We start from the raw sequence: 112,495 nt of genomic DNA, 5'->3' as shown, positions 1-112,495 counted from the left end.
AAGGATAGACGGTAATGCGACCTCCTGCGCGCCGCCTGTTCCAAGCTCAGGATAGCATTGCGTGAAATCATCCTTGTGATGAAAGACGACCTCCATCGGCAGATTATCCAAGAACCGTTTCCATTCACCATGCATCGACACCGCACCATAGGTGATCGCGCAGAGTGAGCAGGGATAGGTTTCGGGAAACAGCTGTTTGTGCACCGCATGCATCAGCGCGTTGATGATGCCGCTATCGGCGTTGTAAACGATCAAAAGGCGGTCAGGCGTGGCGGCGTATTGCATGGTCATACATATCATACGCGCGCGCGGGATCGAAGGTTACAAAATTTCTCAAAAAAGCTCTGTGAGTTGTCACGTGCCTTTACTGGTCTGACCGCTCTTTTCTAAGGGCCCCGCAGGGGCTAGATAATGGCCCATGCAAGGACAATTCTCTCTTACCGACGATCAGCTCGCGATTCAGGAAATGGCACAGCGGTTCACTGCCGACAATATCACCCCGCATGCGGGCGAATGGGATGAGAAACACATCTTCCCCATCGATACGATCAAACAAAGCGCTGAGCTTGGCTTTGGCGCGATCTATGTGTCGGAAGAATCGGGCGGCATTGGGCTTGGCCGATTGGAAGCGGCGCTGATTATGGAAGCGATGGCCTATGGCTGTCCGTCGACTTCTGCGTTTATCTCGATCCATAATATGGCCGCTTGGATGATCGACCGCTTCGGCTCACAAACGGTCAAGGACAAGTACCTGCCTGACCTCGTGGGAATGGACAAAATTGCAAGCTACTGCCTGACGGAGCCATCGAGCGGGTCTGACGCAGCCGCGCTAAAGACGACCGCGAAGAAGGATGGCGACCACTACATCCTCAATGGTACAAAGCAATTCATCTCCGGCGCAGGCTCAAACGAGATTTACGTCGCGATGGTCCGCACCGGTGAAGACGGGCCAAAGGGTATCACCTGCATGGTGATCGAGAAGGATATGCCCGGCGTTTCCTTCGGCGCGAACGAGAAGAAACTTGGTTGGCACTCGCAGCCCACCGCGCAACTGATCCTCGAAGACGTGCGCGTGCCAGCCGAAAACGTCGTTGGCGGCGAAGGCGAAGGATTCAGGCTTGCCATGATGGGACTAGATGGCGGGCGTTTGAACATTGGCGCATGCTCGCTTGGCGGGGCGCAACGCTGCTTGGACGAGGCGATCAATTACACCAAGGATCGCACGCAGTTCGGCAAAGCAGTCTCTGAGTTCCAGAACACGCAATTCACCCTCGCCGATATGGCGACCGACTTGGAGGCCGCGCGCGCGCTCCTCTATCTCGCCGCGTGCAAGGTGACGGACAACGCGCCCGACAAATCGCGCTTCTCTGCGATGGCAAAACGGCTTGCGACCGACAATGGCAGCGCAATCGTCGACCGCGCGCTGCAACTCCATGGCGGCTATGGCTATTTGCAAGACTACCCAATCGAACGCTTCTGGAGAGACCTGCGTGTGCACTCGATCCTAGAGGGCACAAACCAGATTATGCGCATGGTCGTGGGTAGGGATTTGCTGCGGCAGTGAGGTTTCTGACCGTTCTTGGAGCCTATTTGGTTGCGGGCGCGTTTGGTGCTGCACTTTCCGTTGGCATGATGGTTCAAACAGGCGGTGCCAGCGTTGAATTTGCAGGATATGTATTTCTCTCCGTTTGGCTGTTTGGAACTCTTTTGAGCGCCGCTGTCGCCCTGCCTGCAATCTCATTTACCGAGTATCGCTCAATCTCAGTATTGCGCTTTTACGCTCTTGCAGGTGTCGCAGCAGGCGTTGCTATTTGCCTGGTCTTAAGCAGCAGCTTGGATCTTGCTTTCGCTGGGATAGTGGTTTCTAGCACGACGCTCGGTGCTCTCACCTACTGGCTTATTGCTTGGCGGCTCTTTCCGCCTATGGAGGCCGCTCAGGAGCGGCAAATTTCATGACACAAGACGTCCTAACCCGCACAAACGGCCCTATCGGCCATATCACGCTCACCCGGCCAAAGGCGCTGCATGCGCTTACGCTGGAGATGTGCCATGCCATGTCAGCGGCTCTTACCGATTGGGCGAGCGACGACGCTATCGAAGCCGTGATCATTGACCATGAGGAAGGCACGCGCGGCTTTTGTGCGGGCGGGGATATTGCATTTTTGCGCGACTCCGCTCTGAATGATGGCGGAGTATCAGGCCGCAAATTCTTCCATGATGAGTATCAGCTCAACCACCAGCTGTTCACTTTTGCCAAGCCAGTGGTCGCCTTTATGGACGGGATCACGATGGGCGGCGGCGTTGGCATTGCGATGCCTGCCAAGTTCCGCGTTGCGACCGAAAACACGCGCTTTGCCATGCCTGAGACGGGCATTGGCCTGTTCCCCGATGTCGGCGGCGGTTGGTATCTCTCGCGCCTCGGCGGGCGGCTTGGGCAGTTTCTCGCGCTGACCGGCGCGCGGCTCGACGGGTCAGAGGCGCTTTGGGCGGGCCTTGCGACGCATTATGTGCCGAGTGAGCAGCTTGACGACATCAAGGCGCGCATCATCGAACGCCCCGGTCGGATCGCGGGCATTCTCTCCGAACCCGTGGGCACACCGCCTGAAGCACGGATTGAAGGCAATGCGCTGAAGATTGCCAAACACTTTGCATCAGACAGTTACGAAGACATCCTCGCCAGCCTCGAAGCCGCGATTGAGGATGGTGACGAGTGGGCGGTGAAAGAGCGCGATACGCTCGGCACAAAAAGCCCGCAGACTTGCAAGGTTGCGCTGCGCCAGCTTGCCACCAGCATCGACCTGCCCACTTTCGCGGACAATATGGCGATGGAATATCGCATCGGCGCGCGTGTCCTCACCCGGCCCGATTTTGCCGAAGGTGTTCGCGCGGTGATCACGGACAAAACCCACGATCCCAAATGGGATCCCGCCACTCCGGAAGAGGTGAGCGAAGAGCTGATCGACAGCATCTTTGCCCCTTTGCCGGCTGATGAAGAATGGAAACCCCTATGAGCGCTTACGAAACCATCACCGTTGAAACCAACGCCAACGGAACCAAGGGCGTCACCCTGATGACGCTCAGCCGGCCCAAGGCGCTGAACGCGCTCAATTCCAAAGTGCTCGAAGAATTGATTGACGCTTTTGCCGCGTACCAAGCCGATGACAGCCAGCTATGCGCGGTTCTGACAGGCTCGGGCGACAAGGCGTTTGCGGCAGGGGCCGACATCAAGGAAATGTCCGACAAGGCCGCAGCCGATTTCTACCTCGACGATTTCTTCGCGCCCTGGACGTCCGAAATCGTCAAAAAAACCCGCAAGCCTTGGATTGCGGCGGTGAACGGCTTTGCGCTGGGCGGCGGGTGTGAGCTTGCCATGATGGCAGACTTTATCATCGCCTCGGACAACGCAAAATTCGGGCAACCCGAGATCAAGCTGGGCGTGGCTCCCGGAATGGGCGGATCGCAGCGCCTCACCCGCGCGATTGGCAAATCGAAGTCGATGGAAATGTGCCTCACTGGCCGCATGATGGGCGCAGAAGAAGCGGAACGTGCCAACTTAATCGTTCGCGTGGTCCCGCAAGCAGAATTGCTCGCCGAAGCGCTCAAAACTGCCACCGCCATCGCTTCAATGCCGCCCATGGCCGCCATCGCGAATAAGGAAATGGTCAATGCCGCGTTTGAAATGACGCTGGACCAAGGGCTCATCATGGAGCGCCGCATCTTCCAAATCCTCACCGCCAGCGAAGACAAAGCCGAAGGCATGGCCGCGTTTATTGAAAAGCGTGAAGGCAAGTGGAAGGGTCGCTGATATGAAAATCGCCTTTATCGGTCTTGGTAATATGGGCGGCGGAATGGCCGCGAACTTGGTGAAGGCGGGGCATGAAGTTCGCGCTTTTGATTTGGCGGCGCCCGCGCTTGAGGCGGCTCGCGAGGCGGGTTGTGCGACTTTCGATACCGCGAAAGAGGCGTGCGAAGGCGTCGAAGCGGTGGTTTCGATGCTGCCTAATGGAGCCATCGTCAAAGGCGTCTACGAGAACGAGGTCATCGGCCACGCGCCTGCTGGCGCTGTGCTGCTGGATTGCTCAACCATTGATGTGGCGACCGCAAGAGAAGTGATCGAGCGCGCATCCTTACAAGGATATGACATGGTCGATGCGCCCGTATCCGGTGGGATCGCGGCAGCCAATGGCGGCACGCTGACCTTTATGGTGGGCGGTACGCAAAGCGCATTTGAGCGCGCGCAGCCCATTCTCGATGCGATGGGCAAGGCCGTGATCCATGCAGGTGATGCGGGCAATGGTCAGGCGGCGAAGATCTGCAACAATATGCTGCTCGCAATTCAGATGATCGGCACCGCTGAGGCCTTCTCCATGGCACAGAAGCTGGGTCTGGATGCGCAAACATTCTACGATATTTCTAGCGTTTCATCCGGTCAGAACTGGTCGATGACCAGCTATTGCCCGGTGCCCGGCGTTGGCCCGCAAAGCCCATCAGACAATGATTACCAAGGCGGATTTGCAAGCGCATTGATGCTCAAAGATCTAAAGCTCGCAATGGAAGCGGCTGGCACGGCAGGCGCAACCACCCCGCTCGGCAAACACGCTGCTGAACTTTATGAAGCCTTTGCGCAAGAGAACAGCGCGCTCGATTTCTCCGGCATCATCAAGACGCTTTGATCGCGGCAATCACGTGCTCAAGCCATTCGCGCGGAGCCTTGCGCCGCCCTATGTCGGCGACGAATTCCTGACCGCGCGCGACGGAGCGCAGGCGCTTGTTTCCTTTGGCTCCCCTAATCCAGCGATCCGCGCGGTCGTGGTAGGATAGACCGCCGCGCTTAAGCCAATCGGGGCGGTGCCATAGACTGGGCGGACCACCGGGCACCGTCAGCCGCAATTCGGGCGAAGCGCACTGTGCCATCCGCCCCTCCCCATACCAGATCACATCATTGCTGCTGTGCATTTCAAGCGCGTGTGGATGGTCAATATCGAGCATCGCCTGCGGCACGCCTTGACCAAGCGCGATCATCTCCTCAACGCGCAAATAGCCAAAGATGCGATGATGCAGCTCGCCCGTTTCCTCTTCTGCATAAAGCCCAAAGAATACGAACACATCGCCCAGCCCCACGCCTTGCCCTTCCAAATGGGTTTGCGCGGCTGAATGCTGACCAAAAGCGCAGGTTCCAGCATCCAAGAACATCGGATCATGGTGGCACAGATCGTTTGGTCCAAGCTTCCCCCGGCTCGCTTTAGCTGCATACTCACCCAGGCCGAGATCACTATAGGTAGTGCGCGAAGCGGTGCCCGCAGGGATCGGCAGCGAGATCGGACGCCCGGCGACAATTGGCGAAGGACCACCACCGGCGCTGCTATCAAACCCCTTTCGAGAGAAGATGATCTTCATTTCAAGCGTCCCTACACCTTCTTCCTGCAATGCCCTGCGACAAATAGTTTCACAAGGTGCACCTAACCTTGCTTTGCGATGAGGGGCGATAAGCGCTAAAGGCAGCAGCCATGACACAGCAGACCAAAGCAACCGCAATCATCATGGCTGGCAAACGTTCAGGCGTGCTCGACCCATTGGCAGAGCGCGCGGGCGTTGCGCAAAAATGCGTGGTGCCGGTCAACGGTGTGCCCATGGTGGAGCGTGTGGTCAAACAAGTCTCTGCATGCGACCGGGTCGGCGCGATCCGCATCGTCGCGCACGAGGCAGACGAAATCGCAGCTTTGCCGACGGTCGCGGCGTTGATCGAAGAAGGTCGCCTGACCTTTGCAGAAGGCCAGTTCAACATTGTCGACAGCGTGTTTGCCGCTGCCGAAGGCGCGGATTTTCCGATCCTCATCACCACGGCTGACAATTGCCTGGTCACGCCCGAAGGCTACAGCGAATTCATCACCAAGTGCCTCGCCGCAGAGGCGGGCGGCGCGGCCGGATTGGCGCGCAAAGAAGACGTGCAGGCCGCTGATCCAGAAGGCCAGAGCAAGTTCTACCAGTTCAAAGATGGCGGATTTTCGAACTGCAACATGTACTGGCTGGGCAGCGAAAAAGCCCTGGGTGCGGCCGAAATCATGCGCGAAGGTGGGCAATTCGTGAAGTTCCCGCGCCGCATCATCAAGGCGTTTGGTCTGATGAACCTCATCCGCTTCCGACTTGGAACGGGCTCTAAAGAGAAACTGTTCGAACAGATTTCCAAACGTTTTGGCATCAAGCTTGTGCCGATTGAGCTATCGGACGGACATTACGCCATCGATGTCGACAATCAGCGCACCTATGACGTGACCACTCGCATCCTCAAACGCCGCGAAGGCTGAGCTAAAGGCCGAGCCAGAGGGATGAAGCGCCTCTTCACCAATATGGGCTGGCTGCTCGGCGGGCGCGGGATTAACGCGGTGCTCAGCATCGTCTATCTGGCACTGGCAACACGGACGTTGGGGCTGGAAGGGTTCGGCTATTTCGCTGCAATTGTGGCATTGGGCCAAGCGGTGACAGGGCTTGCCAATTTTCAGACATGGCAATTTATCGTGCGTTGGGGCGCGAACGGCTCTGGCGCGGCTGAGGCGACGGGGTTTGCCATCGCGCTTGATATCCTGTCAGTCGTGATGGGCACTGTGATCGCTGCCTTGCTGGTCATAAGCGCGCCTTTATGGCTGCCTTTGCCCGCAGAGCTATTGTGGCTGACCTTTGGCTATTGCGTCATCTCACTCCTCTCAATCCGCACCACGCCCACAGGGCTGCTTCGGCTCAAGTTCAAATATGCCAGCGCCACCGCAGCAGAAGCAGTGCAACCCATCATTCGCGCAGGCGGCGCGGTTCTGGCGTGGCTGTTTATGCCCACAGTCACGGGCTTCATCCTCGCCTATGCCGTCTCTGAAATCGCTGTCGCCGCTGCGCTTTGGTATGCCGCCGCGCGGGAGGAACGCATTCATCTGTCCGCCCTCAGCCTGACGCGCATCCCGGCAAAATACCCTGATGCTTGGAAATTTGTCTGGTCGACCAACATGTCGGGCAGCCTGACCATTGCGGGCAAGCAGATTATGATCCTGCTCGTGGGCACGTTCGGCGGAGCGGCTTTGCTGGGTGGTTTCCGGGTCGCGAGCCAGCTGGGCCAAGCGCTCATTGCGCTCGCTCAAACCGTATCAAAAGCGATCCTGCCAGAGCTAGTCCATGCCAAGGAGGACGCACTAGCCATGGCGCGGCGGATGGCCAATATCGCGCTGGTTGGCGGTGTGCTTGCGGTGCTGTTTGCGCTGTTTGCCGGGCGCTGGGGCCTGACTGTGATTGCGGGCGAAGAATTCCGCGTGTTCTATTGGGCCATGGTGATCTTGGCGATTGCGGGCGCCGTTGAGCTGGTGGGCGCGAGCCTTGAATCACTGCTGGTCTCGGCTGGCAAAGCGGGCACAGCCTTCGTGGTTCGCGCTGTCCCGACGCTGCTTGCACTGGTGTTGCTCGACACCGCGATTGACTGGAACGGAGCCAAAGGCGCAGCTTTTGCGGTACTGGGATCAAGCTCGCTCGCGGTGATCGGCTTCTACGTCGCGATCCTCAATATGAGCGAGATTTCGATCAGGCTAAAGGCCGCCAATGAAGGGGAAGAGAAACGATCCCCTGCCCCTTCCAACGACGCCTGATCAATCCTCTGGCCTCAATCCTCTGGCGGCGTCCAAGCAAGCTTGGGCTTACGCGCGGCAGCCGTCTCATCGAGGCGCCTGCGCGGCGCAAAGTAAGGCGCTTGCTTCAAGCTTTCATCACCGGCCAATGCCCGCTCAGTCACAGAGCGGAATGCAGTAATGAACTGGTCGATGCTCGCTTTGCTTTCCGTCTCGGTCGGCTCAACCAGCATCGCGCCGTGGACCACCAATGGGAAATACACCGTCATCGGGTGATAGCCTTCGTCGATCAGACCTTTGGCAAGATCGAGCGTGGATAGCCCGCCGCCAAAATCCTTATCGCCAAACAAAGCCTCATGCATGCACGGACCACTGTCGGCGAAGGGTGCGTGGAGGATATCTTCGAGGCTACGCAGGATGTAGTTGGCATTGAGCACAGCGTCTTCGGCGACTTGCTTCAGCCCATCTGCGCCATGGCTGAGCATATAGGTCAGCGCACGGGTAAACATGCCCATTTGCCCGTGGAATGCGGTCATGCGGCCAAAGGTGGAAAGCTCGCCGCCAAAATGCTCGCGCGCAAACTCATCCGCCTGCTCTTCCTCAACCAGATGCACGACGCCATCGGCAGTGCGCGCGGTGTAGGGAAGCGGCATAAAGGGTGCGAGCGCTTCGGACAAAACCACTGGGCCAGAGCCGGGGCCGCCGCCTCCATGCGGGGTGGAGAATGTTTTGTGTAGGTTGATATGCATTGCATCCACGCCAAGGTCGCCGGGGCGCACTCTACCAACGATGGCGTTGAAATTCGCGCCATCGCAATAGACGAAGCCGCCTGCGGCGTGCACCGCATCGCTGATCTCGCGCAGGTCCGGCTCAAACAAGCCGCATGTGTTCGGATTGGTGATCATCACCGCTGCCACATCGGGGCCGAGACGCGCTTTAAGCGCCTCTACATCGACGCGGCCCGCTGGCGTGGCCGGGATGTTCTCCACCCGGTAATTGGCAAACGCGGCAGTGGCAGGATTGGTGCCATGCGCGCTTTCAGGGACCAGCACGACTTCGCGTGCATCGCCGCGCGCTTCGAGTGCGGCGCGAATGCACAAGATACCGCACAATTCACCATGCGCGCCCGCTTTGGGGCTCATCGCAACGCTGTGCATGCCGGTGAGTGTGAGCAGCCAATGGGCAAGCTCATTCACCACCTCCAACGCACCTTGAACCGTTTGAACGGGCTGGAGCGGGTGGATGTCGGCAAAGCCGGGCAGACGCGCCATCTTCTCATTGAGGCGCGGATTGTGCTTCATCGTGCAGCTGCCAAGCGGGAAGAAACCCAGATCGATCCCGTAGTTCTGGCGGCTGAGCCGGGTGTAGTGGCGCACCGTTTCAGGCTCAGTCAGCCCGACAAGGCCAATGGGTTCAGACCGCTCAAATCCGCCAAGGCGCGAGGGTGCGTTTTCGTCGATTTCGGGCAGGTCCACACCGGTCGTCTCAGCATGACCGATTTCAAATAGCAGCGGCTCTTCGAGCATCAACGCGCGGTTGCCGGTGGTGGTTACGCTTTCGCCAGTTGCATCGGCGACTTCCATTTGCGGTTTCCAGCCGGATTGGTTCGGGGCGTTCATTGGGCCGACTCCTTCACAAGCGCCTCAATTTCGGTGGCGAGCGTCTCAATATCTTCCTCGGTCGTTGTCTCTGTCACCGCGACCAGCAAGGCATGCTCCAGCGCCTTGACGCCGGGATAGAGCCGCCCAAGCGACACACCGCCCAGCACGCCGCGATCCGCCAGATCACGTACGATCTCGCGCGCAGGCTTGCCAACGAGCAGCAGGGTGAACTCATTGAAGAAAGCGTTGTTGAGCAGCTTCACGCCGGGCACTTGTTCCAAGCGGTCAGCGGCATGGCAGGCAAGGCGGTGGTTTTCCGCAGCCAGCTCGCGCAGGCCCTTCTCACCCAACAATGTCATATGCGCGCTGAATGCAAGCGCGCACAGGCCGGAATTGGTGCAGATATTCGACGTCGCTTTTTCACGGCGAATATGCTGCTCGCGGGTGGAGAGCGTGAGGACGAAACCGCGTTTCCCTTCCGCATCGACGGTCTCACCGCACAGACGTCCCGGCATCTGGCGAACATGTTTGGGATCGCGCACGGCAAACAGGCCAAGATAGGGTCCACCAAATTGCAGGCCCACGCCGATTGACTGGCCTTCACCCACGACAATATCCGCGCCCATCTCACCCGGAGATTTGATCGCGCCCAAAGCCACAGGCTCTGTGTTTACGACCACCAGCAAAGCACCCTTGGCATGAGCGGCTTCGGCCACTTGGCTGATATCGCTGACACGGCCAAGAATATCGGGATATTGCACTACGACACAGGCGGTGTCTTCGTCGATGCGCGAGGTCAGCCCGGCAATATCCGCCTCTGGCTGGATCGCGGGCGCGCTATCGGCGATTTCGTTGCCGGTGAACTGCGCCATGGTTTTGACGACTTCGGAATAATGCGGGTGAAGCGCACCTGACAAAACGGCCTTGTTCCGCTTGGTCACGCGGCCAGCCATCGCCACCGCTTCCCAGCATGCGGTCGAGCCATCATAGAGCGAGGCATTTGCGACCGCGCAGCCATACAACCGCGCAACTTGCGTCTGGAATTCAAACAGCATCTGCAACGTGCCCTGAGCAATCTCAGGCTGATAGGGCGTGTAGGCGGTTAAAAACTCACCGCGCTGAATGATCGTATCGACGGATGCAGGCACATGGTGGCGATAAGCCCCCGCCCCAAGGAAAAACGGCGCGTCGCCTGCAGCAAGATTCTTGCCCGCAAGCTTCTTCATATGACGCTCAACCGCCATCTCACTGGCATGCATCGGCAAATCGCGAATGGGGCCGTCCAGCCGCGCAACTTCAGGCACATCGACGAACAGATCATCAATGTTGTCAGCGCCAATCTTGGCCAGCATGTCGCCGCGATCGGTATCAGTGAGGGGGAGGTAACGCATGGTTCAATAAGCCCTAATCAGACGTTTCGGTTTGAGTTGGCCAGGATTTCCCGTGCAAATGGTGCCTGGCATGTGACACACGGCGTTTATCTCAGCTTCGACGAGCACCTTGTAGCCCTGCGCCTTTTCCAGCATCTCAGCGAAATCCGTGTCGTAGCTGAATGCGAGTGTTGCGTTGGAAATGCCGACTTGCGGAGTATCAGCAAGCCCACAAACAGACCTTGGCTCGCATCCCCAGACATAGCCATGAACGAAAACGGTGCGTCCGTGCCATTCGACAATGTTAGTTCTGACTTCCGCCACAGAATAGGAAGTGGTGTCCTGCGCTTTCGCGCCCCCGGCTATTGCGATCGCAGAAAGAAGGAATGCGGCGCGCAGCATCACAGATTATCGACAAACGCCTTATAGCCTTTGTCATCCATCAGGCCTTCTAGCTCGCTGCTATCGCCGATGGTCATGCGGAAGAACCAGCCTTCTTCTTCCGGCGATGAGTTCACTAGAGCGGGCTCGTCTTCGAGGTTCGCATTGCCTTCGGTCACTTCGCCGGTAATTGGGGCGTAGACGTCGCTGGCCGCTTTCACACTCTCGACAACGGCCGCATCGCCGCCTTTGTCGAGCATGGTGCCCACATCGGGCAGTTCGACAAAGACGATGTCGCCCAATTGCTCCTGAGCGTAATCGGTGATGCCGACTGTGGCGCTGTCGCCCTCAACATCGATCCATTCATGTTCGTCAGTGAAGTAACGCGGCATTGGTCATTTTCCCCTATAATAGTTGTGTGGGACAAACGGCATGGAAGATACGGTGGCGGGCAGGCGTTTGGTGCGCACCTGACATTCGAGCGCTATGCCTTCGGCAGTGTGCGCCGTGTCGATAAAGGCCATGGCGATGGGCTTGCCCAGCGTAGGTGAGAACCCACCACTGGTGACAACGCCCACCTTGGTGTCGCCTGCGAAGACTTCAGCGCCTTCGCGGGCTGGCATGCGGCCATCGAGCGTGAGGCCAACGCATTTGCGCGAAGTGCCCTCAGCGATTTCGCGGCAGATACGCTGTGCGCCCATAAAGCCACCTTCGGTCCGGCGGCGTTTGTTGATGCCAAAGATCAGTCCTGCTTCGATCGGGCTGATTTCGGGCGACAAGTCATGGCCGTAAAGCGGCAGACCGGCCTCAAGACGCAAACTGTCACGCGCGCCGAGACCGATGGGTTGGGCCTCAGGTTCTTCGACCAGAAGGGTCGCGATTTCCTCTGCAGCCTGCGCGGGGATCGAGATTTCGAACCCATCTTCGCCCGTATAACCAGCGCGGGCAATCGTCACGACATGGCCAGCGATTTCAAAGCGGCCAAAATGCATGAAGGTGAGGTCAGACAGCTGGTACTCGCCCGTCACATGGCGAGCGAGCGCATCGGCGGCCTTTGGCCCCTGCAGCGCGAGCAGCGCATGATCTTCCATATGGTGAAGCGTAATCTCGTCAGGCAGATGCTCGCGCAAATGGCCGATATCATCATATTTGGTCGCGCCATTGACGACGAGATGGAGATTACCCGGCCAGCGTGAGACCATCAGGTCATCCAGAACGCCGCCATTTTCATCGAGCAGCAGCGAATAGCGCTGACGGCCCAGTTTCAGGGTCGAAAGATCAATCGGCAGGATCGCTTCGACCGCTTCATCCAACCCTTCGCCAGACAGCAGCAATTGGCCCATGTGGGAGACGTCGAACAGGCCCGCAGAATTGCGTGTCCATTCGTGTTCGGCGACAATGCCGCCATGCTCGCCAGCATACTGGATCGGCATCTCATAGCCCGCAAACGGGACCATGCGAGCGCCGCGCGCGCGGTGCCAGCTATCGAGCGGCAACGTGCCCAATGGCGGGGCCTCTAGCGGCATATCGTCTGGTGTGTCGTCGCTCAAAATCGTATCCCCGAACAGGTGCAGCAACGCTCCAATACGAAGCGCGGTTCCTGCCCCCTCTGTCGGGTGTACCTGAGAGCTTCAGCGAGCGTTTCGCGCCCACCTCCCCTTCGGTGGTCCCGACCTAAGCCAAGACGCTTTCCAGAGTGCCTATATCAGCTTCGCGGTCCGTTTGCCTGAGAGTTTCCGGGGCGGTTGCTCCTTCGGCGCCGTGCCTGATTGCTCAGGCGTTAGTCTCTCCCGCGAAAGACGCCAGAATCACTCCTGGTAGGCGACACCCATGTTGCGGATGCGAAAGGGTGCGTCAATCGGGCAAGCCCGCAGATTGCGCCATGGATACAAAATAATTGTGCGAAAGTGACGCACGATGCGTTCAATCGCTGCGCGCAAGGGTGCTCCTTACGAACAATCACCCGCTTTGAGCGTGTAGGTGAGGCCCGATTCCTCGGTCACATCCACCACCGCGCACCATGTATCCGAATAGGATGTCGCAAGGCGCGAGAGAACCTGACGACTGCCCGCGGGAATACCGGTGTCGCCGCTATGGCGCGAATTGGAATTGCCGCTCAGCTGAACTTCGTAGCGCACCTGCTGAGCCCGATCAGAAAGCGCGACCAACTGGATCTCCACCCGGTCTGCCTCTTCGGACACGGCCAGTGAAAGCGCGCGCGCAGGCTCTGATCGAGCGCCCGCAGAACCACTCGCCGCAATGGCAAAGGCTGGCACTACCAGAGCAATTTTTCTGACCATGTCGCGCATCATGCGCCTCCTTAAAGAGCGGTCAATTGCCGCCCAATTGTTGGACAATCGCATTTACGAGAGCCTGAGTTTCGGCAGACAAATCGCTGGTCGGATCAGCCTCTTCGCCCGTTTCTGGCGTATTGGTAGGCGTGCCTGTATTAAGCGCGACTGAAGCGATCACCTGATTGGAAAAGTCACCGGGCCGGCCTGTGTTGCGCGACAACCGTGTAATCGCCGCCTCCAGTGTCGCGACCCGGTCGGTATCTAGCCCGCCGCCTAGCAGACGATCCTCTGCCGATTCCTCGTTAGACACTTGCGTGAATTCTGCAGAACGCGTTTCGATCCGGCGCTCACACAAAGCCTGAATTGCGGGGATATTGTCGGCCTGTTCGCAAATGTCTGTGCCCTCGACCGCTTCGAGCAGCACTTGGCGCTCCGCATCGGAAAGCTGCGCAAGGATACGCGCGGAATTGCCATCCGATAGCTGTTCTACCTCGCGGCCATCATCGCCTTGCGCAGAAACCTGAGCCAGCTCTTGCTGCTCGCGTTCACGGTTGGCCTGCTCCAATTGCTGTTGCTGAATGGCGCGGGCGGCTGCGACGCTTTCAGGCGTTATCGCGTCGGGAAAATACACTTTGGAAGTGTTGTCAGGGACCTGGGCAACTGGCGCTTCGACTGGGTCGCCTTCGGACTGTTCAGGCGCCTGCACTACGAATGCGCTATCGCCGCGGGCCACGTCATTGGGGTTGGCCTGCGCAGCGACGATTGTGCTGCCAAAAATGAGGTAGCTGCCCCAAGCGACGCCCCGTAAGGCACGGCTTAAAGGCGCGCGCGCTATCAAATCACTGCGATCCACCGCCGGATGAGACAATGCCTGAATTGGTTTGCACAATCAGCATTTCCTGCCCGCCGGTTTGCGTGATGTTGAGGTCAGAAAGGCCCGAGCCATCCTGCACCCATTCAAGATTATTGCCGGTGTTCAATTGGGTCGCCGTCATCGAATTGCTATCGCCATTTTGTGTGAGCGTGGCGAGGTTGTCCGATCCGTCTTGCACGAGGGTCAGCGTGTTGTCCGCCCCTGACTGAGCGATCTCTGCCGCTGTGCCAATTGATCCGTTGTCGCGCTGGAACACCAGTGCGGTGTTGTCATTGCCCTGCTGGGTCAGCACGGCGATAGCTTGGCCATCGCCTTCCTGCGCGACCGACGTTGAATTGCGATCACCCGTTTGCGTGACCAAAGCAATGTGAGCGCCTGCATCAGCCTGTGTCAGCGTTGCCGCATTGTCGCTGCCGTTCTGGCGCAATTCTGCAATCTGGCCGTCCGCACCCTGTTCAACATCAGCAGCATTGCCAATGCCGATCTGATCGACAAACACATTATCACTGCCGGTTGCGGGAACCTCAATCGATTGCGCAGCAAGCGGCGTCGCCACCATCCCGAGACCCAAAGCGGTCACGAAGAACGCTGAGCGCTTCTTCATCAGATCGGAAATAAGCTTAGACATGATGTTCATATACCTTGATTGCAGCTCAAATGCGAGCGGTTAGCGATGAGGCGTATCCCACCAACCACTAACCAAAGGTGAATTACGCCGGGCAAGCCCATGCCCGCCCGGCGCAATCTCATCGGCTTAAGGAGCCGGCGTGCCCTGTGTGACAAACGCGCTGTTGCCATCGCCGATTTGCGTCACACTTGAAGTGCTGCCGTCATACTGCTGGACGGAAGCATCGTTACCTAGGCCATCCTGCAGAACGGTCGACAGGCTACCAGCAAACTGGAGGACGGTGGCAAGGTTGCCTTCGCCATCCTGAGCGATTTCACTGTCGTTACCATCACCGTTTTGCTCTGAGGCACCGTCATTGAGCGAGCCTTCTTGTGACACGGTGGCATTGTTGCCATCGCCGAATTGTGCCGTCTGGCCAATATTCTCGCCACCAACATCGAGTAGGTTTTGCTCAATCAGACTGAAATTGTTGCTGCCAGATTGCTCAGCTCCCGCGGTATTCAGATCACCGCCAAGTCCTGCACCATCCACAAAGCCCTGATCGATTATGGCGTTGTTGCCTGAGCCGCCACCCTGATCAACAAATGCTGTGTTGTCATCGCTGTCTTGCAAGACGAGCGCAAAAGTAGGACCGCCTGTACCTGTCTGGAAGACATCAGCAATCGAGCCGGTGCCGCCAATAGTACCTTGGCCCACTTGCGCGGTATTTTCGTCGCCGATTTGCGAGATGAAAGCTTCCTGGCCAAATCCGCCTTGTACGGCGAGAACGGAGTTATCCGAGCCCTCTTGCGTGACATCGGCGCTCACTTCTTGCGAACCGTTGATCGATCCACCGGCAGCATCAGTGTTGCCCTGATCAATGTCTGCGAAGTTGTTGCTGCCGCCACTCTGCGTGACGTTCGCAAATGCATCGAACGAGTTTTCCTGAACGATCTGAGCTTCGTTGAAGTCAGCCGTACTCAATTGAGTTACGGTTGCGTCGCCAAAGCCACCATTGCCAGTTTGCACGATAGACGCGGTGCCATTTGTGCCCGACTGATCGATTGTCGCGGTGTCGTCTATGGCTTCCTGAAGGATTGTAGCCGAGTTGAACATGCCCGACTGGATCGATGTCGCAACGTTGTCACCGGCACCGGTCTGATCGATATCGGTCATGTTGTTCGTGTCGCTTTGCGTCACAAACGCATCGTTATCATCACCGCCAACCTGATTGACATTCGAATCGTTCATCGAGCCGCTCTGAGTAACAGTCGCATCCAGCCGTGAACCATTGTTCTGGTTGATGAAGGACGTGTTGTTGTCGCCCGACTGATCGACAGTCACATCAAGATCAACGCCCGCATTGTCAGGACCCTGATTTACGATTGAGTCGTTCAACAAACCGGTCTGCGTGACGTTCACACGGGCAGAGAATGCGCCGTCCTGAACGATCGAAGACGAGTTCTGGTCGCCGCCTTGAACCAATGTTGCATTAAGGCTGAAACGATCCTGAAGGATGGTCGATGTGCCATTGGTGCCGGTTTGCGTCACATTGGCATTCGCACCGTTCCCACCCAGCTGATCAACCAGTGAGTTGTTGTTGGTGCCGGTTTGCACGACGGTTGCAGCCAAACGCTCACGGTTTGATTGCGGCGTCTGCGAGATGCGCGAGAAGTGATCATCGCCAGTTTGCGAAACCGTTGCGCGCAGTTCGGTTGGATTAAGGCCGCCGCCTCTTGGGCCGAGATTTTGCTCAACAACCGATTCACTGATGCCGTCCTGAGTGACATTCGCGCTCGCGTCGAATGCGTTCGGACCAGTCGCGGTCTGCGTGATGGTCGACGTCGCGCCGTTTGCCTGCATGACATTGGCAGTCAAAGTGCCTGAGTCCGGGCCAGTCGCGGACTGAGTGATGTTAGAGATGTTGTTGCCAAAATCCTGCGTCACTGCCGCGCTCAACGTGGTCCCGCCAACAGTGGCTTCCTGCGTGATGTTCGACATGTTGTTGTCACCGGTCTGCGAAACGCTGGCGAATGGATCGCTCAGACCTGCATCATCATCGTCTTGATCGATGGTCGACGAGTTGCCTAGCCCGTCCTGGGAGACGATTGCTTCTGCGCCAATAGCGTCCTGAGTGATATCAGATGTGTTGCTACCGGTCTGCGTTACCGCTGCGGCGTTGTCGTCACCTGTTTGCGTAACATTCGACGTGCTCTGCGCGAACGCAGGCTGCGCGCAAGCGATCGCAAGGACCGACGCACCAGTTAGAGCTAGTTTCTTCATTGTTTTCCCCCTGGGGTTTTGAACTCACAATTGCGAACCGTTTGTTCAAACGAAAGTCTTACGCTTTCGCTGTTGTGAGAGCGGCCACCACACCCTGTGGCCGCATCTCGGTCATTCTTCGTTTATGTTACCGGAGCGGCACCTTGTACAACCGTGGCGGTGTTACCGGTGCCATCCTGGAACACTTCCGAGTTGCTTCCATCAAATTGCGAAACGCTCGCCGAGTTGGCAGAGCCTTCCTGTTCGACAAGGCTGGTGTTGCCTGTGCCGTCTTGAATAATGACAGCCATATTGCCGCCGCCAATGTCGATGACGTTTTGATCAATGATGCTTTCATTGTCAGAACCGTTTTGATCGACACTTGCCATATTGCCGTCAGCGCCCGCGCCCACGCCGTCGACAAAGCCCTGATCAATCGCGCTGACATTGCTTGAACCGCCGGTCTGGATGACGGTGGCTTGGCTGCCATCGCTGTTTTGGAAAACCAAAGACAGGCCATCGGTCCCGCTCTGCGTCACATTGGCGTTGCCGCCATTTCCGCCGAAGTCGCCTTGCAGCACGGTGCTGTCATTGCCCGCACCCACTTGGCTGACAAACGCAGTTTGACTGTCACCGCCCTGCACGATCAAGCCTTCGACATCGTCGCCATCCTGAACCGATGTGGCTGATGAATTGCTCGTGCCGGTCACAACGCCGCCAAATTCTGTAGTCGGCCCCTGAATGATGGCAGAGAACGGGCTGTTACCACCATTCTGAGTGATGGAGGCGAAATTGAGCGTTGCAGGTGGACCATCGGCTGCATCGCCGTGCTGAACAATGCCTGCCTCTGCGCCGGTGGTTGCAGCGGCTTGAAAGATATTGGCCGTGTCACCGCGTGCATTGTTGATCTGTTCAACCGTGGCAAAGCCGTTTGCGCCGTTTTGTGTAACAGTCGCAAAGTTGTTGCCATCATTCGGGCCGGGATTGCGGCCGTCTTGGAAAACCAAAGAGAGGTTCGAAGAACCGTTTTGAGTGATAGTCGCTGTCTGGCCGATACCGCCTGCATCATCCTGGAACACTTCCGAGATATTGCCTGCACCGCCTTGGCTAACCGTAGCCAGATTGCTGCGCCCCTGCTGTTCAACCAGCGAATTTGCGTTGTCACCGCTCTGCATAACGGTGGCGGTTTGCTGGCGGCCTCGCTGCGTGATTGTTGAAGCGCTCGTATTGCCTGACTGGACAACGGTCGCTGTCTGCTGACGGTTGAGCTGGTTCACATCCGACGTGTTGCCAGCGCCGCTTTGCGTGACGGTCGCGGTGATGTTTCCGTCATTGCTGCCACCGCCGAAATCCGCCTGAGAGACGATCGAAGATTGCCCATCGCCAGACTGATTGACGGTTGCTGAAAAGTTCTGCGCATCGTCATTATTCGCGGTTTGCGCGATGTCAGACGTGCTCGCACCAGCCTGATTGACCACCGCGACAAGACCGGTGTTGTTCGCAGCCGCGCCGGTCTGATTTACGACCGAATCCGCACCGCCAATTTGCGTGACTGAGGCAGAGAAACCCTGCGCGCCTGCGCCAGAGGCAATCTGCGTGATGTTCGAAATGTTGTCATCAGCCCCCTGATCGACAATCGCGCTTAACGTAGAGCCGTCTTGATCAATGTCTGACAAATTGCCCGTACCCGTTTGATCGACGGAAGCGTCCAACGTGTCACCATTTTGATCAACGACGCTGCAATTGCCCACAACACCATCGCATTCGGCCGGCGCAACCGCCTGACCAAAGGCAGGAACCGCCATTGCCACTGCGAGGATTGATGCGCCTGAAAGTACGAGCTTCTTCATTAGTCAGCCTTCCGAATTGGCGGGGGCAGATTTGGAATTCAAATGAGCTGCCGGACAAGCCCCCCAGCTTGCCCGGCTAACTCAACCTCGTGGTTTATGGCGCAGGCGGTGTGCCTTGCGTAACAGTGGCGGTGTTGTTGTCACCGGTTTGTGTCACGGTTGAGGTGCTGGCGCTGTATTGGAACACGCTGGCTGAGTTGCCTGAGCCTTCCTGCGAAATAAGGCTTACCGCCCCGTCCGCGATCTGTTCAGCGCTTGCGAAGTTCATGCTACCAGCAACCGTTGAGTTTTGTGTGATCGTGCTGGTGTTGCCGTCACCATCTTGGAGTGAGCTTGCGACATTCAGATCGCCACCAACAAACGCACCCTGAGTGATCGTTGACACATTGCCACCCGATACGCTCGCCTGATTAATGGTCGCCTGATTGCCATTGCTGTTTTGCGAGATGAACGCCTGGTCACCAGCACTGATCTGATCGACAAAGGCAATGTTGCCGGCGCCATTGAAGATGCCCTGATCGACGAAAATGGTGTTTCCGCCGGTACCGGACTGATCGACAGTCGCCTGTTGTCCATCACCGCCCTGCACGACCAATGTCAGGTTGTCGCTTCCAGATTGCGTGACATCCGCCATCGAGTTCTGGGTGCCAACCACGGTTCCACCGAAGATAGAGGCTGTTTCCCCTTGATCGACAGCAGCGAAGTTGTTGAACCCGCCACCTTGCGCGATGCTAGCAGAACTGTTGATCGAGCTAGTTTGCTCGACTTCGCCAGTGTTGAGATCAGCCAAAGCATCTTGGGTCACGGTTGCTGTGTTGCCGCTTGACGCTGCATCCTGCAGCACATCAGCAAAGGAGTTTACGCCAGCCTGCGACGTGGTTGCAGTGTTATCATCGCCAAACTGTTCAACCTCGGAACTGTTGAAATCGCCGCTTTGCGTAATGCTCGCGATGTTTTCTTCGCCCGGCTGATTGACGGATCCAAAGTTGTTGTTTCCGCTTTGCGTGATCGTCGCGGTGTTGTCTTCGTTGCCGCCGCTGGGGACGCCATCGCCCTGGCTTTCGATACGCGCTTCGTTTTCATTGCCGCTCTGCGTGATGGAGGCAAAATTGCGTTCGTTGATCTGGCGGATAACCGCTTCGTTATCGTCGCCGCTTTGAGTGACAAACGCTTCGTTATCATCGTCAAGCGGACCGCTCACATCCAGCCCCTGCTGAACGTCTGACGTGTTGCGATCGCCGCTCTGTACAATCGTCGCTTCCTGATTGTCAGAGATATTGCCCTGCAAAACGGTCGAGGTGTTCATGTCGCCGGTTTGAGTTACATCAGCATCGCTGTTTGATGCGCGCTGAAGGATGGTTGAAACGTTGTCTTCCCCATCCTGGAATACGACAGCATCCTGATTGTTGTCGTCAGTTTGCGTGATTGTGCTGGTTCCACGATCACCAACCTGATCAACATCAATCGTGCCGTCGACATTGTCCTGCGAGATGTTCGAGATGTTATCATCGCCATCTTGGAAAATGTCAGCCGCGTTATCGACGTTTGACTGGTTGACGGTTGATGAGTTGGCCAAACCACCTTGCACCAGAGTGACTTCCATCTCAGTGCCGGTCTGATTCACAACGGACGTGTTGTCATCGCCCACTTGTGCGGAATCAACCGATTGGTCGCTGCCAGCCTGATTGATCGTGCTGATATTGGTCGATGCCGGCGGTGAAGCAAGGTCAAAACCTTCTTGCGACACGGTGACCGAACTGTCGTCAGCGCTTTGATCAACGGTGGACTCGTTGAGGCCGTCTGGCCCGCCTTGAGTGATGGTCACATCACTGTTGTTGCCGGTCTGATTTACCGTGCTCTGGTTGCTTTGCGCATGGGCGACGGCGCTTACTGAAAGCGCTAATGTCGATGCTGCTAGATATACGGTCTTTTTCATAGTTCCTAACCTACTCTCTCCAACCAAAGACTTGCGCACCACTGACCGGTTTTTAGAAAGGAGGTTGTTCCCTTTCTCGGTCGTATTTTATCTCTATCAGGAGCCTTCGTCGTCTCCGTCTTCTTCTTCGACCACGGTCAATGCCGTGAGTGAACCCGCACGGCGCACAGCTTCCTGCACGTCGCTTGCGTCGTAAATTCCATCGCGCTCTGCACGGTATGTGCTCATCAGCGCCTGCGTTGCTTCAGTGTCGGAAAAACGCCACAGGCCTAGGTCCACACCTTCAAGAACAAGGCCGTACACTGCCTTTTCGATCGCTTGCTGCAAGGCAACCTGATCGGGTTCGTTTGAAGTGATGCCCCATTCCGCTTCGAGCAGTTCGCGGAAAGCCACAAAGCGATACGCATTCGCGCCGATCGCTTGGCTGGCGATAGTTTTCGACGCTTGAACATTGGTCAGCACTTCGCCTGTGCGAACAGAAACAGCGCGCAGATAAACAGTCACCGTGTCCTGCCGATATTCAGCGCGCGCGCCGATACCCAGAAACGCAGCGCCCGCGCCGCCTGTCACAGTGTTGGTGTCATATCCAACGATGCCGCCTTCGAGCAGTACGCCTGCAAACAGCAAGGCTGGCAGAGCATTGGGATCGACTTGCTCTTCGCCCAAATACCGCCGACGCATTTCGCCGATGATCTGGCGTTCTTTTAGAAGGTTATCGAGCCGCTCGCGCTCAACAACGGTGAACCATTGCCGGTCGCCTGCATCCTGCAAGGCTTTGACCAGAATGGAGCCTGCACCCTGCGTCACCGCGCGAGACAGCGTTTGCCCGGTATTGGTCGGGCGGAACTGGCCGGTCTGATCGGTGAAGCCGTAGACCGCAATCGCAACCTGGCGTTGCGGAGCAGGGAGCTGCTTCAGCAGGCTCTGTGTCTGAGTGGTCTTTGGGAAATAGGCGAGGCTGGTTTCTTCGGGCAGCAAATCGCGGCCGCTCTGGCCCACGGACATACAGCCGCTCAACCCCATCGCGAGCGCTGCCAGCGCCCCAATTTTGGCGAAAGCCCGCATCAATTCACCTCAATGAAGAGTGGGATCACGATCCGGGTTTCTTCACCAGAATCGTCATTGCGGATGATCAGAGTGACCTCATCAAGCGAGCGGAAAAACTCAATCGTCTGTCCACCAAAGCTGATCGTGCCCTGTTCCTGCGGGTTATCGCCAAAAATCGCATCGACGATTTGGGACGACAGAGCAGAAAGCAGCCGGGATTCAAGCTGGCGGGCAAAAATGCTCGACTGGCTGTTGCGATCAACCGAGTCGGGATCAGTCGTATCATTCTGGGCATTCGCGATGCCAAGGATGTGATTTGAGTTAAATGGATTGCCGCCAAAAGTCGGGCTAATTGGCTCGTGCACAAGGTCTTGTGCCGAAGCCGGAACTGTCAAAGCGCAGGCACCAAAGGCCATTGCAACAGCTGCAAAGCGTATCATTTTCATCCCCTCTGCCCTGAAGGCAGCCCTAACCAACGTTAACCTTTTGAAGGTGTTTCGCTGGGCACCAAACGAATCCGAGTCGAAAGACTTAATATCAGTTTAGGGACATTTGGCCAGCATTTCTGCGGGTTTGAGCGGTGTTTGCCGGTTCTGTGCAACGGCCTGCCCCAGGCTGGGACGATACACGATCTTACATTTATGGTTAACGGCCACCTAGGTAGAGCGACGCAGTTCTGCGGATTAGCCGATCCGCCCCAACGCGCCTTATTTCTGAGTTACAGGTTTGGCCGCAGCCAACGTTCTGCCGTTGCCAGATCTACGCCGCATCTTTGTGCGTAGTCTTCCAACTGATCGCGCCCAATCTTTGCAACGCCGAAATATTGCGATTCCGGGTGACCGAAATAGAACCCGCTCACCGCCGCTGTGGGCAGCATGGCGTAGCTTTCTGTCAAGCTCAAGCCGACATTCGCTTCGGCGTCCAAAAGTTCGAACAGGGTTGGTTTGAGCGAGTGATCAGGACAGGCCGGGTAACCAGGCGCAGGGCGAATGCCGCGATATTCTTCCTTGATCAGCGCCTGATTGGTAAGCTGCTCTCCCGGCGCATAGCCCCACAGGTCCTTGCGCACATGTTCGTGCAGGGCTTCGGCAAAGGCCTCTGCAAAACGGTCTGCAAGAGCCTTCAGGAGAATGTCGTTGTAATCGTCTTTGTCCGCTTGGAACCGCGCAGAGTGCTCTTCAATCCCGTGAATGGCCACGGCAAAGCCGCCGATCCAATCACCATCAGGATCAATGAAGTCAGCGAGGCACATATTGGCCCGGTCACGGCTTTTCTTGATCTGTTGGCGCAGCATGGGGAGGCGGACATGCTCTTCGCGGCGGACGCGGTGAATCGTGATGTCATCGCCGTCCCGCGCGCAGGGCCAGAAACCGCACACGCCTTTAGCCGTCAGCCACTTCTCTGCGACAATCTTGTCCAGCATCGCATCTGCATCAGCCTTGAGAGACCGCGCGCTTTCGCCAACCACTTCATCGTCGAGGATTTTGGGATAGGTGCCGTGCAATTCCCATGCGCGGAAGAAAGGCGTCCAGTCGATGTAGTCGCGCAGATGTTCCAGCGACCAATCGTCAAACACATGCACACCAGGCTTTAACGGCGGAGCAGGTTTGTCTGAGAGGTAGGCGTCGTAGTAATTCGCGCGCGCCTCTTCGATGGTCATTAGCTGCTTTTCAGTCTTGCCCGCACGCGCATCGCGAACCTGCACATATTCATGGGCAACCTCGCCCACGAAATCATCGCGCTGTGTGTCAGAAAGCAGCTTTGACGCGACACCCACCGCTCGGCTCGCATCCAGAACATGGATCACCGGGCCTTCATAATTGGTATCGATTTTGAGCGCGGTGTGCACTTTGGAAGTTGTGGCTCCGCCGATCAGCAAAGGCATATCCATCCCAGCGCGCTGCATCTCTTCAGCGACCGTCACCATCTCATCCAAGGACGGCGTAATCAGCCCCGACAGGCCAATCATATCGGCATTGTTGTCATTGGCCGATTTGAGGATGTCCTGCCACGGCACCATGACGCCCATATCGACGACCTCATAGCCATTACACTGAAGCACGACGCCCACAATATTCTTGCCGATATCGTGCACATCGCCCTTCACCGTGGCCATGATGATCGTGCCCTTGGCTTTGGCATCTTCACCGCCCAGCAGCGCTTTTTCTTCCTCGATGAAGGGAATGAGATGCGCGACCGCTTTCTTCATTACACGCGCGGATTTGACGACTTGCGGCAGGAACATCTTGCCTGAACCAAACAGGTCGCCAACGACATTCATGCCGTCCATCAGCGGCCCTTCGATCACTTCGATTGGGCGACCGCCCGAGGCCGCGAGCGCGGCGCGCGCTTCTTCGGTGTCAGCCACAACATGCGCGTCAATGCCCTTGACCAATGCGTGCTCCAGCCGCCGGGTCACTTCCCAGCCGCGCCATTCCGCTTCTTCTTTTTCGTCTTCCTTGCTCTTGCCCTTGAAGCTTTCTGCGAGGTTGATGAGCCGTTCGGTCGCGGTCTCTTCACCCTCAACCGGACGCATCAAAATTACGTCTTCGCAGGCATCGCGCAGCACCGGATCAATCGTGTCATAGACATCAAGCTGGCCCGCATTGACGATGGCCATATCAAGGCCGGCTGGGATTGCATGATAAAGGAACACGGAGTGCATTGCGCGGCGCACCGTCTCATTCCCGCGGAAGCTGAAAGAGAGGTTGGAAAGCCCGCCAGATGTCTTGGCATGGGGGCATTGTTCCTTGATCTCGCGCACCGCTTCAATGAAGTCGAGACCGTAGCGGTCATGGTCTTCGATGCCTGTTGCAACTGCAAAGATATTTGGGTCGAAGATGATGTCTTCAGGCGGGAAACCGATGCCGACCAGCAAATCATAGGCGCGTTTGCAGATCTCGACCTTACGCTCTTTCGTGTCGGCCTGCCCAACCGTATCGAACGCCATGACGACCACTGCCGCACCATAGGCCATGCATTTGCGCGCTTGATCGAGGAACGGCTCCTCGCCTTCTTTCATGCTGATCGAATTCACAATGGGCTTGCCCGATACGCATTTAAGCCCAGCTTCGATCACATCCCATTTGGAGCTGTCGATCATCACCGGAACGCGGGCAATGTCCGGCTCGGCAGCGATCAGTTTGAGGAAGGTCGTCATCGCGGCTTCCGCGTCGAGCAGACCTTCATCCATATTGACGTCGATCACCTGCGCGCCGTTCTCGACCTGTTGGCGAGCTACTTCCACGGCGGTCGCGTAGTCATCCGCCATGATAAGCTTTTTGAACCGCGCGCTGCCGGTCACATTGGTGCGCTCACCGATATTGATGAAGCGGGCAGTTGATCGTTCAGTCATTGGGTGAGTTCCGGGGTGAGGTCGCGCGCTAGCACGAGATCATCATAAAGCTTGCCGCCTACATCAAAGCGTCGGGTGCCGATCACTTCGAAACCTTGCTTTTTGTAGAAACCAATCGCGCGGGCGTTGTCGTCTTTCACGCCTAGCAACAGGCGTTGATGGCCATTCGCAGCCGCAAGTACCGCCTCAAGCAATTGCCCTGCCACTCCGCCGCCGTGAAAGCGGGAGAGCAGGTAGATTTTCTTCAGCTCAATATCGCCATCGCGCGCCGCATCCAGCTCAGGCGCAGTCAGCAAAGCGTAACCAATCGGCGCGCCATCCAACTCCGCAAGCCAAGCCTTAGCGCCTTGCTCAAGCAGGTTCCCGAGATAGTCAGGCGCGTGCTTTTCGCAGCAATGGGCGACCAGCGCATCACCGTCGATTTCGCCCGCAAAGGTCTCCAAAAACGTCGCATCCGAAATCAGCGACAGGCGCGCGGCATCGCTCACGCTTGCGGACCGCACGATCACGGTCGTGGTATCGGATGCAGACGCGCTCATGCGGCGACGGTAAAGGGCTCTAAGCCAGCAAGCCGCATCGCCACATCGGGAGTGGGCACTTCGCGCGGAGGCAGGTCTTTCACGGCATCTGCAATCGCCTTGATATGCGCTGGCGATGATCCGCAGCAGCCGCCCAGGATATTGGCCTGGCCGTTCGTCGCCCATTCCTTGACCAGACCCGCGGTTGTTTCGGGCATCTCGTCATATTCGCCCAGTTCGTTCGGCAGGCCAGCATTGGGATAGGCCATCAAGAGCGTGTCAGCGATGCCGGAAAGGCTCTGCACATGCGGGCGCAATTGGTCTGCGCCAAAGCTGCAATTAAGGCCGATGGTGACAGGCTTGGCGTGGCGAACAGCGTACCAGAATGCCTCAACCGTATGGCCAGAGAGATTGCGACCCGACAGATCGGTGAGCGTCATAGAGATCATGATCGGAACCTCTCGGCCCAGCTCCGCCTCAAGCTGCTTGCACGCCATCACGCCCGCTTTTGCATTGAGCGTATCAAACACCGTCTCAATCAGGATGAAGTCGCAGCCGCCCTCGATCAGTGCGCTCGCCTGCTCCTTGTAGACGGCAGTCAGTTCATCAAAGTCGATCTCTCGAAAGCCGGGGTCTTCTACATCGGGGCTAAGCGAGAGTGTCTTGTTCGTCGGCCCGATAGCGCCGGCAACAAAACGGGGCTTACCGTCCTTCGCTTCGTATTCATCCGCAAGTTCGCGTGCGATTTTGCCGCTTGCGATATTGATTGCGGCCACCTGATCCTCCGCCGCATAGTCAGCTTGGGAGATGCGATTGGCGGAGAAGGTGTTGGTCGAGATCACGTCCGATCCCGCATCCAGATATGAGCGGGTGATGTCGCGGATCACATCCGGACGGGTGAGCGCGAGGATGTCATTGTTACCCTTTTGATCGGCATTCAGGCCGAGAGTGCCCGCATAATCCTCTTCAGTAAGCTTGCGCTCCTGAATTTGCGTTCCGAAGGCTCCGTCAAAGATCAGGACACGTTCTTTGGCGGCGGCTTGGAGGCTCTCACGGGCGCTCATTGTGCCGCCTCGAAAAGCGGACGCTTGCCCAGCATATGACAGATCGCATAGCTCAGCTCTGCCCGGTTCAAAGTGTAGAAATGGAACTGGCGCACGCCGCCCGCATAGAGCTTTCGGCACAGCTCAGCAGCTATCGTCGCAGAGACGAGCTGGCGCGCAGCGGGGCGTTCATCCAAGCCATCGAACAGCCCCTCCATCCAACCGGGGATCGCGGTGCCGCACATGCCGGACATGCGCTGGACAGCAGCAAAGCTCATCACCGGCATAATGCCGGGCACAATCTCTGCATCAATCCCAGCCGACGCCGCTTCATCGCGAAACCGGAAGAAGCATTCTGGATCGAAGAAGAATTGCGTGATCGCGCGATCTGCGCCTGCGTCAAACTTGGCCTTGAGATTGTCGATATCGGTTTGCGCATCGGGGCTGTCAGGGTGAACCTCAGGGTAAGCGGCGACCGAAATTTCGAAATCGGCGACTTCTTTGAGACCCGCAATCAACTCAACCGCATTGGCATAGCCGCCCGGATGCGGGGTGTAGGCGCCACCATCAGGTGCGTCACCGCGCAGGGCGACGATATGACGAATGCCTTCCGCCCAATAATGGCGCGCGACCTCGTTCACTTCTTCCTTCGTCGCATTCACGCAGGTGAGGTGAGCGGCCGCGGGAATATTCGCCTCGTTCTGGATGCGCACGACCTGCTCATGCGTGCGCTCGCGCGTGGAGCCGCCTGCACCATACGTCACCGAAACAAAGCGCGGACCCAACGGACCAAGTGTCGCCACACTGTTCCAAAGCGTCTCCGCCATCTTTTCCGTCTTGGGCGGGAAGAATTCAAAGCTGATATCAATATCGCCGGGGAGCCCTGAAAAAAGCGGCGCACCCATAGCGGTTTTCGCTTCGTTCAGCTGGTCGAGTGTGGGGGTCATGATGTTGCTTCTTTGAGAGGGGATGGGGCGCTTTGTGGGGCAGTGCGACGTTTGCCGATCCAGATTTTCACAATCAGTTCAGCGCCTTCAAGCGCAATCGGTTCCGACGCGGTAAAACCGGCATTACGCACAAGCTCGCGCATCTGGCGATCGGTAAAGCCAAGCCGGGCATGTTGGTGGCGGTTTCGAAGCTCTTCACGGTCGTGGGCGGCAAAATCGACAATCGCAATCCGGCCACCTGCACGCGTCACCCGCGCCGCCTCTGCCAAAGCAATCGCGGGGTCCTGCGCAAAATGGAGCACTTGATGCAATAACACAGTGTCAAAGCTGGCCGCAGGGAATGGAAGGTCACCAAAATCGCCCTGTACCAGCTCTATCTGTGCGGTGGGCAGATGTTGCAGCTTGGCCCGCGCAATCCGCAACATCTCCAGATTTTTGTCGAGCGCAACAATCCGCTCTGCATCGCCTGCGAATAGTTCCGCCATCCGGCCCGTACCTGTCCCGATGTCGAGCAATGCGCCGAGCGGTTTGTCACTTAAGGCGGCGGCCAATTGTTCTTCGACCTGAACATCGCTGGTGTGCAGCGCGCGCAGCTCATCCCATTCAGCGGCATGGCGGGCGAAGTAATCCTCTGCATTGCTCTCCCGCGCGGCGCGAATGGCGGTGAGTTTGCGTCGGTCGCCGTTGCAGATGTCGGCAAATTCGGGGTTCTCGCGTTCGGCAATGGCAAGCAAGCGGTCCAATGCGGCGAGCACGGGGTCACCTTCTTCGCCTTTGTTCACCGCGCGCAAGAAAACCCAGCTCCCCTCGCGCCGCCGCTCTGCCAGACCTGCATCACACAAAATGCCGACATGGCGCGAGACGCGCGGCTGACTTTGTCCCAGCACCTGCGCCAATTCCCCCACAGCCAATTCCATAGCCGACAACAGCCGCATAGTGCGCAGCCGCGTGGGGTCAGCAAGAGCTTTAAAGATGGCATCGATGGACATGCTGGAGCGACATATAAAGATATTTTTATATGTGTAAATGGACTATCGGGTAGCGCCTGTCCGAAAGCGAGTATAGGGCACGAAGAAACAATCGAAAAGGCCTCTCAATTGAAACTTGGCTGCTGTTACTTTCCCGAACATTGGCCCGAAGAGCAATGGGCCGACGATGCGCGCCGTATGGCTGAGATGGGCTTGTCGCTGGTGCGCATGGGCGAATTTGCCTGGAGCCGAATTGAGCCGGAACCTGGCCAGTTCAATTGGGGCTGGCTTGACCGCGCGATTGAACTGCTGAGTGCACAAGGCCTCAAAGTCATCCTGTGCACGCCCACCGCGACCCCGCCAAAATGGCTCGTCGACCGCATGCCCGATATGGTCGCAATTGACGAGCGGGGCGCCCCGCGCGGTTTTGGATCGCGGCGGCACTATGATTTCAGCCACGCCGGATACCGTACCGAGTCCGCCCGCATCACCCGCGCCGTGGCAGAGCGCTATGGCCAAAACCCGGCTGTGGTCGCTTGGCAAACCGACAATGAATATGGCTGCCACGATACGGTATTGAGCTTCTCGGACGCCGCAGCGAGTGGATTTCGCCGCTGGCTTGCGCAGCGATACGCCGACATTGACGCGCTCAATTCGGCATGGGGAAATGTGTTCTGGTCGATGGAATACCGCTTCTTTGATGAGATCGACCCGCCGCACTTAACCGTCACCGAAGCCAACCCCGCCCATTGGCTTGACTATCGCCGCTATGCTTCCGCCCAAGTCACCGCCTTCAATGCGGAGCAAGTCGCGATCCTGCGCGAGCTTTCTCCTGGCCGCGACATCATGCACAATTTCATGGGCTTCTTCACCGAGTTTGACCACCACGATGTCGGCCGCGACTTGGATATCGCTGCATGGGACAGCTACCCGCTCGGCTTCCTCGAACAGTTTTGGTTCTCGGGTGAGGAGAAGAGCGATTACCTGCGCCAAGGCCATCCCGATATCGCGGCGTTCCACCATGACCTTTACCGAGGCTGCTCGGATGGGCGCTGGGGCATTATTGAACAGCAACCGGGGCCTGTGAATTGGGCGCGGTTCAACCCTGCTCCCTTGCCCGGCATGGTCGCGCTCTGGACGCTGGAGGCGATGGCGCATGGGGCGGAGTTTACGAGCTATTTCCGCTGGCGGCAGGCTCCGTTTGCGCAAGAGCAAATGCATGCAGGGCTTTTGCGACCTGATAGTGCAGATGCAGAGGGCGGCGTTGAGGCGGCTGAGGCAGCGCGCGCGATTGCCGCTTTGGGTGAGCAGGAGACCGAGCAAGCGCCGGTTGCATTGGTCTTCGCCTACGAAGCGGCTTGGGTCTGCGGCATCCAGCCGCAGGGCAAGAGCTTCCGCTATTTGGAGCTCGCCTATGAATGGTATTCAGCGCTGAGGCGGCAGGGTTTGAACGTGGATATTGTCGGGCTGGATGCCTCGCTAGATGGCTATAGGGCAGTCTTCGTACCAACCATGCCGATTGCTGATAAGGCGCTGGTCGAGCGGCTTGGCGCGCTCACCTGCCCCGTACTGATTGGGCCGCGTTCGGGCAGCAAGACGGACACTTTCTGCATTCCTGATGGGCTGGCTCCGGGCAATTTGCGCGAGCTAATCCCCCTCACCGTCACCCGCGTGGAAAGCCTGCGCGATGGTGAAGTTGTAGCGGGCGATGGCTGGACGATCTCGCGGTGGCGTGAAGATGTGACGAGCGAGATTGCGCCGGAATTCACGCTCAGAGACGGGCGCGGCGTGGTCTTTGCGAATGCCGATGTGCGGTACTGCGCCGCATGGCCGGATCGCTCGCTGCTGGATGCGCTGGTGACAAAGATTGGCGCTGAGGCGGACCTTGCCCTTACTCCGTTACCCGAAGGTCTGCGCCTGCGCCGCACCGCCAGCCATATCTTCGCTTTCAACTACCGCAATGAGAGCATCGATACGTCAACCTTGGGCCTTGGCGATCCGATCTTGGGAGAGGCGCAATTGGCACCTGCCGGAGTGGCGGTTTGGAAGGCAAACTGAGGGCCGTTCGGCTTTCCTACAGCAAAGGCATTTGGTAAGTGGCGCCCATGACCTTCGCTTGCCATCCATCCAATTGCTTTAAAAAGGAAAAATTCGCCTTAGCAACCCCGGACTTTTCTCCTCTAGGACCGTGTAACATGCGGTCCATGTCTCGTTGGATTCCGGTCCAAAGCCACCCGCTCCCACACCCCTTCTTGCCAAGCGCCCATGATACGCGCAAAGCCGCTGCAAAAGCACTCAATGGAAGACGCGAAGCACATGCCTGACAACATGCCCCCGATCGGCTTTGGCCTTTGGAAGATCCCGCAAGAGGACACTGCAAACGCCGTCGTCGAAGCCGTGCGTGCAGGCTATCGCCACTTCGACAGCGCCGCGGACTACGCCAACGAAGTGCAAACAGGAGAGGGCCTCGCTCGCGCCATGCAAGAGGGGCTGGTGAGCCGCGATGAGCTGTGGATCACGAGCAAGTTGTGGAACACCTTCCATGCTGCCGAGCACGTCGAAGAGGCGTGCCGCAAGACGCTCGATGACTTGGGGCTCGAGTATTTGGACCTCTACCTGATCCACTTCCCCATCGCGCTGGAATACGTGCCAATTGACGTGCGCTATCCGCCCGAATGGCTCGCCGATCCAGATGCGGCGGAACCCGTGATGAAGCCCGCCCGCGTGCCCTTGCATGAGACATGGGCTGCAATGGAAGCGCTGGTGGACAAGGGCCTCGTCAAGCAGATCGGGGTTTGCAACTACAACAGCGCGCTGGTGCATGACCTGATGACCTATGCGCGCGTCGCACCTGCAATGCTCCAGATCGAAGCGCATCCCTACCTCACTCAAGAGAAGCTGATCCGCTGCGCGAAAGGCTATGGCATCGACGTGACCGCCTTCTCACCGCTGGGGGCTCAAAGCTACTTCGAGCTCAATATGGCGGAAGCCGGTGAGAGCCTGCTGGGTGCAGCGCCGGTGATGGTCGCGGCCCAAGCGCATGGCAAGACGCCAGCGCAAGTGTTGCTGCGCTGGGGCGTGCAGCGCGGCACGGCGGTGATCCCCAAGACGACCAAGGCAGAGCGGATGCGCGAGAACCTCGACATTGACGACTTCAGCTTAAGCGGGGTGGAGATGGCCGCAATCAGCTCGTTGAACCAGAACCGCCGCTTCAACGATCCGGGCGTGTTCGCAGAGGCCGCATTCAACACGTTCCATCCGATCTATGACTGATATGGGTCAATCTGAGTTCCCCCCTGAGTTTCCGGGTGTGATCCCCGGAGGTGGCGACCTCGCCGCGTTTCTGAGCGCTAACAAGGCGGCAGTGGATGCCGCTTTGGCCGATGCAGGTGCGTTGCTGTTCCGAGGGTTTGACGTGGGCGATCCGCAAGCCTTCGACGCCGCGATTGAAGGCTATGGCGAGCCGGGTTTCACCTATGAGGACTCGCTTAGCAACGCGGTGCGCACCAACGTGACGCCGCGCGTGTTCACCGCCAATGAGGCACCGCCCTCGACCGAGATATTCCTCCATCATGAGATGGCGCAAACCCCGCTCTACCCCTCAAAGCTGTTCTTCTACTGTGAGATCGCTCCGGGCGCGGGCGGCGCAACCCCGCTGTGCCGTTCGGACTGGGTGCTGGAGCGGCTTGAGGTAGAGGCTCCCGAATTCGTGGCTAAGGTGGAGACAGAAGGCGTGCGCTACACCAATGTCATGCCGGGTAATGACGATGCAGGCTCAGGCCAAGGGCGCTCATGGCGCAGCACATTGAGCGTTGCTGACGCGGGCGAGGCCGAGGCGCGGCTTACTGAGCTTGGCTATAGCTGGGAATGGATGGAGGATGGAGCTTTGCGTGTCACCACCTCGGCCCTGCCAGGCGTGCGGGCCATTAGCGATGGGCGGCGCAGCTTCTTCAACCAGCTTTTCGCGGCGTTTCGCGGATGGGCAGACAGTCGCAACGATCCCAATCGCGCAATCACCTTTGGCAGTGGGGAGCCAATCACGCCTGACGACATGGCACCTGCGATCGGGATCGCGGATGAGCTGACCTATGACCTCGCATGGCAAGCGGGTGATGTCGCGCTGATAGACAACTACGCCGTCATGCATGGCCGCCGCCCATTTGAAGGCAAACGCCGGGTCTTGGCGTCCCTAGTGGCTTGAAGGGCGACGCACTGCCCAGCCCCAATGGCCCGCATTGCCGAGCAAGAGCGCTCCCATCAGAACTCCGAACACTACGCCCGGCCCTGCCGCGCTCGCCACGCCCAAAGGTGAGAACAAGAGATAGGTCGCAACCACACATGAGAACAACGTGACAGCAAGAGGCTTGGCATAGGGCCATGGGGTCATATCGACCTGCTCATTGCGGGTGAAGCGCCAAGCCTGTTCACGCGGAGCTAGCCAGCCGCAGACAAGCATGATGCCGACCTCAATGACGAACAACACGGCGTAAAGGTGGATGAAGTGGAGCGTCACCACATCGCTCAAGGCAAAGCGAACAATGCCATAGGCGATTACATGGAAGATGATGACGATCTTGGCTCCCAATGCAGGGACACGCGCAGTGAACAGACCAACGATCACGATGACGATGGTGGGGATGTTGTAGAAACCAGTGAAGATGCGAATGATCTGCCACAGCCCCTCGGGCGCCATTGATAGAAGCGGTGCCACCACGAACGAAAAGCCCGCAATCACAACGCTCGCGATTTTGGCAACCCGCACAAGCTCGGCATCGCTCACCGCCTTACCCCGCGCCTTCTCACGCGAGGGACCATAGATATCGAGGCTGAACAAGGTCGCGGCCGAGTTGAGCAGCGAGTTGAACGAGGAGAACACTGCGCCCAGCAGCACCGCGAGGAAGAAGCCCGATAGCCAGATCGGCAAGACATCGCGGATCAGTCGCGGATAGGCTTGGTCAATCGGTGAGAGGCCCGGCCCATACAAATGAAACGCGATCACGCCGGGGATCATCATCATAAACGGGACCATGATCTTGAAGAAGCCCGAAAACAAAACCCCCTTCTGCCCCTCCGCCAGCGACCGTGCGCCCAGCGTCCTCTGGATCACATATTGGTTGGTGCACCAGTAGAACAGGTTCGCAAAGATCATGCCGGTAAACAGCGTACCAAACGGTGTGGGATCGGTGCTGGCGCCAATGGCGTTGAGCTTTTCTGGATGCTCGCTCGTCAGCGTCTGAAGGCCGGCGCTAAAGCTCCCCTCGCCCAAAGCTATCAGGCCCAGAACCGGCACGAGAATGCCGATAATCAGCAAGCCCACTCCGTTCAGAGTATCCGAAACTGCAACCGCCCTTAGGCCGCCGAACACTGCATAGATCGCTCCAACTGCACCGATCAGAATGACGGTCAGAACCAAGGCCTCGAACTGGGCAAGCCCCGTCAGGCTCGACATGTCAAAGAAGGCGTTCACCGCCAGCGATCCCGCATAGAGAACGCCGGGTATTGTCACGAGGCCATAGCCAAGCATGAAGAGGAGTACCGATAATTGCCGCACTTGCGGGTCGAACCGGTCATTCAGAAATTGCGGCAGAGTAGTGAAGGCTCCGGCCAGGTATTTGGGCAGGAAAATAAGCGCCATCGCAATGGTTGCAACCGCCGCCGTCACTTCCCAGCCCATGCTTGAAAGGTTGTACCCATAGGCCGAACCATTGAGCCCTGTAAGCTGTTCGGCAGAGAGATTTGTCAGCAGTAAGGAACCTGCGATGAAAGTCGCTCCCAGCCCACGCCCTGCCAGAAAATAGCCATCCTTGGTATCGGCGGTTCCGCGTGTTTTGAGCCAGCTGATCCAGCCAACCAATGCCATGAAGAAGACGCAGCTTGCCAAGGTGACAATGAGGTTGGCGCCGCTCATGCCGCGTTCCCTGCCGCTCGCCGCTCAGCGATTATCGCGCGGTAGTGATCAACCAAGCGGTCTTCTCCAAATTCCGGGGTGGCATCAGCGTCATATTCACCCGTTTCCGGGTCTAAAACCAACATGCTCTGGGTCGCATAGTAATGTGCAATACGAGCATATTCTGCTTTCTGCGCGCACCAGTCGGAAACGCCCGCTCCGAGCGAAAGCGTGCCGCTAACAAATCTAAAAACTGCAGGTGGGATGTGCCGAAAGCGTGGTTCCAGCCCAGCGGCTTCGAATAGAATCTGACCCTGCTGTTTCAGAGTTATCGCCGGCCCCGGACCGCCAATTGGTAGTGTCAGATCTCGCCGCGAAACATCCGTCACACAATCCGCAATGAAACGCGCCAGATCAGCATCGCTAATCGGCTTGCACTGGGTCAATTCGCCATTGCCAAATACAAAGAACGGCTTGCCCGCCAGCACATTGTCGACTTGTCCGGATAAGGATTTGAAGAAGGCGGTTGGGTGTACGATCGTATGCGAAATGTCAGCAGCCTTGAGCTCTTTTTCAAAGCGCAATTTCGCCTTTTGAAACGCCAGCATTGGGCGCTGAACGCAAATCGCAGAGAGCAAAATGAAGTGTTGTACCTCCGCGGTTTGCGCGGCCGAAAGGAGGTTACTGTTGAGACCATAGTCGACAGCGAGCGCATCCTTGGGTGAGCCGCTGCGTGATGCAATGCAGGAGATAAGCGCTTCCACCTTGCGCTGCCTCAACTGCGAAGCAAGGGCATCTTGATCAGCCAAATTGATCGAGCAGACTTGTGCGCCTTCCAGTTCAAAGATCGGCTCACGCTCAGATCGGACAAAAGCGCTGACCTCATGCCCGCTTTCCAGCAATGCCCTGACCACCGCGCGCCCAATCGTGCCGCTGGCTCCGGCCACGGCGACGCGCTTTCTTTCTGGTGATAGTTGATCCCCGCTCACAAACGCGACGTTAGCAGCAGGTCGGATCGGATCAAGAAGAGGCAAATGGTGCCGCTTACGTGACTCGAACACGTGACCCCATCATTACGAATGATGTGCTCTACCAACTGAGCTAAAGCGGCGCGTCACTTGGCGCATCCATGGAGCGCGCAAGTGAGGTGTGGAGGCCCGAGCCGGAATCGAACCGGCGTACACGGATTTGCAATCCGCTGCGTCACCACTCCGCCATCGGGCCGAGCCACCTCAAACGAGGCGGAAGCGGCCCACTAACGATTCGCGCGCAGAAAGGCAATGAAGCATTCGCTTTGCGTGGCTCACTTTGCAGTTACTGCCTTCCGTTAGGTCAGTCTGGACCCTGGTGATGCGCTTGGGCATTAGACGTTAATGACTATCGCAAGTTTGCTTGAACCGATCACCGGAACGCCCGGTCCTGTCCACCTCGCTTCAGCCAGCGACTGGATGCAAGGTCGCACTCTTTACGGCGGCGCATCTGCATTGGTGGCCTTCACCATGGCGCAGCGCGCTTTTCCTGATTTACCGCCGTTGCGCGCCGCTCAGGTAGGCTTTGTTGCACCTGTTGGAGAAGAGATCGAACTGAGCGCAGAAATCGTACGCCAGGGGCGCAACGTGACGCAGGTTCGCAGCGAGATCCGCAATGAAAAAGGCGTTGCACTCACCGCGTTCTGGTTGTTCGCTGCCGAGCGCGAGGCCAATGCAAAGCGCGTGGCCGATGCGCCTGAAAACTGGCCCGGACCGCCACTCGATGCACCCCAGGCCATGAAAGGTCAGGGACCAAGCTTCATCCAAAACAATTTTGAAGTGCGCCATGGCCAGTCAAAGGGCGAAGATCACGGCGCCAAAATCCGGCGCTGGGCTCGGTTGACCGAAGATCATGAGCTTGATCCCGTTAGCAAGCTCGTGCTGATGGGCGACGTCATGCCACCAGGCGCCATGCGGATCATGCAGCGTATGGGACCGATCAGCTCGATCAATTGGTCATTTAATGTGCTCGATCCCGCAACGCAATCCGAAGACGGTTGGTATCTGGCGGAGAATTCCAGCCAGCACGCTGATAGTGGCTATTCGTCAGAACGTTTGAGAATGTGGGACAAAGAAGGCCGCCAAGTGCTTGACGGCCTGCAATGCGTAGCGGTGTTTGGGTAGTCTGTGCGCGTCGCGTTCGGGCGCTAGACGTCTTCGAATTTGGGCGCGCGTTTCTGCATACCTGCCATCACGGCTTCGACTTGGTTTTTCGTGCGCATAATTCCGTGCTGTTCGATGCTCTCTTCGAGCAGGATTGCATCAGTATCACGCTCGATCATGCCGGCTTGTAGACGCTTAGCGCTGCGAATAGCGTGCGGATTGCGGTTGGCGATTTCCTCTGCAATGGCGGTTGCTCGGGCGAGCGGATCTTCATCGACATAGGTTGCAAGACCCAAACCTTGCGCCTCTGCACCTGAAAACTCACGATTTGTGTAGACGAGTTCGCGCAGCACATCATCGCGGACTAGACCACGCCATAGTGCATAGCCGCCCATGTCCGGCACCAGCCCCCACTTCATTTCCATAATCGACATGCGCGTGCCGGGATGCACGATGCGAATATCAGCGCCGCTCGCGATCTGTAAGCCGCCTCCAAAGCATACCCCGTGCACTGCTGCGATCACCGGTACGGGAAGCTTGCGCCAAACCATAGCGACCTGCTGGAATTTGTTGGAATTGCCGTAGGTGCGCTCGGTCAATTCGGGCTCATCCGGGCTGGGTGTGCGGGTGAAGTTCGATGTATCTAGCCCTGCACAAAAAGCGCGCCCCTCTCCGGACAGCACAACCACACGCAGCCCCTCAAGTGAGTGCAAGAAATGGCCTGCTTCAATGATCCGCGAGAACATGTCGGGGTCCAGCGCGTTCATCTTGTCGCCGCGGGTTAAACGGACTTGCGCTACCCCGTTTTCGCCCAGCTCGATGGAAATGCGATCATTGGCTGGCATTGGATGAGTGTTTGGCATGCTATCCCTCAAATACGTCAATTGCTTGGGGGCAAAAGTGGCGCATCAGTGTGCCCATGTCCAGCCTGATCGCTATGGCTGACAACACCACTCGAACAGCGTCTAGCGGTTCAGAGCGAGCATGAATTGGCCCGGATCATCGGGTGCATTGAGATAATATCCACCTTCGGGATGCGTCGCAAGAATGCCCGACAGTCCAAAGGGCGAAAGCTTGCTGCGCACGCGCGCAACATGGACAGCGACGCTGTTTGTCTCCGGTTCGAAATCTATCCGCCAAACATCAAGCAGCAATTGCTTACGCGTCAGGCGTTCCCCCGGTGTTTCGGCAAGCCGCCAAAGCAGTTCGAATTCTCGTGGGTGAAAGCCCACCCATTTGTCATTTACGCGCCCATCCCTGTGAAACAGATCGAGCGTTACGTCCCCGGCTTCGCGGAAACGCGGGATGAGCGAGTCGCCTTCGGGGAATTTGTGGCTTGCAGCTATTGAGTTCATATTTGGCCCCCTGCGCGCATCGAATAGACGGCGTCATGCGTGATGATGAGATGGTCGAGCAGCGTTACATCCAGTGCTCTTGCAATTTGTTGTAAGCGTTTTGTTGCCTGTATATCGCGCTCGCTGGGTCGGCAGTGCCCAGATGGATGGTTGTGCGCCAGCAAGATACCGTAAGCATCCAGCTCAAGCGCTTTTCCAAACACTTCGCGAATTCGGATGGATAGCGTGCTCCCGCCCCCCTCACCCAAGGGCGCATCGCCAAGAAATGTATGTTCTTCGTCAAAATAGACAGCGTGAAATCGTTCGGATTGATGGCCCGATCCCAAAACCATCTCCCGGAGGTAATTCACCATCGCCGAATTGTGCTGTTCAGATGTGCGGCGTTGGCGTGGCTGGAGAACGGGTATTGCATTCATTTGAGTTCATCCCGCCAAGACCCGGCATTGCCGCCAAGAACCGAGGTAAATAGGCTCGAACCTGAAGACCCACGGCTTTGATCATGAGGCTTTCTTGATATGCGCCAATTCCGATAGGAACCGTACTTGCGCTTGCGCAGTGCGTGGCGAGTGATGCCAGCCGCCAATAAGAACAGCTGCAACCAGCCCGGCACTTCAATCATGATGATGTAAGCAATCGGCGACATGAATTCGCTCAACCCTCGTGAGAGGTGACCGAAAACTGCCAGGATTTGCATTGCAGCGATCCACAAGGTGTAGTTGCGGTTGGCGTAGAGCGCGATAGCGATCAACAAGCCCCCCGCAACTATATCTCTTGTGGCACTGAACGGATCGATAGAAAACAAGCTGAAGTCGGCACCAAAAATATAGTTGGTGGCCAAGACGCTCAATTCAAAAACGACGACCCATACTGCGATGACCAATCGTTCTGGCGTGCTTCCCCAAATCACCGCCGATACGCAAAGAGCTGCAACCATTAAGTGTTGCAAAAATTCGCGCGCGTCACTGGAGGTGATAAGCTCGATCAAACCTAAATCCTATCAGGCGTTAGCCGGTTGCTTTTTTGTTTCTCGAGTGCGGGCAACGTCTAGCGAAAGCTCCGCTTCGGGGATTTCTGTATCGTGAGGGCCAACACCATCCATTTTCACCCGTGCAATCGAGCTCAGTTCATCGTGAACTCGAAGCAAGCTAGTAGATACTGAGAGCGCTTGCGATTCCGCTTGGTTCAGGCGCAAGAGAGCGCGCTGGCCTTCGACGACTTCTACATCTGGGTTTTGACGCGCTGAGAGCATTGCTTGCTTCAAGCGAGCAAGTGCAATCATCGACTCGTCTGCAATTGCTTCGGCTTCGCGAACCAGTTTTTTGATATTCTGAGCATCGCTAGTAATACGATCTGACATTGGATATTCTCCGACCCCTTAGCCCTGCTCGTCAGGTTAAGTCATGGTTCTTCATCCACCGAGACAGCGGCTCGTCCGTCCAGAACTTCGCTGATCGTATCCGCAGCCGTCACAGCAAGGACCACCGCAGCCAGGACACCAAAGGCGATGCCCAAGATCGCTAAGAGCCGGAACAAGACAGCGTTTTCACCGTCGAGCGCTCGGGGGACAACCCTTGGTTCACCAGGGCGCAACCAGGGCGCCTGATCCACCAGTGGCATGACATCGTTCATCACGAGTCTGCCTGGGTCATCTCCATCGCTTTGCTCGCTCAAAAGCGCACCTTCAGGGAGCTGCTTTTTGCTATATGGAGATTCACTGAAGCCCTTTAGGTCTTCTCTAAAATCTTGATTATACGCATTTTTTTCACCCGCATCTTCAGTTCCGTTTTCACGGTTCTGCATGCGGTGACGTTCAACCAAATCGCCTAAGCTTTCGGCTTCGTATATATTTTTTAGGGCGCGGATATGCTGATTGATCCGAGTCTCGGACACACCGAGCTCTTGCGCGATCACTTTAATTGGTACGCGGCGATCAATTCGCTCCATCACGGCACGCTGTCTTGAAGTTAGAGCGCGCGACGTATTGGAAGACATAGGATCCTCCATTTTTGTTTTAGTTGCCCCTATTAATGCACTTCGCGCTCTTTTGCTCCGAATTTTGCACAATAAAACTATTTAATCGAACAATTATTACCTAAGCTGCCGAACTATTCACACCCAATGAAGATAGGTATCGCTTGATGTTACGCGCAGCCTGTCGAAGTCTTTGCTCATTTTCGACCATCGCTATGCGAACAAAGCCTTCACCTTCCTCACCATAGCCCACACCTGGCGCGACGGCTACTTTGGCCTCAGTCAAGAGTTGCTTCGAGAATTCTAGACTGCCCATTTCCACCAGAGCCGGAGGCAACGGGGCCCATGCAAACATAGAAGCGGCGGGAGAAGGAATATCCCATCCCGCCCGGCCAAAGGCTTCAACCATAACATCGCGGCGCTTGCGATACAGATCGCGATTGGATTCTACGATGTCCTGAGGTCCATTCAATGCTGCACATGCCGCAGCTTGAATGGGGGTGAATGCGCCATAATCAAGGTATGATTTGACGCGCGTAAGCGCAGCAATCAGTTTTTTGTTGCCGACCGCAAAACCCATGCGCCAACCGGCCATTGAATAGGTCTTGCTCATACTGGTGAACTCGACCGCCACATCCTTTGCCCCTTTAACCTGTATGATCGAAGGGGTCGGGTTTCCGTCATAATAGAGCTCAGAATAAGCAAGGTCGGAAAGGATCCAAACGCGGTTCTCTTTCGCCCAGGCGACCAGCCGCTCGTAAAAGGCCAAGTCAACCGTTTCAGCCGTCGGGTTTGATGGATAACTCACCACAAGAACGCTGGGGCGCGGCACGGTAAAATTCATCGCGCTTTCGAGAGAGCGCCAATAGTCCTCGTCCGGCGTCGTCGGGACAGACCTGATCGTCGCACCTGCGATGATAAAACCGAATGTGTGGATCGGATATGATGGGTTCGGCGCAAGGATCACATCGCCCGGTGCCGTGATCGCATTGGCAAGACTGCCCAGCCCCTCTTTGGAACCCATTGTGACGACGACTTCGGTTTCTGGATCAAGATCAACGCCAAAGCGTCGCCCATAATAATTTGCCTGCGCCTTGCGCAGTCCTGGAATACCCTTGGACTGCGAATAGCCATGCGCATCAGGTTTGGATGCGACCTCGCACAATTTGTCGATCACATGTTGAGGAGGCGGCTGGTCAGGATTGCCCATACCCAGATCAATAATGTCCTGACCCTCAATACGCGCCGCATGCCGCATCGCATTTACCTCTGCGATAACGTAAGGCGGCAGCCGCTTCATGCGGTAGAATTGATCGTCCATTACAGATCCCGAACTTGATCGTCGCAATCCCAATGAGCGCGACCAACAAGCAGTGTAAGACATTAACAGTCGCTGTGGGAAGCCGTTTCCGCTAGATTCCATCGTGAATGACGAATCTTGTTGTGCTCATAAGACAGTAAAGAGGGATTGCCCGCGAAATGGCCAATAAAGACGACCCAAAGTCTGGTGACGCCTCCTTTTTCGAAAGCATGGCTCCTTTGACCGCGTTTTTCGAACAGCAAAGCAAGACATTCCAAGACAAGTTTGCTCAAGCAGTGCCAGGATCATTGACTGGCCAAACCAGCTCTTCTGCAATTCCAGACATGCCGGGCGCCGGCGATCTAGCTGAATGGGCCAAGTCCAGCGCGCAATTGCAGCAGATGTGGCTCGAATTCGTGGGCCACCAGGCAAAGTCTGCAGCCCAGAATACGACTAAGGGCAAGAACCTGCTCGATCCCGCGCAATGGCTGGCGATCTCACAAAGCATGGCCAAACAGTTGCCGACAGGCGCGATGGAGGCGCAGACAAAGTTAGCAAGCGAGCAACTCGCTCTATGGAAGAGCGTGCTGAGCGGATATGTCAGCAACCTGGGATCGGACGAAGGCGTACCGCCGCAGGACGCGGATACTCTACCTCGAAAAGACCGGCGCTTTGCTGATCCTGCATGGCGCGAACAGCCCGCTTTTGCATTGCTTCATCAAACCTATTTGATGCTGGCAGAATATTTCCGCGAGGCAGCGGCTAATATGGGCGGGTTGGACAGTGAGAAGAAAAAGCAACTGCAATTTGCCGTAACTGCCCTGTCCGAAGCGATGAGCCCGGACAATTTTCTGCTCACCAATCCTGTGGTGATGAAACGCACGGTCGAGACCAAAGGACAAAATCTGGTGCGCGGAATGCAGCATCTGATCACTGACCTAAAACGCGGTCAGTTGACGCATACTGACCCGAACGCCTTTACGCTGGGAGAAAACCTCGCGGCGACGCCTGGCAAGGTGGTGTATGAAACGCCGCTGTTCCAATTGTTGCAGTACAGCCCCTCAACAAAAGACGTGTTTGAGGTGCCGCTGGTCGTATTCCCGCCATGGATCAATCGGTTCTACATTCTCGACCTGACGCCCAAGAAGAGCTTCATCAAATGGGCGGTCGATCAGGGCCTCACGGTCTTTGTCGTCAGTTGGAAGTCCGCTGATGAGAGCATGGGCGATGTGGTATGGGACGACTACATCCGCGCTCAGATTGATGCGATTGAGCACATCCGCGCCCGGCTAAAGGTGCCCAATGTTCACGCCATCGGATATTGCGTCGCGGGGACAACTTTGGCGGCGACGCTCGCGATCCTCGCGCGCAGAGACCAATCAGACATGGTGAAGAGTGCGACCTTCTTTACGGCCCAGGTCGATTTCGAACGCAGCGGAGAGCTCAAGCACTTCATTGATGAAGGACAGTTGGAGATGATCAGCAAGCTCTCCCCAACTGGCTATCTGGACGGACGCTATCTCGCCGCGACCTTCAACGCACTGCGCGGCAAGGACCTGATCTGGAACTATGTCGTCAACAATTACCTGTTGGGCGAAGACTATCCGGCCTTCGACCTGCTTCACTGGAACGGTGATGTGACCAACCTCCCCTCTAAGTGGCACAATGATTATCTGCGCGACCTTTACCGCGACAACAAACTGGTCGTCCCTGACGCATTGGAAGCAGATGGCACACCGATTGACCTCACGCAGGTTAAAACGCCCACATTTGTCCAAGCAGGCAGAGAGGATCATATTGCCCCCGCCGAAAGCGTCTGGCGCCTTACGGACCACTTTGCAGGACCGCTTGAATTTCTGCTGGCGGGATCAGGCCATATTGCGGGGGTCGTGAACCCGCCGTCCGCCAATAAGTACCAATATTGGCTGGGCGACAGCAAAGCCGCTTCGTTGAAGGAATATATCGAAGGGGCAGACGAACACCCCGGCAGCTGGTGGCCACATTGGCTGGGATGGCTCCAAGAACAGTCTTCCACTAAGGTGCCAGCGACGGGCAAGCGTAAGCCCGGCGGGCGCGGAGACACAGCGATTGAAGACGCTCCGGGACGCTATGTGAAGACACGGTGAGATACGAAAAAAGTTGGCCTGCAACTGCCGGATTCCCAACATTCTCTTTGTTATCAATTAGATAGATCATTTTTGTGCAGTGCACAAAAACTCTTGACTTCGCAGCTGCAATAGCTATTTTGTGCATCGCAACATAACGCGAGGACATTATGGCTGAAGCCAAGACATCAAAGATCGACGCTGCTGCTGAGAAGGCATATGCCGAAGCCGCTGCGAAGACCACAACCGCAAGCGCGGCAAAAGTAGCAGACGCTGTTGAAGCTGATGCGCCTAAGCCTGCTGCAAGCGCGAAAGTGGTCAAGAAAGCCGTCGCCGCTCCTGCAAAGAAAGCCCCGGCGCGCAAGACCACCGCTAAGAAGGCGCCAGCTAAGAAAGCGGCACCTGCACGCAAGACCGCAGCCAAGAAAGCTCCGGCACGCAAATCAGCCGCTGCGAAGAAACCAACTGCCAAAAAGGCACCGGTCGCAGCGAAGAAAGCAGCCCCAAAGAAGGTTGCTAAGACCACTACCAACCCAGTTTCAAAACTTAAGGACACCATCATGGCAACTGCAGAAAAGACCGATTTCACCGCGCAAGCCAAAGAAATGGCTGCTGACGTTCAAACCCGCGTGAAAACAGCTTACTCGAAAGCGGGTGAGCTCGCTTCTGAAGCTGGCGAATTCAACAAAGCCAACCTCGAAGCTGTCACTGAAAGCGGCAAGATCTTCTTCAACGGTGCACAGGAACTCGTTCGTGAAAACGTCGAAACCGGCAAGACCGTCGTTGAGACTGTTACCGAAGACGCCAAGAAGGTTGTCGCTGTTAAGTCACCAACTGAGCTTTTCCAGCTTCAGGGTGAACTTGCTCGCCGTAACTTCGACGCTGTTGTGGGCTTTGGCTCAAAGCGCACCGAAGCTTGGGTAAAGCTCTACAACGAAGCTTTTGCTCCAATTTCGAACCGCGTCAGCGTTGCAACTGAGCGTTTCAACAAGGCTGCTTAAGCCAACAGATTACTTTCTGAACCGGGCCTCTCCTCTCTCTCCCAATCCCGGTTTATGAAAAGGCGCGTAAGCGCGAGGGGCTGGATTGACCGCTTTGTGGTTGATCCGGCCCCTTTTCTTTGCGCTTTTGTTTACGGCGCATAGGTATGAGACACCTTGCGAAGTCGCAAACGAATCCCATAATGGTTCTGCATGCACGACACACATCCTGAACTGACCGAGACGCTTGTCCTTGCCGCGCTGCCAATTCGCAGTGGCGATGATGATGCGGATAAGGATGGGAGCGATAGCGATGTTGGCGTTGCGACCAAGACCCGGACGAAGCCAAAGAAGCCGAGCCAATACAAAGTGCTGCTTCTAAATGATGACTACACCCCGATGGAATTCGTGGTGATGGTGCTGAAGCGCTTCTTTAGCATGGATCTGGAACAGGCGACCCGCGTAATGCTGCATGTTCATCAAAAGGGTGTCGGGGTTTGCGGTATCTTCCCATACGAAGTTGCTGAAACCAAAGTGAACCAGGTAATGGATTTTGCCCGCCAAAATCAGCACCCGCTGCAATGCACGCTTGAGAAAGCTTGAGAGCTATCAGGCGTGAGCCGCCTTCCCCATCATCCAGAGCCTGATCCCGCTCTTCCCGACAGGAAAGTGTGTGGGACTATCCACGCCCTGCCATTTGCGAACGCACTGATCGCCGCATTAAGATCATCCATCGCGGCGTGGAACTGGTCGATAGTCGCAATGCGTGGCGCACACTCGAAACCAGCCACCCGCCCACCTATTACATCCCGCCAAACGATGTTGCGATGGAGTATCTGACCCGCAACCCAAGGCGGACACTGTGTGAATGGAAAGGTCAGGCGAGCTATTTTGACATTGAAATTGGCGATGAGCGGATTGATGCTGGCGCGTGGTGCTACACCGAACCAACGTCTGGATTTGCGGGCATCCGCGACTTTCTCGCCTTCTATCCTGACCCACTCGACCAATGCCTTGTCGATGGCGAAGCGATCATTCCGCAACCCGGTCAATTCTATGGCGGCTGGATCAGCCAATACGAAGCCGGCCCATTTAAGGGCGTCCCCGGCAGCCGGTTCTGGTGAGAACGTGCACAAGGGCTCGCGTTTGAGGGCATGACGCAGCGCGCAAACCGCGCTAGAGCCAAATTCGTACCGCCAACTCGCACCTGCAAACGGACCGTCTCAACCCCGTGTTCAATTTCCTTCCCAGCGTTGACCGTTACATTTTTCGGCTTGTGATTGTGCCGATGCTGGGCGTGTTTGCGCTGGCCGCATCGCTTTTGCTGCTAGAAAAAATGCTCCGCCTGTTCGACTTCGTTGCTGTTGAAGGCGGACCGATCGGCGTTGTTTTTCAGATGCTGGCCGCGCTGATTCCGGAATATGCGAGCCTCGCCATTCCGCTCGGGTTGTTGCTCGGCATTTTGCTCGCATTTCGTAAACTGGCGACATCAAGTGAGCTTGATACGATGCGCGCGGTTGGCCTGTCTTATTGGCGGCTGCTGCGTGTGCCTTATGCGATCACGCTGGTGCTGGTCGCGGTCAATGTAGCGTTGGTCTTCTACATCCAGCCAATCAGCCGATATTATTACGAGCAGATGGAATATGACCTGCGCTCTGGCGCGCTGGGTGCCTCAATCAAGGTGGGCGAATTCACCACTTTGGCTGACAGAATGGCCTTGCGCATTGAAGAGAGCGAGGATGAAGGGCAGCGACTGGTTGGTATTTACGCCCGCGTCGCCAATGATCGCGATCAAGTCTTGACGATCAGCGCGCGCGAAGGGTCCTTTATGGCGACGACCGATGATCCCGACACCATCATCTTGCGCTTGACCGAGGGCACCATCATTCAGGACACTGGTAGCGCCACGCCGCGCGTCCTTTCCTTCAGCCGACATGACCTGCCGATTGACTTGCCTGCTATTGAGGAATTCCGCGCCCGCGGAGATGCGAGCCGGGAGTACATATTGCCCGAATTGCTGAGGATAGGCTGGGCCGACCAGAACACGACCAAGGCGGAGCGTGATGCCAGTCAAGCAACCTTCAATTACCGCCTGGTCGAAGTGGTGATGATGCTTTTGATGCCGCTATTGGCCGTAGCACTGGCGATACCGCCTAAACGATCAACGAGCGCGCTGGGCGTTTTTGTCTCGATCATCCTCGTGGTTTCGTATCACAAGATAAACCAATATGGAGAGGACATCGCGACGCTGGGCCGGATAGATCCGATCGTCGCGCTATGGGGGCCGTTCGTGGTCTTCGCTGCGCTGATATTATGGATGTATTACCGCACCGCGCACGTGCCGGGCGGACAGGCGTTGGGCGCACTGGAAACGGTCTTTGCGAAACTCTCCAAACGCATTGGAAAGCTATTCGCTCGGCGGCAGGCACCATCGCTGGTGACTGATCCCGAAACCCAAGTGGCTCCTGCGGAATAGGCGGCGCGAAGACACACGATGCAACTCGACTTCTTCCCTTCGCGCACGTTGACGCTGTACCTTGCCAAGACATTCATCCTGCGCATTCTGGCTGTGCTGATAATGCTCGTGGTTGTGCTCTTGGCGCTCGACCTGCTGGGCAATACAGGCAAAATCCTTGAACCCGAAGGCAACGGGCAAGCGGAAATCCTGCGTTATGCGAGCCTTCGCGTACCGCAATTGATTACACAGTTTGTGCCCTACTCCGTGCTGCTCGCAACACTGATCACGCTAGTAACGCTCAATCAGAACAGCGAAGTCGTCGCGATGAAAGCGGCGGGGTTGTCAGCGCACCAAGTGCTTTCACCTCTGCTGCTGACTGCTGGTGTGCTCGCGCTATGCATGTTCATGTTTAACGAGCGGATCACGACGCGGGCCAATTCTACGCTCAAGGCATGGGACGCAGCGGAGTATGGCACCGTGCCCGAGGATTCCGGCGTGCGCGCCAATGTCTACCTGACCGATGGTGAGGATATTCTCAGCGCCGCGTCGCTGTCCGGCGCGGGTGACGCAATTGTGCTCACCAACGTGACCTGGGATGAGCGCGGGCCAGGCGGGATTGTGACAGAGCAAATCCGTGCCTCGCGCGCCACATATGCTGCCCCCGGTTGGCAGTTGGAGAACCCTCGGCGCTTTCTGGTTGGAAGCGCGGAGATTGAAGAGCTTGAGACGGTGACCGTCGGAGAAGGTCTCACACCCACTCAAATCGATCTACAGTCGATCGATGTGGATGGGCAAAGCTTTTGGGAGCTCGCTGGGACAATCAGCGCGCTAGACGCCGTTGGCAGGCGCACCACAGAAATGCGCGCCAAGTGGTGGCATCGTATCTCTGGCCCGCTTGCCGCATTTCTGATGCCGCTCTTGGGGTCAATCGCCGCTTTCGGCCTGGCGCGCTCTGGCCAATTGTTTGTGCGCGCTGTGATCGGCATGGCCTTGGGCTTTGCGTATTTCGTCGTCGACAATGCCGCGCTCGCCATGGGCAGCTTTGGCGGGTATCCGCCTTTCCTTGCAGCATGGGCGCCATTCTTCCTGTTCCTGCTTGTGGGTGAGACGGTCCTCATCCGCACTGAAGAATAATCACGTGACCTCTCCCAAGGACTGGTCCTTGCGGCTCGCACGGCCAGCGGATGCAGAGCTTATGCCCCCGATTGAGGCGGCGGCTGGCCAGCTGTTTGCGCAGGTCGAGGGCCTAGAAGGGATCGCTGGCAACAACACGCTGCCTTTGCCGCGCCTGCAACGCTATATCCGCAAAGGGCACTGCTTGATGGCTCATGTTGGAGAGACACCCGCAGGGTTCCTCGTCAACGAACCGTTCTCGCGAGAGCTGCATATCTGGGAGGTGGACGTTCATCCCAGCTTTCAGGGGCACGGTATTGGTGCAGGCCTAATGCGTGCTTGCATGGTGGATGCGCGCAATTCCGGCTTTCGCGCTGTTACCCTCACCACTTTTCGCGACGTCCCATGGAATGGGCCGTTTTATGCAAAGCTGGGGTTTGAAGAAGTTACCGCGCTGGATGCGCATCCAAGGTTAGCGGGCGAACTTGCTTTGGAGGCGGACCATGGCCTTCCCATTGAGAGACGATGTGCAATGATCCATTTCCTCGATTGAGGATTATGCGTAGGATGCACCATCCTCGAAAGGAGAATGGTCGCTATGAACCGCATCGCTTTCATCACATCTGCAGCCTTCAGCATTCTAGTGGTCGGCTGCAACAGTGAGCCTGAGGAAACGCCTGATATCACCGAAGCCATTCCACTCGACGAAGTGAGCGTTGAAAGCGAAATGGATAGCGATAGCGGCGATGCGATCGGTTCAGATGATCCCGATGCGACCGGTGAGGCAAGCACCATGGAGCGAGGCGACAATTCCAATGCGCCGCCCATTGATCTTGAAAATTCGAAGCTTTTGCCAGCTGACCCGAATTAAGGCCGTCGCAATCACCCGCGCATCATAGTGCTGCGCGCAATTCGGCCTACCAGGGTGAACATGCCGGGGTGGTTTGCCCCTTCATAAGTTGATCCAGAACCAAGCTCACTCGCCAGACGGCGATGGGCTTCGGGAAGGTCGTGATACGGCATGGAAGGCATCAGGTGGTGCAGCGCATGGTAGCGCAGCCCAACCGGAGCCCACACCTCTGCGGCGAAACCGGGAGGCGGAACATTGACGCTGTCGAGAAATTGCGCGGTCACCGTCATAGGCTCACCCTCATTCTCCCACAGATGCGCGACCAGCGTGCGCAGTTGATTGAGTAACGCGGTGAAAGAAACAATCGCCAGCGCGATCGCCAAAGGCTGCCAGCCGATCACAAAAGTGCTCGCGATCAACGCTATTGCCCAGATACTGGCTCCTGCTTCCTGCCACATCACCTGTTTTGCGAAGTCACCTTTGGGTGGCTTGCGGCGGAAGTCGGGGTTGATGGAAAGCGACGAAAACCGCTCCCATGTCAGCGTGCGGATGGCTGGAAACAAAGCGCCCAATGGCACCAGAACTGCGAAACGGAAAATGAGCGCGATAGGCGCGAGCAGTGCGACGATCACAAACAGCGGCAGGCTCCACGGCTTCATCAATGCGAGCGGGAGATATTCCGGATCCTCAATCGTGCCATATTGTGTCCGCTTATGATGGATCACATGCACGCCTTCATACATGAAGCTTGGCGTGAGCAAGGGAATGCCGACGATCATATTCCAGCCAAGGCGAAAGCCCGGCAATGCGCTTTTGTGAATATGTGTGAGTTCGTGAATGAACATCAGCGACCGATAGAGCGCAAGCGATGCAATGAAGCCTGCGAGAATCGAAACAATCACATTGCCGCTCAGAATTGCAGTCGCAATGCCAGCATAGCCGATCCCGGTCGAGATCAGCATATCAGGCCAGTAAATACCGCCCTTTGCCTCACCCAAATCCTTGGTCAGCTCACGCGCTAGACGCAACATGTCCTTGTCGTCCGCCGTCTGAAAGTCGGCGCGCGTGGCACGTTTGGCTGGAGCGCCTGCAGGATTGTTAATCGGTTGATGCATAGTCATTGGTGTTTCGAACTCAGAAGCGCCCTTTACCCTATTGGTGGTGCAGCAGGCAAACATGCTCTGCCCATAAGTGTGATCGACTGACTTGCACACTATCGCAAGGCAAGACACACGTGGCTTTGATTTAGAACAATACGAAGGCTTAACGGGCAATGGATGCGCAAATAGAAATCGAAAAGGTTTCCGACAAGAAGGGGCGTGCACGATTTGTTGACCTTGGACGCGACTTTTCAAGCCGTGTTGAGAACTTCGTACCGCAATTGCGATCCGAGCAATTGGAACTGGTCAATCCTGACAAAAACCCCTTTTTTGGCCATGCCCGCGCGCAATTGTTCATCGCGCATCGCGGTGGAAGGGCCGTGGGGCGCATCTCTGCGCATATTGATGAGCTCGCCCTTGAAATGCCTGCTGAGCAGGGGTTCGGACCCGGCGTTGGCATGTTTGGATATTTCGACGCCGTTGACGCACGTGTCGCAGCGAAACTGATAGAAACCGCACAAGACTGGCTGCGCAATGAGGGGATGACCCGTGTGGTTGGTCCGATTTCAATGTCGATCTGGGAAGAACCGGGGCTGCTGGTCAAAGGGCAAGACCACGCACCTGTTATCATGATGGGGCATCACCCTGCTCACTATGCCGATTGGATTGAAGCCGCTGGCTTCACCCGCGCAAAAACGCTCTACACTTACGACCTCGACATCGTGAAAGAATTCCCCCCACTGGTTCAGCGCATCGTGAAATCGGGTGAACGCAACAGCCGCATCACTGTGCGGCCCGTACGCAAAAGCGATTGGGATGCAGAGGCTGCGACAATCCTTAGCATCCTTAACGATGCGTGGTCTGACAATTGGGGCTTTGTACCACTCACACCGGCAGAGGTCGCGCATACGGGCGTGAAGCTCAAACCGATCATTCATGAAGACCTCAATATGATCGCGGAGGTCGATGGCAGACCCGTCGCCTTTATGCTGACCTTCCCTGACATCAATGACGTTTTGGCGAAGACCGAAGGCAAACTGTTTCCGTTCGGATGGTTTCACACGCTGCGTTGGCTCAAGAAACCGCGCGGCTCAGATATGCGGGTGCCTTTGATGGGTGTGCTGAAGGAATTTCAGAATTCGCGCATGGCCAGCCAATTAGCCTTCATGATGATCAGCTACATTCGCGACAATGCAACTGGCATTTACCAGTCATCGCGCGGTGAGATTGGTTGGATATTGGAAGACAATCAGGGCATGGTCGCAATCGCGGACACGATTGGCAGCACGATAAACCGCGAATACGCGATCTATGAAAAACCGATCGACTAAGCTTGCTGCAATGGCCTTTTGCCCCTCATGAAACGAATAAAGGCCTCCACTCTAACCGAGTGAAGGCCTTTGGGATCGTATCACCAGCCGCTTGGACGGGAGGGGGGGTCTCGGCGGTGATAATAGCATAATGCGCAAGCCAAATAAGCGTTCCCGGCGGTGATCACTTTTTTTGATGACCGCGCTACTTTCAATCATTTCGTTCGGTGCTTGCGGAGTGAAACCATATGCGGCTAGGGCTGCGCCAAGCAGTCAGATAAGCGCTTTGCTCCCAAGCAAGATCCCTCATATCTGGCGCAAATCATTTTAGCGTCTCGCGGGAGAAAACAATGTCAGTCAGCAGCCAAGTCGCGGCAAACTTGCCCTTTCTGCGCCGCTATGCTCGCGCCCTTACGGGCTCACAAGCCACCGGAGACGCGTTCGTGCGCGCCACTCTCGAAGCAGCGCTCGCCGATGAGGAAACCAAAGCATCTCTCAGCCAAGGCCGGATTGCGCTCTACCACGCATTCAACAAAGTTTGGGCAAGCGCATACCTTGAAACCACGCCTGAGAGCGATGCGGCTGGCGAACATGAAAGCGGTGCGCAAAACAGTTTGGGGGCAACGACGCCGATGAACCGGCAGGCGCTGCTGCTGACAACTCTCGAAGATTTTTCTGCGGCGCAAGCGGCTCAGATCATGGAATTGGAAACCTCGCAGGTCGAAGCGCTCGTCCGTGAGGCGGTTTCTGAAATTGATCGTGAACAAGCAACATCAGTGCTCATTATTGAAGATGAGCCGCTCATCTCGATGCAGTTGGAAGACTTGGTGACGGGCCTCGGCCACGACATTTGCGGTACAGCTGCAACGCGCACTCAAGCGCTGGAAGTTGTCGCCAACAAGCGGCCCGGTCTGGTGCTTGCGGATATCCAGCTCGCTGATGGATCGTCGGGACTCGATGCAGTGGATGATATTCTGGCGATCGATAGTGTGCCGGTGATTTTCATCACTGCTTATCCTGAGCGATTGCTAACGGGCGACCGGCCAGAACCAACATATCTCGTCACCAAACCGTTTCAGGAGCAGACCGTGCAGGCTGCGATCAGCCAGGCGCTATTCTTTGGTTCGAGCCGTCCATTAGACTAAGCTAGGTCGCTTTTGAGCGCACCTGAAATTCACCGCGCTGCCGCACCGCAACACCAAAGCTGCATCGCACTCCGTCGGGGTGAAACTCCATTTCAACCTCGTGCTTAAGCTCATGTGCCGTGATCTTTTCGACTAATTGAAGGCCAAATCCGCGTTCGAAGTCGGTGGAAACCTTGGGCCCACCACTCTCGGTCCAAACGACTTTGGCTATGTTGGTCGAAACCAAAGTCCATGTGACGCTTACCTTGCCACCAGCAACGCTGAGTGCGCCGAATTTGGCTGCGTTGGTGCCCAGCTCATGGATCGCGAGACCAAATGAGAGGGCGTCATTGGGCGCAAGTTCGAGAGCTGGCCCTTCGACCTCCAAATTTTGCGTATTCGCGTCGACAAAGTGCTGCATCTCAGCCCGAACGACAGCTTCAATTGGGGTCGTTCCCCAATCAGTGCCCGTTAGCAGATCATGCGTTGCTGAAAGCGCTCTGATACGCCCCTCAAGACTATCCGCAAACTCATCCAGCCCATGTGCGCGATGACGCGTCAGCGCGAGCATTGAGAGCACGTTAGCGAGTGTGTTCTTCACCCGGTGATTGAGTTCCCGCGTCAACGAATCTCGGATGGAGTTTTGCTGCTCAAGAAAGACAACCCGATCACTGTCCTCCTGCGCTTGGTTTGCAAGAAGCCGCATTACCAACATCAAGATGCTGGCAAGCGCGATCCCGAAAACCAGCGTTATCATCGACAATGGAGCAAGGCCGTGATCAATTTCGGCGTCAATCACCAGCAGCAGATCACGGTTTGCAATGCGGACCGCTTGCTCCGCGCGAACCGAGCCAGCATCTCCCTCATAACGGGAGGCAAGCAGCGTCTCATCGCTCGCATCACCATCGTATAGACGCAGGCCAACGATCTCCGCAGGTGCGCGTTCAATCGCTGCATCGAGGAACCGGCGCGCATTGAACGAGCTGAAGAGAAACCCTGCAAGTTCGCGCTCTAACGTCGGTGAGCCTGGCACAGGCTTGTACACGGGCATAAAGATCATAAAGCCAGGTGCATCGCCGTTACCCTCTTGGGTCAGGATAATACGTCCTGACGCAGTCGGAATAACTGTCTGTTCAGCCTCCCCCATCGCAGCCGCACGAACAGAATCTGAATACAGATCAAGGCCTAGGACCCGGCGATTGCGGGTAGTATCGAGCGAGAAGTAGGTAACCGGGGCAAGCGCACCTTGGTTGGGCAATGGATTTGCCGCAATCTCTGGAAAATCAGGTTGGCTAATGCGAGTTCGCGTCAGGAATGCGGAAACCTCATCGGGCGGGACAACTTCGGCCCATCCAATACCTTCTGCAGCGCGATAGTTTTGGTCCAGCCGCAACTCGGCAACAAACTGTCGAAAGGTCGGCGGACCCACATCGTCTAAAGTCGCAAATAACGCGGCACCTGCGCGCAAATAGGATGAAAAGCCATTGCCGCGCCGCTCTAACGATGTCGCAACGGCCTGCCCATATCCACGGATTTCAGCGCGCCCCCGCTCTTTTGCGTTGCTCTCTATAACAAAGGCGCTGAGAGCAGTAATTGCGGCGATGGCGAGGAAAACAGCGGCTGGCAAGGCCCGCGGATACTTAAGCAACCAAGTGTGCGCACGCCCGCGTGATACGGCACTATCAGACGGGCTTGAGGTTGCGCTCATGAAGTTCCGGCATTTTCCCAGTTTGCGTAAAACACATCTAACCGCTGGCATAGCTCCACGGCAAGCATTTGGGAACGGAACCAAAGACGACGCCCTTCGTTCCCATTGCAAGCTTTACAACAAGCAGAGTATGCGTTGTTGCAACACCCCGAATTTCACCTCGTGATGATGCATTGCGGGAAAAGGAGCCGGTCGGACCATGGCGACCAACAATAAGTCTCAATCCCCTGGTAAAGGGAAAAACGCAGAGGGTGGCGAAGACGCGCCCGCATGGGCCGATGGTCTTAAGCGCTTATATGACGAAGTGGTCGATGAACCACTTCCCGATGCGTTCAAGGATCTGCTCGCGCAGTTTGACGAGAGCGATCAAGACCGCGGGGCGAGTTCGTGAGCGAGGTCAAGGAAACGCCTCAGCGTACCCCCGCCCAGAAAGCCGACTTTAAGCGTGAGCTGACTGAGGTTGTCCCGCATCTGCGTGCATTTGCGCGCGGTCTTTGTGGGCGGCCAGACATGGCAGACGACCTGGTGCAGGAGACCATGCTCAAGGCATGGGCTGCGCAGGACCGGTTTGAACCGGGCACTTCGATGCGCGCATGGACCTTCGTCATTTTGCGCAATGCCTATCTCACCGACATGCGCCGCAACCGTTTTCGCGGGGAATATGACGAAGGCGTGGCTGAACGCATTTTGACAGCGCCCGCCGGTCAGGAAGAACCAATCCACCTGTCCGACATGCACCGCGCTTTACTCACACTTCCGCCCGAACGGCGCGAAGCGCTGCTGCTCGTTGGGGCAGGCGGGTTTTCCTATGAGGAAGCGGCCGAGATTTGCGGATGCGCGGTCGGTACGATCAAAAGCCGGGTGGGTCGCGCGCGCGCCACGCTCAATTCGATGCTGGCAGAAGGCAATATTCCCCAACGCTCCATCGACGACGCAACCGCACACCGTGCCATCCTGGAGGAATTGGATGATGTGGCAGCGGGCGGCGGATTGACTGGCGGCAAGTCTTGAACAGCTGGCGCTGACTTCGCACATCACTTGGCGAGCCGCCTTCGCCCTGCAATAAGGCCCCGACACATCAATGAGATGGGCCAATGAACAGCCAAACGCCTGAAAATCAGCCGAGGGGAGAGCTCCCCCCTACCCGCAACCAGCGCCGAATGGCGATGGCAGAGCAGGAGTTGCGGCTGATGTCGGCCCTCGTGCTCCTGATAGGTTTGGGCGTCTTTTTGGCGTTACCGTTTGTCCTGTCGATTGGATCAGTGGTCTTCTTGCCCCTCGTCACAGCTCTATTGCTGACAATTCTGCTTTCACCGCTTGCAGATCGATTGGCGAAAGTGGGTTTGCCCAATGTCGCAGCCTCACTTGGCGCACTGACGGTCTTTCTCGGTATTTTATTCGCAGCGCTCGCGCTGATCCTCCAACCGGCACTCGCTTTATTCGATTCCCTGCCTGCCATCGTCGATCAGGTGGGCGAGCGATTTGCAGAACTGCGCGATGAGTTTGCTTGGTTGGCGGTGGCGAACGAGGAAATTGCCAAAATCATGGGCGACACACGCACACGCGAAGTTGTCCTGGCCACACCCAGCGTGCTGGAAGAGATAGCCTTTGCGACTCCCAGCATCGTGCTCGAGGTGTTGATCATGTTCCTGATGGCATTCTTCATGATCGAAGCCCGCGTCAGAATGCGGCGACATCTGCTGTTCGACCGGGCAAGCTTTGGTTCTTCGGTAAAAGCTGCGCGGGTCATGCGCGAAGTGCAGGACCGGGTTGCTGCTTACATCACTACGGTGGGCATGATTAATGTGGGCGTCGGTGTAATCGTCGCGCTGGGCGCATGGGCGCTGGGTGTAGATGCACCAATCATGTGGGGCGGACTTGCCGCCATTTTGAATTTCATTCCCTATGTCGGACCCTTGGCGATGACCGCATTGCTGGCTTTGTTTGGGATCGGCACGGCGGAAACGGTTTGGCTGGGGCTGATCCCGGCGACCGCCTACATTGCTCTGCACACCATTGAGGCGAATGTTGTCACCCCATCGATCCTAGGCGCTCGGTTCACGATGAGCCCGGTTATGATCCTGATCGCCCTGTCCTATTTCACATGGATATGGGGCGTGCCCGGCGCGCTTTTGTCAGTGCCGATTTTGCTAACGCTGACGGCTTTGTTCGACCATATAGGAAGGCCCAATCTGGTCGGATTTGTCTTTGGAGAGCCGTTATTCCCATCAAGCGCGCTAGAACGTGGGCATGAAGATGAACAGGCTGGACCGGCTGCACGCCTAACCGGACAGGTCTAACCTTTAATCCTGACCGCGATCCACCGCGCTCACCACAGCCACATTCATTGTGACATTAGCGAGGGTGCGCATGATATCGGGTAGCATCTCGACCGCGACCAGCAGAACCAGCGGCTCAATCGGCACACCCATAGCGAGCGCAATCGGGCCAATTGAAACGACGAAGCTAATCGAACCGGGCAGGCTGACCGACCCGATTGAGATGATCAGCGCCACCGCGATCCCCAGCATAATCAGTGTGAACGGCACAGTGATCCCCGACAGCTCCGCCACATAAAGCGCGACTGCCAAATTCATCGCCACAGAAGTCGCCCGAAAAATCGCCACAGCAAGCGGTAGGACAAATTCAGACGTGGTGGAGCGCAGCCCCAACCTCGACGAACTGTCGAGCATGGCGGGCAGGCTGGCGAGTGAGCTTTGGGTTGAAACCGCAACCGCTTGGGCGGGCAAAACAGCTTTTGCGAAAGTGATCGGGTTCTGCCGCCCCAGCACTGCTGCCAGCACATAAGCCAACACCAAAATGAAGCCGCCCATGGCTGAGACGATCAGTATATAGTGCAGCAACACCGCAAAGGCCCCGCCCCCACTTTTCAGCCCCACTCCAAAAGCAAGCGCCGCCACACCGACAGGCGCGATCCACAGCACCCAACCAATGATGTAAAGCATCGCATTGGCAAGCGCGTGGAAGAAACCAAGCAACGTTTGTCCCTGCTCCGATGGCAACCGGGTGATTGCAATCGCAAACAGCGCAAAGAATATGGTGAGCGGCAACATCGCAGTATCGGCCGCTGCTGCTACGACATTTGGCGCGACCAGCGACTTTAGAAACTCAAATACATCGGGGATTTCCTGTCCCTCTTGCGCGCCATCAGCGATAAAAAAAGCAGCGTCTGTCGGGATTGCAAACGCCTCTAACACCCACGGCATCGTGAAAGCAGTGAACAGCCCGCCCGTCACTGACACGCCGATCACGAGCATAAGAAACCGCCGCGCTGCCTTGCCCGCACTGGCCGCTTGAACCATTTGAGACAGGCCCAGCACCAACAACGCTGCGACCAGTGGAATGATCGTCATTTGCAGTCCGCGCAGCCACAACGTGCCGATGACCGATACCGCGCTGAGCAACCATTCAGGCAGCGATGTGGAAGAAAGCGCAACGCCCAGCCCAAGCCCAATGATAAGCGCAGCAAAGGTCGCAATGACAGGCAGTCTGATTGTTACCAGCTCATATCCGCCTTTGATCGGAGCCTCGCGCTCAGATGTAACATCTTTGGTCATGGTCAAAAATTCGATCCCCTGAGCGTTCCATCGCTCTTCCCTTTGCGCGATAACCGCGCCAAAGGCTCATGACAAATAGCACTGACCAACAATCTTGAGCGCAAGTTTAATCAGGGGTTCAATCACAAATGGCACGCAAGTTCTTTGGCACAGACGGGATCAGAGGCCGTACCAATGCCGGCGTCATGACAGCGGAAACCGCGATGCGGGTAGGCCAAGCTGCGGGCAATTACTTTGTGCGCGGCGGCCACCGGCATCGGGTGGTGATCGGCAAAGACACGCGTCTGTCTGGCTATATGATGGAAAGCGCGCTGGTTGCAGGATTTACCAGCGTGGGCATGGATGTGATCATGACCGGCCCCCTCCCAACCCCTGCCATCGCGCTGCTCACCCGTGAAATGCGCGCTGATTTGGGCGTAATGATTTCCGCCAGCCACAACTTGTTTCCCGACAATGGGATCAAGCTGTTTGGCCCCGATGGCTACAAATTGTCAGACGAAGCCGAAGCTGAAATCGAAGCTTTATTGGACGTTGAGCCCCAGCTCGCCATGCCAGAGGGTATTGGTCGCGCTCGCCGGATCGAGGATGCACGCGGGCGCTACATCCACGCCGTCAAGCAATCGGTCGCCAGCGAAGTGCGCTTTGATGGTCTGAAAGTCGTGGTCGATTGCGCACATGGCGCTGCTTATCAAGTCGCGCCCTCCGCCATTTGGGAACTAGGTGCAGAGATCATTACGCTGGGGGTCTCTCCGGATGGAACCAATATCAATGACGGCGTCGGTTCGACTGCCATCGAAGCCTTGCAGGCTAAAGTTGTAGAAGAAGGCGCGGATATCGGCATTGCGCTTGATGGAGATGCTGACCGGCTGATCGTCGTCGATGAAAAGGGTAAAAAGGTCGATGGCGACCAGATCATGGCTCTGATCGCGACGCGTATGCACCAAAAAGGCGCGCTGACGGGTGGCGGTGTGGTGGCGACTGTCATGTCGAACCTGGGGCTTGAGCGGTATCTAGCAAGTCTTGGGCTGACGCTCGAGCGCACCAAAGTCGGCGACCGCTATGTGCTCGAACGCATGAAAGAAGGCGGATTTAATGTGGGCGGCGAGCAATCGGGTCACATGATCCTGTCCGACCACGGAACCACTGGCGATGGAACGGTCGCCGCACTGCGCGTGCTCACCAGTTTGGTGCGCGAGGATAAACCTGCGAGCGAGATCATGCATCTGTTCGATCCCGTCCCGCAGCTGCTCAAGAATGTCCGCTATGAAGGCGGCGCACCGCTTGAAAACGAAGCCGTAAAAACGGCCATCTGCGCCGCGGAAAGCGAGCTGGAAGGCAATGGCCGCCTTGTCATCCGCCCCTCTGGCACCGAGCCTGTGATCCGCGTTATGGCCGAAGGTGACGATCCCGCTCAGGTCGAAAATGTTGTAGACCGCATTTGCGACGCGGTTCGCGCGGCAGCTTAGGAACGGATCTGATGCTCAAAATGCGCCCTGATTGCGAACGCTGCGGCTCTGATTTGCCAGCAGAGGCGCCCGGTGCATTCATCTGCAGTTTTGAGTGCACATTTTGCGCCGAATGCGCTGAGGCGCTCGATGATCAATGCCCCAATTGCGGCGGTGAATTGATGGACCGACCCACGCGCGCTGCCAAGCTTCATATCAAATACCCACCGAGCACCGAACGGAAGTTCAAAGGATGACGGGCGAGCCGACCAAAGCCCCGCCGCGTGTGCTGAGTATAGCAGGCTCTGATTCCTCAGGCGGCGCTGGCATTCAGGCAGACATTAAAACGATCACAATGCTGGGTGGTTATGCGATGAGCGCGGTTACCACCATCACGGCGCAAAACAGCGTTGGCGTGCAGGCCATCGCGCCGATGTCTGGCGATGTCGTCTATAAACAGATCAATTCTTGCGTGGATGACATCGGCATTGATGCGATCAAAATCGGTATGCTCCATGATGTCGAGATCATCACGGCGGTCGCTGACGCGATCGAGGATGTGGATGTGCCGGTTGTGCTCGACCCGGTCATGGTTTCGACCAGTGGGTCTGTCCTGATCGCGCCCGATGCTTTGTCGGCGATGCGCGAGAAGCTCTTCCCACTCGCCTTCTTGATCACGCCCAATCTGCCCGAGCTAAGCCACCTTACCGACAGCGAGCCCAAGACCAATCGAGAGATGATTGTGGCAGCGGAGGGTTTGAGCAAAGAAACAGGCTGCGCCATTCTTGCCAAAGGTGGCCACACAGATGACAGCCGCATAGTCGATGTGCTGATCCAGCCGGGCGGGCGCGCGGTTCAGTTCGACCACGCCCGGATCAATACACAGCACACACATGGCACCGGCTGCACACTCTCTAGCGCCATTGCGACCTTGCTTGGTCATGGGCAGCACCTTGAGCACGCGGTTAGATTGGGTCGCAATTTTGTGCTGCGCGCTATTGAGGAAGCCCCCGGCTTTGGCGAAGGCAACGGCCCGCTGGGCCATTATGCGGTGCGCAAGTTATGATGGAGCCCGTCATTAGGGTCGATGGCCGTGAGGCTGACCCTTGTGCGGGCTGTGTCGTGCTGGATTGGCCAAAAGCTCTTTGGAATGGAGCCATGCTGCTCGGAACCCTATTCGCGGTGGCCATCGCGACTTGGGAAAGCGTGCTGCTGTTCCTTATCCTGACTTACGCCACGCTGCTGATCGGTCACAGCGTGGGCATGCACCGCATGATGATCCACCGCACGTTCAAGGTGCCTATTTGGCTGGCCCGTACGCTGATCTATATCGGCACAATTGTGGGCGTTTCCGGCCCCTCAGGCATTATTCGCATCCATGACACGCGTGACTGGGCGCAGCGCGAACCTGAATGCCATTACTTTTTCGCCCATCGCCGCGGTTTCTTGCGCGATCTGACATGGAATCTGTTTTACCGGTTTGAATTTGTCTCACCGCCAAAGGTCACACTCGAACCAGAGCTGGCGCAGGATCCGTTCTACCGCTTCCTCGATACGACATGGCGCTGGCAGCAATTGCCACTAGCCTTGGCTCTGTTCGCGTGGGGCGGCTGGCCATTTGTTCTTTGGGGTATCTGCGCGCGCGTCTTCGTGAGCACGGCGGGGCATTGGACGATCACCTATTTCTGCCACCGACCGGAGGACCGCGCCAACCCGGGTAAGTGGCGGGTCAAAGGCGCCGGCATTCAGGCTGCAAATCTGCCCGGCCTCGGCCTCATCACCTATGGCGAGTGTTGGCACAACAATCACCACGCCTTCCCCGAAAGCGCACGCATCGGTTTGGATGAAGGGCAGTCTGACCCAGGTTGGTGGGTCATCGCCATGTTAGAGCGCGCCGGGCTCGCCACTAAGGTGGGGCTGCCACGTGCAAAGGCGCAGCGCGACGATTTGGAAGCGCGGAGCTAAGCCCTCATGGGCTTACGCATCCAACTCGTAGAATTCAGCGATATGCGCCCAAGCATCCTCTGCGCTTTCGCACCAGCGGAACAGCTCAAGGTCTTTTTTCGAAATCGTGCCCTCTTCGGCAATGGCTTCGAAATCGACGACACGGGTCCAGAAATCCTTGCCGAAGAGCAGGATCGGAACAGGCTTCATCTTGCCTGTCTGAATGAGCGTGAGCAGCTCAAAGAATTCATCGAATGTGCCAAAACCACCTGGGAACACCGCCACAGCCCGCGCGCGCAGCAGGAAATGCATCTTGCGCAGCGCAAAGTAGTGGAAGTTCAGCGACAAATATGGCGTCACATAGGGGTTGGGTGCCTGTTCATGCGGCAGGACAATATTGAGCCCGATGGACTCGCCGCCCGCATCGCTTGCTCCGCGATTGGCGGCTTCCATAATTGATGGCCCACCACCCGAGCATACAACAAACTGGCGCTTACCCTCTTCGATGATCCCTTTTTCCGTGACCATCTTCGCCAGCTTGTGCGCTTCGGCATAATATTTGGCTTTGTCGGCAAGGCGCTGTGCGACCTTTTGTTCGAATTCATCGCCATCCTTGGCCGCGTCGATCTTCGCCTGCGCCTCATCGGGTGAAGGGATACGCGCTGATCCATACATCACCATGGTCGATCCGACGCGCGCCTCATCCAGCAGCATTTCTGGCTTCAGCAGCTCCAATTGAAAGCGAACCGGGCGCAGCTCATCGCGGAGCAGAAATTCGTCATCACGAAACGCCAGTTTATAGGCGGGATGGTCCGTTTGCGGGGTGCCCTGTGGGGCCTCATCAGCAAAACGGCTTTCTTCGTTGGCGGGATAGAACTTGCGATCAGTTAGGTCTTTTTCAGTCATATGAGAGATTCTCTAGGCGCGCGGCGAAGCGCGAGCAAGCAGGGATAGGTGGAGAATGGATGCCCCGTGAGGATTCGAACCTCAATTGACGGAGTCAGAGTCCGTAGTCTTACCATTAGACGACGGGGCATTTTGGCGTTGAGACTGCTGGAATCGCTAGAGCCTTCGCGCGCGAGACGCGCCTGTTAGGTTTGGCCTGCGCCTTGGTCAAGGCCAGTGACGCCGGTATGCATTCTTGCTCTTGCGGCGCCCTTGGGTTACTTTCTGATCAGGTGCTGGCGATATTCTTACTCGTCAGTGAGTAGAAAGAATTTTTTATGGCGGATCCGCTTCCGCCGGACGAAAAGAAAAGAGCTGGTAAAAAACGGGGCGGCAAGTCCGGCAAGGTAGCCGATTTTCGCTACAAACGCCCCAACCAGCGCGGCCAAAGAGCCAGCCAGAAGCGCAGCAGTAATGCGCGCGGCGAAACTGGTAGTGATGCGCGCGGAACAAATCGCTCGCGCGGTGATAGCAGACCCAGCCGGCCTTCCAATCCGAGCAAACCAAACGCCCCGTTCCGCCGCGGCGAAGCTTATGCTGCGCTAGACCTTGGCACCAACAATTGCCGCTTATTGATCGCACGCCCGTCCGGCAAAGACTTCACCGTAATCGACGCGTTTAGCCGCGTCGTGAAGCTGGGCGAAGATTTGGCTAACAGCGGCAAGCTTTCCGATGATGCGATGGACCGCGCTGTCGGCGCGCTGGCGATTTGCGCTGACAAATTGCGCCGCCGCAATGTCCGGCTGGCACGGTCAGTTGCAACAGAAGCCTGTCGCAGAGCCGCCAATGGAGAGGAATTTATCGAACGCGTGCGCCGCGAGACTGGCATCGTGCTCGACATCATCAGCGCCGAAGAAGAGGCGCGCCTTGCGGTTTTGGGCTGCCACATCTTGCTAGAGCAAGGCCACGGCCCTGCTGTCATCTTTGACATTGGCGGAGGTTCAACCGAGCTCGTCCTGCTGGAGCCGGGTGGCAAAATCCCGCGCATCATTGATTGGCAAAGTGTGCCGTGGGGCGTCGTCTCGCTCACCGATACCGTCAATCAAAGCGGGTCCAACGAGGGCGAAGGCGGACGCGAGGCTCGCCTCGCACGCTACGCGAAAATGCGCGAGCTTGTATCTGAAAGCTTTGCCCCGTTTGCGGAGCGGATTAGCGCGGCGTCAAAGAAGGATGATATCCGCCTGCTTGGCACCAGCGGCACAGTGACGACACTGGCCAGCCTGCACCTCGAATTGCCGCATTATGATCGCAAAGCGGTCGATGGATTGATCGTTCCTTCACACTCAATGCGGACCATCAGCACCGATCTGTCTGCCATGTCGCCTGAGGAACGCAGCGAGCTGCCGTGCATTGGACAGGACCGCGCGGATCTGGTGGTGGCGGGCTGCGCTATTCTTGAGTCAATCCTAGACCTATGGCCTGCTGAACGCCTTGGCGTGGCAGATAGAGGAATTCGCGAAGGCATTTTGCGCAGCCTCATGGCGGCGGAACGCCAGAGCGAGCGCAGCCTTAAGGCACTCAATGAAAATCGCGGCACCCAGCCCCGCCAAAAGCCATCGGGCAAAAAGCCGCCGAAAGGCCAAACACAATGACACGCTCTGGCCGCAATCCTGATCGCCGTGTGAAGACGGCAAAGAAACGAACGGCGTCCTCGACCCGCTGGCTCGAACGTCAACTCAACGATCCGTATGTCAAACAAGCGAAGGCTGACGGCTATCGCAGCCGTGCGGCCTACAAACTGCTCGAATTGGATGACCGGTTTGGCCTAATCAGAGGATCGAAGCGGGTGGTTGACCTTGGCATTGCGCCGGGCGGTTGGAGCCAGGTGGTGCGGGCGAAATCTCCCAAGGCGCAAGTGGTTGGGATCGACCTGTTGCCGACTGAACCCATTGAAGGCGTCACGATCTTCGAAATGGATTTCATGGATGACAAAGCGCCTGCTGCGTTGGAAGAGGCATTGGGCGGGCCGCCTGATCTGGTGCTGTCAGATATGGCTGCAAACACCGTAGGTCACAAACAAACTGACCATTTGCGCACAATGGCTTTGGTCGAGGCTGGCGCGTGGTTTGCGACAGAGACTTTGGAGAAAGGCGGCGCGTTCGTTGCCAAAGTGTTGGCAGGCGGAACCGACACTGAATTGCTGACCCTGCTCAAGCAGCATTTCACCAGCGTCAAACACGCTAAACCTCCGGCCAGCCGCAAGGGCTCATCGGAGTGGTATGTCGTTGCTCAAGGGTTCAAGGGGCGCGATTGAGCGCGCCCGCTTGAAGATCACTCGCTAGCTTCAGCCGCTGCGGTTTCTTCTGACGTTGCTTCGGCAACATCCTGCTCGGCTTCTACTGCAGCTTCTTCGTTAGCCTCAGCTTCTGATTCGGCGGCCGCTTCGGCGACATATTCAGGAACGGGCAGGTTTGAGCCAAATGAATTCATGTACATCGCAACCGCAGCGCGGTCTTCGATGCTGGAAATGCCGTTGAAGCCCATCGATGTGCCATCGATGTAACCGCGTGGGTTATCGAGCCACTCATTCATCTCTTCCCAGCCCCATTGACCACCAAAGCTGGTCAAAGCGCTGGAATAGCCGAAGCCAGCTGCATTGCCTTTGCCAGCGCCCATGATGCCGTAAAGGTTCGGGCCGACACCATTGGCACCGCCTTGTTCAATCGTGTGGCAGGCGGAGCACTTAGCAAAAACGCGCTCACCTGCTGCGATAAGGTCATCCTGCGGCATCATGTTGAGCGCAGCCGCCATGGTCATTTCGGCTTCGCCTTCTACTTCGGCGACTTCGATCAGGTAGCCTGGCGTTTCAGGACGCTCTGGCGCGTAGCCGTGGAAGTACTTGTCCGAAAGAATAGACAAGCCAAGGCCAAGACCGGCGGCGAAAAGCACCCAGCCCGCAGCGGTGTTGAACAGATCGCCAGAGCCCTCTTGGGTGGTCGGCGCAGCTTCGTTGTTGGTTTCTTGTGTCATCCCGGCGCCCCCATAATGCCGCTCTGGTTACTGCGCAAGGTGAAACACATCACGAATAAATGCGTAACTTGCAATAGTCTTTGCGTGTGCCCTTGCCGCCCCGGCGCTCCCGCATTAGCAAAGCGGGCAATCATGCGAAGTTTTCCCATACCAGCTCAACATATCGTCGACGAATTGCGCGCTGCTGCGCAAGGGGATCCGGCACGCGCCATTGCATTTCAAGGCTCACCTGGCGCTAATTCGCATCGCGCCGCAATAGAAGCGCGCCCCGATGCGCTGCCATTGCCATGCTTCAGTTTCGAAGATGCATTGGAAGCGGTGAAAGATGGCCGGGCGGGTCAGGCGATTATCCCGATTGAAAACTCGCAGCATGGCAGAGTGGCCGATATCCACTTCCTGTTGCCTGAAAGCGGGCTCTCGATCGTGGGTGAGTATTTCATGCCGATCAACCACGCCTTGATGGGCATTGGCACAGGTCCATTTGAGGCCGCTTACAGCCATCCCCAAGCACTGGGCCAATCGCGCTTCTTCTTGCGCGAGCGCGGCATTGTCCCGTTAAGCTATGCCGATACGGCAGGTGCAGCGGCGCATGTGAAAGAACGCGGCGATCCGAAATTAGCGGCGATTGCGCCCGCCATCGCAGCCAAGCTTTACGGTCTCGATATCATTGAAAACAATGTCGAAGACGCTGAAGACAATATGACGCGTTTCGTCATCCTAGCCGACAAGCCGGCCTTTCTAACGCACGATACGGACAAACCAGCGATCACCACCTTCGTTTTCGAAGTGAAAAATATCCCGGCCGCGCTTTATAAGGTGCTCGGTGGTTTTGCGACCAATGGCGTCAATATGACCAAGCTGGAAAGCTATCAGCAGGGCACCAGCTTTTCCGCCACGCGTTTTTATGCTGACATTATCGGCGTGCCGGGCGATCCGGCAGTGGACAGGGCGCTGGAAGAATGCGCGTTTCATTCCAAGGAATTGCGCGTGCTGGGCACCTATGAACAGGCCCGCAAACGCGGCTAAGCTCGCCATCTCACCTCAGTTTTCTGCGCAAAGTTAACAAAGCACCCCATTCCGCGCGCCAATCTGGTTGCGCCGCCCGTTAGACCATGCCACCAATGCCCCCGCATGACGAACGCTGTGCAGATTATTCCTCCAGAGGAAGGGGCGCCTGAGATAAGTCCTGTTGTGACGAGCAACAGCGGCTCCTCCGACGGTATGCCTGCAAGTTGGGACGAGCTTCGCGAGAATTCGGCGATCCAGTTTGAGGAGGTCGAGCTTGCCCCGCCTCCTCCCCCCCCGAGCCCAGCGAACCGGGTTGGTTTGAGCAGGCATTGGTCGGCTTTTTCGAAGCGCTCGGTGCTATTCTCGCGCCAATCGGGCAGGCTTTGGGCATTGCATGGCCCGTCCTCGCTTGGGTCTTGCTGGGCTTGCTGGTCCTGTTCGTCCTCTACCTGATTGCGCGCACAGTGGGGCCGCTGGCTCGCAATCCGAAGAAGGAAAAGACCGCGACGAGCGAGCCTGAATGGCAACCCGATGAAGAAGACAGCATCGCCCTGCTGGATGATGCAGATCAGCTGGCCGCAGAAGGTCGCTATGATGAAGCGACGCACTTGTTGCTGCAACGAAGTGTGGGGCAAATTGCTGAAGCGCGGCCTGATTGGGTGGATCCATCCAGCACAGCGCGTGAACTTGCCGCGCTTCCCAGATTGTCAGACGCTGCCCGCACCGCCTTTGCCACCATTTCAGAACGCGTCGAACGCAGCCTGTTTGCGCTTCGCTCACTCGACAAAAGCGACTGGGAGGCGGCCCGCTCTGCCTATGCCAATTTCGCTTTGGCGCGGATTGAAGGGTCTGCAAAAGCCAGCACAGCGATTGGCGCTCCTGCGGGCGAGGTGAGAGCGGTATGAGCGGCGCGGCCACAAATCCACGCGGAGGATCGCCGTTTAGCAGAGGGGCTGTGCTTGGCATCGTAGTAGTCAGCTTCACCGCATTTCTGGCGATGATCTATTTCATCTCAGTCGGGGACACGGGCGGGGGCGAACAGCGCGGCGCGGCGCATGCCTCTGCCAATGGTCTGAATGGCTATGCTGCTCTGGTTGAATTGCTCGAAGGCGAGGGGTTCGAAGTGGAACGCTCCCGCGAGACCAGCGGCCTTGATACGAGCGGCCTTTTGATCCTGACGCCTGACCAGCAAACCGATCCAATCGAGTTTTCTACGATCCTGGAAAACCGCCAATATGTCGGCCCCACACTCGTGATCTTGCCCAAATGGTATGTCGGCCGGGTCGAAGGTCGCATTGCCGAAGAAGACCGCGACAAAGTTCGCTCCGACTGGGTGTCGCTGCAGGGTGCCTTTGGGCAGGATTGGGTTGATGAGTTGGCAGAACCCTTTCGCATCAAGACCGAGGTTGAACTGCTTGAAGATGACCAGTCGCCCTATTGGGAGGGGCTTGGCTTCTCTGGCGAGCTGCCCACACGCTCAATCGTCTTTGCCAAGGAAAACACCGCCCACGACCCGGTTATCGTCGATGGCGCGGGCCACATCCTTGCTCTGAACGTGATCGGGGATGAAGGCACCGATTATTACGAAAACGCCCATTGGACGATGTTCGTCATCGATCCTGATCTGATGAACAATTACGGCCTGTCAGACCGCAACCGCGCAGCAGCGGCGGTCGCCCTTGTGCGCGAGGCGGGCTACGGTGACATGACCATGGTCACGTTCGACATGACGCTCAATGGCTACGGCAATTCGACCAACCTTTTGACGCTGGCGTTTCAGCCGCCGTTCCTCGCTGCGACCTTGTGTTTGATCTTGGCGATGCTTGTGGTGGGATGGAGAGCATTTTTGCGATTTGGCCCTGCGGCAGCAAGCACACCTGACTTTGCCTTTGGCAAAAGCCGATTGGTTAGCAATGGCGCTGGTCTGATTGTGCGAGCGCGGCGATTGGGATTGCTGGGCGCGCCTTATGTCGCACTGGTTGAGCGACGATTGGGCCGCGCTTTGGGTATTGCGAAGCCTGACGCCGAAACCATCGACGCAGCGCTCGCCCGCCGGCTGCCTAATGAAGAGCCGTATTCCTATCGCGCCGCGCGCATGGAGAATGCGGACAAACCCAGCGAAATCCTGCGCGCCGCACAGGCGCTCAACGAACTTACCGAAAAACTCAAAATCAAAAATCCAACAGGGAAATCCGCCAAATGACCAATGATCCCGGAACCGAAGCGGGCAGCACTGCGCCAGATGCCCCGCAAGAGATTGGCATGACACTGGGTGATGTGCGCAGCCTTGCCAATGCCATCCGCGCTGAGATTGCCAAGGCTGTCGTCGGGCAAGACGAGATGGTCGATCAATTGCTGGTCGCGATGCTGAGCCAAGGGCATGTGCTGATGGAGGGGCCTCCAGGCACGGCAAAGACCTTCCTCGCGCAGGCCTTCTCAACCGCTTTGGGATTGGACTTTGGTCGTATTCAGTTCACCCCAGACCTGCTTCCCGGCGATATTCTGGGCTCGAACCTGTTCAACTTCCAAACCAGCCAATTTACGCTTACCCGCGGTCCGATCTTTTGCGAATTGCTGCTGGCAGATGAGATCAACCGCACCCCGCCAAAGACGCAGGCCGCTTTGCTGGAGGCGATGCAGGAACGGCGCGTGACTTTGGATGGTGAAACGCACCAATTGGGCGCGCGCTTTATGGTGGTGGCGACGCAGAACCCGATTGAGAACCAAGGTGTCTACCCACTGCCAGAGGCGCAGCTTGACCGGTTCTTGTTCAAACTGCTCGTGCCCTATCCTGATGCAACGGAAGAAGCGCGCATTGTCGCAAGCTATGGTTCGCGCAGTGGCCCGCAACGTCCGGCGGATTTGGGCGTGCAGGCCGTTGCCAATGCAGAAATTCTGACACTGGCAACGGCCGCGCTTGACCACGTGACTGTCGCACAAGAGATCACTGATTATGTCGTGCGGCTGGTGCGGGCAACGCGTGAGCATTCAGAACTCGCCGTGGGTGCTAGCCCGCGTGCAGCTGTGATGCTCGCCAATGCCGCGAGGGCGCGTGCCGCACTCGAAGGACGCGCTTATGCGATCCCCGATGATGTGAAGGCTCTCGCTGTGCCAGTTCTGCGCCACCGCCTAACGCTCAGCCCAGCCGCCGAGATCGAAGGCCGCGATGTTGAAGCATTGGTCGCCGAGCTGATCGAAGCCACAGAAGCGCCAAGGTAAACTGCGCAAAGCATGGCCTTATCCCTTCCCCTTGTCCCGACCGAACGCGCCGCTTGGCTGATCGCTGGCTTTGCGCCTGTTGGTCTGGTGGTGGCAGCAGTGCAGCCTGCAATGTGGGTGATCGCGCCCATCGCTGCGGTTGCTCTGGTCGCGCTGATCGTAGTGGATGGGTTGCTCGCAGGCTCGTGCAAGGAATGGCATGTCATCGTGCCCGCAGACACCGAAGTGGGTCAAGCAACCGCATTGGATGTGCACGCCCGCTTTTCCAGCCGCGTGATGAGCGGCCCGGAAGCAGCGCTGGAATTCGATCCTCGCCTTGCCCCAGCGGGCCGCGCGACAGTCACGCTTTTGCGAGAGCCTGACACCGGCGCGCATAGCGGCACGGTCGATGTCCATCCAGAACGACGCGGGACCGCCGCCATTACGCGCGCATGGATCAGGTGGAGTGGTCCGCTTGGCCTGGGCTCGCGTCAGACGCAGAAGGATTTGGGCGAAGAACTGCGCATCTGGCCTGACCTTTCCCCTGTACGGTCAAAGGAATTGCAGACCTTTATGCGCGACGCTGCAACGGGCCTGATCGCGCGGCGTATTCGCGGCGAAGGCACTCAGTTTGAAGCGCTGACCGAGTATCAACCGGGAATGGACCGTCGCAAAATCGACTGGAAAGCAAGCGCGCGCCACACGCATCTTTATGCCCGCGAAAACGAAAGCGAGCGCAACAACCAGATCGTGTTCGCATTCGATTGCGGTCAGGCGATGTGTGAGCCGGTTGATGGAATGCCTCGCATCGACAGGGCGGTAACAGCTGCGCTCACCTGCTCCTATGTCGCGCTAAAGGGCGGCGACAAAATCTCCCTGTTTGGCTTTGCCCAGCGCCCGCAAGTCATGACGCCTTTCGTCAATGACAGCCGCGCCTTCCACCGCTTGCAAAGCGCGGCCGCCGCGCTCGATTACGACGCGGCAGAGCCCAATTTCACGCTCGCGCTCGCTACGCTCACCGCGAAACTTCAGCGGCGATCTTTGATTGTCTTATTCTCAGATTTCACGGACCCGACAGCGGCAGAATTGATGATCGAGAGCATTGGGCGATTGGTGGACAAGCATCTCGTTTTGTTTGTGACGATTGCTGATAGTGAGCTTGAAACCTTCATCGACGAAGACCCGGGCGATATCGCAACCTTGGCGCGTTCCGTCACAGCGGACACATTGCTGCATCAACGCAGCATCGTCTTGCAACGTCTGCGCCGCATGGGCGTGGATGTGATTGAGGCGCCGTATGACCAGATCGGCTACCAGCTGATTGACCGCTATTTCATGATCAAGAACAGCGAGGCCATCGGATGAGCACTGCGCCTCTCAAACAACCAACGGCGGCCCGCAAAATCTCGTCATGGTTTGGCAAAGGCGAAGTCGCCGCCCCTACCGATATCGAAAGCGCAGCCCTGCGTTCAGATCGCTTCCGTTTGGAGCGTGAGGACGATTGGAAGCGCCTTGAAGACATCGTCGTGCGCATGGAAAAAGGGGGCCTGCGCAAGATCACTGACGAAGACTTGCTCGCCCTCCCCACCCTTTACCGCACCGCCGCCTCCAGCCTTTCTGTCGCGCGCGAGACCAGTTTGGACCGCGCAACGCTCGGCTATCTGGAAAGTCTGGTCCAGCGCGCATGGTTTCAAGTCTATGGGCCGCGCAAAGGCTTTTTTGCTTGGTTTGCAGGCTTCATCCGCGGCGGATGGAGCAAGGCCGTGCGCGAGATTTGGCTCGACATCTGCATCGCGCTGTTTGTGATGGTGGCTGGCGCGGTGGTTGGCTGGGTGCTCGTCGCGCAGGACAATGAATGGTATTATCGCCTCGTCCCCATCAGCTTGGCAGGGGATAGAGGGCCAGGTGCCAGCAGAGAGGATTTGCTCAGCACGCTGGCGGTTGAGGAATTGACCGCTGGTCTATCGACATTCGCCGCCTCGCTTTTCAGCAACAATGCAGGGGTGTGCATATTGGCATTCGCATTGGGATTTGCCTTTGGCATCCCGTCGCTCATGCTGCTGGTGCACAATATGGCGATGCTGGGCGCGATGCTGTGGCTGTTTAACGAAGCGGGCCTGCTGGTCGAGTTTTCCGCATGGCTGAGTGTGCATGGGACGACCGAGCTGTTCGGCATCCTGCTTGCGGGCGCAGCAGGCCTTCATATCGGGCGCAATATGGCGTTTCCGGGCAACCACTCCGTCCTCGAAGCCGCCGCCACCAGCGGTCGGCGCAGCGCCATTGTCATGGTTGGCGTTGTCATCATGATGGTGGTCGCCGCTATCCTCGAAGCCTTCCCCCGGCAATTGGTCGACGGGCATGAAGCGCGCTTTGTGATTGGCGGCGCGTTCCTTGTCTTCTGGCTCGCCTATTTCTTCCTCTACCACTCGCGCACCCTGGCCGAGAATGATGAGGATTTTGCCGCATGAGCTCCGGGATTATCAGCCCTGATCAAAAGCGTGAACGCACGCTGATCACGCCAGAGGGGATCGCGGTCCCTGTGCGCATCGCATCGCGCGGGTCACGGCTGGGCGCGCTTATCCTTGATTTTCTGCTGCTTGGCTTTGGTGTCACAGTGTTCTTCATCGTCCTTGGCTTGATTGCTGGTGGGCTGTTGGATGAAGTGGGCAACACGCTTGACGATCAAGTCTCTGGAGCCGCTGAGTTTCTTGTCATCATCGTCATTCTCACCCTTTTCCTCGCACGATACGGATATTTTCTCGCGCTTGAGCTGGGACCACGCGGAGCGACCATTGGAAAGCGAATGGTCGGCATTCGTGTCGCAGCGCGCGGCGGTGGCAGGCTGACGGCTGAGGCGATTATCGCGCGCAATTTGCTGCGCGATATTGAGATGTTCATGCCGCTAATTTTCCTGCTTGTCGCACCCAGCGGCGAGAGCGGTAGCTTTGGTCTTTCAGGCATGATCTGGTTCCTCGTGTTTATGGCCTTCCCCTTCTTCAACAAGGATGCGATGCGCGCAGGTGATGTGATTGCCGGCACTTGGGTGGTCGATGCACCGCGCACCAGGTTAGCCGAAGCGCTCTCCACCCAAGGAGCCGCTGCTGGCGGTGCGAGCTCCATGACAGGAGCCAGCTACCAGTTCGGCGAGGACGAGCTTTCAATCTATGGCGAGCATGAGCTGCAAACGCTCGAGCGCATGCTGCGCGATGCTCAGCCCGATGCGCTTTCGGCGGTCCATGCGACCATCTGCCGCAAGATTGGCTGGGATCCGGGCGCAGGCGATGAACGCGCCTTCCTTGAAGCTTTTTACGCCCAATTGCGCGCGAAGCTCGAAGGGGACATGCGGTTTGGTAAGCGTAAAGCGGACAAGTTCTCATGAGCATGGACCGGCGCGGCTTTGTTGGTGGGACCATCGCGACGGGTATTGCGATTGGGGCTGCGGGCTGCGTTCCGCCTGACCAAAGCCCAGCTGGACGGCTTATCTCAACGTTGCGGATAATTGAGGCCAATGCAGGCGGCACGCTTGGCGCAGAGCTGTTCGAGGTGAATTCAGGTCGCTCGATCGGGCTCAATCGCGACCGCCGGTTTGGCCATTGCTCTTCGTTCAAAACATCACTGGCGGCCAAAGTGCTGCAACGCCATGCGAGCGGGGAGGATGATGCGGATCGCATTGTAACTTGGACCGCTGATGAGCTGGTGTCCTATTCCCCGTTTACGAGCGAACGCACCACGTCTGGTGCAACTCTACGTGAGCTGGCCGAGGCAACGCAGACCACGTCTGACAACAGCGCGGCCAATTTCCTGTTGCGCGAAATTGGCGGGCCGCCTGCACTCACGGCATTCTGGCGCTCAATCGGGGATGATGTGAGCCGTCTTGATCGGAACGAGCCACAGCTCAACAACGCACCGCCCACCGAAATCCGCGACACCTCCACGCCTGCTGCCATGGCGCGCACTGTGGCCAAGCTGGTCTATGGCGATGTGCTGCCCGATGCTGAGCGTGCGCAGCTCAAACAATGGATGGCCGATACCGCCACCGGTGCAAACCGGGTGCGGGCCGGACTGGCAGACGATTGGGTGAGCGGCGACAAAACTGGCACATCCTTTTGGCCCGGCATGGGCAGCCTCTATGTCGATATTGGCTTTGCTGAAGAACCCGAAAGCGAGAAGGGCCCTGTAGCCTTTGCCGCCTATTTTCGGGCTCGCGGCGAACATCAGCAGATTGATCCAGCGTCCGAAGCCGCCCTTGCACAAGTCGGTTCAGTCCTGCGCCGATTTGCCAAAGGTGACCGTCCATTTCCGTTCTAGTGGCAATCTGCTACTGATCTCTGGCGAGAGGCATCATGGAACGCATCATCAAATTCATCGCCGCTAGTCTGCCGCTGGTTTTGCGTTCGCATTTCTGGCGCCTCTGCTGGACCAAGGGATGCAGGTACTGGGTGTGTCCGCACCGATTGGCTACTCCTCGCTGGCTGCGGCATTGGTTGTCGCAGGAGCCTGGGGACTTTTCGCTCAGATCAGCGGGAGGTGGGTGTGAACGCGCAATCGCCCATTTTGCCTACTGACGTGTCGCAATTGTCCGATCCAGAACTGCGCAAGCTTGAGTTGAAGATCGCTCGCAAACATTCAGGCAAGTTCCCATGGGAGGCGGTGATCTGGGCCTTTGGCAATCTCGCCATTTGGCTGTCCTTATGGCCGCTGGTGCTGTTGGAAGCGCTGCCCTTGTGGCTCGCTTTCCCGATTGCGACCATCAATATGGCGTTGGTCTATCTGCCAACCCACGAGGCGCAGCATGACATAATCGCGCGGCCCGGCACGAAACTGCGCTGGCTCAATGAGCTGGTGGGCCATGCGACGAATTGGATGCTGATCCTTCCATTTGAAGTGCTCCGCATCACGCATCTCGATCACCACCGCCACACCAATGATCCTGAAAAGGATGTCGACATCACGACGAAAGCGCCGGGCCCATGGAGCGCGATCTGGCGATCAATTCAGGAGCGGCAACCCGGCGCCAAACGCAATGGTGACTATCTCGCCGCACTGGTGCGTGCCGGGCGCGAGGATTTGATTGTCTTAAGTCTCGCCTACAAGATTGGCTTTATTGCGGTTCTGGGTGTGCTTGCATGGAATGGATTTGCTCTAGAAGCGCTGCTGCTGTGGTGGCTGCCGTACCAGATTGCGATGGTGTACATCATTTTCTTCCTAAGCTGGGCACCGCATCATCCGGGCAACGAAATTGGCCGCTATCGCAACACGCGCAGCTGGAAATCGAAGGTCGGCAATATCGGATCAATGGGGATGCAGTTTCACATCGTTCACCACCTACACCCCTATATCCCCCTTACTCGGACACCCGCCGCTTATTGGGAAATGAAGCCCATATTGGAAGCGCGCGGATGCCGGCTCGAAGGTCTATGACCGATTAGTGGTCGGGCGTGGAAGATGGGTTTGTTCCGCCCTCTCCTCCAAAAATCGCGACCTCGCTCACACCTTCACTGGTTGCTCGTCCGCGATACATACCGGTGGTGTTGAAGCTGTAGAGTGCTTCGCCCTCAGGTGTCACAAGGACAACCCCGCCATCGCCGCCTAGCCGAGCAACATCTGCCATCACGGCATCAGCGATGTTTTGGGCGTAGTCTTGCTCAGCGAGCCATTCGCGGTGCTGCTGCGCTTCTTCTCCACCACCTTCAAAGGCAAGTTGCGAAGTGATTAGTCGCAAACGCGTGCATATTTCCTGCGCCACACCGACGCGGATAAAATACTCTCCCCAGCCCGTCGCCGAAACCGCACAAGAGCGATTGTCGGCATAGGTGCCAGCGCCGATCACAGGGGCATCGCCAATCCGGCCCCAGCGTTTGCCGGTCATGCCACCTGTTGAAGTCCCCGCAGCCAGATTGCCATCTTGGTCGAGCGCGACCGCACCCACCGTTCCAAATTTGTGATCGACATCGAGCGCGGAAAGCTGGTTTTCGCGCATCCGTTCTAGCGAACGACGGCGCGCTTCAGTGGCGAACCATTCAGGCGGAGTGACTTCAAAACCCTGTTCGCCTGCAAATTGCTCCGCGCCATCGCCCATCAGAAAGACATGTGGGCTTTCCGTGCGAACCTTGTCCGCTAGCAGGATGGGATTGCGCACCGTTGTCACACCCGTCACTGCGCCCGCGCTGCGGTCAGAGCCATCCATGATCGAGGCGTCGAGTTCATTCACGCCGTCCCATGTGAACACCGCACCGCGGCCAGCGTTAAACAGCGGGTTGTCCTCCATCGGAATGATCGCGGCCTGGATCGCCTCCATTGCAGTGCCGCCCTCGGCAAGGATTGTCGCCCCTGCATCCAATGCCTCTTGCAAAGACGCCTCATACTGCGCGCGGCGTTCGGGGGTCATATTGTCAGGGCTCAGCGTTCCCGCCCCGCCATGGATCGCAATGGACCAGCGCGGCTCACCCTGAGCGTCCTGTGCGGCAACGGGGACCGACATGAGCCCAGCAGCGACCACTAGCGACAGCGCACTTGTAATTTTCTTACGCATATGCAATACAATGCCTCGCAATATTTAAATTAACGTACATTACGGCGCAATATTTTGTAACGCGACACGATACATTTGCGCCCAACACTTTGTTTCGTATCGATATTCAATCCTAGAGGGGGATCTCATGCAAATCGGAAACTATCAATTCGATCCTGATCTGGCCATGGAACTCGGCGAGAAAGCCGTGTTTGCGCTGGGCATTCTGCTGATCACATGGCTAATTGCCAATGCTGCGAAGTGGGCTTTTGCCAAACTTGTTGATCGCGTGAACTTCCTTAATCGGGACACCAGCAGCGGCGAAAGCATTGGCGCATCGCTTGGCAAGATCGTGTCGCTGCTGATCTGGTTGTTTGGCCTGCTCGCTATTCTCGACGTGCTGGAACTGGGCGGCGTTGCTGGCCCGATCAATGAATTGCTCAATACGGTGATGTCTTACCTGCCTAAGCTTGCAGGTGCGGGCCTCCTGCTCTTCATCGGCCTGATGATCGCTGGCATCGTTCGCGACATCGCAGTGACGGCGATGCAAACCATCGACATCGACAAATGGGCGAACCGTGCGGGCGCTGATGAAGTTACCGGCAACACCACGATCAGCAAGACCCTGGGCGTGATCATCTACGCTCTCATCGCGATCCCCGTTGGCATTGGCGCTCTCGGCGTGCTCGACATTGCGGCGATCTCTGGTCCCGCAACCGATATGCTGCAAATGATCATGGCGGCAATCCCGCAGATTGTTGTCGCGGGTATTTTGCTGGGTCTTGGCTACTTCATCAGCCGCTTTGCAGTCGATGTGTTGACTGAGTTGCTCTCTGGCCTCGGCATTGATGGCCCGATCACGGCGCTCGGCGTTCTGCCAGCATCGACGAAAGCATCAGACGTGCTTGCGCGCATTGTGCAGATTGGGATCATCCTGTTCTTCGCCATTGCAGCGACCAACACACTGGGCTTCCCGCAAGTCACCGAGATCCTTGATGACGTGCTCAAGCAAGGCGGCAGCGTCCTGTTTGGTGCAGCGGTCATCGGGATCGGTTTCCTGGTCGCCAATGTGGTTGCCAAGTTTGTGGGCGCAGACAGCGTGCAAGGCACAATCATCCGCTATGCGACCATGCTGATCTTCACCTTTATGGGGCTTAAGCAGATGGATATTGGCGATGAGATCGTCACTATCGGCTTCGGCGCCTTAGTGGTCAGCTTGGCCGTTGCTGGCTCGCTCGCCTTCGGCCTTGGTGGCCGGGATTGGGCTGCGAAGAAACTGGCCGAGATGGATAAGAAGTAAGAATTCGTCACTGTTTCGTCACGGCCACATTGTGGCCGGCTTGTGAGAGGGGCGCGGTGGTTTTGCCATCGCGCCCCTCCTGCGTTTGATGCTAGGTGAGCGCAAACCAGATTCGGGAGACAGAATAAATGAGCAGTTTCGGCCATCACACCACCACAGATGAAGTCCTCGCGGGCAAAGACCTGTCCGGGACCACAGTCTTCATCACCGGCGGCAATTCCGGGCTGGGTCAGGAAACGGGCCGGGCGATGGCCGCAAAGGGCGCGCATGTGGTTCTGGCCGGACGCGATCAGGCCAAGCTGGATGAGGCGGTCAGCGCGATTAAGGCCGAAACGCCTGACGCCAATATCGAGACAATTATCGGCGATCTGGGATCACTCGATAGCGTGAGAGCTTGCGCGGCGGAGGCGAATGAGCGCTTCGACAAGATCGATGTGCTGATCAACAATGCAGGCGTCATGGCGTGCCCACTGGGGCAGACGTCTGACGGTTTTGAACGCCAATTTGGGACCAATCATCTGGGCCACTTTGCGCTAACCAAAGGGCTGATGCCGCTGGTTGAGAAGGGTTCGAATAAGAGGATCGTCAATCTCTCAAGCCGCGGCCACCATATCGCCCCTGTGAACATGGACGATCCCAATTTTGAGAACCGCGATTACGATCCATGGCTTAGCTATGGCCACGCCAAGACGGCCAATGTCTTGTTCTCTGTCGGTCTGGAACAGCGCTTTGCGAACAAGGGTGTGCATGCCTATGCAGTGCATCCTGGCGGCATTCAGACCAATCTGGGCCGACATTTGAGCGAGGAAGAATCGAAAGCTTTAACCGAACGCGTGGTCGCCAGCGATCCGGACTTCGAATGGAAGACCATCCCGCAGGGCGCAGCAACACAGTGCTGGGCTGCAACGGCAGAAGAGCTTGAAGGGCAAGGCGGCCTGTATTGCGAGGATTGCCATGTGGCCGAGACTGATGACACGTCGCGTACTAGCGGCGTGCGCAGCTATGCGCTCGATCCAGCCAAGGCCGATGCGCTTTGGGAATTGTCAGAGCGCATGACGGGTGAGAGCTTTAGCGCGTAAAGCGCTGCCCTCACTCGTTCAGAAAATCGCCGAGCAAGCGGAGCGTATCTTTGGATTCGCGGGTGGGCACCACCGCCATAAACACATGCGGAGCCGCTTCGTATTCATAGAGTTTCGCGTCCACGCCTGCGTCGCGCAACTTGCCCGTGAAAGTGCGAGAATCAATAATAAACAGGTCGTGCCGCCCGGTCCAAATCCGGGTCGGCGGCAGCAGGGCTAGTTCGTCTTTTGAAGTGTAAAGCGGGCTGCATTCCGGGCTGCCGGGATCGCGCTCGCCTGCAAACATCTCCCCGCAGCTGCGCAAAGTGCCGATTTTGAGCATGATGTCATGCGGTTCAACAGCGGCCATGGCTGGGTCTGCCATCGTCACATCAAGCCACGGCGCAAACAGCGCAAGCTTGCCCGGTTGCGGACCGCCTGCCTTGGCCAAACGCAAAGCCAGCGAAAGCGCCATATGCCCGCCAGCGCTATCGCCATTCAGGACAATCTTCGCTGGATCATGGCTTTCGGCGATCTTGGCAAAAGCCTCGTCAGCCACCGCATCTTGAACTTCCCATGAGTTTTCAGGGACGACGGGGTACAACGGCAGGGTAATGCTCACCCCGCATGTATCGACCATCGCAGCTGCCAGCGGCCAATGCTCTTTAAACATCGGCAGCACGAAGCCACCGCCGTGGAAATAGAGCATATGCCAATCACCCGGCCCCGATTTTGGGTGGATGGTGACAACCGGATGACCAGCGGCGGTCCAGTGAACCAGATTGTATTTGTGTTTTGTCTGGTTCGGGATGGCGGCATCGCGCGGCAATGCTCTATTCGCCATATACTCTTTGAAGCCATCAGCCGTATGCGGGAAAACCGGCGTTCGTTTTGACATCACCCATTTGACCGCGCGCATCATCAGGCTCGGTTTGGCGCTGCGCAATTCGATCGAGGTGTCGGTCAGCATTGTCGTCTCTCCCATCAAGCTGCGCAGAGTGGACGAGCAGGCGGGCAAGTCAAGTTTGGGCGGTCACGGGTTGATCGCCACCACCAGCCCTTCTTGCAGCCATTTACCCAAGATTGCGCCTGCGCGCATGGCAGCGTCTTGCACGTCTTGGTCGGTGGCGTTTGGATTGTCGCCAAGCAGGGCGCCAATCATGTCAGTGTAGGTCCCGCCATCACGCATCACGTCAAAAGCGGCGGCGTGGTCAGGCTCGACCATGATGAAAGTGGGCCGCTCCCCTTCGCGCCAGACAAGGCAGGTCTGGGGTTCGGAAAGGAGCGCGCCGGGTCGCTCTTCAGCACCTTGGTCGAGTGCGGTCCACAGCCCGACAAGATTGCCATCAACCAGCCGGGCCGCCGATCTCGGTTGCAGTTCAAGTCGTAATCCACCCCATTCCTCATCGCCAAACTCGGCCACCGCAGCCGAGAACGCCTCAGCATTCATCACTTGAGTGTCAGGCGCGGTGGCAAGCCCGAGCATGGTCCATTCCAGCCAAGCGAGTTCAGCAACTTCAGGGTTTTTGGCAAAATGCTGCGCGCAGGTCGCATCAAAGCCCGCGCCCGCATCATCTATAGTCCAGCCAGTGGGTGGGTGTTTAATCGCGTGATTGATACACGCCTGACGAAAATTCGCTTTGCCCAGATACAGAGCCGTGCGTTCATAGGTTTCCGCCAATGCGCCCATGACCGCCGAACGATAATTGCCGCGATAGACCGCCATTCCTGCGGCCTGAGAATTGCCCCAGCCTTCTGGCAAAGGCGCGGCATCATCAAGAATTGCGGTCAAAAACGCATCCTGACGCTGTTTCAAAGACATGCTCATGCCGGAACCAGCGCCTCGCTCGCAATGCCGCGCGCTCGGTCGAGTTCCGTGAGCAGCTCAGGCAGCGGCGGGATGTGATCATCGCGTTCAATCATGGTGGCAACTGGCTGCGGGAGCATCGCCATCGCCTTCACATAAAGGCCCCACACGCCATCGCTCACTGCGCGATCATGCGTGTCGATGATGATGTCGCGCTCTGGCGTTGCAGGATCGTGGCCGGCAAGGTGAATTTGCCGGACGCGATCCAGCGGAAGTCCGCGCAGATAGTCCATCGCGCTAAAGCCGTGATTGGCGGCGCTGACATAGATATTGTTCACATCGAGCAGGAGATAGCAGCCGGTGCGCCGTGTCATCTCGGTCAGAAATTCCCATTCGGTGAGAGTGTCTTCCGGAAATGTCAGATAGCTTGAGGGGTTCTCAAACAGCATCGCGCGGCCAAGTACATTTTGCGCATGGTCGATATTGTCGCACACGGCTTGCAAGCCCTCCTCAGTCAAGGGCATGGGCAAAAGGTCGTGTGAGTTATGCGCGCTGTTGCGGGTCCAGCACAGATGATCGGACACCCAGAGCGGGTCGATCCGCTGCTCTAAGTGCTTAAGCTTGGTCAGATAGCCAGGGTCCAGACCATCCGCTGAGCCGATTGACATGGAAACGCCGTGAATGATCACCGGCAGTTTTTCGCGCACTTGCTCTAGAATGCGCAGCTGACGCCCACCTTCGATCATGTAATTTTCGCTGATCACCTCAACGAAATCGACCGGCACATCAGTGCTGAGAAAGTCGTCATAATGCGTGCGCCTTAGACCAAGGCCAAAGCCACCAAAGGGCGCAATCGGGGGACGTTCTGCCTGCATGTCTGCCACCTTAGCAAGAAAATCGCGCTTTGCGATCGGTAGCCCGGAACATGATGCACCCATCCGCCCCACAAGGGGTCAGGATCGCAGGAACGCATGAGCCCATCATGCAAAGAACCGGGCTACCGGACGATGCACCTTGAGCATGATGCTGAACACCTCACCCATTGGCACATCGCCGTCTCGCAAACCGCAAAAGAGGTTCACATTGATTGTCTTGCGCGCACGGGTGCGTTAGCCTCCTCATGATCGCGCATGTAATGAGTGGTTCGTGCGCGGCGATGGGAGCGTTACACTTGCTCTATTATTCAGTCGTGCAGCCCGGTGGAGGGAGAGGCTGCCGCCAAAATTTTCTCAAAAATTGTAACCGTGGCTGTGTGGCCAGCGAAAGACAGGTCAGTTCCGGCGATCACGCTGGGCACCCCGACTAAAAGAGATTTTTGGAGAATAGTCATGAAAGCCAAGTCAATCGCCGGTCTCGCCGGTCTCGCTCTTACCGCAGCAATTGGTGCTGGCCTTGCCACCACTCCTGTTGCAGCTCAGGGCGCGAAAGAAAAATGCTACGGCGTCTCACTCGCCGGCAAGAATGATTGCGCTGCAGGCCCCGGCACCAGCTGCGCTGGCACATCAACCCGCGATTATCAGGGCAATGCCTGGACGTATGTCGACAAAGGCACTTGCACCAGCATCGAAACACCTAAGGGCCGCGGCTCGCTTACCCCGATCCGTCGTTAATTTGAATTTGATCGTAACCACCTGCTCTTCGCCTGCGAACATGAAGATAAGCAAAGCAGGAGCAGGTGGCTCCGATCCGAATTAAGAACACAGCAGCCGGCGGTCCTTCAGGCAAAATTGGACCATCTGCTGCGGACACATGGAGGATAATATGAGTGGAATTATGAACCTTTGGGAACGATTGACCGGCGTGCTTTCGGGCACAGCCATCGAAAGCATCGTTCTGCTGATCACGCGCATCGCGCTGGGCCTGATTTTCTGGCGCTCATATGAAACTAAAGTCGAAGAAGGCACTTTGCTGCAAATCAGCGAAGTTCAGTACTTCATCTTTGAAAACGAATTTGCGGGCCTTCCGCTCTCACCTGACCTTGCCGTTCCGCTGACGGTTTATGCTGAATTCCTGTTCCCGATCCTTTTGATCGCAGGCCTGTTCAGCCGCTTGTCAGCAGCAGCTCTTGCTGTGATGGCGCTGGTCATTCAGATTTTCGTATTCCCGACATGGGATCATTTCTTTGGCTGGGATATCACTGTCCTCGCTCTGGCTGGTATCATCATCAGCCGTGGTCCCGGTGTCATCAGCCTTGATGCGATCCTTGGTCGCATCACAGGCGCAAAGGCAGCATAAGTAACCAAACGATGGTTGCCGACGAACCTACCTTTGCCCGCCTTATGGCAGCAACACAGGATGGCGATAAAGCCGCCGCCAATGTGTTGCTGTCAGAGGTAGGCGTTTGGCTAGAGCGGTATTTCCGCAGGCGAGTGCCTCCGCATCAGATCGATGATCTGGTTCAAGAGGTTCTCATCGCGTTTTACACAAAGCGCGCAACCTGGGATCCCGCACGGCCATTTCTGCCATGGCTTGCGGCCATTGCGCGGTATCGCTGGGTCGATCACTTGCGCAAAGTCTACAAGCATGATGGCAAGGAATTGATGGAAGATGATGCGGTAGAGGACAGCGAAGAGGAAGTTGTCCTGGCCCGTGTCAGCCTTGATCGTCTGTTCAAACAGCTGCCTGAAAAGCAGTCTGAAGTGATTGAGATGGTCAAAATCAGCGGATTATCGATCCGCGAAGCAGCAGAGAAGACCGGGCAAAGCGAAAGCCTGGTGAAAGTGAATATCCATCGCGGCCTGAAAAAACTGGCCACCTTGGTTGAGAAAGCAGATTAAAATGGAAAAGTTTGAAAACAGAGACAGTTTGATCGCGGCGCTGACCGATGATCTGACACCTGTCAAAAGGGTCAAACCTCTCGAAGGCGGTTTGTTAATCGCGTTCGCAACCCTGATCGCAGGCGTTGTCTCGATTGCCTATTATGATTGGTGGGATGGCCTGCTGACAGGGGAAGCCTCTGGCTATTTCCTGATCACGCATGGATTGCTGCTGGTGCTTGGCACGGCGAGCACCGTGGGCCTGGTAACAGGCGCGATGCCGCGTGTTGGCTCCCGCGTTGATGCCCCTTTGTGGGGAGCGATTATGCTCGGCATCTTGCCAGTAGGCGCAATCATCAGCCTGCTTTCTGGTCAGGGCAATCACGCGCATGAAGGTTTCAATGATCCGGTTGCCCTTTTGTGCACCACCGCGTCGCTGTCCGCTGCTGCGCTGGTGCTGATCGCAGCAGTTATGTGGCTGCGCCGCGGTGCGCCTGTCTCAATCGAGCGTTCTGCATGGCTCGCTGGTCTCTCAGCAGGTTCGCTGGGCACGCTGGCCTATGGCATCACTTGCCCGCTTGATACGTTCTCGCACGTCGGATTGTGGCATGTTGCACCGGTTGCCATCGGCGCTGTTGCAGGACGCTTGATAGTGCCGCCGCTAATCCGTTGGTGAACCGCTGGTAAAATTTTCCTACCGAGTAATTGGCGTGCTAGACCTTATCGCATGAATAAAGGTCGCAAAATCGCAGCGAAACCGCCATATGGGGCGCATGAGGGTGACTTCATGTGCCCCATTACTTTTTTACTCTAGGACCGTGTAACATGCGGTCCATGTCTCTGTAGGAAACGGTCCATTCGATGAGCTCAGTTAGGCCTTGGCGTGATGTAGAACGGCGCGAATGCCGCCAGATCATGGTCGGTGATGTACCCGTGGGCGGCGGCGCGCCGATCACGGTTCAGACCATGACGAACACGCCGACAGAGGATGCGGTTGCGACCATCGACCAGATCCGCCGGTGTGAAGAGGTCGGCTGCGACATCATCCGTGTCTCCTGCCCGACAGAGGAAGCGACCGCTGCGTTCGGCAAGATCACCAAGGCCGCGCGCATTCCGATCGTCGCTGACATCCACTTCCACTACAAACGCGCTCTCGAAGCCGCAGATGCGGGCGCCGCATGCCTGCGCATCAACCCCGGCAATATCGGCGGTGATGACCGCGTGGCAGAGGTGGTGCGCGCGGCAAAAGCCAATGGCTGCGCCATCCGTATCGGCGTGAATGCAGGCTCGCTCGAACGTGACCTATTGGAGAAGTACGGTGAGCCGTGCCCAGAAGCGCTGATCGAAAGCGCGCTCGACCATATCAAGCTGCTCCAAGACCACGACTTCCACGACTTCAAGGTGGCGGTGAAAGCCTCCGATGTGTTCCTGGCTGTAGCGGCCTATCACGGGCTAGCCGACGCAGTGGATTGCCCTCTGCACCTTGGCATCACTGAGGCTGGCGGGCTGATCGGGGGCACTGTGAAGAGCTCTATCGGCATGGGCTCGCTGCTATGGGCAGGCATTGGCGACACGATCCGCGTCTCGCTCTCAGCCGAGCCGGAGGAAGAGGTGAAGGTCGGGTACGAGATGCTCAAAGCGCTCGGCCTGCGCACACGCGGCGTTCGCGTCGTCTCATGCCCCAGCTGCTCACGCCAAGGCTTCGACGTGATCCGCACGGTTGAAACGCTGGAGAAGCGACTTGAACACATCAAGACACCCATGAGCCTCTCCGTGCTCGGCTGCGTGGTCAATGGCCCTGGCGAAGCGCGTGAGACTGACATCGGCCTAACGGGCGGCGGATCTGGCAAGCACATGGTCTACCTCTCAGGCGTGAAAGCGCACACGATTGAAGACGAAGACATGCTCGATCACATCGTGCGTCTGGTCGAGGAGAAAGCGGAGAAGATCGAGGCTGGTGAAGAGGTGGCGTTCGACCCCCACGCAGTAGAGGCCGCCGAATGATCAAGCCTATCGTTGGAGGTCTGCTCGCTGCGCTGTTGCTGGTTGGCGGTGTGGCGATTGCTAAGAGCGTTAGCGGTGGCGGAGGCCACGACTACCCCGAAGCGCGCTCTTACGCTGTGAGCGACAACGCGATGGGCGATGTTGATGCAGCCCTCGCGAGCGCTGCTGAGCGTGACAAACGCGTGCTGCTGGTGATGGGTGCGAACTGGTGCCACGATAGCCGTGCACTCGCAGGCTGGCTCGCAACGGACCGCTTCAAGGCGCTGATCGCTGAGGAGTACGAACTGGTCTTCGTCAATGTCGGAACCCCGCAATCAGAGGGCGACGGGCACAACCTAGGCATCGCCAAGCGCTTTGGAGTGGATGAGCTGCCCGGCACGCCCAATCTGCTGGTGCTCACGGCGGAGGGCGAGCTGCTCAACGCCGACACCGCAACCACATGGCGCGATGCGGCCAGCCGCGAAGAAGAGGCGATCTACGATGAGCTGGCGATGCTGGCTAGCAAGGCTTTATGAACACTAAGCGGCGGTTTGAGCAACTCGTCCACGATGCCTGCGTCATCTACGGCAACTGCGGATCCGGCGACACGCACATATACGATTTCCTACCTAAAACCGGTCTGCTAAGCGCAGAGCTATTCGCCCACCTGATGCTTAAGGCTGAGAAGTATCCACCTCCACCTTACGATCATCAGGCACAAAGAAACTTCCATTGGTGTGTCGCGCGTTTTCAAGCCACCATGGAAGCAGACACCATCAATGCTAGTGAGATTTGGGACTGAATGCTCCACGTCGTTCACCACGCTGACTACATGGCCCCGCGTCCAGAACGCGGCACCTTCAAGTTCGACAAGTACTACCTCGTGATGGAGCAACTGCGCGCATCAGGCGCTGCGATGACTGAGCATGCGCCAGAGCCTTGCCCGCGAGAATGGCTCGAAGCGGTGCACGATCCCGTCTATGTCGAGGAGGTCTTCACCGCCAGCGTGCCACGCGAGAAGGAACGCCGCATCGGCTTCCCGGTCACGACACGCATACGCGACCGCGTGCGGCACACAAATGGCGGCACTTGGCTCGCGGCAAAGCTTGCAATGGAGCACGGCTATGCGGCAAACTCGGCGGCAGGAAGCCACCATGCGCTTGCCAATACGGGTGCGGGATATTGCGTGTTCAACGACTTGGCAGTCGCCTCTAATCGCTTGATCGAGCAAGGGGATGCAACTCGCATTCTGATCGTGGACCTTGACGTGCATCAAGGAGACGGGACAGCCAGCCTCACGGCCACGCGCGAGGATATCGTCACTCTTTCCCTTCATGCAGAGAAGAACTTCCCCGTTCGAAAAGCGCGCTCAAACCTCGATGTCCCCCTACCGGACGGCCTAGATGACGATGGCTATATGGAGGCATTGGATACCCATCTGCCACCATTGCTCGACAGCTTTGCCCCGGATTTCGTGTTCTACCAAGCCGGCGTCGATCCGCACAATGATGACAAGCTTGGAAGACTAGCTCTAACCGATAATGGCCTTGAAAGCCGCGATCGCTTGGTCATCAATCAGGCGCGAAAACGTGGGCTTCCCGTCGCATCAGCCTTAGGCGGGGGCTACGGTGATGACCAACGCGAAGTCGCGGCACGCCATGCCAGGTCTATGCTAGCAATGGCGGACGAGAACGCGGTCTTTGCAACCGCATATGATCTTTAACTCGTTTTAAGACGCTTGGCGGTAGATTTACGGCCATGCTCGACCGAATTATCCCGATTGCTGGCGTTGTGATTGTAAGTGCTATCGCCCTTGCAAGTCTTAAGCCTAGCAGTGAGGACGATCATAGCGATGTCTTTGTCGCAAAGTCGCCTGACAATCAGCAAAGCACACCCGCAACTCCCATGGGCACTGTTTGGGATCGTATCAGCGGGCACACCTTGCCGCGCCAAAGGGATGGTCACTTCTACGCCTCCGCCCGTGTCGATGGCCGAGAAGTGAACATGATGGTTGATACAGGTGCCAGCGTAATTGCCCTTACTGGCCAAGACGCAAGGGCCATTGGCTTGAAGTGGGACCGTTCCGATGTTCAGCCTGTGGCGCGCGGAGCCAGCGGCACCGTTTATGGTGTTCGGACCACTCTGAACGAAGTCGCGATCGGCGGCATGGCTAGGCGCAATGTCAGCGCCATTATTGTTCCCAGCGGGCTGGATGTCTCATTGCTTGGCCAATCCTACCTTTCACGGATCGGGACGGTTGAAATTTCACGAGACCAAATGGTGCTAGGCGACAGCTAGAAATAGATGTCGATGTAGTCGGTAAGGCCGTCACACCATTCAAATTCACGCAAGCGCCAATATTTGCGGTTCTGCGTCACGGCAAAGCGCCACACTTTAGTGGTATTGCAAAGGCGCGTCTCATCCGGTGCTCCAAGGATTTTTACGGTACCCTCAAAGGTAAAGTAATCGGCCCCAATCTCCGTCACAAAACCTTCCAATTCCATGCGCGAGCCCTCGTCCCCGACTTGTCCTCCGGTCAGCAACCATTGGCCTTGATCGTCGATTGCGACCCAAGCTTGACCACGGTCTTCCCACCCGATCCATTGCAGCGTCACGCCAGAATTTCCGAACAGTCTTTCAGCGGCGGCATTATCAAGAATACGGGTTGGCTCGGCAGGGACCTCCGCCGCTTCCACAGTGATTGTTGAAGGCGCGCCGGCCATATTGTTGCGTACAATCGAGAGCTCGCGCAGATCAGGCAAATTCGGCGAAGCGGCCTCGACTACTCTTTGGTCAGCCGTTTGACTGGCTGCGGTCGCATGCAGCATCCCTGCCGCCAAAACGGCGAGCAATGCGCGCATTCTGATTATCATAACTCTTCCTCCGCCAAAGCATTTGCTCTAGCCAATATGAACGATACCAATCTCAAGGATAGCCATCCATGCCCGCTCACGAAACCGATTATCTAATCATTGGCGCTGGCGCCGTTGGGCTCGCCTTTGCGGATACATTGCTGGATGAAGACCCGGATTGCCATATCACGCTGGTCGACAAACATGCGCGGCCCGGTGGTCACTGGAACGATGCATACTCCTTTGTTGCCCTCCATCAGCCAAGCGCGACCTATGGCGTAAACTCAATGGAAATGTGCCCTGACCGCGTCGATACGAGCGGGCATAATAAGGGTATGTATCCACTCGCCAAACATGCGGAGATCCTTTCCTACTACAGCAAGTTGATGACTGAACGGCTTATCCCAAGTGGGCGCGTCGCCTACTTCCCTCTAACCGAATATCGCGGCGGCTCCGACGGACACCACACTGCTCGCAGCATCCTATCGGGCGACGAACACAGCTTTGAAGTTCGGCGTAAGCTCGTGGACGCGACATGGTTCCAAACCTCCGTCCCATCTACTCACAAACCAGCGTTTGACATTGCAGAAGGCACAAGAAAAGCCGTTCCGGGTGATTTGCCGCAATTGTGGCTCGATACAGAGAACTTGCCTCAGCATTACGTGGTGCTTGGCGGTGGTAAGACCGCGATGGACACTGCGGTTTGGTTGCTGGAGGCCGGCGTTGCACCCGACAAAATTGATTGGGTGCGCCCGCGTGACAGTTGGATGTTCAATCGCAAACTCCTCCAGCCGGCGCAGCATCACATCGAGGAATTGATCCAGTTCCAAGTGGACCTTGTCGAATGCGCCAATGGCTCTGAAACAGGCGATGAAATGTTCGCCAAGCTTGATGAACGCGGCACGATGCTGAGGATCGACCCCGAAGTAACACCGAAAATGTTCCACTTTGCGGTGATTTCCGAAGGCGAAATTGCGCTGCTGCGCCAGATCACCAAAGTGCACCGCGACCGGCGTGTTACATTGCTTGAACCCGGCACCATGACTTTGGATGATGAGCGAGTGGCGGTGCCCGACGGAACTTTGTTCATCGACTGCACCGCGACTGCCGTACCCTTCGACGTGCGCGCCAATCCAAAGCCATTTTTCGATGGTGATACGATCACACTTCAGCTCGCTCAAACACCGTTTGTGCCATACAGCGCAGCGCTCGCTGCCTTTGTAGAAGTGAATTTTGAAACCGATCAGGAGCGCAACAATCTCCTACCACCAGCTCCGCTAACCGATTCGACCGATACGTACCCTTATGCGGTGATGGCGAACCTGATGAGCACGGCAATCCTGTCAGGCAATGAGAAGACCAACGCATTCAATGCGCGCAGCCGGTTGCACCCGACAGGGCCTGCCGTCGCGAAAATGATAGCGTCAGGGGACCCGCGTCTGGCAGCGCTGGGTCAAGTTGGTCCAAAGATTCAAGCCAATATGCCCGGCGTGATCAAACTAGGCATGGCAGCCAAGGCAATTCATGAAACAGCAGACCTGCGGCGATAGGAACGGTCACGTGAATAAGGGATTCACGGGAACGTCATTCTGCGTTAGATAGTATGACAATTATGAAACGCCGCGACCTGATCAAAAGCACGCTGATCGCTGGAGCTGCTCTAGCTGTGCCGACTTTGCCTGCCAAGCTTGCCGCTCAGCCTCGGCAAGGCTCCGCGCGCGACCGCGTTCTTTTTGACATAGCGAAACGCGAATTGGACCGTGCAGGCGATGCGATCTGGCGCAAGGACATTGTCGGCATCGCAGACTACGGTGTGCACTCGGCTCTGCGTCGCTTCTATTTCGTCAACCTTGACCTCGAAGAGGTTACGACCTCACATGTAACTCACGGCACAGGATCCGATCCTGAGCATGATGGGTGGCTCAATGATTACTCAAACGTCGAAGGGTCCAACGCGACATCGCGCGGGGCCTATGTCACGTGGGAGTGGTACCAAGGCCGCTATGGCACGTCGGTAAGGCTCGGAGGGCTGGATCACACCAATGATGCCGCTCTTCGCCGGTACATTGTGATGCATCGCGCTGCCTATGCTGAGCCGTCGCATATTGATCGCTGGGGCAGGCTTGGCCGTTCGAATGGCTGTTTTGCCTTTGGCCAAGACGATTTCCGCTATGCTCTGCTAAATTTGTCAGGCGGTAGGCTGCTATTTGCAGACAGCTTAGGTTTGCAAGACGATGGCCAAATGCTCAGCCGAGCTGATCAATTGCAGCCCCTTCAAACCAGCAACCCCACGGCCGCGCAGCGTTACAATCCGGGCCTGTTTTAAAGCCCACGCTTATTCGCCTGCCAGCGGGTTGTTCTCAATCACAATGACTTCATCATCACTCTCGCCCGAGCGGTTTTGCACACGTGGCTGGTCGAGACTGGCGATCACGGGTGCGTCACGACCGTAGATGTCTTCAAACGAACGCATCTCACCATCGATGTCCGTCGCCATCGTGAAATAGGTGATATAGGCGGCCATCTCACGCTCGATTGGCACTTTGGTATAGCGGCCTGAATTGGCAATCGCGACGGCCTCGTCGCGCGACGCACCGCGGCCCAGAATTGCCATCGTAATTGCGAGCTCTAACGCGCGTTCTGTCCGGATACAGCCATGTGAAAGCGCGCGACCATCACGGTTGAACAAATGCCGCGAAGGCGTGTCATGGAAGAAGATCGCGTGCGGATTGGGCATTTCCAGCTTCATCCGCCCAAGCGAATTTCCCGGCCCTGGTTGCTGAACAACAGTGATCCAACCATTGCTGCCGCGCGTCGCGGTATAGCCGTTGCGGCGTGCCCATGCGGGATTGCCCAAGACGCGCTCACCCAGCCCTTCACCGCGCACAATCGATTGCGGCACGGTCCAAGTCGGGTTGAAAACCACCCCGGACACAGTCTCGGCGAGTTGCGGCGTTGCCGTGCGACCGGGCTTACCCACAATAGTGCGATAGGTGCTGATGATGCGATTGTTGACCGTCAAACGCAGCTGATATTCTGGCACGTTGGTGATGAGATATTGCTTCCCCAGATCCTGAGGTAACCACCGCCAACGATCCATATTGGCCCTGATCAGCTTGCGCTTGGACGCTTCGCTTTCAGGCGTGTTCGCCAATTCTTCACGCAATCGAGCATAATCTGGATGCGCTGGGTTGAGGCCCATTAGTGTCGCCTCAATCGCTCCTGTAGCCAACGCTTCAGTCAGCAAGTCGCCGGTCCGGTTCACATCGCGATCTGGGTCGACCACGAACCATTGGACACGCGCGTCCGCAGGCGCTCTGCCATCGCGCAAATCTTCGACGAGCCAGACGAAATTCTTTGATGCCAGCTCGTTTAGCTCATCAGCTGGGCCAGCAAGCGCAAGCGATCGCAGGTCTGCCAGGTTGTAATCCGCCGGATCAAGGCCTTCAGCGCCGATCCCTTCGATCACACCAATCAGCTTGGCAGCATCATCGGTCGACCATTCTTGCACCAATGGCCCAGGAGGGGCGAGATCACCTTGCACCAATGGCTCTGACACCATCTGCGGAAAAGCCTCATCAAAGCTCGCGTCAGGCTCTGCTTGAGCCGTTTCGGCGGTATCCTGCGCCCAAGCGTTGGCCGTCAGCAAGGCTGCTGAGGCAATTCCTGTTGCTAATGTGCTGACCCAATTGCGCATTTTACTCTTCCCTAAGGCAGCGCGACCATGAAAGGACGCGCTTTCGTGCCTCTAAAAATCGAATATATCCCTGTTTGTGCTCTGCTATCAAGCAGGTACGCTTTCGCTTTGATGAATCTGCCCCCAATTGATCGCCTGTGATGCGTGACGCGAAGTCAAGATGCCCTTAAAGCCTCAGGCACAATGATTGCCGCGCCCCTTCCCGAAAACAAACGACTGTTACCCATCGCGGCTGCTGCGCTGGGTGTCGGTCTGCTCTCATTGATGGACGCGTTCATGAAAGAGGCGGCGCTCGCAACAGGGGCATACACCGCCACGGTTCTGCGCAGCATGATAGGTGCAGCTATCATCGCGCCATTTTGGCTATGGCGCTCTAACGGTTGGCCGACCCGCGAAGTGTTAAAACTGCATATGGAGCGCGGGATTATCTCTGCATTCATGGCGCTCAGCTTCTTTTTTGCACTGACCAAACTCCCCTTGGCGGAGGCAATTGCGATCAGCTTCGTTGCGCCCCTAATCGCGCTTTATCTGGCAAGAGTGCTGCTTGGCGAAGTCATTCAAAAGAAAGCCATAGGGGCAAGCATCTTAGGCTTTATCGGCACACTCGTGATTGTCGGTGGCAGAATTGGGCAAGGTGAGTTTGATGAAGGGATTGCTCTCGGACTCGCCGCGCTCGGCTTTTCTGCCTTGCTCTATGCCTACAACTTCATAGTCATACGCAAGCAGAGCCAAAGGGCAGGACCCCTTGAGATCGCGACTTTTCACAGTGGTGTGGGAGGTGCGGTTTTGTTGCTATTCGCCCCATTTCTGGGCTCGGTCCCACAGGTGGAAGCGTTGATGCCTATTGCTGCGGCCAGTGTCCTGACTGTGGCCGGGGCAATGGCGATTGCCTGGGCCTATGCCCGGGCAGAGGCGCAGGCATTGGTTCCGATGGAATATTCCGGATTTCTTTGGGCAAGCCTGTTTGGGTGGGCATTTTTTCGAGAAGAGGTGACCTTAACGACGCTTGCCGGGACCGCGTTGATAATCACTGGCTGTTGGATCGCAGCACGTGAGAATAGAGCGGTATGAATGAGAGCCGATAGACCGAGGTAGTAGGGACTGGACCCACTACCCCGGTCTTAATTTTGCACTTCTAGCCCGAAACAAAGGGGCAGCTCTGTTCCGGTTTGCAACCCGAAGTGACTATTTGACCTCAGTCTTGGCAGAGACTGAGTGCAGTTGCGCATCGGCATTTGTGCCGACAGGCTCAGAAAAGGCGAAGGCTGCGCCAAAACAGACAAGCACGACCATGACTGCGCCAATGATGCCAGCAGTCATACTTGCTTGGATTGATGAAAGATATTTGATCTCTTTCACGGCCCCCACCTTATCTTTAAATCCTCAAGTGTTGAATGCTCTGCACGGGGCTATGACTAGAGTGAAGTAAACACTTGTAACGATGAAGAAGCTTACAAAATGGTCCATCCTGTAAGTCGCAATCGACTCGCAAATAGCTTTGCGCCCTTGACCAATCCCGCGCAGTCTAGCACTTGCCGCTACACAACATTCCACCGGACATGGATCACCCGGATCCCCTCATTTGCGTACTCGCGATTGAGGTCAGCATAACAAGGATAGGAACCCCGATGACAGCTATCGGCAAGGACACGCTCGCCACTCGCTCTACCCTCAATGTGGATGGCAAGAGCTACGCATATTATTCGCTTTCCAAAGCAGCTGAACAGCTGGGCGATATCTCGAAACTGCCAAATTCAATGAAGGTGTTGCTGGAAAACCTCCTGCGCTTTGAAGATGAAGGCTTCACCGTTGGCCGTGAGCACATTCAGGCAATTGTCGATTGGCAGAAGAATCCGGCGACAGGCAACGAGATCCAATACCGCCCTGCCCGTGTGCTTCTGCAAGATTTCACCGGTGTGCCTTGCGTCGTTGACCTGGCAGCCATGCGCGATGCGATCAAAGAACTGGGCGGCGACACAGCCAAGATCAATCCGCAGGTTCCTGTCAATCTTGTGATCGACCACTCGGTTATGGTCGATGAATTCGGTCACCCTAAGGCGATGGAACAGAACATGGCGCTCGAATATGAGCGCAATGCAGAACGCTATGACTTCCTCAAATGGGGATCAAAAAGCTTCGAAAACTTCTCGGCGGTGCCTCCGGGCACGGGCATTTGCCACCAGGTAAACCTTGAGCACATTGCGCAAGGCATCTGGTCAAGCGAAGACGAAAACGGCGAAATGGTCGCCTATCCCGACACTTGCGTCGGCACCGACTCGCACACAACCATGATCAACGGCCTTGGCGTCCTCGGCTGGGGTGTTGGCGGGATCGAAGCCGAAGCAGCCATGCTCGGCCAGCCAATTTCCATGCTCATCCCAGAAGTGGTTGGCTTTAAGCTGACCGGCCGCATGGCCGAAGGCGTAACTGCAACCGACCTTGTGCTGACCTGCGTACAAATGTTGCGCGAAGTGGGCGTTGTGGGCCGCTTTGTAGAATTCTATGGCGAAGGCGTCGCTAACCTGACCCTCGCTGACCGTGCGACCATCGCCAATATGGCACCTGAGTATGGCGCGACCTGCGGCTTCTTTGGTATCGATGACAAAACCATCGAATACATGCGCCTCACCGGTCGCTCCGAAGAGAACCTTGCTTTGGTTGAAGCCTATGCCAAGGAACAAGGCATGTGGTTTGATCCGGCGCATGAGCCAATCTTTACCAACACGCTTGAACTCGACGTTGCATCCGTCGTGCCAAGCCTTGCCGGACCCAAGCGCCCGCAGGACCGCGTAATTCTTCCTGAAGTGGACGAGCTGTTCAACGGCGACCTTAAGACAGTTTACAAGAAAGATGCTCCCGTCCGCACCGGGGTCGAAGGCAAAGACCACGATATCGGTGATGGCGATGTTGTGATTGCAGCGATTACCAGCTGCACCAACACATCCAACCCAGACGTGCTTATCGCGGCTGGCCTCGTCGCCAAGAAGGCAAATGAGCGAGGCATGCTGCCCAAGCCGTGGGTGAAGACGTCGCTTGCACCGGGCAGCCAGGTTGTAACCGACTATCTGGTCAAATCTGGTCTACAAGACGACCTCGACGCTATCGGCTTTGACCTTGTCGGGTATGGTTGCACTACCTGTATTGGTAACTCAGGCCCGCTGGCGCCTCCAATAAGCAAGGCGATCAACAACAACGACATCGTCGCTGCGTCCGTCCTTTCCGGCAATCGCAACTTTGAAGGTCGCGTCAGCCAAGACGTGCGCGCAAACTTCCTTGCTTCACCTCCGCTGGTGGTCGCTTACGCGCTCAAAGGCACAGTTACCGAAGACATCACCACCACACCGCTTGGCCAGGACAAAGACGGTAATGACGTGATGCTCGCCGATCTGTGGCCGACTAACGCCGAAATCGCAGAGCACCGTGCGGCAAATATTGACCGCTCCATGTTCGAAACCCGCTACGCCAATGTCTATGATGGCGATGAACACTGGCAGGCGATCACCGTCGAGCCTTCAGATACGTATAAGTGGCGCGCTGGCAGCACCTATGTTGCCAACCCGCCTTACTTTGAAGGCATGGGCATGGAACCTGCGCCTGTCACCGATATCGAAGGCGCAAAGCCGCTCGCAATCCTCGGCGACAGCGTAACTACGGACCACATCTCACCTGCCGGCGCCATCAAAGAAGATAGCCCTGCTGGTTCCTATCTCAACGCCAATCAGGTCGCGAAAAAGGACTTTAACTCCTACGGATCACGTCGCGGCAATCACGATGTGATGATGCGCGGCACCTTCGCCAACATCCGCATCAAGAACGAAATGGTTCCCGGCGTCGAAGGCGGCGAAACCACGTATAATGGCGAGCAAATGCCAATTTACGATGCGGCAATGAAGCACAAAGCAGACGGCACTCCGCTGATTGTTGTCGGTGGCAAGGAATACGGCACAGGCTCCTCACGCGATTGGGCGGCCAAAGGCACCATCCTGCTCGGTGTGCGCGCCGTGATTGTTGAAAGCTTTGAGCGTATTCACCGTTCGAACCTCGTAGGCATGGGCGTTCTGCCGTTGCAGTTCAAAGACGGCGATACTCGTGAGACGTTGAACCTTGGCTCAGACGACACATTCAGCATTAAGGGCCTAGCGGACCTGACCCCAGGTCAAGATGTTGAGATCGAAGTCACCCGCGCTGATGGCACGACGTTTACCTTCAATGCGCTATGTCGCATCGATACCGCGAATGAGATGGAATATTACCGCAATGGCGGCATTCTTCATTACGTGCTGCGCAAACTGGCAGCGTAAGAGCCACGCATGAAACAGCTTCCCCTCTTCCTCTCATTGTTTAGCGCATTGATGCTTGCATCCTGCGCGCCAAGCGATGGGAAGGAAGATGAGGGAGGGGTTCCACCAATCGGTTTTGAGCTTGCCGTGGCGCAAGACGCCCCAGCAGTCGCGTCAGCGAGCGTGTTCGACCTCAGTGTTGGAGAGGTGGAACTTGCGCGCGAATACGAAAATGTTCGCTTGATCGACATCCGTCGCTCAGATGAAATTGCGAGTGGCATGATACCGGGCGCCGAACACATCGCGATGGAAGAATTTGACCCTGCTGCAGTGGTCGCTGGCGATGATCGCCCGATCATTCTTTACTGTCGCTCAGGACGCCGTTCGCGCATCATTGGTGAAAAACTCGCAGGCTATGTGGGCCAGTCAGCCATGCATCTCGAAGGCGGTATCATCGCCTGGCAAGAGGCCGGTCGAGAAGTTGTTGCTCCCTAAGGCTTAGCCAGCTCGTTCACAAACCAGTCAGCGCGAATCGAACACGTATCTTCTCTGGAGGATATGATGAGATCATTACTCGCCGCGGCGACACTATCAGCATTAATGATAAGCGCGCCTTTGTCTGCGCAAGAGAACGCTGACGACCCGCAAATTGATTTTGCACGGTTCGTTGAACTTTCGGCTGAAGTGGCACCCATACGCGCCGAGCGGCTCCTGACCCGCGAGCAATTTCTGGCCAAGGCGGATGAGGAAGGCGTGCTCTTGCTCGACACCAGATCAGCCGAAGCATTTGCTGCTGGTCACTTGGAAGGTGCGATAAACTTGCCTTTTTCCGACTTTACTGCCGACAAATTGCAAGCCGTGATTGGAGACGACACGCAGCGTCCAATTCTGATCTATTGCAACAACAATTTCACTGATGACGCCTTCCCAGTCAGGCTCAAATTAGTGCAACTTGCGCTCAATATCCCGACCTTCATCAACCTCTATGGTTATGGCTACACCAATGTCTGGGAACTCGAAGGCGCTATGCCGGTGAGCGATGTCCCATGGATGGGAACCAACCAGCTGACGCAGGCGTCAGTCTCGGAATTGTCTTCGAGGAACTGAAATAGCAAAAAGGCGGCTCTCCGATCTGGAAAGCCGCCCTTTTTGATGCGCCCTGCGATGTCCTCGCAGGCTTAACTTAGGCTTGCGCGCCGGCGCCGCCTAGCTTTTCCGAAAACTTCTTGCGACCGAGGATCGCTGCAGCGGCGGCGCCGAACAGGATCATCATTGGCGGTGCAGGAACTTCGGTGCCCCCAGATGTGCTCGAAGAAGAGCTTGAGCTCGAAGACGATGACGAGGAGCTGCTGGACGAAGAAGTCGTACCGCCAAAGCTCGACGTACCGCCTGATGAGCTGGATGAGCTCGATGAAGACGATGACGAGCTAGAGCTGCTGCTTCCGCCAAAGCTGGAAGTGCTACCGCCAGAGGTCCCGCCCGATGAGCTCGATGAGCTGGAACCCGATGACGAACTAGAGCTGCTGCCACCGTTTGACCCGCCACCATTGCTGCCGCCTGACGAACTTGAGCTCGAGGAAGAAGAAGACGATGAGCTGGACGATGATGTGCTGCCACCAAAGCTGGTATTGCCGCCCGAGGTGCTGCCGCCAGAGCTGGATGAGCTAGAGCTTGAAGACGAACCGCTCGATGATGACGATCCACCAAAGCTGGTGCTACCGCCAGTGCTGGTGCCGCCTGACGACGAGCTCGAAGATGAGCTGGACGAAGATGATGAGGAGCTGGTTGAGCTACTGATATTACCGGTGCTGCCGCCGCTGGTCGCACCGCCAGAGCTGGTGTTACCGCCTGAGCTTGAGCTGGAGCTTGATGACGATGAGCTGCTCGATGACGACGAAGATCCGCTGCCACCACCGCTCGTCGTAGTGCCTGGGTGACCGCCAGACGTATTACCACCCGAGCTTGCACCGCCGCTTGATGAGCTGCTCGAAGACGAGCTGGAGCTAGACGAAGAACTGGACGATCCACCATTGGAACCGCCAGACGTCATGCCGCCAGAAGTGCTTCCTCCTGAGCTTGATGAAGACGACGAAGAGCTGGAGCCAGACGATGATGAGCTGCCGCCTGAACCGCCACTGGTGTTGCCACCTGAGCTACCGCCGCTTGACGAACTCGAAGATGAGCTGGACGAAGACGATGAGGAGGACGAACTAGACGAACCGCCGCCTGTGGAGGTGCTCGAAACATTGCCCGAAGTGCTTGAAATAGCGCCGGTTGAAGTGCTCGTGCTCGACACATTGCCCGAAGTTGTCGATGTGCTCGACACGTTACCCGACGTCGAAGTGCTCGACACATTTCCGGATGTGGTCGATGTGCTCGAAACATTACCAGATGTGGTGCTGCTTGAGACGTTACCCGATGTGGTGCTGGAAACGTTGCCCGAGGTTGAACTCGAAACGTTGCCAGAAGTCGAACTTGATACGTTGCCCGATGTCGTGCTGGAGATCGCGCCAGTTGTAGTCGTTGTGGTTGTCGTCGTGCTATTACCGCCGTTCGATCCGCCAGTTGTACCACCCGAAGTGCTGCTGACATCGCCCGAAGAGCCACCAGAACCACCCGAGCTTACGTCGCCAGAGGTCGAAGATCCGCCGGAGCTTGAGCTGACATCGCCGGACGAACCGCCCGAAGTGGTGGTCGTTGTGGTGACTTGAACATCACCCGAAGACGAGCCGCCTCCACCGAAGAATCCGCCAAAGAAGCCGCCGCCAAATCCTCCGCCGAAGCCGCCGAGACCTCCGCCAACGACTACTGGTCCGGCACCGCCACCACCACCGCGGATCGGCGGAAGTGGGGGAAGTGGAGCGGGAGCGTAAGCAACTTGAGCGATCGGCGGGCACTCATTGGCGTCAATATACGCGCGCGTCGCACCGGCGGGCAGTGGTGCGGATGCAGCGACAGTGCCAGGGGCACCTGCATTATATGGGCCAGGGATCGGCTGGCATTCGATCGTACGTTCTACAATACGACGGCGCCGTTCTTCCGGAACCGGCAGCGGCGGCAATTCACGTGTGCGATCAGTCTTGACGTAACGCGGCTGAGCAACCGGCACCGGCAAAGGAGCAGTCGTTTCCTGCAGCTTGCCATCCGCATCGGTCGTGAAGCGCGGCTCATCCGTGTTCATCGGTTCCGCCACGCGCACAGCCCCACCCTGTAATAGGGCGATGCCTGCCGCGGTGGCCGCGAGTTTGGCTGATACCATTTTGATCGACATGTGTTTCGAACCTTGTTTGTCTGACTGGTTCGACACGGCCCGCCCGCATCTTCACCAATTCCAATAGTGCTTGTGGAAGTGATGAAGTGTTCACGGCAATGGAGTTAACCATGAATCCAGCCAGCTAACACGCTGATCTGCCAAAAATGGCCGGTATTTCAGAGGCGTTGTCCCAGTTTGACACCGAAACGGAAGGCCTAGTTAGTTAATTGCTCAGCCTTTTCCTTCGCCAGAGCCTTCAAATAGGCCCCGCTGGATCGCGGAGTCAGCCTGAGTCGGTTTGGCCATCTCCAAGTGCTCCCACCCGGCATCATTCAGCATTCGCCCGCGTTCGGTTCGCGCCAACAGGCCTAGTTGGATTAGGTAGGGTTCAATCACTTCCTCGACCGTATCGCGCTGCTCGGACAGACCCGCCGACAGCGCCGCAACTCCCACCGGACCACCCTTGTAAGTGGCTGCAATCATGGTGAGATAACGACGGTCCATGGCATCCAGACCGAGCCGGTCAATCTCTAGCCGGGTGAGCGCATCATCGGCCAAAGCGCGCGTCACCTTGGGTTGATCAGCAACATGCGCAAAGTCACGCACACGCCGCAGCAAACGGCCCGCTACGCGCGGTGTCCCCCGGCTTCTCCGAGCGATCTCGCGCGCGCCATCTGCATCGATCTCCAGCCCCAATAGCCCCGCCGCGCGAGTGACCACCAGATCCAGCTCATCATGGCTGTAGAACTGCAAACGCACAGGGATACCAAACCTGTCGCGCAAAGGCGTCGTCAGCAGCCCCTGCCGCGTCGTTGCACCCACCAACGTGAATGGCGGCAGGTCGATCCGTACGCTCCTCGCGCTCGGCCCTTCCCCTATGATGATGTCGAGCGCGCGGTCCTCCATTGCGGGGTACAGCACCTCCTCGACCACTGGGTTCAGCCGGTGGATCTCATCAATGAACAGCACGTCATGCGGCTCTAGATTGGTGAGCAGCGCCGCTAGGTCACCCGCCTTAGCGATGACAGGACCGGACGTGGCACGGAACCCCACACCCAGCTCGTTGGCGACGATCTGCGCAAGCGTCGTCTTGCCAAGACCCGGCGGTCCGTGGAACAGCGTGTGGTCCATCGCCTCACCGCGCGACTTGGCGCTTTCGATGAAGACCTTGAGGTTGTCGCGCGCGGCCTCCTGACCGATGAACTCAGCCAGCCGCTTGGGTCGAAGCGCTGTATCTGGGTCGTCAAACTGCTGTTCACCAGAATGGATTGGGGGATCGAGGTCGCTCAAAACGGGTTCACCGTGAAGCCATCTTGCTGGAGCAGAGCGTGGGCGGTCATGGCAGACAGCTCCATCTCAACGCCTTCGATCAGCTCATCGGCGCTCACGCCGTGGGCGGCTGCGCTTTGGCCGCAGACGATGAAGCGCACGCCGTGGTCTAGCATCGCGCGCACCATGGCTTCTGAGCCGTTCTCATCGCCAGGCACGAGGTCGCGAACCGCGCGGCCATGTACCACGACGACCAGCTCAATCCGATCCTCGGGCACGCCTGCTGCGACATGCATGTTGATGAAGCGCGCCGCGCTCTCAAACCCGCGATTGCGCCCCCTTGTCCCATTGGCGCCATCCTCAGCTGGCTTCGCCACGTCGAACGCAATGGCAAAGCGTGACAGGCTAGGCAGCGCGTTTGCACCTTCAACGGGAGCGTGAGGGCCGAAGTCCTCGAACACAGGGCCGGTCTTGAAGGCTGAGAGGTCTTGAGCCGCGGCGGGAACAGCAAGCAAGGCTGCCAAAGTGATCGCAATTGCTGTTCTCATGATGCTGCCTTCTTCAATGCCACTCGGATCAGGTCGCCTTCTGCGGCGTCCTCTCCCAGTTCGGCTTGGGCGCGGGCTACTGCTTGTGCGGCGACCGCTGGTTTGAAGCCTAAGTTCTCAAGTGCGCTTACCGCGTCTGCGTTGGCTCCGCCCGCCGCGCTGATCGCGCCGACCGCCGCGCCCGCTATGCCGCCGCCAGGTAACGCGCCGGCCTTATCCTTAAGCTCGTTCACTATGCGTCCCGCCAGCTTTGGCCCCACACCATTGGCGCGCGCCACGCTTGCCGCATCGCCAGCTGCACAGGCATCGCGCAGTTCGCCCGTGGATAGCGCTGAGAGGATCGCAAGGCCGACCTTACTGCCCACCCCTTGCACTTGTGTCAGCAAGCGGAACCAGTCGCGTTCGGCGCTTTCGGCAAAGCCGAGGAGGCGCATGTCGTTCTCGCTGACTTGGAGGTCAGTGTGGACCGTGCAGCCCTCACCCACTTCGCCGAGCGCCGCCAGCGTGCGGGCCGAGCAATGGACCAGATAGCCGACGCCTTGCACATCGACGATGGCCCAATCCTCGCCGGTTTCGTCCAAACGTCCTGAGAGCTTTGCAATCATGGTTTGTTCTTGCCCCAAGGCTTCACGCATTGCCAGAGGGTGGAAGCGGTTATCGTCATTGCTCCCGAAGAGGCTGACCGTGTTACACGCAAGGGTATGCTTTGAAAAAAGCCGAATTCCCCGCAAAGCACTGTTTTCAATGTTCTTTCTAGAGATTCCACTACCGCTAACTGTCACCTTCCAAATTCGGCGCTTTTTCGCGCCAACCAAACGTCTCAACTGCGCAACCTATCGTCGCGCAAGATTGTAGGAAAGTTGCGCCGATCTCGACACCGCCAAAACTTTCGCTAAGGCTCGCCCTTATGAGCTTCAACACTTTCGGACGTATGCTGCGCTTCACCACTTGGGGCGAAAGTCATGGGCCTGCGCTAGGCGCGGTTCTGGATGGGTGCCCGCCGGGCATTCCGCTCACGGAGAAGGACATCCAGCCCTATATGGATGCGCGAAAGCCGGGGCAGAACAAGTTTACGACCCAGCGCAAAGAGCCCGATCAGGTGCGGATTATGTCAGGCGTCTTCACCAATGATGATGGCGTACAAGTGACCACGGGCACGCCGATCCATCTGATGATCGAAAACACCGATCAGCGCTCCAAAGACTATTCAGAGATCGCCAAACGCTATCGCCCCGGCCATGCCGACTACACTTACGATGCCAAATACGGCATCCGCGATTATCGCGGCGGTGGCCGGTCGAGCGCGCGGGAGACAGCGGCGCGGGTGGCGGCAGGCGCGGTGGCCAGGTTGATCATCCCTGAGGTGAGCATCACCGGCTATGTCTGCGAGCTGGGCGGCGATCGGATCGAGCGCGATGCGATCAACCATGAAGAGATCACCAAGAACCCGTTTTTCTGCCCCGATAGCTGGGCCGCGACCCGCTGGGCCGAAAAGGTAGAAACCGCGCGTAAGGGCGGCTCTTCTTTGGGTGCCGTAGTGGAGTGCGTGGCGGAGGGTGTCCCCGCCGGATGGGGCGCGCCTGTCTACGCAAAACTCGATAGCGAGCTGGCCGCAGCCATGATGACAATCAATGCGACCAAGGGCGTGGAGATTGGCGACGGATTTGAAGCCGCGCGTTTAACTGGCGAGCAAAACGCCGATGAAATGCGGCCCGGCAAAGATGGCAAACCGGAATATGCGAGCAACCATGCAGGCGGCACGGCAGGCGGCATCTCAACAGGCCAGCCAGTCGTGTGCCGAGTGGCCTTCAAGCCTACCTCGTCGATCCTGACCCCGGTCAAATCCATCAACGCCGATGGCGAAGCGGTCGAAGTTGTCACCAAAGGCCGCCACGACCCTTGCGTAGGGATCCGGGGCACGCCGGTTGTTGAGGCCATGATGGCACTGGTACTGGCAGATCAGAAGCTAATGCACCGGGCGCAGGTGGGTTGATCGTTCGCGCTGGACTCTGAAGTCCAGCAGCTTCGGCAACACTGGCACCAGACGGGCTAAATCACTGGCAGTTTCTAGCGGAGCCGAACTGTTTCTGCGGGCACTGGCTTTATGACAAATCTCAACTGGCCCATCTGCATTTGGTGAGCGACGACGGTGAAATAGCCATCAACCCGATATTCACCGGAGTACCAGCCAATACACCCTCCAAACTCCCTGCACTCTTCTGCACGGAACACCAACGCACCGCTCATATCGGCCTCGCAATTCTCCTCAAAAAGCGAATTGCAGCTCAATACGACATCTTCAAAGCCACTGCCTTCGGCGGGATAATATTTGTCCGGTGGAACCGATAATTGGAGCCTGAACACCCGTTCCATATTGTTGGTGACGAAATCTATGATCTCGTCATCGGCTACCGTACCGCGCACTTTTGCTCGCAATTCTGGCACTTCCGGGCGTTCAACCGATGCAGCGATTTCTTTGCTGGTATCGGTAAGCTCTTCTCTCTGGTTTGCAGCCTGAGCCGCCTCTTCGCGTGACTGGTCACTGTCGGCCTCCGCGACTTCTGAATCGCTAAACTGAAGCCACAGCGATACCGCAGCGATCCCAACAGCGGCGATTGCGATCGCTGTTTGCCAGCTTAGCCGGTCAACGATGCTGTGGAGCAAACCTTTCAATCCAGTGCTCGCATTGCCAGTCGATTCACTTGTATCTGTCACGCTCTGCCTCAACTGCTGTTTGAATCGGCATACTTTGGTCCAAAGCCACTTGTACCAGGAGAAGCATAACGGCTTTGCGCAAAGGCGCTAGCCGTCAATGTTAGCACCTTAGTAACCATGTTCGCGCTAGGCCCATCCATTCGCTAAGGGTGGGGAGTTGCCACATGACTAAGATCAAGGGATTTGACGGGCTGCGTGCTGCGTCTGTGATCTTCGTCATTCTCACGCATCTTGGCATTTACACCACCGCGCAACATGCTGGCTGGCTGGCTGAGCGGGCGGCTCCGATTATCTCGGGCACGACGGGTGTGCAGATATTCTTCGTGCTGTCCGGCTTTCTCATCACCAGCCTGCTGATCAAAGAACATGAGGCAAGCGGTACGGTTTCGCTCAAGAACTTCTATATCCGCCGCGCCTTTCGTATCCTGCCGCTCTATTTCCTATGCGTGGTGCTGACGTGGTTTGTTGATGTCTATGTCTGGCCTGTTGCAAGCACGCCTTCGCTGATCTTTGCAGCGACCTTCAACACAAGTTTTATCCCACGCGAATGGTATTCCTCGATCCTTGGGCACACATGGTCGCTTTCGGTTGAGGAGCATTTCTACATCATCTGGCCGGCGGCTTTGCTGCTGATTTACCGCTTTTCCTATGGCCGGGCGCTGAGGCACTTGCTGATCGGGACGGCCATAAGTCTCACCGTGCTTGCAATCTGTTTGCGGATTGAAGATTTGAACTCAGCCTATTTCCTTGCCCGGTGGAGCATCTTTGCAGGCTCTTGGATCGCTCTGGGATGTGCGGCGGCGATAGTTGTGAACGGGGCGAGTTATGCCCGTGCTAACGCGTTTCTCGCCTCGCGCGCGGCGCTGTGGCTCGCGGCGGCACTGTTCCTGCATTCACTGGTGATAGGGCTGTTGCCGAAACCACTGGATGAGACTTTGCGCGTGGCAGGCGCGGTGCTGCTGGTGTGCTGGGTGTACCATAATCAGCATGGGCGCATTGTGCGCGCGCTCGAATATGCGCCGCTCGCTTACACCGGTAAGATTTCTTACGGGCTTTATATGTGGCAGGGGTTCTTCCTCGCGACCGGACCAGGGCGGGCAGAGGGGCAATTGTGGCCGCTCAATCCGGGACTGGGCCTGTTGCTGCTGTGCGTGGTCGCGCCGCTTTCCTATCACCTTTTTGAAAAGCGTTTCCTTCGGATGTCTGCAGATTTTCGTCATGGTGATGAGACGGCCGAGCGGCAGGATAAGCCTGCAGCCAAACCCGCCTGAACCTGCATCAGCACCGGCCCAACGACTAATCGTCTCTCTCAATCAATACCGCCTAATTAATCGATTGGACTGATTAGCGGGTTTCCATCATTCTCCTGTCATCGCACTCGGCTAATCCCCGAGTCCCATGAGCTGATGAGAGAGAATTAGGAGATCCCCAATGGACGCGAAGACTGGTGAAATGAGCGGCGGCTGCCCCTTCCACGCTGATGGAGGCATGCGCACACTGCTAGGCCGTACGAACAAGGATTGGTGGCCGGAGGCAACTCAGCTCGACATCCTGACCGAAGAAGGCAAGTCCGCTAATCCCTATGGCGAAGACTTTGACTATGTCGCGGCGTTCAACACAATTGATTATGCGGCGCTCAAAGCTGACCTGACCGCTTTGATGACCGACAGCCAAGATTGGTGGCCAGCCGATTATGGTCACTATGGCCCGTTCTTCATCCGCATGGCGTGGCACGCTGCGGGTACTTACCGCACGGGCGATGGCCGCGGTGGCGCAGGCTCCGGCCAACAGCGCTTTGCTCCGCTCAACAGCTGGCCGGATAACGGCAACCTCGACAAAGCCCGCCGCCTGCTTTGGCCGATCAAACAGAAATACGGCAAGCAAATCAGTTGGGCTGACCTGTTCGTCCTGACCGGTAACGTAGCCATCGAAAGCATGGGTGGTCCCGTGTTTGGCTTTGGCGGTGGACGCGCTGACGTCTACGAGCCCGAGAGCGTATATTGGGGCACTGAAGAGCAGTGGGTGAACGAAGGTGTCGCCACCCGCATCCAGCCCAAAGAAGGCATGGCGCTGGAAAACCCACTCGCGGCGATCCAGATGGGTCTCATTTACGTGAATCCAGAAGGCCCAGGCGGCAATCCTGATCCGCTGGAAAGCGCGCGCGACATGCGTGAAACCTTCGCCCGCATGGCGATGAATGACGAGGAAACGGTTGCGCTGACGGCTGGCGGCCACGCCTTTGGCAAAGCGCATGGTGCAGCTCCTGCCGATACGTTTGGCGGTGCACCTGAAAGTGAGACCCTCCAACTTCAGGGTTTTGGCTGGCTGAACGATGAGGAAGAAATCGCAGCTGGCAACATCACCACGTCAGGGATCGAAGGCAGCTGGTCTAACAATCCGACATCGTGGAGCCACGACTATTTCCGCCTGCTGTTCAAATATGACTATGAACTGGTGCAAAGCCCTGCTGGCGCGCAGCAATGGCAGCCGGTTAACCAGTCTGAAGAAGACATGGCACCCGATGCCCGCGATCCTTCGAAGAAGGTTCCGACCATGATGACTACCGCCGATATGGCGCTCAAGATGGACCCGGATTATCGCAAGATCTCGGAACGCTTCCTTGCCAACCCAGAACAACTGGACGACGCATTTGCGCGTGCATGGTTCAAACTGTGCCACCGCGATATGGGTCCAAAAATCCGCTATCAGGGTCCGGAAGTTCCCGAAGAAACGCTGATCTGGATGGATCCTGTTCCTGCTGGTTCAACGCCATCAGATGCCGAAGTTTCGCGCTTCAAATCCGCGATCCTCGGCTCTGGCCTGTCGGTGAGTGAGCTTGTGAAGGCGGCTTGGGCTTCGGCCTCAACCTATCGCAACTCAGACCACCGTGGCGGTGCCAATGGCGCGCGTGTGACGCAAGCTCCGCAAAAGGATTGGAAAGCCAACGATCCAGACGAACTGAGCAAGGTTCTGGGCGTAATCAGCGATCATCGCGGTGACCTCAGCATGGCTGACGCTATCGTGCTGGCTGGCTCTGCTGCAGTTGAGAAAGCAGCAAGCGATGCAGGCTTTAACGTGACCGTTCCGTTCCTTAGTGGACGCGGCGATTGCGCTGACGAGCACACCGATGCCGAAAGCTTTGAACCGCTGGAGCCATTTGCAGATGGCTTCCGCAACTACCTCAAGACCAAAGCGAACGTACGCACCGAAGACATGCTGATCGACAAGGCGCATTTGCTGGGCCTTTCGATCCCTGAACTGACCGTTCTGGTTGGCGGCATGCGCGCTCTGGGTGCCAATGCTGGCAACACCAAGCATGGCATCTTCACCAGCCGCGTTGGCCAGCTGACACCGGACTTCTTCACCAATCTGCTCGACATGAGCACCAAGTGGACCCCGGTCGATGGCAGCGGTGACGAGGAATATGTCGGCACCGATCGCAAGACTGGTGAGACACGCTTCACCGCGACGCGCACCGATCTCGTCTTCGGCTCAAACTCGCAATTGCGCGCTCAGGCCGAAGTCTATGCCGAGGCTGGCGCGGAGGAGAAGTTCGTACACGACTTCGTAGCCGCTTGGGTCAAAGTCATGAACGCTGACCGTTTTGACGCCTGTTATGGCGTCTAACTGAACAAGCCCCCCACCCTGGCCGCACTGTTCCAGGCCAGGGTCGCAAGAGGCCCCCGGCTGCTCCTATCCATCGAAGGAGATGCCGGGGGCTTTTTCGTTTGCGTGTGGCGGCTGGCTTGACGCAAGAGGCGAAAATGGAAACAAGCCCATCTTTAGCAAAGTTGGCAACACCCTACCCAGCCAAACGTGCGACCGCTGCATGGATCGCGGGCTGCGGGATAATCGCGCTACTTGTTCAGCCAGCTCTGGGTGAATGGAGCTATTTCGAGAATTTGGGCTTTCTGCTGCGGTATTTCACCATTTGGGGCAACATCGCCGCTTGTATTGTGATGAGCCTCGCTATGTTCGGCAAAGATGTTCCACGCAGTGTGATGGCAGCTTTGGCCACAGCGCTTGCAATTATCGGCGGGATTTATTGGGGTTTGCTGTCAGGCGAGCATCACCCTGTGGGCCTCGACCGAGTGACCAATCAAGCTCACCACACAATCGTACCCCTGCTTACGATCCTATGGTGGCTACGCTTCACGCCGCCCACGCGCAACATCAAAGCGCTAATCCCAGTGATTATGGTGCCTCCCTTGACCTATGGCGCCTTCGCTTTCGTATTGGGAGAAGTGACAGGGTTCTACGCCTATTTCTTCGTCGATCTGCCGAGCCTTGGCTGGACGCAGTTCCTCATCAACAATGCTGGCTTGGCGGTATTCTTTGCGCTCGTGGGAGCAGCGTTAGTATGGCTCAAGAACAAGCTTGGCTTCCACAAAGACGCTTAAATCCAGCCCACCGCTTTCAATTCACTCACCTGTGCGCGACTGACCGGAGCCTCAACCCCGCCCGTTAGCACCAACCGCACATTGCGGCCCTCGCGCTTCACATCCTCGACCGCGAGGCGCGCGACCCACCAGCTGCGGTGAACCTGACGCCCCTCGATCTCGGTCAAGTGAACCATCGCATCGCGCAGCCGCATCAGCACCAGATCTGAGCCAAGCGCCGTGTGGACGCGCACATAATGGTCCTCCATTTGCAACGCGATGACATCGCTGCCCAGTTCTGCCGGAAGCTGGTCGATCAGCGGATTACCGATTTCTACCGTGGGCGGTTTTTCCATCGTTTGCACAGGCACACTCTGTTCAATCACAGCGGCTTCCACGCGGTCCTCTATTCCTGCCTCCTTCGCCCGCGCTTTGCTGGCACGCGGGCCAATAAAGTTGAACAGGAGCGTCACCCCGCCCCCGATCACAAAAACATAGAAATAGCTGGTGAGCGCCTCATTCAACGAAGGGAGCGGAGGCCAGCTGGGCATGAATTGGACAAAGTAGATCGCCGTGGTCATCGGCACCGTCGCGATCGCTGCAGCGCCTATCCAAAGCGGCAGGACAGGCAGATCGAGCGCGTCATGCAGCCGATCCACAAAATACCCCATCGGCGAATAGATCGCGTAGCCAAGATAGGCGAAGGTCAGCCAGGTGATAAGCCTGATACCGAGCGGCTGCCCAATCGAACCGAACGGGCCGAGAACCGCCAGAAACACGCCGATCACTGTCATGATCGCCAGATCGCTGAGCGTGCTGCGCCAGAATGCCGCGCGCGGGCTCAATCCTTTTGCTTGTCCTGCCACTTCGCTGTTTTCGCCCTGCATGGCATGACAAATGCCTGCCCATTCGCGCTTCGTAAAGTGGCAAAGCCCAGCAATTGCGCCGTTTTCACGCCCGTTCACGCACATCCAAGCCCAAATACGCAGATCGTGTTGCTGGCGAATGGGCAGGCGGCATTGTGGGTTCATCGCAAACGAAACAACCCGTCAGGAGCACCAGACCCATGACCGTATTGACCGCCAATTCATCGCCTAAATCACCTTTGGCCCGCATCCTTCAGGCACCTTTTGATTTCGTGAAGGAAATCGCAAAGCCTCAAGCCAAGCCCAGCTTCGATATCACTCCGCGAACCCGCGCAATTGTGATGATCGCGGCGACCGCCATGACGCTTGCTGTGGCTTATGCGTTGATCCGGGGCTTTGCCGGCTTTGCGCCCAGCCACCCAAACACGCGTGACCTCGCGATCGTCTTTCACGTTGCAACCGTGATCCCGGCGATCCCATTGGGCGGCTATCTGCTGCTCGCACCAAAGGGAACCAAGTGGCACAAGCAGCTCGGCAAACTATGGGTCGCCCTGATGGTGACGACGGCTATTTCATCCTGCTTCATCAAATATGGCGGCGGATTGGACTTCCATGTGAGCCCGATCCACATCTTCGTGCCAATGACGCTGATTGCCTCTTACAAGCTGATCGCGACCGCTCGCCGGGGGGATATGAAGGGGCACAAGAAAGAAATCCTGAGCCTGTATCTCGGCGCGCTGATGATCCCCGGTATTGTGAGCATGGCACTGCCTGGTCGGTTGATGAATGTGTGGCTGTTCTGGTGAGCTGCGCCTTTATCCTCTGAAGCGAATTGGCGCGGTTTTGCGACACGCCATTCGCGGTAAAGAGGCGGCGTCGGGAGCGATCCCGGCGCCGTTTTGTTTAGCGCGTTCGCTTCAGCACCAGATAAAGCGCGCCCTCACCTCCATGGCGGATATGCGCGCGGCGCACCGCAGCAATTGCATCGGCATGGTGGCTTGCGGCAAGCCAATCGAGCAGCTTTGCTCGGATTGCTCCGCGTTTATGCCCACGATCCGCTGGATCAACGGGCCGCTCTCGCCCGGCGATTACCAGCACGACCCGCGCGCCCATTGCGCGCGCTTGATCCACCCCGCTCATGATGCGGGAATAGGCTCCATCGAGCGTGTGGCCATGCAGATCGAGCGTGTAGTCAGGTGCGATCTGCCCTGCTTTCAACTTGCGGTTCCAATGCGAATCCAATTGCGAATTGAACGCTCTCTTCGCGACGCTTGGACGCGGGGCCACTGGCTCTGGCCGCGGCTGCATCACCCTGCGCGGTGGTTTCTTGACCGGAGCTCTTGCCGGAGGTGCGGGCGTGTGCTCGGCCTTTTCCGGAAGGCCCGGCATAGCGCGCCCGGCAATTGGCGTGACGCTATGCGCAAGCCGCGCCCAGGCGGCCTGCTCCTCGCTACTGAGCCCCCTCGGAATGCTCATTGGTCAGCGGTTAGTCGGCGAACGGCGCGCCGTGGCAGCAGGATCAATGCCTGCCCGCGCCCGCTCATCCCGCCTGCGATCTCACGCGCATTCGCGCCTGCGCCCCAAAACGTGTCGAAGCGGTTCGCGCCCTTGATCGCACCGCCTGTATCCTGCGCGATCCACAGACCATCGGCGATATCGCGGTCCAGATCGAGGAATACGGGGGCGCCATAGGGCACAAAGCGCGGATCAACCGCGACCGAGCTTTCGCCGCGCACCGGCACACCGATGGAGCCGAGCGGACCATCGCCTGTCAGCTCACGGAAGAACACCCAGCTTTTGTTGAGACGCATCAGGTCGCGGCCTTCGCGCGGGTTTTCGCGGATATATGCCATGATCCCCTGCATGGACCCAGAATATTGCCCCGGCCCATCGCCCAATAGACCGCGCTCACGCATCACACCGCCAATGCCAGTGTAGCTGTGACCATTTTGCCCGGCATAACCGATGCGAATAACCTCGCCCGTCTCTGTACGGATACGGCCAGAGCCCTGGATCTGTAGGAAGAAGAATTCAACCGGATCAGCGGCATAGCCAAGGACCGGGGCGCGCCCTTCTAACGCGCCTTCTTCAATTGCGGTGCGATCAAAATAGGGCACGTAAGAACCGTCGGGCAATTTTCGCGATAGCGGCGCGCGGCCAGTTCGTTCTGATCGTGGGACATTGTCAGGCCAGCCGCGTTCCAGATCGCGCGGCATGCCGTAAACGGGCACATAGCCGGGGCGCGGGCTTCGACTTCCCGCAATCTCAGGCTCAAAATAGCCGGTCGCAAAGGCATTGCCATCACCGACAATCACAGTGCTGAAATAGGACATGAAGAACGTGTCAGCCGTGCCCGCATTTTCAGGGGCTTTTTCGCAAGCCTCCTGCCAGTCTGACGGCTGAGTTAGCCCGGTCTGATCCTCTCTTGAGGTGAGCCTTGGGCAGCTTTCGATGAAAGAGCGCAGTGCCGCTTCGCCATCCGAATTGCTGAAAACATATTCCGATCTGCCAAACCGCTCGCCCGCAATAGACGGCCCAGCATGCACGCCCGCTGCCAATGCACTGAGCGCGCTTGACGGTGTGGGGGGCTGCGAAATGACCGGCGCGTCGACTTTGGGGATCAGGGCGCATCCTGAAAGTGCCAGCAAAGCAGAGGCAAGCAGCCCAGCACCGGACGCCAAAGACCGCCGCGAGCGAGCCTCATGCCCTCTCCGATCGAGCCGGATCACAGATTGCGCTTCCGACCCTTTTGGCAAGGAATTACCCTTCGTCGGTTTCGTCGAGCAGCCAGTTCGGATCTTTCGACCCGGTATTGCGGCTGAACGTCCAGACATCGCGGCTTTCAACCGCATCGTCGAGCGAGCCTGCAATCACGTTGCCATCCTTATCGCGCGTCACTGCAGCGATATCGGCAACGAACAGCACAGAGATGCTGGCAAAGCGTTTGTCGAGCGACGCGGAGTGGATGCGCGTTTCTTCGATCCGGATCAGCTTGTTCTCAAGCACGTGGCCCGCTTCTTCGCGTGCGTCGATGGCGGCGGAGAAACCTTCGAAAACGTCATCATCGCATAGATCACGCAGCGCATCCCGGTCGCCTTCCCAGAACGCCTCGAGCACCATTCCATAGGCGCCCTTTGCGCCTTCCATGAATTGCGCTAGGTCAAAATCACGGTCAGCGCCTGCAATATCGCGAATGCCGCGTTCAACCGCTGGCATAACACCTTCGAGTTCAGCGGGGCGTTGCGGAGCGGTTTGCGCCGCCTGCGGTGTGAGCGGAGAGGGTGCACCTGCATTTTCGCTGGCATCAAAGCGTTGCGGGATCGATTCCTCCTCATGCTCTGCCCGGCGGCCTAGCACCGAATAGAGGCGCAGCCCCAAAAAGGCTGCGATCATGGCGAGGATGATGATTTCTACAATCACTTGATTACCCTAATTTCTTTCCGGCACTTCATACGTGCCTGATACGCATCTTGTCGCGCAATTAAAGCAGATAGACAACCAAAGTTACGAATGAACGCTGCGCTGGATGCGGTTCGTCCCATAAATAGGCATGAAATTCAATTCTCCAACAGGCATTTCGGTTTCCATTCGGCGCAAATATATGCAGGTGGCTTTCACTTGATAGTCAAACCAGCCCCATTGCAGGCCAACTACACCCCTGCTAGGCGCGCGCAGAACTATTGATACAGGCTCGTGTAGCGCGTGACGGATTAATCCTCGCAAAACGCAGGCCCCAACAGCAATCTAAAGAAAGACAAGACGACCATGGCCGACGAAGGCGACGTTCTCACCAACCTCGATAATCCTGCCGCTGGCGCAAATGGCGCTGATAATCAGCCTGCCGCCGGGATCATTACGCAATATGTCAAAGATTTGTCGGTTGAGAACCCGAACGCGCCTGACGTGTATCAGTGGACTGATCAGCCTCAGATTGACGTTCAGTTCAACATTGGTGCCGCGCCAAAGGGTGATCAGGTCACCGAAGTTGAGCTGAAGATCAACATCTCGGCAACAGCGGAGAAAGGCACTGCCTATCTGATTGAGCTGAGCTATTGCGGCCTTATCGGCCTGCGCAATATCCCCGAT

At 57.3% G+C, this 112,495-nt stretch carries 114 protein-coding genes, 3 tRNA genes and 1 riboswitch (2 of these 118 running past the window's edge); of the genes, 65 read left to right on the top strand and 52 right to left on the bottom strand.

The features are described from left to right. Positions 1–291: the 5' portion of a hypothetical protein gene (locus AC0V6N_RS00875; RefSeq protein ID WP_486169707.1), read on the bottom strand. 159 nt of this gene lie to the left of the window's left edge; the window shows 291 of its 450 coding nt (coding positions 1–291); it begins with the start codon at positions 289–291; its stop codon lies off the left edge, out of view. A 127-nt stretch (positions 292–418) separates the two neighbouring features. Between AC0V6N_RS00875 and AC0V6N_RS00870 the strand changes: the two genes are divergently transcribed. From AC0V6N_RS00870 to mmsB, 5 genes are read left to right on the top strand one after another with little or no spacing between them, the layout of a single operon-like run. Continuing rightward, the gene (locus tag AC0V6N_RS00870) at positions 419–1,564 is read left to right on the top strand and encodes an acyl-CoA dehydrogenase family protein (RefSeq protein WP_486169706.1); all 1,146 of its coding nucleotides are present in this window, start codon (positions 419–421) and stop codon (positions 1,562–1,564) included. Beyond that, positions 1,561–1,956, top strand: coding sequence for a hypothetical protein (locus tag AC0V6N_RS00865; protein ID WP_486169705.1), 396 nt, complete (start codon positions 1,561–1,563; stop codon positions 1,954–1,956). The genes AC0V6N_RS00870 and AC0V6N_RS00865 overlap by 4 nt, the downstream gene beginning before the upstream one ends. Continuing rightward, positions 1,953–3,011, top strand: a complete 1,059-nt coding sequence (locus AC0V6N_RS00860) for an enoyl-CoA hydratase/isomerase family protein (protein ID WP_486169704.1) — start codon at positions 1,953–1,955, stop codon at positions 3,009–3,011. The genes AC0V6N_RS00865 and AC0V6N_RS00860 overlap by 4 nt, the downstream gene beginning before the upstream one ends. Continuing rightward, positions 3,008–3,805: an enoyl-CoA hydratase-related protein gene (locus AC0V6N_RS00855; RefSeq protein ID WP_486169703.1), complete on the top strand. Its 798-nt coding sequence runs from the start codon at positions 3,008–3,010 to the stop codon at positions 3,803–3,805. Before AC0V6N_RS00860 ends, AC0V6N_RS00855 begins: the two co-directional genes overlap by 4 nt. A 1-nt stretch (position 3,806) precedes the next feature. After that, entirely contained in the window at positions 3,807–4,673 is an 867-nt protein-coding gene (mmsB, locus tag AC0V6N_RS00850; RefSeq protein ID WP_486169702.1) for a 3-hydroxyisobutyrate dehydrogenase, read from the top strand. Here the strand turns inward: mmsB and AC0V6N_RS00845 are convergent. After that, positions 4,660–5,397, bottom strand: coding sequence for an Nmad3 family putative nucleotide modification protein (locus AC0V6N_RS00845; protein ID WP_486169701.1), 738 nt, complete (start codon positions 5,395–5,397; stop codon positions 4,660–4,662). The genes mmsB and AC0V6N_RS00845 overlap by 14 nt on opposite strands. Positions 5,398–5,507: 110 nt before the next feature. Here AC0V6N_RS00845 and AC0V6N_RS00840 point away from each other — a divergent pair, with 110 nt between their 5' ends. Continuing rightward, complete coding sequence (locus tag AC0V6N_RS00840) at positions 5,508–6,305, top strand: NTP transferase domain-containing protein (RefSeq protein WP_486169700.1); 798 nt, start codon at positions 5,508–5,510, stop codon at positions 6,303–6,305. 21 nt (positions 6,306–6,326) lie between these two features. Next, on the top strand, positions 6,327–7,622 hold the full coding sequence (locus tag AC0V6N_RS00835) for a lipopolysaccharide biosynthesis protein (protein WP_486169699.1): 1,296 nt from the start codon (positions 6,327–6,329) through the stop codon (positions 7,620–7,622). Between the two features lie 14 nt (positions 7,623–7,636). Here AC0V6N_RS00835 and gcvPB read toward each other — a convergent pair whose 3' ends face one another. The 18 genes from gcvPB to AC0V6N_RS00745 form a co-directional block, all read right to left on the bottom strand. Continuing rightward, complete coding sequence (gcvPB, locus tag AC0V6N_RS00830) at positions 7,637–9,220, bottom strand: aminomethyl-transferring glycine dehydrogenase subunit GcvPB (protein WP_486169698.1); 1,584 nt, start codon at positions 9,218–9,220, stop codon at positions 7,637–7,639. Continuing rightward, the gene (gene gcvPA, locus AC0V6N_RS00825) at positions 9,217–10,593 is read right to left on the bottom strand and encodes an aminomethyl-transferring glycine dehydrogenase subunit GcvPA (protein ID WP_486169697.1); all 1,377 of its coding nucleotides are present in this window, start codon (positions 10,591–10,593) and stop codon (positions 9,217–9,219) included. The genes gcvPB and gcvPA overlap by 4 nt, the downstream gene beginning before the upstream one ends. A 3-nt stretch (positions 10,594–10,596) precedes the next feature. Further along, complete coding sequence (locus AC0V6N_RS00820; protein WP_486169696.1) at positions 10,597–10,974, bottom strand: hypothetical protein; 378 nt, start codon at positions 10,972–10,974, stop codon at positions 10,597–10,599. After that, complete coding sequence (gene gcvH / locus AC0V6N_RS00815) at positions 10,974–11,345, bottom strand: glycine cleavage system protein GcvH (protein WP_486169695.1); 372 nt, start codon at positions 11,343–11,345, stop codon at positions 10,974–10,976. The genes AC0V6N_RS00820 and gcvH overlap by 1 nt, the downstream gene beginning before the upstream one ends. A gap of 3 nt (positions 11,346–11,348) precedes the next feature. Next, positions 11,349–12,479, bottom strand: a complete 1,131-nt coding sequence (gene gcvT / locus AC0V6N_RS00810; protein ID WP_486172399.1) for a glycine cleavage system aminomethyltransferase GcvT — start codon at positions 12,477–12,479, stop codon at positions 11,349–11,351. Positions 12,480–12,657: 178 nt separating this feature from the next. Beyond that, positions 12,658–12,756, bottom strand: a riboswitch (glycine riboswitch). Positions 12,757–12,902: 146 nt separating this feature from the next. After that, positions 12,903–13,265, bottom strand: a complete 363-nt coding sequence (gene csgH / locus AC0V6N_RS00805) for a curli-like amyloid fiber formation chaperone CsgH (protein WP_486169694.1) — start codon at positions 13,263–13,265, stop codon at positions 12,903–12,905. Between the two features lie 19 nt (positions 13,266–13,284). Next, positions 13,285–14,136: a hypothetical protein gene (locus tag AC0V6N_RS00800; RefSeq protein ID WP_486169693.1), complete on the bottom strand. Its 852-nt coding sequence runs from the start codon at positions 14,134–14,136 to the stop codon at positions 13,285–13,287. Then, positions 14,087–14,749 (bottom strand): hypothetical protein, encoded by a 663-nt coding sequence (locus AC0V6N_RS00795; protein ID WP_486169692.1) that lies wholly within the window; start codon positions 14,747–14,749, stop codon positions 14,087–14,089. Before AC0V6N_RS00795 ends, AC0V6N_RS00800 begins: the two co-directional genes overlap by 50 nt. A gap of 126 nt (positions 14,750–14,875) precedes the next feature. After that, the gene (locus AC0V6N_RS00790; RefSeq protein WP_486169691.1) at positions 14,876–17,011 is read right to left on the bottom strand and encodes a beta strand repeat-containing protein; all 2,136 of its coding nucleotides are present in this window, start codon (positions 17,009–17,011) and stop codon (positions 14,876–14,878) included. Between the two features lie 122 nt (positions 17,012–17,133). Continuing rightward, positions 17,134–18,840, bottom strand: coding sequence for a beta strand repeat-containing protein (locus AC0V6N_RS00785; RefSeq protein ID WP_486169690.1), 1,707 nt, complete (start codon positions 18,838–18,840; stop codon positions 17,134–17,136). Between the two features lie 94 nt (positions 18,841–18,934). After that, on the bottom strand, positions 18,935–20,776 hold the full coding sequence (locus tag AC0V6N_RS00780; protein ID WP_486169689.1) for a beta strand repeat-containing protein: 1,842 nt from the start codon (positions 20,774–20,776) through the stop codon (positions 18,935–18,937). Between the two features lie 96 nt (positions 20,777–20,872). After that, positions 20,873–21,841: a CsgG/HfaB family protein gene (locus tag AC0V6N_RS00775; RefSeq protein ID WP_486169688.1), complete on the bottom strand. Its 969-nt coding sequence runs from the start codon at positions 21,839–21,841 to the stop codon at positions 20,873–20,875. Beyond that, positions 21,841–22,263 carry a curli assembly protein CsgF gene (locus AC0V6N_RS00770; RefSeq protein WP_486169687.1) on the bottom strand — a complete coding sequence of 141 codons (423 nt, stop codon included), beginning with the start codon at positions 22,261–22,263 and terminating at the stop codon, positions 21,841–21,843. Before AC0V6N_RS00770 ends, AC0V6N_RS00775 begins: the two co-directional genes overlap by 1 nt. Before the next feature lie 278 nt (positions 22,264–22,541). Continuing rightward, complete coding sequence (metH, locus tag AC0V6N_RS00765) at positions 22,542–25,178, bottom strand: methionine synthase (protein WP_486169686.1); 2,637 nt, start codon at positions 25,176–25,178, stop codon at positions 22,542–22,544. Continuing rightward, entirely contained in the window at positions 25,175–25,717 is a 543-nt protein-coding gene (locus tag AC0V6N_RS00760; protein WP_486169685.1) for a GNAT family N-acetyltransferase, read from the bottom strand. Before AC0V6N_RS00760 ends, metH begins: the two co-directional genes overlap by 4 nt. Then, positions 25,714–26,760, bottom strand: coding sequence for a homocysteine S-methyltransferase family protein (locus tag AC0V6N_RS00755; protein WP_486169684.1), 1,047 nt, complete (start codon positions 26,758–26,760; stop codon positions 25,714–25,716). The genes AC0V6N_RS00760 and AC0V6N_RS00755 overlap by 4 nt, the downstream gene beginning before the upstream one ends. Then, positions 26,757–27,686, bottom strand: coding sequence for a methylenetetrahydrofolate reductase (gene metF / locus AC0V6N_RS00750; protein WP_486169683.1), 930 nt, complete (start codon positions 27,684–27,686; stop codon positions 26,757–26,759). Before metF ends, AC0V6N_RS00755 begins: the two co-directional genes overlap by 4 nt. Next, a complete protein-coding gene (locus AC0V6N_RS00745) occupies positions 27,683–28,675 on the bottom strand; it encodes an ArsR/SmtB family transcription factor (protein ID WP_486169682.1) in 993 nt (330 codons plus the stop codon). Before AC0V6N_RS00745 ends, metF begins: the two co-directional genes overlap by 4 nt. A 108-nt stretch (positions 28,676–28,783) precedes the next feature. On the opposite strand from AC0V6N_RS00745, the gene AC0V6N_RS00740 reads away from it, so the two are divergent. The 3 genes from AC0V6N_RS00740 (at position 28,784) to AC0V6N_RS00730 (ending at position 32,855) form a co-directional block, all read left to right on the top strand. Next, positions 28,784–30,712 carry a beta-galactosidase gene (locus AC0V6N_RS00740; RefSeq protein WP_486169681.1) on the top strand — a complete coding sequence of 643 codons (1,929 nt, stop codon included), beginning with the start codon at positions 28,784–28,786 and terminating at the stop codon, positions 30,710–30,712. A gap of 240 nt (positions 30,713–30,952) precedes the next feature. Next, complete coding sequence (locus tag AC0V6N_RS00735) at positions 30,953–31,927, top strand: aldo/keto reductase (RefSeq protein ID WP_486169680.1); 975 nt, start codon at positions 30,953–30,955, stop codon at positions 31,925–31,927. Next, positions 31,920–32,855, top strand: a complete 936-nt coding sequence (locus AC0V6N_RS00730) for a TauD/TfdA family dioxygenase (protein WP_486169679.1) — start codon at positions 31,920–31,922, stop codon at positions 32,853–32,855. The genes AC0V6N_RS00735 and AC0V6N_RS00730 overlap by 8 nt, the downstream gene beginning before the upstream one ends. On the opposite strand, the gene AC0V6N_RS00725 is transcribed toward AC0V6N_RS00730, so the two are convergent. From AC0V6N_RS00725 to AC0V6N_RS00710, 4 genes are all read right to left on the bottom strand, one after another. Then, on the bottom strand, positions 32,844–34,562 hold the full coding sequence (locus tag AC0V6N_RS00725) for a solute:sodium symporter family transporter (protein ID WP_486169678.1): 1,719 nt from the start codon (positions 34,560–34,562) through the stop codon (positions 32,844–32,846). The genes AC0V6N_RS00730 and AC0V6N_RS00725 overlap by 12 nt on opposite strands. Beyond that, on the bottom strand, positions 34,559–35,530 hold the full coding sequence (locus tag AC0V6N_RS00720) for an NAD(P)H-binding protein (protein ID WP_486172398.1): 972 nt from the start codon (positions 35,528–35,530) through the stop codon (positions 34,559–34,561). Before AC0V6N_RS00720 ends, AC0V6N_RS00725 begins: the two co-directional genes overlap by 4 nt. Before the next feature lie 46 nt (positions 35,531–35,576). Next, positions 35,577–35,652 (bottom strand) — tRNA-Thr (locus tag AC0V6N_RS00715). Positions 35,653–35,691: 39 nt separating this feature from the next. Next, positions 35,692–35,765: transfer RNA gene (locus AC0V6N_RS00710), tRNA-Cys, on the bottom strand. 149 nt (positions 35,766–35,914) lie between these two features. On the opposite strand from AC0V6N_RS00710, the gene AC0V6N_RS00705 reads away from it, so the two are divergent. Further along, positions 35,915–36,694: an acyl-CoA thioesterase gene (locus AC0V6N_RS00705; protein ID WP_486169677.1), complete on the top strand. Its 780-nt coding sequence runs from the start codon at positions 35,915–35,917 to the stop codon at positions 36,692–36,694. Positions 36,695–36,717: 23 nt separating this feature from the next. Here AC0V6N_RS00705 and AC0V6N_RS00700 read toward each other — a convergent pair whose 3' ends face one another. From AC0V6N_RS00700 to AC0V6N_RS00670, 7 genes are all read right to left on the bottom strand, one after another. Further along, positions 36,718–37,536: a crotonase/enoyl-CoA hydratase family protein gene (locus AC0V6N_RS00700; RefSeq protein WP_486169676.1), complete on the bottom strand. Its 819-nt coding sequence runs from the start codon at positions 37,534–37,536 to the stop codon at positions 36,718–36,720. A 102-nt stretch (positions 37,537–37,638) separates the two neighbouring features. Then, a complete protein-coding gene (locus AC0V6N_RS00695; RefSeq protein ID WP_486169675.1) occupies positions 37,639–38,028 on the bottom strand; it encodes a winged helix-turn-helix domain-containing protein in 390 nt (129 codons plus the stop codon). Continuing rightward, positions 38,025–38,444, bottom strand: coding sequence for a JAB domain-containing protein (locus AC0V6N_RS00690; protein ID WP_486169674.1), 420 nt, complete (start codon positions 38,442–38,444; stop codon positions 38,025–38,027). Before AC0V6N_RS00690 ends, AC0V6N_RS00695 begins: the two co-directional genes overlap by 4 nt. Next, a complete protein-coding gene (locus AC0V6N_RS00685; protein ID WP_486169673.1) occupies positions 38,441–39,013 on the bottom strand; it encodes a hypothetical protein in 573 nt (190 codons plus the stop codon). The genes AC0V6N_RS00690 and AC0V6N_RS00685 overlap by 4 nt, the downstream gene beginning before the upstream one ends. A 12-nt stretch (positions 39,014–39,025) precedes the next feature. Continuing rightward, positions 39,026–39,385 carry a hypothetical protein gene (locus AC0V6N_RS00680; protein WP_486169672.1) on the bottom strand — a complete coding sequence of 120 codons (360 nt, stop codon included), beginning with the start codon at positions 39,383–39,385 and terminating at the stop codon, positions 39,026–39,028. 41 nt (positions 39,386–39,426) lie between these two features. Continuing rightward, positions 39,427–39,972 carry a hypothetical protein gene (locus AC0V6N_RS00675; RefSeq protein ID WP_486169671.1) on the bottom strand — a complete coding sequence of 182 codons (546 nt, stop codon included), beginning with the start codon at positions 39,970–39,972 and terminating at the stop codon, positions 39,427–39,429. A 148-nt stretch (positions 39,973–40,120) separates the two neighbouring features. Next, positions 40,121–41,320 carry an LL-diaminopimelate aminotransferase gene (locus tag AC0V6N_RS00670; RefSeq protein ID WP_486169670.1) on the bottom strand — a complete coding sequence of 400 codons (1,200 nt, stop codon included), beginning with the start codon at positions 41,318–41,320 and terminating at the stop codon, positions 40,121–40,123. A gap of 158 nt (positions 41,321–41,478) precedes the next feature. Here AC0V6N_RS00670 and AC0V6N_RS00665 point away from each other — a divergent pair, with 158 nt between their 5' ends. From AC0V6N_RS00665 to AC0V6N_RS00630, 8 genes are all read left to right on the top strand, one after another. Beyond that, positions 41,479–43,425: a PHA/PHB synthase family protein gene (locus tag AC0V6N_RS00665; RefSeq protein ID WP_486169669.1), complete on the top strand. Its 1,947-nt coding sequence runs from the start codon at positions 41,479–41,481 to the stop codon at positions 43,423–43,425. A gap of 149 nt (positions 43,426–43,574) precedes the next feature. Next, positions 43,575–44,405 carry a phasin family protein gene (locus AC0V6N_RS00660; RefSeq protein WP_486169668.1) on the top strand — a complete coding sequence of 277 codons (831 nt, stop codon included), beginning with the start codon at positions 43,575–43,577 and terminating at the stop codon, positions 44,403–44,405. Between the two features lie 192 nt (positions 44,406–44,597). Beyond that, entirely contained in the window at positions 44,598–44,987 is a 390-nt protein-coding gene (gene clpS, locus AC0V6N_RS00655; protein WP_486169667.1) for an ATP-dependent Clp protease adapter ClpS, read from the top strand. Between the two features lie 68 nt (positions 44,988–45,055). After that, complete coding sequence (locus AC0V6N_RS00650) at positions 45,056–45,508, top strand: DUF427 domain-containing protein (RefSeq protein WP_486169666.1); 453 nt, start codon at positions 45,056–45,058, stop codon at positions 45,506–45,508. A gap of 107 nt (positions 45,509–45,615) precedes the next feature. Further along, the gene (locus tag AC0V6N_RS00645) at positions 45,616–46,860 is read left to right on the top strand and encodes an LptF/LptG family permease (protein WP_486169665.1); all 1,245 of its coding nucleotides are present in this window, start codon (positions 45,616–45,618) and stop codon (positions 46,858–46,860) included. Between the two features lie 18 nt (positions 46,861–46,878). Further along, positions 46,879–47,976, top strand: coding sequence for an LPS export ABC transporter permease LptG (gene lptG / locus AC0V6N_RS00640; RefSeq protein ID WP_486169664.1), 1,098 nt, complete (start codon positions 46,879–46,881; stop codon positions 47,974–47,976). Positions 47,977–47,980: 4 nt separating this feature from the next. Next, positions 47,981–48,508: a GNAT family N-acetyltransferase gene (locus AC0V6N_RS00635; RefSeq protein WP_486169663.1), complete on the top strand. Its 528-nt coding sequence runs from the start codon at positions 47,981–47,983 to the stop codon at positions 48,506–48,508. A gap of 45 nt (positions 48,509–48,553) precedes the next feature. Continuing rightward, complete coding sequence (locus AC0V6N_RS00630) at positions 48,554–48,826, top strand: hypothetical protein (protein ID WP_486169662.1); 273 nt, start codon at positions 48,554–48,556, stop codon at positions 48,824–48,826. A gap of 11 nt (positions 48,827–48,837) precedes the next feature. Here AC0V6N_RS00630 and AC0V6N_RS00625 read toward each other — a convergent pair whose 3' ends face one another. Next, positions 48,838–49,926: a fatty acid desaturase family protein gene (locus AC0V6N_RS00625; RefSeq protein WP_486169661.1), complete on the bottom strand. Its 1,089-nt coding sequence runs from the start codon at positions 49,924–49,926 to the stop codon at positions 48,838–48,840. 152 nt (positions 49,927–50,078) lie between these two features. On the opposite strand from AC0V6N_RS00625, the gene AC0V6N_RS00620 reads away from it, so the two are divergent. After that, complete coding sequence (locus AC0V6N_RS00620; protein WP_486169660.1) at positions 50,079–51,236, top strand: N-acetyltransferase; 1,158 nt, start codon at positions 50,079–50,081, stop codon at positions 51,234–51,236. A gap of 329 nt (positions 51,237–51,565) precedes the next feature. Next, positions 51,566–52,360 (top strand): response regulator, encoded by a 795-nt coding sequence (locus AC0V6N_RS00615; RefSeq protein WP_486169659.1) that lies wholly within the window; start codon positions 51,566–51,568, stop codon positions 52,358–52,360. A gap of 1 nt (position 52,361) precedes the next feature. Here the strand turns inward: AC0V6N_RS00615 and AC0V6N_RS00610 are convergent, their stop codons facing one another. After that, positions 52,362–54,047 carry a CHASE domain-containing protein gene (locus AC0V6N_RS00610; RefSeq protein ID WP_486169658.1) on the bottom strand — a complete coding sequence of 562 codons (1,686 nt, stop codon included), beginning with the start codon at positions 54,045–54,047 and terminating at the stop codon, positions 52,362–52,364. A gap of 199 nt (positions 54,048–54,246) precedes the next feature. Here AC0V6N_RS00610 and AC0V6N_RS00605 point away from each other — a divergent pair, with 199 nt between their 5' ends. The 3 genes from AC0V6N_RS00605 to AC0V6N_RS00595 all read left to right on the top strand — a co-directional run bounded on the left by AC0V6N_RS00605 (position 54,247) and on the right by AC0V6N_RS00595 (position 56,347). Further along, positions 54,247–54,438 (top strand): NepR family anti-sigma factor, encoded by a 192-nt coding sequence (locus AC0V6N_RS00605; protein WP_486169657.1) that lies wholly within the window; start codon positions 54,247–54,249, stop codon positions 54,436–54,438. Continuing rightward, positions 54,435–55,058 carry a sigma-70 family RNA polymerase sigma factor gene (locus AC0V6N_RS00600; protein WP_486169656.1) on the top strand — a complete coding sequence of 208 codons (624 nt, stop codon included), beginning with the start codon at positions 54,435–54,437 and terminating at the stop codon, positions 55,056–55,058. Before AC0V6N_RS00605 ends, AC0V6N_RS00600 begins: the two co-directional genes overlap by 4 nt. Before the next feature lie 83 nt (positions 55,059–55,141). Then, entirely contained in the window at positions 55,142–56,347 is a 1,206-nt protein-coding gene (locus tag AC0V6N_RS00595; RefSeq protein ID WP_486169655.1) for an AI-2E family transporter, read from the top strand. Positions 56,348–56,350: 3 nt separating this feature from the next. Here AC0V6N_RS00595 and AC0V6N_RS00590 read toward each other — a convergent pair whose 3' ends face one another. Continuing rightward, the gene (locus tag AC0V6N_RS00590) at positions 56,351–57,625 is read right to left on the bottom strand and encodes a dicarboxylate/amino acid:cation symporter (RefSeq protein ID WP_486169654.1); all 1,275 of its coding nucleotides are present in this window, start codon (positions 57,623–57,625) and stop codon (positions 56,351–56,353) included. A 128-nt stretch (positions 57,626–57,753) separates the two neighbouring features. On the opposite strand from AC0V6N_RS00590, the gene glmM reads away from it, so the two are divergent. The 4 genes from glmM to AC0V6N_RS00570 are packed head-to-tail and all read left to right on the top strand — an operon-like array spanning position 57,754 to position 61,035. Continuing rightward, positions 57,754–59,091, top strand: coding sequence for a phosphoglucosamine mutase (glmM, locus tag AC0V6N_RS00585; protein WP_486169653.1), 1,338 nt, complete (start codon positions 57,754–57,756; stop codon positions 59,089–59,091). 11 nt (positions 59,092–59,102) lie between these two features. Next, a complete protein-coding gene (locus AC0V6N_RS00580) occupies positions 59,103–59,327 on the top strand; it encodes a DUF1272 domain-containing protein (protein ID WP_486169652.1) in 225 nt (74 codons plus the stop codon). After that, the gene (gene thiD, locus AC0V6N_RS00575; protein ID WP_486169651.1) at positions 59,324–60,136 is read left to right on the top strand and encodes a bifunctional hydroxymethylpyrimidine kinase/phosphomethylpyrimidine kinase; all 813 of its coding nucleotides are present in this window, start codon (positions 59,324–59,326) and stop codon (positions 60,134–60,136) included. Before AC0V6N_RS00580 ends, thiD begins: the two co-directional genes overlap by 4 nt. After that, positions 60,133–61,035 (top strand): acyl-CoA desaturase, encoded by a 903-nt coding sequence (locus AC0V6N_RS00570; RefSeq protein ID WP_486169650.1) that lies wholly within the window; start codon positions 60,133–60,135, stop codon positions 61,033–61,035. The genes thiD and AC0V6N_RS00570 overlap by 4 nt, the downstream gene beginning before the upstream one ends. Before the next feature lie 12 nt (positions 61,036–61,047). Here AC0V6N_RS00570 and AC0V6N_RS00565 read toward each other — a convergent pair whose 3' ends face one another. Together AC0V6N_RS00565 and AC0V6N_RS00560 are read right to left on the bottom strand one after the other, a co-directional pair. Next, positions 61,048–61,920 (bottom strand): LOG family protein, encoded by an 873-nt coding sequence (locus tag AC0V6N_RS00565; RefSeq protein WP_486169649.1) that lies wholly within the window; start codon positions 61,918–61,920, stop codon positions 61,048–61,050. A gap of 56 nt (positions 61,921–61,976) precedes the next feature. Next, positions 61,977–62,050: transfer RNA gene (locus AC0V6N_RS00560), tRNA-Gln, on the bottom strand. Between the two features lie 187 nt (positions 62,051–62,237). Here AC0V6N_RS00560 and AC0V6N_RS00555 point away from each other — a divergent pair. Further along, positions 62,238–63,551: a Ppx/GppA phosphatase family protein gene (locus AC0V6N_RS00555; protein WP_486169648.1), complete on the top strand. Its 1,314-nt coding sequence runs from the start codon at positions 62,238–62,240 to the stop codon at positions 63,549–63,551. Further along, entirely contained in the window at positions 63,548–64,213 is a 666-nt protein-coding gene (locus AC0V6N_RS00550) for an RlmE family RNA methyltransferase (protein ID WP_486169647.1), read from the top strand. The genes AC0V6N_RS00555 and AC0V6N_RS00550 overlap by 4 nt, the downstream gene beginning before the upstream one ends. 17 nt (positions 64,214–64,230) lie before the next feature. Here AC0V6N_RS00550 and AC0V6N_RS00545 read toward each other — a convergent pair whose 3' ends face one another. Beyond that, positions 64,231–64,929 (bottom strand): c-type cytochrome, encoded by a 699-nt coding sequence (locus tag AC0V6N_RS00545; protein ID WP_486169646.1) that lies wholly within the window; start codon positions 64,927–64,929, stop codon positions 64,231–64,233. Positions 64,930–65,061: 132 nt separating this feature from the next. Between AC0V6N_RS00545 and AC0V6N_RS00540 the strand changes: the two genes are divergently transcribed. The 9 genes from AC0V6N_RS00540 (at position 65,062) to AC0V6N_RS00500 (ending at position 74,556) form a co-directional block, all read left to right on the top strand. Then, complete coding sequence (locus tag AC0V6N_RS00540) at positions 65,062–65,955, top strand: prephenate dehydratase (protein WP_486169645.1); 894 nt, start codon at positions 65,062–65,064, stop codon at positions 65,953–65,955. Positions 65,956–66,266: 311 nt separating this feature from the next. Further along, positions 66,267–66,842, top strand: a complete 576-nt coding sequence (locus tag AC0V6N_RS00535; RefSeq protein WP_486169644.1) for a hypothetical protein — start codon at positions 66,267–66,269, stop codon at positions 66,840–66,842. Beyond that, positions 66,839–68,140: a DUF4350 domain-containing protein gene (locus AC0V6N_RS00530; RefSeq protein ID WP_486169643.1), complete on the top strand. Its 1,302-nt coding sequence runs from the start codon at positions 66,839–66,841 to the stop codon at positions 68,138–68,140. Before AC0V6N_RS00535 ends, AC0V6N_RS00530 begins: the two co-directional genes overlap by 4 nt. A 59-nt stretch (positions 68,141–68,199) precedes the next feature. Beyond that, complete coding sequence (locus AC0V6N_RS00525) at positions 68,200–69,156, top strand: AAA family ATPase (RefSeq protein WP_486172397.1); 957 nt, start codon at positions 68,200–68,202, stop codon at positions 69,154–69,156. A 12-nt stretch (positions 69,157–69,168) separates the two neighbouring features. Further along, complete coding sequence (locus AC0V6N_RS00520; protein ID WP_486169642.1) at positions 69,169–70,500, top strand: DUF58 domain-containing protein; 1,332 nt, start codon at positions 69,169–69,171, stop codon at positions 70,498–70,500. Next, complete coding sequence (locus tag AC0V6N_RS00515; protein WP_486169641.1) at positions 70,497–71,603, top strand: stage II sporulation protein M; 1,107 nt, start codon at positions 70,497–70,499, stop codon at positions 71,601–71,603. The genes AC0V6N_RS00520 and AC0V6N_RS00515 overlap by 4 nt, the downstream gene beginning before the upstream one ends. Next, positions 71,600–72,514, top strand: coding sequence for an RDD family protein (locus AC0V6N_RS00510; RefSeq protein ID WP_486169640.1), 915 nt, complete (start codon positions 71,600–71,602; stop codon positions 72,512–72,514). Before AC0V6N_RS00515 ends, AC0V6N_RS00510 begins: the two co-directional genes overlap by 4 nt. Then, positions 72,511–73,443, top strand: a complete 933-nt coding sequence (gene bla / locus AC0V6N_RS00505; protein ID WP_486169639.1) for a class A beta-lactamase — start codon at positions 72,511–72,513, stop codon at positions 73,441–73,443. Before AC0V6N_RS00510 ends, bla begins: the two co-directional genes overlap by 4 nt. A gap of 225 nt (positions 73,444–73,668) precedes the next feature. Beyond that, the gene (locus AC0V6N_RS00500; protein ID WP_486169638.1) at positions 73,669–74,556 is read left to right on the top strand and encodes a fatty acid desaturase; all 888 of its coding nucleotides are present in this window, start codon (positions 73,669–73,671) and stop codon (positions 74,554–74,556) included. A 4-nt stretch (positions 74,557–74,560) separates the two neighbouring features. Here the strand turns inward: AC0V6N_RS00500 and AC0V6N_RS00495 are convergent, their stop codons facing one another. Next, entirely contained in the window at positions 74,561–75,667 is a 1,107-nt protein-coding gene (locus AC0V6N_RS00495) for an isoaspartyl peptidase/L-asparaginase family protein (protein WP_486169637.1), read from the bottom strand. Between the two features lie 127 nt (positions 75,668–75,794). On the opposite strand from AC0V6N_RS00495, the gene AC0V6N_RS00490 reads away from it, so the two are divergent. Both AC0V6N_RS00490 and AC0V6N_RS00485 read left to right on the top strand, forming a co-directional pair. Next, a complete protein-coding gene (locus AC0V6N_RS00490; RefSeq protein WP_486169636.1) occupies positions 75,795–76,946 on the top strand; it encodes a mechanosensitive ion channel in 1,152 nt (383 codons plus the stop codon). 128 nt (positions 76,947–77,074) lie between these two features. Then, positions 77,075–78,025, top strand: coding sequence for an SDR family NAD(P)-dependent oxidoreductase (locus tag AC0V6N_RS00485; protein WP_486169635.1), 951 nt, complete (start codon positions 77,075–77,077; stop codon positions 78,023–78,025). A gap of 10 nt (positions 78,026–78,035) precedes the next feature. On the opposite strand, the gene AC0V6N_RS00480 is transcribed toward AC0V6N_RS00485, so the two are convergent. The 3 genes from AC0V6N_RS00480 to bufB all read right to left on the bottom strand — a co-directional run bounded on the left by AC0V6N_RS00480 (position 78,036) and on the right by bufB (position 80,686). After that, positions 78,036–78,974 carry an alpha/beta hydrolase fold domain-containing protein gene (locus tag AC0V6N_RS00480; protein WP_486169634.1) on the bottom strand — a complete coding sequence of 313 codons (939 nt, stop codon included), beginning with the start codon at positions 78,972–78,974 and terminating at the stop codon, positions 78,036–78,038. A 63-nt stretch (positions 78,975–79,037) separates the two neighbouring features. Further along, positions 79,038–79,832, bottom strand: coding sequence for an HvfC/BufC family peptide modification chaperone (locus AC0V6N_RS00475; protein WP_486169633.1), 795 nt, complete (start codon positions 79,830–79,832; stop codon positions 79,038–79,040). After that, a complete protein-coding gene (gene bufB, locus AC0V6N_RS00470; RefSeq protein WP_486169632.1) occupies positions 79,829–80,686 on the bottom strand; it encodes an MNIO family bufferin maturase in 858 nt (285 codons plus the stop codon). The genes AC0V6N_RS00475 and bufB overlap by 4 nt, the downstream gene beginning before the upstream one ends. Positions 80,687–81,139: 453 nt before the next feature. Here bufB and AC0V6N_RS00465 point away from each other — a divergent pair, with 453 nt between their 5' ends. From AC0V6N_RS00465 to AC0V6N_RS00425, 9 genes are all read left to right on the top strand, one after another. Continuing rightward, positions 81,140–81,421 carry a BufA1 family periplasmic bufferin-type metallophore gene (locus AC0V6N_RS00465; protein WP_486169631.1) on the top strand — a complete coding sequence of 94 codons (282 nt, stop codon included), beginning with the start codon at positions 81,140–81,142 and terminating at the stop codon, positions 81,419–81,421. Positions 81,422–81,572: 151 nt separating this feature from the next. Next, positions 81,573–82,046 carry a DoxX family protein gene (locus tag AC0V6N_RS00460; protein WP_486169630.1) on the top strand — a complete coding sequence of 158 codons (474 nt, stop codon included), beginning with the start codon at positions 81,573–81,575 and terminating at the stop codon, positions 82,044–82,046. 11 nt (positions 82,047–82,057) lie between these two features. Further along, complete coding sequence (locus tag AC0V6N_RS00455) at positions 82,058–82,588, top strand: sigma-70 family RNA polymerase sigma factor (RefSeq protein ID WP_486169629.1); 531 nt, start codon at positions 82,058–82,060, stop codon at positions 82,586–82,588. A 1-nt stretch (position 82,589) separates the two neighbouring features. Next, positions 82,590–83,243 (top strand): NrsF family protein, encoded by a 654-nt coding sequence (locus AC0V6N_RS00450; RefSeq protein WP_486169628.1) that lies wholly within the window; start codon positions 82,590–82,592, stop codon positions 83,241–83,243. Positions 83,244–83,428: 185 nt separating this feature from the next. After that, entirely contained in the window at positions 83,429–84,571 is a 1,143-nt protein-coding gene (gene ispG, locus AC0V6N_RS00445) for a flavodoxin-dependent (E)-4-hydroxy-3-methylbut-2-enyl-diphosphate synthase (RefSeq protein WP_486169627.1), read from the top strand. Further along, a complete protein-coding gene (locus AC0V6N_RS00440; RefSeq protein WP_486169626.1) occupies positions 84,568–85,086 on the top strand; it encodes a thioredoxin family protein in 519 nt (172 codons plus the stop codon). The genes ispG and AC0V6N_RS00440 overlap by 4 nt, the downstream gene beginning before the upstream one ends. Further along, a complete protein-coding gene (locus tag AC0V6N_RS00435; protein WP_486169625.1) occupies positions 85,083–85,352 on the top strand; it encodes a hypothetical protein in 270 nt (89 codons plus the stop codon). Before AC0V6N_RS00440 ends, AC0V6N_RS00435 begins: the two co-directional genes overlap by 4 nt. After that, positions 85,353–86,273, top strand: a complete 921-nt coding sequence (locus tag AC0V6N_RS00430; RefSeq protein ID WP_486169624.1) for a histone deacetylase family protein — start codon at positions 85,353–85,355, stop codon at positions 86,271–86,273. A gap of 35 nt (positions 86,274–86,308) precedes the next feature. Then, positions 86,309–86,848: a retropepsin-like aspartic protease family protein gene (locus tag AC0V6N_RS00425; RefSeq protein ID WP_486169623.1), complete on the top strand. Its 540-nt coding sequence runs from the start codon at positions 86,309–86,311 to the stop codon at positions 86,846–86,848. Here the strand turns inward: AC0V6N_RS00425 and AC0V6N_RS00420 are convergent. Beyond that, the gene (locus AC0V6N_RS00420; RefSeq protein WP_486169622.1) at positions 86,845–87,423 is read right to left on the bottom strand and encodes a hypothetical protein; all 579 of its coding nucleotides are present in this window, start codon (positions 87,421–87,423) and stop codon (positions 86,845–86,847) included. The genes AC0V6N_RS00425 and AC0V6N_RS00420 overlap by 4 nt on opposite strands. 68 nt (positions 87,424–87,491) lie before the next feature. Between AC0V6N_RS00420 and AC0V6N_RS00415 the strand changes: the two genes are divergently transcribed. Beyond that, the gene (locus AC0V6N_RS00415; protein ID WP_486169621.1) at positions 87,492–88,952 is read left to right on the top strand and encodes an NAD(P)-binding protein; all 1,461 of its coding nucleotides are present in this window, start codon (positions 87,492–87,494) and stop codon (positions 88,950–88,952) included. A 62-nt stretch (positions 88,953–89,014) separates the two neighbouring features. Beyond that, the gene (locus AC0V6N_RS00410; protein WP_486169620.1) at positions 89,015–89,728 is read left to right on the top strand and encodes a murein L,D-transpeptidase catalytic domain-containing protein; all 714 of its coding nucleotides are present in this window, start codon (positions 89,015–89,017) and stop codon (positions 89,726–89,728) included. Between the two features lie 9 nt (positions 89,729–89,737). Here the strand turns inward: AC0V6N_RS00410 and AC0V6N_RS00405 are convergent, their stop codons facing one another. Then, positions 89,738–91,099, bottom strand: coding sequence for a L,D-transpeptidase family protein (locus AC0V6N_RS00405; protein WP_486169619.1), 1,362 nt, complete (start codon positions 91,097–91,099; stop codon positions 89,738–89,740). Between the two features lie 183 nt (positions 91,100–91,282). Here AC0V6N_RS00405 and AC0V6N_RS00400 point away from each other — a divergent pair, with 183 nt between their 5' ends. Beyond that, positions 91,283–92,170: a DMT family transporter gene (locus AC0V6N_RS00400; RefSeq protein WP_486169618.1), complete on the top strand. Its 888-nt coding sequence runs from the start codon at positions 91,283–91,285 to the stop codon at positions 92,168–92,170. A gap of 114 nt (positions 92,171–92,284) precedes the next feature. Here the strand turns inward: AC0V6N_RS00400 and AC0V6N_RS00395 are convergent, their stop codons facing one another. Beyond that, positions 92,285–92,458 (bottom strand): hypothetical protein, encoded by a 174-nt coding sequence (locus AC0V6N_RS00395; protein WP_486169617.1) that lies wholly within the window; start codon positions 92,456–92,458, stop codon positions 92,285–92,287. 269 nt (positions 92,459–92,727) lie between these two features. Here AC0V6N_RS00395 and acnA point away from each other — a divergent pair, with 269 nt between their 5' ends. The 6 genes from acnA (at position 92,728) to AC0V6N_RS00365 (ending at position 98,593) form a co-directional block, all read left to right on the top strand. Continuing rightward, positions 92,728–95,400 carry an aconitate hydratase AcnA gene (gene acnA, locus AC0V6N_RS00390; protein WP_486169616.1) on the top strand — a complete coding sequence of 891 codons (2,673 nt, stop codon included), beginning with the start codon at positions 92,728–92,730 and terminating at the stop codon, positions 95,398–95,400. Positions 95,401–95,409: 9 nt separating this feature from the next. Beyond that, positions 95,410–95,874: a rhodanese-like domain-containing protein gene (locus tag AC0V6N_RS00385; protein WP_486169615.1), complete on the top strand. Its 465-nt coding sequence runs from the start codon at positions 95,410–95,412 to the stop codon at positions 95,872–95,874. A gap of 120 nt (positions 95,875–95,994) precedes the next feature. Beyond that, entirely contained in the window at positions 95,995–96,486 is a 492-nt protein-coding gene (locus AC0V6N_RS00380; protein WP_486169614.1) for a rhodanese-like domain-containing protein, read from the top strand. Positions 96,487–96,605: 119 nt separating this feature from the next. After that, the gene (locus tag AC0V6N_RS00375; RefSeq protein WP_486169613.1) at positions 96,606–97,316 is read left to right on the top strand and encodes a hypothetical protein; all 711 of its coding nucleotides are present in this window, start codon (positions 96,606–96,608) and stop codon (positions 97,314–97,316) included. A gap of 93 nt (positions 97,317–97,409) precedes the next feature. Continuing rightward, entirely contained in the window at positions 97,410–98,090 is a 681-nt protein-coding gene (locus tag AC0V6N_RS00370; protein WP_486169612.1) for a hypothetical protein, read from the top strand. Further along, entirely contained in the window at positions 98,087–98,593 is a 507-nt protein-coding gene (locus tag AC0V6N_RS00365) for a hypothetical protein (protein ID WP_486169611.1), read from the top strand. The genes AC0V6N_RS00370 and AC0V6N_RS00365 overlap by 4 nt, the downstream gene beginning before the upstream one ends. Before the next feature lie 270 nt (positions 98,594–98,863). Here the strand turns inward: AC0V6N_RS00365 and ruvB are convergent, their stop codons facing one another. From ruvB to ruvA, 3 genes are read right to left on the bottom strand one after another with little or no spacing between them, the layout of a single operon-like run. Continuing rightward, positions 98,864–99,922, bottom strand: coding sequence for a Holliday junction branch migration DNA helicase RuvB (gene ruvB / locus AC0V6N_RS00360; protein ID WP_486169610.1), 1,059 nt, complete (start codon positions 99,920–99,922; stop codon positions 98,864–98,866). Further along, positions 99,919–100,449 (bottom strand): DsrE family protein, encoded by a 531-nt coding sequence (locus AC0V6N_RS00355; protein ID WP_486169609.1) that lies wholly within the window; start codon positions 100,447–100,449, stop codon positions 99,919–99,921. Before AC0V6N_RS00355 ends, ruvB begins: the two co-directional genes overlap by 4 nt. After that, positions 100,446–101,054: a Holliday junction branch migration protein RuvA gene (gene ruvA, locus AC0V6N_RS00350; protein WP_486169608.1), complete on the bottom strand. Its 609-nt coding sequence runs from the start codon at positions 101,052–101,054 to the stop codon at positions 100,446–100,448. Before ruvA ends, AC0V6N_RS00355 begins: the two co-directional genes overlap by 4 nt. Positions 101,055–101,356: 302 nt before the next feature. Here ruvA and aroC point away from each other — a divergent pair, with 302 nt between their 5' ends. Continuing rightward, the gene (gene aroC, locus AC0V6N_RS00345) at positions 101,357–102,442 is read left to right on the top strand and encodes a chorismate synthase (RefSeq protein ID WP_486169607.1); all 1,086 of its coding nucleotides are present in this window, start codon (positions 101,357–101,359) and stop codon (positions 102,440–102,442) included. Positions 102,443–102,516: 74 nt separating this feature from the next. On the opposite strand, the gene AC0V6N_RS00340 is transcribed toward aroC, so the two are convergent. After that, complete coding sequence (locus tag AC0V6N_RS00340; RefSeq protein ID WP_486169606.1) at positions 102,517–103,164, bottom strand: hypothetical protein; 648 nt, start codon at positions 103,162–103,164, stop codon at positions 102,517–102,519. A gap of 164 nt (positions 103,165–103,328) precedes the next feature. On the opposite strand from AC0V6N_RS00340, the gene AC0V6N_RS00335 reads away from it, so the two are divergent. The 3 genes from AC0V6N_RS00335 (at position 103,329) to AC0V6N_RS00325 (ending at position 107,564) form a co-directional block, all read left to right on the top strand. Beyond that, a complete protein-coding gene (locus AC0V6N_RS00335) occupies positions 103,329–104,435 on the top strand; it encodes an acyltransferase family protein (RefSeq protein ID WP_486169605.1) in 1,107 nt (368 codons plus the stop codon). A 160-nt stretch (positions 104,436–104,595) separates the two neighbouring features. After that, positions 104,596–106,791, top strand: coding sequence for a catalase/peroxidase HPI (gene katG, locus AC0V6N_RS00330; RefSeq protein WP_486169604.1), 2,196 nt, complete (start codon positions 104,596–104,598; stop codon positions 106,789–106,791). Positions 106,792–106,928: 137 nt separating this feature from the next. Next, positions 106,929–107,564 (top strand): Pr6Pr family membrane protein, encoded by a 636-nt coding sequence (locus tag AC0V6N_RS00325; protein ID WP_486169603.1) that lies wholly within the window; start codon positions 106,929–106,931, stop codon positions 107,562–107,564. On the opposite strand, the gene AC0V6N_RS00320 is transcribed toward AC0V6N_RS00325, so the two are convergent. Beyond that, positions 107,561–108,574, bottom strand: coding sequence for a LytTR family DNA-binding domain-containing protein (locus tag AC0V6N_RS00320; protein WP_486169602.1), 1,014 nt, complete (start codon positions 108,572–108,574; stop codon positions 107,561–107,563). The two genes, AC0V6N_RS00325 and AC0V6N_RS00320, sit on opposite strands and share 4 nt — an antisense overlap. A gap of 35 nt (positions 108,575–108,609) precedes the next feature. Here AC0V6N_RS00320 and AC0V6N_RS00315 point away from each other — a divergent pair, with 35 nt between their 5' ends. Beyond that, positions 108,610–109,215: a DUF2306 domain-containing protein gene (locus AC0V6N_RS00315; RefSeq protein WP_486169601.1), complete on the top strand. Its 606-nt coding sequence runs from the start codon at positions 108,610–108,612 to the stop codon at positions 109,213–109,215. Between the two features lie 97 nt (positions 109,216–109,312). On the opposite strand, the gene AC0V6N_RS00310 is transcribed toward AC0V6N_RS00315, so the two are convergent. Genes AC0V6N_RS00310 through AC0V6N_RS00300 form a run of 3 tightly spaced genes read right to left on the bottom strand, consistent with a single transcriptional unit; the run spans position 109,313 to position 111,829 of the window. After that, positions 109,313–109,885, bottom strand: a complete 573-nt coding sequence (locus tag AC0V6N_RS00310) for a Smr/MutS family protein (RefSeq protein WP_486169600.1) — start codon at positions 109,883–109,885, stop codon at positions 109,313–109,315. Beyond that, positions 109,882–111,165, bottom strand: a complete 1,284-nt coding sequence (gene mltA / locus AC0V6N_RS00305) for a murein transglycosylase A (protein WP_486169599.1) — start codon at positions 111,163–111,165, stop codon at positions 109,882–109,884. Before mltA ends, AC0V6N_RS00310 begins: the two co-directional genes overlap by 4 nt. A 4-nt stretch (positions 111,166–111,169) precedes the next feature. Then, positions 111,170–111,829, bottom strand: coding sequence for a Tim44/TimA family putative adaptor protein (locus AC0V6N_RS00300; RefSeq protein ID WP_486169598.1), 660 nt, complete (start codon positions 111,827–111,829; stop codon positions 111,170–111,172). Positions 111,830–112,174: 345 nt separating this feature from the next. Here AC0V6N_RS00300 and secB point away from each other — a divergent pair, with 345 nt between their 5' ends. Next, positions 112,175–112,495: the 5' portion of a protein-export chaperone SecB gene (gene secB / locus AC0V6N_RS00295; RefSeq protein ID WP_486169597.1), read on the top strand. Its footprint extends 216 nt past the window's final position; the window shows 321 of its 537 coding nt (coding positions 1–321); the start codon lies at positions 112,175–112,177; its stop codon lies beyond the right edge, outside the window.

This window comes from Erythrobacter sp. S57(2025) (assembly GCF_057365055.1).
The sequence above is the reverse complement of the archived record's forward strand: the minus strand, read 5'-3'. Positions and strand labels throughout refer to the sequence as shown.

What these genes read in the sequence shown, in the direction of transcription:
- AC0V6N_RS00870 (WP_486169706.1), top strand. Translation starts at nt 419, where the DNA reads ATGCAAGGACAATTCTCTCTTACCGACGATCAGCTCGCGATTCAGGAA.
- AC0V6N_RS00860 (WP_486169704.1), top strand. Translation starts at nt 1,953, where the DNA reads ATGACACAAGACGTCCTAACCCGCACAAACGGCCCTATCGGCCATATC.
- AC0V6N_RS00855 (WP_486169703.1), top strand. Translation starts at nt 3,008, where the DNA reads ATGAGCGCTTACGAAACCATCACCGTTGAAACCAACGCCAACGGAACC.
- mmsB (WP_486169702.1), top strand. Translation starts at nt 3,807, where the DNA reads ATGAAAATCGCCTTTATCGGTCTTGGTAATATGGGCGGCGGAATGGCC.
- AC0V6N_RS00845 (WP_486169701.1), bottom strand. Translation starts at nt 5,397, where the DNA reads ATGAAGATCATCTTCTCTCGAAAGGGGTTTGATAGCAGCGCCGGTGGT.
- AC0V6N_RS00840 (WP_486169700.1), top strand. Translation starts at nt 5,508, where the DNA reads ATGACACAGCAGACCAAAGCAACCGCAATCATCATGGCTGGCAAACGT.
- AC0V6N_RS00835 (WP_486169699.1), top strand. Translation starts at nt 6,327, where the DNA reads ATGAAGCGCCTCTTCACCAATATGGGCTGGCTGCTCGGCGGGCGCGGG.
- gcvPB (WP_486169698.1), bottom strand. Translation starts at nt 9,220, where the DNA reads ATGAACGCCCCGAACCAATCCGGCTGGAAACCGCAAATGGAAGTCGCC.
- gcvPA (WP_486169697.1), bottom strand. Translation starts at nt 10,593, where the DNA reads ATGCGTTACCTCCCCCTCACTGATACCGATCGCGGCGACATGCTGGCC.
- AC0V6N_RS00820 (WP_486169696.1), bottom strand. Translation starts at nt 10,974, where the DNA reads ATGCTGCGCGCCGCATTCCTTCTTTCTGCGATCGCAATAGCCGGGGGC.
- gcvH (WP_486169695.1), bottom strand. Translation starts at nt 11,345, where the DNA reads ATGCCGCGTTACTTCACTGACGAACATGAATGGATCGATGTTGAGGGC.
- gcvT (WP_486172399.1), bottom strand. Translation starts at nt 12,479, where the DNA reads ATGCCGCTAGAGGCCCCGCCATTGGGCACGTTGCCGCTCGATAGCTGG.
- csgH (WP_486169694.1), bottom strand. Translation starts at nt 13,265, where the DNA reads ATGATGCGCGACATGGTCAGAAAAATTGCTCTGGTAGTGCCAGCCTTT.
- AC0V6N_RS00795 (WP_486169692.1), bottom strand. Translation starts at nt 14,749, where the DNA reads ATGTCTAAGCTTATTTCCGATCTGATGAAGAAGCGCTCAGCGTTCTTC.
- AC0V6N_RS00790 (WP_486169691.1), bottom strand. Translation starts at nt 17,011, where the DNA reads ATGAAGAAACTAGCTCTAACTGGTGCGTCGGTCCTTGCGATCGCTTGC.
- AC0V6N_RS00785 (WP_486169690.1), bottom strand. Translation starts at nt 18,840, where the DNA reads ATGAAGAAGCTCGTACTTTCAGGCGCATCAATCCTCGCAGTGGCAATG.
- AC0V6N_RS00780 (WP_486169689.1), bottom strand. Translation starts at nt 20,776, where the DNA reads ATGAAAAAGACCGTATATCTAGCAGCATCGACATTAGCGCTTTCAGTA.
- AC0V6N_RS00775 (WP_486169688.1), bottom strand. Translation starts at nt 21,841, where the DNA reads ATGCGGGCTTTCGCCAAAATTGGGGCGCTGGCAGCGCTCGCGATGGGG.
- AC0V6N_RS00770 (WP_486169687.1), bottom strand. Translation starts at nt 22,263, where the DNA reads ATGATACGCTTTGCAGCTGTTGCAATGGCCTTTGGTGCCTGCGCTTTG.
- metH (WP_486169686.1), bottom strand. Translation starts at nt 25,178, where the DNA reads ATGACTGAACGATCAACTGCCCGCTTCATCAATATCGGTGAGCGCACC.
- AC0V6N_RS00760 (WP_486169685.1), bottom strand. Translation starts at nt 25,717, where the DNA reads ATGAGCGCGTCTGCATCCGATACCACGACCGTGATCGTGCGGTCCGCA.
- AC0V6N_RS00755 (WP_486169684.1), bottom strand. Translation starts at nt 26,760, where the DNA reads ATGAGCGCCCGTGAGAGCCTCCAAGCCGCCGCCAAAGAACGTGTCCTG.
- metF (WP_486169683.1), bottom strand. Translation starts at nt 27,686, where the DNA reads ATGACCCCCACACTCGACCAGCTGAACGAAGCGAAAACCGCTATGGGT.
- AC0V6N_RS00745 (WP_486169682.1), bottom strand. Translation starts at nt 28,675, where the DNA reads ATGTCCATCGATGCCATCTTTAAAGCTCTTGCTGACCCCACGCGGCTG.
- AC0V6N_RS00735 (WP_486169680.1), top strand. Translation starts at nt 30,953, where the DNA reads ATGGAAGACGCGAAGCACATGCCTGACAACATGCCCCCGATCGGCTTT.
- AC0V6N_RS00730 (WP_486169679.1), top strand. Translation starts at nt 31,920, where the DNA reads ATGACTGATATGGGTCAATCTGAGTTCCCCCCTGAGTTTCCGGGTGTG.
- AC0V6N_RS00725 (WP_486169678.1), bottom strand. Translation starts at nt 34,562, where the DNA reads ATGAGCGGCGCCAACCTCATTGTCACCTTGGCAAGCTGCGTCTTCTTC.
- AC0V6N_RS00705 (WP_486169677.1), top strand. Translation starts at nt 35,915, where the DNA reads ATGACTATCGCAAGTTTGCTTGAACCGATCACCGGAACGCCCGGTCCT.
- AC0V6N_RS00700 (WP_486169676.1), bottom strand. Translation starts at nt 37,536, where the DNA reads ATGCCAAACACTCATCCAATGCCAGCCAATGATCGCATTTCCATCGAG.
- AC0V6N_RS00695 (WP_486169675.1), bottom strand. Translation starts at nt 38,028, where the DNA reads ATGAACTCAATAGCTGCAAGCCACAAATTCCCCGAAGGCGACTCGCTC.
- AC0V6N_RS00690 (WP_486169674.1), bottom strand. Translation starts at nt 38,444, where the DNA reads ATGAATGCAATACCCGTTCTCCAGCCACGCCAACGCCGCACATCTGAA.
- AC0V6N_RS00680 (WP_486169672.1), bottom strand. Translation starts at nt 39,385, where the DNA reads ATGTCAGATCGTATTACTAGCGATGCTCAGAATATCAAAAAACTGGTT.
- AC0V6N_RS00675 (WP_486169671.1), bottom strand. Translation starts at nt 39,972, where the DNA reads ATGGAGCGAATTGATCGCCGCGTACCAATTAAAGTGATCGCGCAAGAG.
- AC0V6N_RS00670 (WP_486169670.1), bottom strand. Translation starts at nt 41,320, where the DNA reads ATGGACGATCAATTCTACCGCATGAAGCGGCTGCCGCCTTACGTTATC.
- AC0V6N_RS00665 (WP_486169669.1), top strand. Translation starts at nt 41,479, where the DNA reads ATGGCCAATAAAGACGACCCAAAGTCTGGTGACGCCTCCTTTTTCGAA.
- AC0V6N_RS00660 (WP_486169668.1), top strand. Translation starts at nt 43,575, where the DNA reads ATGGCTGAAGCCAAGACATCAAAGATCGACGCTGCTGCTGAGAAGGCA.
- clpS (WP_486169667.1), top strand. Translation starts at nt 44,598, where the DNA reads ATGCACGACACACATCCTGAACTGACCGAGACGCTTGTCCTTGCCGCG.
- lptG (WP_486169664.1), top strand. Translation starts at nt 46,879, where the DNA reads ATGCAACTCGACTTCTTCCCTTCGCGCACGTTGACGCTGTACCTTGCC.
- AC0V6N_RS00630 (WP_486169662.1), top strand. Translation starts at nt 48,554, where the DNA reads ATGAACCGCATCGCTTTCATCACATCTGCAGCCTTCAGCATTCTAGTG.
- AC0V6N_RS00625 (WP_486169661.1), bottom strand. Translation starts at nt 49,926, where the DNA reads ATGACTATGCATCAACCGATTAACAATCCTGCAGGCGCTCCAGCCAAA.
- AC0V6N_RS00620 (WP_486169660.1), top strand. Translation starts at nt 50,079, where the DNA reads ATGGATGCGCAAATAGAAATCGAAAAGGTTTCCGACAAGAAGGGGCGT.
- AC0V6N_RS00615 (WP_486169659.1), top strand. Translation starts at nt 51,566, where the DNA reads ATGTCAGTCAGCAGCCAAGTCGCGGCAAACTTGCCCTTTCTGCGCCGC.
- AC0V6N_RS00610 (WP_486169658.1), bottom strand. Translation starts at nt 54,047, where the DNA reads ATGAGCGCAACCTCAAGCCCGTCTGATAGTGCCGTATCACGCGGGCGT.
- AC0V6N_RS00605 (WP_486169657.1), top strand. Translation starts at nt 54,247, where the DNA reads ATGGCGACCAACAATAAGTCTCAATCCCCTGGTAAAGGGAAAAACGCA.
- AC0V6N_RS00595 (WP_486169655.1), top strand. Translation starts at nt 55,142, where the DNA reads ATGAACAGCCAAACGCCTGAAAATCAGCCGAGGGGAGAGCTCCCCCCT.
- AC0V6N_RS00590 (WP_486169654.1), bottom strand. Translation starts at nt 57,625, where the DNA reads ATGACCAAAGATGTTACATCTGAGCGCGAGGCTCCGATCAAAGGCGGA.
- glmM (WP_486169653.1), top strand. Translation starts at nt 57,754, where the DNA reads ATGGCACGCAAGTTCTTTGGCACAGACGGGATCAGAGGCCGTACCAAT.
- AC0V6N_RS00580 (WP_486169652.1), top strand. Translation starts at nt 59,103, where the DNA reads ATGCTCAAAATGCGCCCTGATTGCGAACGCTGCGGCTCTGATTTGCCA.
- thiD (WP_486169651.1), top strand. Translation starts at nt 59,324, where the DNA reads ATGACGGGCGAGCCGACCAAAGCCCCGCCGCGTGTGCTGAGTATAGCA.
- AC0V6N_RS00570 (WP_486169650.1), top strand. Translation starts at nt 60,133, where the DNA reads ATGATGGAGCCCGTCATTAGGGTCGATGGCCGTGAGGCTGACCCTTGT.
- AC0V6N_RS00565 (WP_486169649.1), bottom strand. Translation starts at nt 61,920, where the DNA reads ATGACTGAAAAAGACCTAACTGATCGCAAGTTCTATCCCGCCAACGAA.
- AC0V6N_RS00555 (WP_486169648.1), top strand. Translation starts at nt 62,238, where the DNA reads ATGGCGGATCCGCTTCCGCCGGACGAAAAGAAAAGAGCTGGTAAAAAA.
- AC0V6N_RS00550 (WP_486169647.1), top strand. Translation starts at nt 63,548, where the DNA reads ATGACACGCTCTGGCCGCAATCCTGATCGCCGTGTGAAGACGGCAAAG.
- AC0V6N_RS00545 (WP_486169646.1), bottom strand. Translation starts at nt 64,929, where the DNA reads ATGACACAAGAAACCAACAACGAAGCTGCGCCGACCACCCAAGAGGGC.
- AC0V6N_RS00540 (WP_486169645.1), top strand. Translation starts at nt 65,062, where the DNA reads ATGCGAAGTTTTCCCATACCAGCTCAACATATCGTCGACGAATTGCGC.
- AC0V6N_RS00530 (WP_486169643.1), top strand. Translation starts at nt 66,839, where the DNA reads ATGAGCGGCGCGGCCACAAATCCACGCGGAGGATCGCCGTTTAGCAGA.
- AC0V6N_RS00525 (WP_486172397.1), top strand. Translation starts at nt 68,200, where the DNA reads ATGACACTGGGTGATGTGCGCAGCCTTGCCAATGCCATCCGCGCTGAG.
- AC0V6N_RS00520 (WP_486169642.1), top strand. Translation starts at nt 69,169, where the DNA reads ATGGCCTTATCCCTTCCCCTTGTCCCGACCGAACGCGCCGCTTGGCTG.
- AC0V6N_RS00515 (WP_486169641.1), top strand. Translation starts at nt 70,497, where the DNA reads ATGAGCACTGCGCCTCTCAAACAACCAACGGCGGCCCGCAAAATCTCG.
- AC0V6N_RS00510 (WP_486169640.1), top strand. Translation starts at nt 71,600, where the DNA reads ATGAGCTCCGGGATTATCAGCCCTGATCAAAAGCGTGAACGCACGCTG.
- bla (WP_486169639.1), top strand. Translation starts at nt 72,511, where the DNA reads ATGAGCATGGACCGGCGCGGCTTTGTTGGTGGGACCATCGCGACGGGT.
- AC0V6N_RS00495 (WP_486169637.1), bottom strand. Translation starts at nt 75,667, where the DNA reads ATGCGTAAGAAAATTACAAGTGCGCTGTCGCTAGTGGTCGCTGCTGGG.
- AC0V6N_RS00490 (WP_486169636.1), top strand. Translation starts at nt 75,795, where the DNA reads ATGCAAATCGGAAACTATCAATTCGATCCTGATCTGGCCATGGAACTC.
- AC0V6N_RS00485 (WP_486169635.1), top strand. Translation starts at nt 77,075, where the DNA reads ATGAGCAGTTTCGGCCATCACACCACCACAGATGAAGTCCTCGCGGGC.
- AC0V6N_RS00480 (WP_486169634.1), bottom strand. Translation starts at nt 78,974, where the DNA reads ATGCTGACCGACACCTCGATCGAATTGCGCAGCGCCAAACCGAGCCTG.
- AC0V6N_RS00475 (WP_486169633.1), bottom strand. Translation starts at nt 79,832, where the DNA reads ATGAGCATGTCTTTGAAACAGCGTCAGGATGCGTTTTTGACCGCAATT.
- bufB (WP_486169632.1), bottom strand. Translation starts at nt 80,686, where the DNA reads ATGCAGGCAGAACGTCCCCCGATTGCGCCCTTTGGTGGCTTTGGCCTT.
- AC0V6N_RS00465 (WP_486169631.1), top strand. Translation starts at nt 81,140, where the DNA reads ATGAAAGCCAAGTCAATCGCCGGTCTCGCCGGTCTCGCTCTTACCGCA.
- AC0V6N_RS00460 (WP_486169630.1), top strand. Translation starts at nt 81,573, where the DNA reads ATGAGTGGAATTATGAACCTTTGGGAACGATTGACCGGCGTGCTTTCG.
- AC0V6N_RS00455 (WP_486169629.1), top strand. Translation starts at nt 82,058, where the DNA reads ATGGTTGCCGACGAACCTACCTTTGCCCGCCTTATGGCAGCAACACAG.
- AC0V6N_RS00450 (WP_486169628.1), top strand. Translation starts at nt 82,590, where the DNA reads ATGGAAAAGTTTGAAAACAGAGACAGTTTGATCGCGGCGCTGACCGAT.
- ispG (WP_486169627.1), top strand. Translation starts at nt 83,429, where the DNA reads ATGAGCTCAGTTAGGCCTTGGCGTGATGTAGAACGGCGCGAATGCCGC.
- AC0V6N_RS00440 (WP_486169626.1), top strand. Translation starts at nt 84,568, where the DNA reads ATGATCAAGCCTATCGTTGGAGGTCTGCTCGCTGCGCTGTTGCTGGTT.
- AC0V6N_RS00435 (WP_486169625.1), top strand. Translation starts at nt 85,083, where the DNA reads ATGAACACTAAGCGGCGGTTTGAGCAACTCGTCCACGATGCCTGCGTC.
- AC0V6N_RS00430 (WP_486169624.1), top strand. Translation starts at nt 85,353, where the DNA reads ATGCTCCACGTCGTTCACCACGCTGACTACATGGCCCCGCGTCCAGAA.
- AC0V6N_RS00425 (WP_486169623.1), top strand. Translation starts at nt 86,309, where the DNA reads ATGCTCGACCGAATTATCCCGATTGCTGGCGTTGTGATTGTAAGTGCT.
- AC0V6N_RS00420 (WP_486169622.1), bottom strand. Translation starts at nt 87,423, where the DNA reads ATGATAATCAGAATGCGCGCATTGCTCGCCGTTTTGGCGGCAGGGATG.
- AC0V6N_RS00415 (WP_486169621.1), top strand. Translation starts at nt 87,492, where the DNA reads ATGCCCGCTCACGAAACCGATTATCTAATCATTGGCGCTGGCGCCGTT.
- AC0V6N_RS00410 (WP_486169620.1), top strand. Translation starts at nt 89,015, where the DNA reads ATGAAACGCCGCGACCTGATCAAAAGCACGCTGATCGCTGGAGCTGCT.
- AC0V6N_RS00405 (WP_486169619.1), bottom strand. Translation starts at nt 91,099, where the DNA reads ATGCGCAATTGGGTCAGCACATTAGCAACAGGAATTGCCTCAGCAGCC.
- AC0V6N_RS00400 (WP_486169618.1), top strand. Translation starts at nt 91,283, where the DNA reads ATGATTGCCGCGCCCCTTCCCGAAAACAAACGACTGTTACCCATCGCG.
- acnA (WP_486169616.1), top strand. Translation starts at nt 92,728, where the DNA reads ATGACAGCTATCGGCAAGGACACGCTCGCCACTCGCTCTACCCTCAAT.
- AC0V6N_RS00385 (WP_486169615.1), top strand. Translation starts at nt 95,410, where the DNA reads ATGAAACAGCTTCCCCTCTTCCTCTCATTGTTTAGCGCATTGATGCTT.
- AC0V6N_RS00355 (WP_486169609.1), bottom strand. Translation starts at nt 100,449, where the DNA reads ATGAGAACAGCAATTGCGATCACTTTGGCAGCCTTGCTTGCTGTTCCC.
- ruvA (WP_486169608.1), bottom strand. Translation starts at nt 101,054, where the DNA reads ATGATTGCAAAGCTCTCAGGACGTTTGGACGAAACCGGCGAGGATTGG.
- aroC (WP_486169607.1), top strand. Translation starts at nt 101,357, where the DNA reads ATGAGCTTCAACACTTTCGGACGTATGCTGCGCTTCACCACTTGGGGC.
- AC0V6N_RS00335 (WP_486169605.1), top strand. Translation starts at nt 103,329, where the DNA reads ATGACTAAGATCAAGGGATTTGACGGGCTGCGTGCTGCGTCTGTGATC.
- katG (WP_486169604.1), top strand. Translation starts at nt 104,596, where the DNA reads ATGGACGCGAAGACTGGTGAAATGAGCGGCGGCTGCCCCTTCCACGCT.
- AC0V6N_RS00325 (WP_486169603.1), top strand. Translation starts at nt 106,929, where the DNA reads ATGGAAACAAGCCCATCTTTAGCAAAGTTGGCAACACCCTACCCAGCC.
- AC0V6N_RS00320 (WP_486169602.1), bottom strand. Translation starts at nt 108,574, where the DNA reads ATGAACCCACAATGCCGCCTGCCCATTCGCCAGCAACACGATCTGCGT.
- AC0V6N_RS00315 (WP_486169601.1), top strand. Translation starts at nt 108,610, where the DNA reads ATGACCGTATTGACCGCCAATTCATCGCCTAAATCACCTTTGGCCCGC.
- AC0V6N_RS00310 (WP_486169600.1), bottom strand. Translation starts at nt 109,885, where the DNA reads ATGAGCATTCCGAGGGGGCTCAGTAGCGAGGAGCAGGCCGCCTGGGCG.